The 115,343-nt window shown below is 45.0% G+C and carries 98 protein-coding genes and 1 pseudogene (2 of these 99 running past the window's edge); 37 read left to right on the top strand and 62 right to left on the bottom strand.

Going from position 1 to position 115,343, the window contains the following annotated elements:
* Nucleotides 1-472, top strand: partial view of an AraC family transcriptional regulator gene (locus IW644_RS11115; protein WP_269917655.1) — the 3' portion only. 383 nt of this gene lie to the left of the window's left edge; the window shows 472 of its 855 coding nt (coding positions 384-855); its start codon lies beyond the left edge, outside the window; its stop codon occupies nucleotides 470-472.
* Here the strand turns inward: IW644_RS11115 and pmbA are convergent.
* Nucleotides 469-1,800: a metalloprotease PmbA gene (gene pmbA, locus IW644_RS11110; protein ID WP_269917654.1), complete on the bottom strand. Its 1,332-nt coding sequence runs from the start codon at nucleotides 1,798-1,800 to the stop codon at nucleotides 469-471. The two genes, IW644_RS11115 and pmbA, sit on opposite strands and share 4 nt — an antisense overlap.
* 72 nt (nucleotides 1,801-1,872) lie before the next feature.
* Here pmbA and yjgA point away from each other — a divergent pair, with 72 nt between their 5' ends.
* The gene (gene yjgA / locus IW644_RS11105) at nucleotides 1,873-2,430 is read left to right on the top strand and encodes a ribosome biogenesis factor YjgA (RefSeq protein WP_269917653.1); all 558 of its coding nucleotides are present in this window, start codon (nucleotides 1,873-1,875) and stop codon (nucleotides 2,428-2,430) included.
* Nucleotides 2,431-2,528: 98 nt separating this feature from the next.
* On the opposite strand, the gene tldD is transcribed toward yjgA, so the two are convergent.
* The 29 genes from tldD to IW644_RS10960 all read right to left on the bottom strand — a co-directional run bounded on the left by tldD (nucleotide 2,529) and on the right by IW644_RS10960 (nucleotide 35,042).
* The gene (gene tldD / locus IW644_RS11100; RefSeq protein WP_269917652.1) at nucleotides 2,529-3,971 is read right to left on the bottom strand and encodes a metalloprotease TldD; all 1,443 of its coding nucleotides are present in this window, start codon (nucleotides 3,969-3,971) and stop codon (nucleotides 2,529-2,531) included.
* Nucleotides 3,964-4,782, bottom strand: a complete 819-nt coding sequence (locus tag IW644_RS11095; protein ID WP_269917651.1) for a carbon-nitrogen hydrolase family protein — start codon at nucleotides 4,780-4,782, stop codon at nucleotides 3,964-3,966. The genes tldD and IW644_RS11095 overlap by 8 nt, the downstream gene beginning before the upstream one ends.
* Nucleotides 4,775-8,776: a YhdP family protein gene (locus IW644_RS11090; RefSeq protein ID WP_269917650.1), complete on the bottom strand. Its 4,002-nt coding sequence runs from the start codon at nucleotides 8,774-8,776 to the stop codon at nucleotides 4,775-4,777. The genes IW644_RS11095 and IW644_RS11090 overlap by 8 nt, the downstream gene beginning before the upstream one ends.
* A 26-nt stretch (nucleotides 8,777-8,802) precedes the next feature.
* Nucleotides 8,803-10,269 (bottom strand): ribonuclease G, encoded by a 1,467-nt coding sequence (rng, locus tag IW644_RS11085; protein WP_118490587.1) that lies wholly within the window; start codon nucleotides 10,267-10,269, stop codon nucleotides 8,803-8,805.
* Nucleotides 10,266-10,856, bottom strand: coding sequence for a Maf family protein (locus IW644_RS11080; RefSeq protein WP_269917649.1), 591 nt, complete (start codon nucleotides 10,854-10,856; stop codon nucleotides 10,266-10,268). Before IW644_RS11080 ends, rng begins: the two co-directional genes overlap by 4 nt.
* Before the next feature lie 36 nt (nucleotides 10,857-10,892).
* Entirely contained in the window at nucleotides 10,893-11,369 is a 477-nt protein-coding gene (mreD, locus tag IW644_RS11075) for a rod shape-determining protein MreD (RefSeq protein ID WP_269917648.1), read from the bottom strand.
* Nucleotides 11,362-12,264, bottom strand: a complete 903-nt coding sequence (mreC, locus tag IW644_RS11070; RefSeq protein ID WP_269917647.1) for a rod shape-determining protein MreC — start codon at nucleotides 12,262-12,264, stop codon at nucleotides 11,362-11,364. Before mreC ends, mreD begins: the two co-directional genes overlap by 8 nt.
* A gap of 37 nt (nucleotides 12,265-12,301) precedes the next feature.
* Nucleotides 12,302-13,345, bottom strand: a complete 1,044-nt coding sequence (locus tag IW644_RS11065; RefSeq protein ID WP_118490596.1) for a rod shape-determining protein — start codon at nucleotides 13,343-13,345, stop codon at nucleotides 12,302-12,304.
* Nucleotides 13,346-13,700: 355 nt separating this feature from the next.
* The gene (locus tag IW644_RS11060) at nucleotides 13,701-17,423 is read right to left on the bottom strand and encodes an H-type lectin domain-containing protein (RefSeq protein WP_269917646.1); all 3,723 of its coding nucleotides are present in this window, start codon (nucleotides 17,421-17,423) and stop codon (nucleotides 13,701-13,703) included.
* The gene (locus IW644_RS11055; RefSeq protein ID WP_269917645.1) at nucleotides 17,423-17,809 is read right to left on the bottom strand and encodes an agglutinin biogenesis protein MshP; all 387 of its coding nucleotides are present in this window, start codon (nucleotides 17,807-17,809) and stop codon (nucleotides 17,423-17,425) included. Before IW644_RS11055 ends, IW644_RS11060 begins: the two co-directional genes overlap by 1 nt.
* A 91-nt stretch (nucleotides 17,810-17,900) precedes the next feature.
* Nucleotides 17,901-18,644 carry a PulJ/GspJ family protein gene (locus tag IW644_RS11050; RefSeq protein WP_269917644.1) on the bottom strand — a complete coding sequence of 248 codons (744 nt, stop codon included), beginning with the start codon at nucleotides 18,642-18,644 and terminating at the stop codon, nucleotides 17,901-17,903.
* Nucleotides 18,644-19,165, bottom strand: coding sequence for a type IV pilus modification PilV family protein (locus IW644_RS11045; protein ID WP_269917643.1), 522 nt, complete (start codon nucleotides 19,163-19,165; stop codon nucleotides 18,644-18,646). The genes IW644_RS11050 and IW644_RS11045 overlap by 1 nt, the downstream gene beginning before the upstream one ends.
* Nucleotides 19,155-19,616 carry a type II secretion system protein gene (locus IW644_RS11040; RefSeq protein WP_269917642.1) on the bottom strand — a complete coding sequence of 154 codons (462 nt, stop codon included), beginning with the start codon at nucleotides 19,614-19,616 and terminating at the stop codon, nucleotides 19,155-19,157. Before IW644_RS11040 ends, IW644_RS11045 begins: the two co-directional genes overlap by 11 nt.
* Nucleotide 19,617: 1 nt before the next feature.
* Nucleotides 19,618-20,133, bottom strand: coding sequence for a type II secretion system protein (locus IW644_RS11035; RefSeq protein WP_269917641.1), 516 nt, complete (start codon nucleotides 20,131-20,133; stop codon nucleotides 19,618-19,620).
* A 22-nt stretch (nucleotides 20,134-20,155) separates the two neighbouring features.
* Complete coding sequence (locus IW644_RS11030; RefSeq protein WP_269917640.1) at nucleotides 20,156-20,743, bottom strand: prepilin-type N-terminal cleavage/methylation domain-containing protein; 588 nt, start codon at nucleotides 20,741-20,743, stop codon at nucleotides 20,156-20,158.
* Between the two features lie 44 nt (nucleotides 20,744-20,787).
* Nucleotides 20,788-21,282, bottom strand: a complete 495-nt coding sequence (locus IW644_RS11025; RefSeq protein WP_269917639.1) for a hypothetical protein — start codon at nucleotides 21,280-21,282, stop codon at nucleotides 20,788-20,790.
* A gap of 28 nt (nucleotides 21,283-21,310) precedes the next feature.
* Complete coding sequence (locus tag IW644_RS11020; RefSeq protein WP_269917638.1) at nucleotides 21,311-22,540, bottom strand: type II secretion system F family protein; 1,230 nt, start codon at nucleotides 22,538-22,540, stop codon at nucleotides 21,311-21,313.
* Nucleotides 22,540-24,252 carry a GspE/PulE family protein gene (locus IW644_RS11015; RefSeq protein WP_269917637.1) on the bottom strand — a complete coding sequence of 571 codons (1,713 nt, stop codon included), beginning with the start codon at nucleotides 24,250-24,252 and terminating at the stop codon, nucleotides 22,540-22,542. Before IW644_RS11015 ends, IW644_RS11020 begins: the two co-directional genes overlap by 1 nt.
* Nucleotides 24,252-25,622, bottom strand: coding sequence for a tetratricopeptide repeat protein (locus IW644_RS11010; protein WP_269917636.1), 1,371 nt, complete (start codon nucleotides 25,620-25,622; stop codon nucleotides 24,252-24,254). The genes IW644_RS11015 and IW644_RS11010 overlap by 1 nt, the downstream gene beginning before the upstream one ends.
* Nucleotides 25,619-26,521 (bottom strand): ExeA family protein, encoded by a 903-nt coding sequence (locus IW644_RS11005; RefSeq protein ID WP_269917635.1) that lies wholly within the window; start codon nucleotides 26,519-26,521, stop codon nucleotides 25,619-25,621. The genes IW644_RS11010 and IW644_RS11005 overlap by 4 nt, the downstream gene beginning before the upstream one ends.
* A gap of 2 nt (nucleotides 26,522-26,523) precedes the next feature.
* The gene (gene mshL, locus IW644_RS11000) at nucleotides 26,524-28,272 is read right to left on the bottom strand and encodes a pilus (MSHA type) biogenesis protein MshL (protein WP_269917634.1); all 1,749 of its coding nucleotides are present in this window, start codon (nucleotides 28,270-28,272) and stop codon (nucleotides 26,524-26,526) included.
* Nucleotides 28,256-28,573: an agglutinin biogenesis protein MshK gene (locus IW644_RS10995; protein WP_269917659.1), complete on the bottom strand. Its 318-nt coding sequence runs from the start codon at nucleotides 28,571-28,573 to the stop codon at nucleotides 28,256-28,258. Before IW644_RS10995 ends, mshL begins: the two co-directional genes overlap by 17 nt.
* Before the next feature lie 18 nt (nucleotides 28,574-28,591).
* Entirely contained in the window at nucleotides 28,592-29,239 is a 648-nt protein-coding gene (locus tag IW644_RS10990) for an agglutinin biogenesis protein MshJ (RefSeq protein WP_269917633.1), read from the bottom strand.
* Nucleotides 29,214-29,840: a PilN domain-containing protein gene (locus IW644_RS10985; RefSeq protein ID WP_269917632.1), complete on the bottom strand. Its 627-nt coding sequence runs from the start codon at nucleotides 29,838-29,840 to the stop codon at nucleotides 29,214-29,216. The genes IW644_RS10990 and IW644_RS10985 overlap by 26 nt, the downstream gene beginning before the upstream one ends.
* Nucleotides 29,837-30,751: an agglutinin biogenesis protein MshI gene (locus IW644_RS10980; protein WP_269917631.1), complete on the bottom strand. Its 915-nt coding sequence runs from the start codon at nucleotides 30,749-30,751 to the stop codon at nucleotides 29,837-29,839. The genes IW644_RS10985 and IW644_RS10980 overlap by 4 nt, the downstream gene beginning before the upstream one ends.
* Nucleotides 30,752-30,917: 166 nt before the next feature.
* A complete protein-coding gene (locus IW644_RS10975; protein ID WP_269917630.1) occupies nucleotides 30,918-31,421 on the bottom strand; it encodes a hypothetical protein in 504 nt (167 codons plus the stop codon).
* 228 nt (nucleotides 31,422-31,649) lie between these two features.
* Nucleotides 31,650-32,231: a phosphoglycerate mutase family protein gene (locus tag IW644_RS10970; RefSeq protein WP_269917629.1), complete on the bottom strand. Its 582-nt coding sequence runs from the start codon at nucleotides 32,229-32,231 to the stop codon at nucleotides 31,650-31,652.
* A gap of 150 nt (nucleotides 32,232-32,381) precedes the next feature.
* Nucleotides 32,382-33,929, bottom strand: coding sequence for a glycerol-3-phosphate dehydrogenase (glpD, locus tag IW644_RS10965; RefSeq protein ID WP_269917628.1), 1,548 nt, complete (start codon nucleotides 33,927-33,929; stop codon nucleotides 32,382-32,384).
* 354 nt (nucleotides 33,930-34,283) lie between these two features.
* Nucleotides 34,284-35,042 (bottom strand): DeoR/GlpR family transcriptional regulator, encoded by a 759-nt coding sequence (locus tag IW644_RS10960; protein ID WP_118490637.1) that lies wholly within the window; start codon nucleotides 35,040-35,042, stop codon nucleotides 34,284-34,286.
* 159 nt (nucleotides 35,043-35,201) lie between these two features.
* On the opposite strand from IW644_RS10960, the gene glpK reads away from it, so the two are divergent.
* From glpK to IW644_RS10930, 6 genes are all read left to right on the top strand, one after another.
* Nucleotides 35,202-36,686, top strand: coding sequence for a glycerol kinase GlpK (glpK, locus tag IW644_RS10955; protein ID WP_269917627.1), 1,485 nt, complete (start codon nucleotides 35,202-35,204; stop codon nucleotides 36,684-36,686).
* A gap of 304 nt (nucleotides 36,687-36,990) precedes the next feature.
* The gene (locus tag IW644_RS10950) at nucleotides 36,991-39,813 is read left to right on the top strand and encodes a TonB-dependent receptor (RefSeq protein WP_269917626.1); all 2,823 of its coding nucleotides are present in this window, start codon (nucleotides 36,991-36,993) and stop codon (nucleotides 39,811-39,813) included.
* 123 nt (nucleotides 39,814-39,936) lie between these two features.
* Nucleotides 39,937-41,469: a tryptophan halogenase family protein gene (locus IW644_RS10945; RefSeq protein ID WP_269917625.1), complete on the top strand. Its 1,533-nt coding sequence runs from the start codon at nucleotides 39,937-39,939 to the stop codon at nucleotides 41,467-41,469.
* Nucleotides 41,470-41,482: 13 nt separating this feature from the next.
* The gene (locus tag IW644_RS10940) at nucleotides 41,483-42,232 is read left to right on the top strand and encodes a SapC family protein (protein ID WP_269917624.1); all 750 of its coding nucleotides are present in this window, start codon (nucleotides 41,483-41,485) and stop codon (nucleotides 42,230-42,232) included.
* A 20-nt stretch (nucleotides 42,233-42,252) separates the two neighbouring features.
* Nucleotides 42,253-43,710 carry an SLC5 family protein gene (locus IW644_RS10935; protein WP_269917623.1) on the top strand — a complete coding sequence of 486 codons (1,458 nt, stop codon included), beginning with the start codon at nucleotides 42,253-42,255 and terminating at the stop codon, nucleotides 43,708-43,710.
* A gap of 270 nt (nucleotides 43,711-43,980) precedes the next feature.
* Complete coding sequence (locus IW644_RS10930; RefSeq protein WP_269917622.1) at nucleotides 43,981-46,110, top strand: alpha-galactosidase; 2,130 nt, start codon at nucleotides 43,981-43,983, stop codon at nucleotides 46,108-46,110.
* A 66-nt stretch (nucleotides 46,111-46,176) separates the two neighbouring features.
* Here IW644_RS10930 and IW644_RS10925 read toward each other — a convergent pair whose 3' ends face one another.
* From IW644_RS10925 to IW644_RS10890, 8 genes are all read right to left on the bottom strand, one after another.
* On the bottom strand, nucleotides 46,177-47,268 hold the full coding sequence (locus IW644_RS10925) for a tetratricopeptide repeat protein (RefSeq protein ID WP_269917621.1): 1,092 nt from the start codon (nucleotides 47,266-47,268) through the stop codon (nucleotides 46,177-46,179).
* Nucleotides 47,269-47,438: 170 nt separating this feature from the next.
* Complete coding sequence (locus tag IW644_RS10920) at nucleotides 47,439-48,725, bottom strand: alpha/beta hydrolase family protein (protein WP_269917620.1); 1,287 nt, start codon at nucleotides 48,723-48,725, stop codon at nucleotides 47,439-47,441.
* A 333-nt stretch (nucleotides 48,726-49,058) separates the two neighbouring features.
* Nucleotides 49,059-50,066, bottom strand: a complete 1,008-nt coding sequence (locus IW644_RS10915; RefSeq protein WP_269917619.1) for an alpha/beta hydrolase family protein — start codon at nucleotides 50,064-50,066, stop codon at nucleotides 49,059-49,061.
* Nucleotides 50,067-50,458: 392 nt separating this feature from the next.
* Nucleotides 50,459-51,043 carry a single-stranded DNA-binding protein gene (locus IW644_RS10910; RefSeq protein ID WP_269917618.1) on the bottom strand — a complete coding sequence of 195 codons (585 nt, stop codon included), beginning with the start codon at nucleotides 51,041-51,043 and terminating at the stop codon, nucleotides 50,459-50,461.
* Between the two features lie 269 nt (nucleotides 51,044-51,312).
* Nucleotides 51,313-52,875, bottom strand: coding sequence for a sodium/sugar symporter (locus tag IW644_RS10905; RefSeq protein ID WP_269917617.1), 1,563 nt, complete (start codon nucleotides 52,873-52,875; stop codon nucleotides 51,313-51,315).
* Between the two features lie 360 nt (nucleotides 52,876-53,235).
* Entirely contained in the window at nucleotides 53,236-54,375 is a 1,140-nt protein-coding gene (galK, locus tag IW644_RS10900; protein ID WP_269917616.1) for a galactokinase, read from the bottom strand.
* On the bottom strand, nucleotides 54,368-55,423 hold the full coding sequence (locus tag IW644_RS10895) for a UDP-glucose--hexose-1-phosphate uridylyltransferase (protein WP_269917615.1): 1,056 nt from the start codon (nucleotides 55,421-55,423) through the stop codon (nucleotides 54,368-54,370). Before IW644_RS10895 ends, galK begins: the two co-directional genes overlap by 8 nt.
* Before the next feature lie 178 nt (nucleotides 55,424-55,601).
* Entirely contained in the window at nucleotides 55,602-56,624 is a 1,023-nt protein-coding gene (locus IW644_RS10890) for an aldose epimerase family protein (protein WP_269917614.1), read from the bottom strand.
* A 310-nt stretch (nucleotides 56,625-56,934) separates the two neighbouring features.
* On the opposite strand from IW644_RS10890, the gene IW644_RS10885 reads away from it, so the two are divergent.
* Nucleotides 56,935-57,936, top strand: a complete 1,002-nt coding sequence (locus IW644_RS10885; RefSeq protein WP_179982026.1) for a LacI family DNA-binding transcriptional regulator — start codon at nucleotides 56,935-56,937, stop codon at nucleotides 57,934-57,936.
* A gap of 431 nt (nucleotides 57,937-58,367) precedes the next feature.
* On the opposite strand, the gene IW644_RS10880 is transcribed toward IW644_RS10885, so the two are convergent.
* Entirely contained in the window at nucleotides 58,368-59,231 is an 864-nt protein-coding gene (locus IW644_RS10880) for an alpha/beta hydrolase (RefSeq protein ID WP_269917613.1), read from the bottom strand.
* Between the two features lie 211 nt (nucleotides 59,232-59,442).
* On the opposite strand from IW644_RS10880, the gene IW644_RS10875 reads away from it, so the two are divergent.
* On the top strand, nucleotides 59,443-60,057 hold the full coding sequence (locus IW644_RS10875; protein ID WP_269917612.1) for a hypothetical protein: 615 nt from the start codon (nucleotides 59,443-59,445) through the stop codon (nucleotides 60,055-60,057).
* Nucleotides 60,058-60,118: 61 nt separating this feature from the next.
* Here the strand turns inward: IW644_RS10875 and IW644_RS10870 are convergent, their stop codons facing one another.
* Together IW644_RS10870 and IW644_RS10865 are read right to left on the bottom strand one after the other, a co-directional pair.
* Nucleotides 60,119-60,703: an HAD family hydrolase gene (locus IW644_RS10870; protein WP_269917611.1), complete on the bottom strand. Its 585-nt coding sequence runs from the start codon at nucleotides 60,701-60,703 to the stop codon at nucleotides 60,119-60,121.
* Between the two features lie 65 nt (nucleotides 60,704-60,768).
* Nucleotides 60,769-62,106: an MFS transporter gene (locus IW644_RS10865; RefSeq protein WP_269917610.1), complete on the bottom strand. Its 1,338-nt coding sequence runs from the start codon at nucleotides 62,104-62,106 to the stop codon at nucleotides 60,769-60,771.
* Between the two features lie 368 nt (nucleotides 62,107-62,474).
* On the opposite strand from IW644_RS10865, the gene uvrA reads away from it, so the two are divergent.
* Together uvrA and IW644_RS10855 are read left to right on the top strand one after the other, a co-directional pair.
* Complete coding sequence (gene uvrA / locus IW644_RS10860; RefSeq protein WP_269917609.1) at nucleotides 62,475-65,306, top strand: excinuclease ABC subunit UvrA; 2,832 nt, start codon at nucleotides 62,475-62,477, stop codon at nucleotides 65,304-65,306.
* 204 nt (nucleotides 65,307-65,510) lie between these two features.
* The gene (locus IW644_RS10855) at nucleotides 65,511-65,678 is read left to right on the top strand and encodes a hypothetical protein (RefSeq protein ID WP_025256952.1); all 168 of its coding nucleotides are present in this window, start codon (nucleotides 65,511-65,513) and stop codon (nucleotides 65,676-65,678) included.
* A gap of 77 nt (nucleotides 65,679-65,755) precedes the next feature.
* On the opposite strand, the gene IW644_RS10850 is transcribed toward IW644_RS10855, so the two are convergent.
* Nucleotides 65,756-67,258 (bottom strand): Hsp70 family protein, encoded by a 1,503-nt coding sequence (locus IW644_RS10850; protein WP_179982020.1) that lies wholly within the window; start codon nucleotides 67,256-67,258, stop codon nucleotides 65,756-65,758.
* 186 nt (nucleotides 67,259-67,444) lie between these two features.
* Between IW644_RS10850 and IW644_RS10845 the strand changes: the two genes are divergently transcribed.
* Together IW644_RS10845 and IW644_RS10840 are read left to right on the top strand one after the other, a co-directional pair.
* Nucleotides 67,445-67,864: an acyl-CoA thioesterase gene (locus tag IW644_RS10845; RefSeq protein WP_025256954.1), complete on the top strand. Its 420-nt coding sequence runs from the start codon at nucleotides 67,445-67,447 to the stop codon at nucleotides 67,862-67,864.
* A 22-nt stretch (nucleotides 67,865-67,886) separates the two neighbouring features.
* Nucleotides 67,887-68,585, top strand: a complete 699-nt coding sequence (locus tag IW644_RS10840) for a 2OG-Fe(II) oxygenase (RefSeq protein ID WP_269917608.1) — start codon at nucleotides 67,887-67,889, stop codon at nucleotides 68,583-68,585.
* 6 nt (nucleotides 68,586-68,591) lie between these two features.
* Here the strand turns inward: IW644_RS10840 and IW644_RS10835 are convergent, their stop codons facing one another.
* From IW644_RS10835 to IW644_RS10820, 4 genes are all read right to left on the bottom strand, one after another.
* Nucleotides 68,592-69,506 carry a dihydrodipicolinate synthase family protein gene (locus tag IW644_RS10835; RefSeq protein WP_269917607.1) on the bottom strand — a complete coding sequence of 305 codons (915 nt, stop codon included), beginning with the start codon at nucleotides 69,504-69,506 and terminating at the stop codon, nucleotides 68,592-68,594.
* Nucleotides 69,507-69,547: 41 nt separating this feature from the next.
* A complete protein-coding gene (locus IW644_RS10830; protein WP_269917606.1) occupies nucleotides 69,548-70,033 on the bottom strand; it encodes a DUF3299 domain-containing protein in 486 nt (161 codons plus the stop codon).
* Nucleotides 70,034-70,174: 141 nt separating this feature from the next.
* Nucleotides 70,175-70,705, bottom strand: a complete 531-nt coding sequence (ppa, locus tag IW644_RS10825) for an inorganic diphosphatase (protein WP_071968025.1) — start codon at nucleotides 70,703-70,705, stop codon at nucleotides 70,175-70,177.
* A gap of 166 nt (nucleotides 70,706-70,871) precedes the next feature.
* Complete coding sequence (locus tag IW644_RS10820) at nucleotides 70,872-71,846, bottom strand: class 1 fructose-bisphosphatase (protein ID WP_179982017.1); 975 nt, start codon at nucleotides 71,844-71,846, stop codon at nucleotides 70,872-70,874.
* Nucleotides 71,847-72,155: 309 nt separating this feature from the next.
* Here IW644_RS10820 and mpl point away from each other — a divergent pair, with 309 nt between their 5' ends.
* From mpl to IW644_RS10805, 3 genes are all read left to right on the top strand, one after another.
* Entirely contained in the window at nucleotides 72,156-73,514 is a 1,359-nt protein-coding gene (gene mpl / locus IW644_RS10815) for a UDP-N-acetylmuramate:L-alanyl-gamma-D-glutamyl-meso-diaminopimelate ligase (protein WP_269917605.1), read from the top strand.
* A 65-nt stretch (nucleotides 73,515-73,579) separates the two neighbouring features.
* Nucleotides 73,580-74,212: a flavin prenyltransferase UbiX gene (locus IW644_RS10810; protein ID WP_014975357.1), complete on the top strand. Its 633-nt coding sequence runs from the start codon at nucleotides 73,580-73,582 to the stop codon at nucleotides 74,210-74,212.
* Between the two features lie 2 nt (nucleotides 74,213-74,214).
* Nucleotides 74,215-75,024 (top strand): S1/P1 nuclease, encoded by an 810-nt coding sequence (locus tag IW644_RS10805; RefSeq protein ID WP_269917604.1) that lies wholly within the window; start codon nucleotides 74,215-74,217, stop codon nucleotides 75,022-75,024.
* A 164-nt stretch (nucleotides 75,025-75,188) separates the two neighbouring features.
* On the opposite strand, the gene rraA is transcribed toward IW644_RS10805, so the two are convergent.
* Nucleotides 75,189-75,674 (bottom strand): ribonuclease E activity regulator RraA, encoded by a 486-nt coding sequence (gene rraA, locus IW644_RS10800; protein ID WP_179982013.1) that lies wholly within the window; start codon nucleotides 75,672-75,674, stop codon nucleotides 75,189-75,191.
* Between the two features lie 368 nt (nucleotides 75,675-76,042).
* Between rraA and IW644_RS10795 the strand changes: the two genes are divergently transcribed.
* Genes IW644_RS10795 through IW644_RS10760 form a run of 8 tightly spaced genes read left to right on the top strand, consistent with a single transcriptional unit; the run spans nucleotide 76,043 to nucleotide 82,368 of the window.
* A complete protein-coding gene (locus IW644_RS10795) occupies nucleotides 76,043-76,555 on the top strand; it encodes a phosphatase PAP2 family protein (protein WP_269917603.1) in 513 nt (170 codons plus the stop codon).
* A 1-nt stretch (nucleotide 76,556) separates the two neighbouring features.
* Complete coding sequence (locus tag IW644_RS10790; protein ID WP_269917602.1) at nucleotides 76,557-77,624, top strand: MJ1255/VC2487 family glycosyltransferase; 1,068 nt, start codon at nucleotides 76,557-76,559, stop codon at nucleotides 77,622-77,624.
* A 51-nt stretch (nucleotides 77,625-77,675) separates the two neighbouring features.
* Entirely contained in the window at nucleotides 77,676-77,873 is a 198-nt protein-coding gene (gene lptM / locus IW644_RS10785) for an LPS translocon maturation chaperone LptM (RefSeq protein ID WP_232091082.1), read from the top strand.
* On the top strand, nucleotides 77,873-79,123 hold the full coding sequence (lysA, locus tag IW644_RS10780; RefSeq protein WP_269917601.1) for a diaminopimelate decarboxylase: 1,251 nt from the start codon (nucleotides 77,873-77,875) through the stop codon (nucleotides 79,121-79,123). Before lptM ends, lysA begins: the two co-directional genes overlap by 1 nt.
* Nucleotides 79,124-79,158: 35 nt before the next feature.
* Complete coding sequence (gene dapF / locus IW644_RS10775) at nucleotides 79,159-79,989, top strand: diaminopimelate epimerase (RefSeq protein ID WP_179982008.1); 831 nt, start codon at nucleotides 79,159-79,161, stop codon at nucleotides 79,987-79,989.
* Entirely contained in the window at nucleotides 79,986-80,681 is a 696-nt protein-coding gene (locus tag IW644_RS10770) for a DUF484 family protein (protein ID WP_269917600.1), read from the top strand. The genes dapF and IW644_RS10770 overlap by 4 nt, the downstream gene beginning before the upstream one ends.
* 5 nt (nucleotides 80,682-80,686) lie before the next feature.
* Nucleotides 80,687-81,607, top strand: a complete 921-nt coding sequence (gene xerC / locus IW644_RS10765; RefSeq protein WP_269917599.1) for a tyrosine recombinase XerC — start codon at nucleotides 80,687-80,689, stop codon at nucleotides 81,605-81,607.
* 20 nt (nucleotides 81,608-81,627) lie between these two features.
* Nucleotides 81,628-82,368: an HAD-IA family hydrolase gene (locus IW644_RS10760; protein ID WP_269917598.1), complete on the top strand. Its 741-nt coding sequence runs from the start codon at nucleotides 81,628-81,630 to the stop codon at nucleotides 82,366-82,368.
* Between the two features lie 98 nt (nucleotides 82,369-82,466).
* Here the strand turns inward: IW644_RS10760 and cysE are convergent, their stop codons facing one another.
* Entirely contained in the window at nucleotides 82,467-83,264 is a 798-nt protein-coding gene (gene cysE, locus IW644_RS10755; RefSeq protein ID WP_179982004.1) for a serine O-acetyltransferase, read from the bottom strand.
* 510 nt (nucleotides 83,265-83,774) lie between these two features.
* On the opposite strand from cysE, the gene uvrD reads away from it, so the two are divergent.
* Nucleotides 83,775-85,946 carry a DNA helicase II gene (gene uvrD, locus IW644_RS10750; RefSeq protein ID WP_269917597.1) on the top strand — a complete coding sequence of 724 codons (2,172 nt, stop codon included), beginning with the start codon at nucleotides 83,775-83,777 and terminating at the stop codon, nucleotides 85,944-85,946.
* Nucleotides 85,947-85,988: 42 nt separating this feature from the next.
* Nucleotides 85,989-87,266, top strand: a complete 1,278-nt coding sequence (locus tag IW644_RS10745; protein ID WP_269917596.1) for a GGDEF domain-containing response regulator — start codon at nucleotides 85,989-85,991, stop codon at nucleotides 87,264-87,266.
* On the opposite strand, the gene rarD is transcribed toward IW644_RS10745, so the two are convergent.
* From rarD to IW644_RS10730, 3 genes are all read right to left on the bottom strand, one after another.
* The gene (gene rarD / locus IW644_RS10740) at nucleotides 87,255-88,166 is read right to left on the bottom strand and encodes an EamA family transporter RarD (protein WP_269917595.1); all 912 of its coding nucleotides are present in this window, start codon (nucleotides 88,164-88,166) and stop codon (nucleotides 87,255-87,257) included. The genes IW644_RS10745 and rarD overlap by 12 nt on opposite strands.
* A 221-nt stretch (nucleotides 88,167-88,387) precedes the next feature.
* Complete coding sequence (locus IW644_RS10735) at nucleotides 88,388-89,725, bottom strand: magnesium transporter (protein WP_269917594.1); 1,338 nt, start codon at nucleotides 89,723-89,725, stop codon at nucleotides 88,388-88,390.
* 85 nt (nucleotides 89,726-89,810) lie between these two features.
* The gene (locus tag IW644_RS10730) at nucleotides 89,811-90,311 is read right to left on the bottom strand and encodes a thioesterase family protein (RefSeq protein WP_269917593.1); all 501 of its coding nucleotides are present in this window, start codon (nucleotides 90,309-90,311) and stop codon (nucleotides 89,811-89,813) included.
* Between the two features lie 270 nt (nucleotides 90,312-90,581).
* Between IW644_RS10730 and recQ the strand changes: the two genes are divergently transcribed.
* On the top strand, nucleotides 90,582-92,423 hold the full coding sequence (gene recQ / locus IW644_RS10725; protein WP_269917592.1) for a DNA helicase RecQ: 1,842 nt from the start codon (nucleotides 90,582-90,584) through the stop codon (nucleotides 92,421-92,423).
* Nucleotides 92,424-92,495: 72 nt separating this feature from the next.
* Here recQ and IW644_RS10720 read toward each other — a convergent pair whose 3' ends face one another.
* The gene (locus IW644_RS10720) at nucleotides 92,496-93,164 is read right to left on the bottom strand and encodes a glutathione S-transferase (protein WP_269917591.1); all 669 of its coding nucleotides are present in this window, start codon (nucleotides 93,162-93,164) and stop codon (nucleotides 92,496-92,498) included.
* A 105-nt stretch (nucleotides 93,165-93,269) separates the two neighbouring features.
* Between IW644_RS10720 and IW644_RS10715 the strand changes: the two genes are divergently transcribed.
* The 4 genes from IW644_RS10715 to IW644_RS10700 all read left to right on the top strand — a co-directional run bounded on the left by IW644_RS10715 (nucleotide 93,270) and on the right by IW644_RS10700 (nucleotide 98,953).
* Nucleotides 93,270-93,587 carry a hypothetical protein gene (locus IW644_RS10715; protein WP_269917590.1) on the top strand — a complete coding sequence of 106 codons (318 nt, stop codon included), beginning with the start codon at nucleotides 93,270-93,272 and terminating at the stop codon, nucleotides 93,585-93,587.
* A gap of 147 nt (nucleotides 93,588-93,734) precedes the next feature.
* Nucleotides 93,735-96,575, top strand: coding sequence for a putative bifunctional diguanylate cyclase/phosphodiesterase (locus IW644_RS10710; RefSeq protein ID WP_269917589.1), 2,841 nt, complete (start codon nucleotides 93,735-93,737; stop codon nucleotides 96,573-96,575).
* 132 nt (nucleotides 96,576-96,707) lie between these two features.
* Nucleotides 96,708-97,322 carry a GTP cyclohydrolase II gene (ribA, locus tag IW644_RS10705; protein WP_014947836.1) on the top strand — a complete coding sequence of 205 codons (615 nt, stop codon included), beginning with the start codon at nucleotides 96,708-96,710 and terminating at the stop codon, nucleotides 97,320-97,322.
* Between the two features lie 182 nt (nucleotides 97,323-97,504).
* On the top strand, nucleotides 97,505-98,953 hold the full coding sequence (locus IW644_RS10700) for a DUF3300 domain-containing protein (protein ID WP_269917588.1): 1,449 nt from the start codon (nucleotides 97,505-97,507) through the stop codon (nucleotides 98,951-98,953).
* A gap of 108 nt (nucleotides 98,954-99,061) precedes the next feature.
* Here IW644_RS10700 and IW644_RS10695 read toward each other — a convergent pair whose 3' ends face one another.
* Entirely contained in the window at nucleotides 99,062-99,943 is an 882-nt protein-coding gene (locus IW644_RS10695) for an ATP-grasp domain-containing protein (RefSeq protein ID WP_269917587.1), read from the bottom strand.
* A gap of 172 nt (nucleotides 99,944-100,115) precedes the next feature.
* Here IW644_RS10695 and IW644_RS10690 point away from each other — a divergent pair, with 172 nt between their 5' ends.
* From IW644_RS10690 to IW644_RS10680, 3 genes are all read left to right on the top strand, one after another.
* Nucleotides 100,116-101,597, top strand: coding sequence for a methyl-accepting chemotaxis protein (locus tag IW644_RS10690; RefSeq protein ID WP_269917586.1), 1,482 nt, complete (start codon nucleotides 100,116-100,118; stop codon nucleotides 101,595-101,597).
* 37 nt (nucleotides 101,598-101,634) lie between these two features.
* Nucleotides 101,635-102,153 (top strand): DUF6436 domain-containing protein, encoded by a 519-nt coding sequence (locus IW644_RS10685; protein WP_269917585.1) that lies wholly within the window; start codon nucleotides 101,635-101,637, stop codon nucleotides 102,151-102,153.
* A 121-nt stretch (nucleotides 102,154-102,274) separates the two neighbouring features.
* Nucleotides 102,275-103,015, top strand: coding sequence for a glutaredoxin (locus tag IW644_RS10680; RefSeq protein WP_269917584.1), 741 nt, complete (start codon nucleotides 102,275-102,277; stop codon nucleotides 103,013-103,015).
* A 35-nt stretch (nucleotides 103,016-103,050) separates the two neighbouring features.
* On the opposite strand, the gene IW644_RS10675 is transcribed toward IW644_RS10680, so the two are convergent.
* The 6 genes from IW644_RS10675 to IW644_RS10650 all read right to left on the bottom strand — a co-directional run bounded on the left by IW644_RS10675 (nucleotide 103,051) and on the right by IW644_RS10650 (nucleotide 111,981).
* Complete coding sequence (locus tag IW644_RS10675; RefSeq protein ID WP_269917583.1) at nucleotides 103,051-104,031, bottom strand: histone deacetylase family protein; 981 nt, start codon at nucleotides 104,029-104,031, stop codon at nucleotides 103,051-103,053.
* Nucleotides 104,021-105,868 carry a bifunctional acetyl-CoA hydrolase/transferase family protein/GNAT family N-acetyltransferase gene (locus IW644_RS10670; protein WP_179981989.1) on the bottom strand — a complete coding sequence of 616 codons (1,848 nt, stop codon included), beginning with the start codon at nucleotides 105,866-105,868 and terminating at the stop codon, nucleotides 104,021-104,023. Before IW644_RS10670 ends, IW644_RS10675 begins: the two co-directional genes overlap by 11 nt.
* Before the next feature lie 310 nt (nucleotides 105,869-106,178).
* Complete coding sequence (locus tag IW644_RS10665; protein WP_118490741.1) at nucleotides 106,179-106,676, bottom strand: alpha/beta hydrolase; 498 nt, start codon at nucleotides 106,674-106,676, stop codon at nucleotides 106,179-106,181.
* A gap of 58 nt (nucleotides 106,677-106,734) precedes the next feature.
* Nucleotides 106,735-109,833 carry an efflux RND transporter permease subunit gene (locus IW644_RS10660; RefSeq protein ID WP_269917582.1) on the bottom strand — a complete coding sequence of 1,033 codons (3,099 nt, stop codon included), beginning with the start codon at nucleotides 109,831-109,833 and terminating at the stop codon, nucleotides 106,735-106,737.
* Nucleotides 109,834-109,854: 21 nt separating this feature from the next.
* A complete protein-coding gene (locus IW644_RS10655; RefSeq protein WP_269917581.1) occupies nucleotides 109,855-111,000 on the bottom strand; it encodes an efflux RND transporter periplasmic adaptor subunit in 1,146 nt (381 codons plus the stop codon).
* 309 nt (nucleotides 111,001-111,309) lie between these two features.
* Entirely contained in the window at nucleotides 111,310-111,981 is a 672-nt protein-coding gene (locus IW644_RS10650; RefSeq protein WP_269917580.1) for a DNA-J related domain-containing protein, read from the bottom strand.
* 164 nt (nucleotides 111,982-112,145) lie between these two features.
* On the opposite strand from IW644_RS10650, the gene IW644_RS10645 reads away from it, so the two are divergent.
* Complete coding sequence (locus IW644_RS10645; protein WP_269917579.1) at nucleotides 112,146-112,862, top strand: DUF1499 domain-containing protein; 717 nt, start codon at nucleotides 112,146-112,148, stop codon at nucleotides 112,860-112,862.
* Between the two features lie 126 nt (nucleotides 112,863-112,988).
* On the opposite strand, the gene IW644_RS10640 is transcribed toward IW644_RS10645, so the two are convergent.
* Complete coding sequence (locus IW644_RS10640) at nucleotides 112,989-113,306, bottom strand: DMT family transporter (RefSeq protein ID WP_118490751.1); 318 nt, start codon at nucleotides 113,304-113,306, stop codon at nucleotides 112,989-112,991.
* Between the two features lie 109 nt (nucleotides 113,307-113,415).
* Nucleotides 113,416-114,019, bottom strand: a pseudogene (locus tag IW644_RS10635) (LysE/ArgO family amino acid transporter).
* 216 nt (nucleotides 114,020-114,235) lie between these two features.
* Here IW644_RS10635 and IW644_RS10625 point away from each other — a divergent pair.
* On the top strand, nucleotides 114,236-115,120 hold the full coding sequence (locus tag IW644_RS10625; RefSeq protein ID WP_269917576.1) for an ArgP/LysG family DNA-binding transcriptional regulator: 885 nt from the start codon (nucleotides 114,236-114,238) through the stop codon (nucleotides 115,118-115,120).
* Between the two features lie 7 nt (nucleotides 115,121-115,127).
* On the opposite strand, the gene IW644_RS10620 is transcribed toward IW644_RS10625, so the two are convergent.
* Nucleotides 115,128-115,343, bottom strand: the 3' portion of a protein-coding gene (locus IW644_RS10620) for a GGDEF domain-containing protein (protein WP_269917575.1). The gene runs 1,368 nt beyond the window's last position; 216 of the gene's 1,584 nt are visible here — the last part of the coding sequence; the start codon falls outside the window, past its right edge; it ends in the stop codon at nucleotides 115,128-115,130.

Below are 115,343 nucleotides of genomic sequence, written 5' to 3'. Positions count from 1 at the left end.
AGAAGGACTGCATCACGCAATGGAACTTGTGTACTTGGAACGCGACCTTGATAACCGTCGCGCTGCCATGCAGTTTGTTTCTCGTTACCTGTGCCGCATAGCAGATGCTCCATTAGGTAAAAAGCATGCCAGTGACGAAAAGGAGCGGCGCCAAATAAGCCGGGTACATGCGCTGTTTTCAGTGGTGGATAAACAACTTCAGTTTGACTGGGATATGAGAAGCTTAAGTGAAAAGGCGCATTACTCTGCCCCTCACCTTCATAGATTGTGCTTACAAGTGTTTGGGCGAAGCCCAAAACAGCACGTTATTCATTTGCGGATGGCAAGGGCCAAAAGCTTATTGTTAAGCACGCAGTGGCCCGTTTCTTACATTGCAAGCTATGTGGGCTACACAAATGTATTTACTTTCTCAAAACGCTTTAAGAAATCGACAGGTCTCTCTCCTTCAGCGTTTCGAGAAAACGCAAGCTAGCTCCCCGCTATCTTCATTTGGTCGATAAGCACAGAGCCAGTCTGTACGCTGCCGCGCACATCTTTTTCAGCGCCAATTGCCACAATACCTTTGAACATATCTTTTAGGTTACCGGCAATGGTTACTTCATGGACGGGGTATTGAATAATGCCATTCTCCACCCAGTAGCCCGCTGCGCCGCGCGAGTAATCACCGGTTACACCATTAACGCCCTGCCCCATAAGTTCGGTCACAAATAGTCCTGTGCCCATTTCTTTTAGAAGCTCAGCGTCGCTATGCCCTGTATCGCCTACTAGCCAATTGTGAATACCACCAGCATGACCGTTAGACCGAGTATTTAGCTTACGCGAAGAGTACGTCGTATAAAGGTATGTGGCTAATTTACCGCCATCGACTATTGTCATATCTGCACAGGCTACACCTTCGTTGTCGAAGCTAGAGCTTGCTAAGCCGCCTTTAATAAACGGGCGCTCTTCAACGTTAAGCCATTCTGGGAAAACCTGTTTGCCAAGGCTATCAAGTAAGAAGCTAGAACGACGATAAAGGCTGCCACCGCTGATAGCACCGACATAGTGACCAAACAAGCTAGATGCGATGTCGCGGTGTAAAAGTACAGGCACGTTCGCCGTATTAATCTTACGGGCGCCTAAGCGGTCTACAGTGGCTTTTGCAGCGTCAATGCCTACAGCACTTGCTGATTGCAACAAATCGGCCTTACGGCTTACCGTGTAGGCATAATCGCGCTGCATATCGTCATCTTGTGCGCCAATAACCATACAGCTTAAAGAATAGCGGCTACTAGGGTAGCCTGCGTTTATACCATGGGTATTGCCATAAACGCGCATACCTAAATTTGCGTTATACGACGCGCCATCTGAATTGGTAATGCGCGAGTCGTAATCCATTGCTGCTTTTTCAGCCTCAATGGTAGTTTTAATGGCTTTTTCAGTATCTAATTCTTCGGGGTGATACAGGTCTAAATCTGGGAATTCAGTAGCAATAAGGTCAGCATCGGCCAAACCAGTACAAGGATCTTCACTGGTGTAACGTGCAATATCGACGGCTTTTTCTACCGCTAATGTTAACGCTGCTTTGCTTAAATCAGCAGTAGAAGCACTGCCTTTTCGCTTGCCTACGTATACGCTTATACCTAAGCCACCGTCGTTGGTAAATTCAACGTTTTCAACTTCTTGCATACGTGAAGATACGGCGATGCCCTGCACTTTCGACATGCTGGCTTCAGCTTGCGTTGCGCCTTTTGAAACGGCTAATTTTAGTACATCATCTACGACATTTTGAATGTCGGCTAACTGCTGCTCAATTTGCATAGTAAGTTTCGCTGTCTTAATTCGACTGTGATAGTTACAATTTAGCTAAAGTGTAACACTAATGAGTTTGAAATGAGTGATCAGAAATACAATTCTCCTGAAGATCCTTACTTCGAAGATGCGCAAGCAGATGAGTTCGAAGAGGAAGAGTTTGTCAGTAAAACTGAGCTGAAGCGTCAAGCAAAAGAGCTTCATAAGCTAGGCGAAACCTTGGTTAACTTAACCGATGCACACATTGCCACTATTCCTATGGATGAAGAGTTGGCCGATGCCGTTGCTATTGCCCGTAAAGTTAACAAGAAAAAAGATGGTTATCGACGCCAGCTTCAGTTTATTGGTAAAGCATTGCGTAATCGCGATACTGCCGATATAGAAGAAGCGCTAGCAAAACTCACGCATCAACACCAAGCAGCGAACGCGGCTTTTCATGCGCTAGAGAAAGCCAGAGAAGCGGTAATTGAACAGGGCGACCCAGCTATTCAGAAGTTGATTGAAGCGCACCCTGAGCTTGATCGCCAGAAGCTGCGTCAATTCCACCGCCAAATTAAGAAAGAGCGTGAAAAGAATGCGCCACCCAAAGCGTTCAGAGAGTTGTTTCAGTATTTAAAAGACGTTATTCACGAAGATTAATTTATCGCCTTTTGGGCTTTGAGTAATTTTCAAAAACAAAAAAGGTTGGTGCTTATGCCCAACCTTTTTTAGTCCTATGAGTGATTATGTGAGCTGAACTACGCCGTACCGCCCACCGTCAACTCGTCAATTTTAAGCGTAGGCTGACCTACACCTACTGGTACGCTTTGACCGTCTTTACCGCATACACCCACGCCTTTATCTAGCGCAGTATCGTTGCCGATCATTGAGATTTTTTGCATAACCTCAGGGCCGTTACCAATTAAGGTTGCCCCTTTAACTGGTGCAGTAATTTTACCGTTTTCGATAAGGTAAGCTTCAGCGCTAGAGAACACGAATTTACCAGAGGTAATATCTACCTGACCGCCAGCGAAATTCGGCGCGTAAATTCCTTTGTCGATAGAGGCGATAATTTCTTTCGGATCGTGTTGACCTTCCAGCATGTAAGTATTGGTCATACGAGGCATAGGCAAGTGAGCGTAAGATTCTCGACGGCCATTTCCGGTAGGTGCAACGCCCATTAGTTTGGCGTTGTGTTTATCCTGCATGTAGCCCTTTAAAATACCGTCTTCAATTAGCACGTTATGCGCCGTTGGGGTGCCTTCGTCATCAACCGATAACGAACCGCGGCGGTCGCTTAATGTACCGTCATCAACAACCGTTACACCTTTGGCGGCTACGCGCTCGCCAATGCGACCGCTGAAAGTTGATGCACCTTTACGGTTAAAATCACCTTCAAGACCGTGACCCACAGCTTCGTGAAGCAATACACCAGGCCAACCGTTACCTAATACCACAGGCATAGCGCCTGCTGGTGAGGCTACTGCCTGCATGTTTACCCGCGCCATGTGAAGTGCATCATCGGCTAATTGCTCATAATAGGGTTTGCCATCTTCATCTTGCTTAAAGAATGAGTAAGCATATCGCCCACCAGCGCCCGCTGAACCGCGCTCGCGTCTATCACCTTGTTCTAGCAATACTGAGCAGTTTAAACGCACAAGAGGACGAATATCTGTAGCCAACGTACCGTCGCTACCAGCAACTAAAATTTCTTCATATACGCCGCTTAAACTTACTACCACCTGATTGGCAGACGGCTCTTGCTTACGGATATAAGCATCTACCGCTTTAAGCAATGAAATTTTCTCGGCATCTTGCATCGCAAGAATAGGGTTATTTTCAGCATAGCGTGCTTCGACAGGCTTGCGACCTAAGCCAGCAACTTGTTGGGTTCCGCCGCTTGGCGCAATACCGCGGGCCGCTTTGCACGCTTTAGTTAACGCTTCTTCACTTATTTCATCAGAATAAGCAAAGCCCGTTTTTTCACCGCTAATTGCACGTACGCCTACGCCGCGCTCAATGTTATAGCTGCCTTCTTTGATAATACCGTCTTCCAAAACCCAACTTTCGTGTTGGCTCGACTGAAAATACAAATCGGCATAGTCGGTGTCGTGGCGATGAATGGTCGCTAGCGCGCTCTCTAGCTTTGTAATATCTAGGCCTGAGTCAGATAATAAATGACGCTCAACAGATTTAGACAAAGTGACTCCTGAATCGGTTATGTTCGGCAACCGGCATATTCTGTTTAATGGTTTCTCTTGCTGCAATATCTATGTTTGCCGATATCAGCCCTGTTTTTGAGGCTTGTTCGGCTAGGGTTTCGCCCCAAGGCGATAGGATAATACTATGCCCATAGGTTTCGCGACCGTTAGCATGTACGCCACTTTGATTTGGCGCTACCACAAAGCACTGTTTTTCAATGGCTCTGGCTTGCAACAACGCATGCCAATGGGCCTCTCCAGTACGCTGGGTAAAGGCCGCAGGCAACACCAAAATATCGATATCGCCCATTGCAGTAAATAACCCCGGAAAACGTACATCATAGCACACCGCAAGCCCAATGTTGCCTATTGGCGTTTGAACAGTGACGACTTCGCTTCCCGCTTCAGTGGTAGCCGACTCTTTGTAGCTGCCAGTGTTGTCGTTTACCGATACGTCGAACATATGAATTTTACGATAGTCAGCCAAAAGCTCGCCGCTTGGACCAAATAACATGCATGCAGCAGAAAACTTATCGGGGTTTTCCGTTTTAACCGGAAATGTTCCTGACACTATGTAGCAGTGATGCTGCTTAGCAAGTGAGGATAAACGACGCTGTATTGCACCATCACCTTTTACTTCAGCGACTTCAAGTTGACCCTTGTCTTTTCCGCCAAAGCAGGCGAAGCACTCTGGCAACACCACTAAGCTGTCCTTTTCAATATTGGCCGCCGCCATTTCGCTTGCAACTGTATCGAGATTGTCTTCTACATTTGGCGTAGAAGTCATTTGTAGTGCTACTAAATTAACCATCGATCACCTCCATTTTCAGCCTGCGTACGTCATCATCCGTTAATGGCCTGTCTTGCGGGTTCGCTGGAACAGGCGCATTTTGGGCAGGTAAGCTAATGTCTTTACTGTTACGTTCAACTTCATCGAACTTAGGTTCTTTTATGGTACCCGTTACGCGATAGTTCACATTTGAAATGACTTTCGCAGAGGTCAACACTTGGTCAATGGCAAGGGCAGCTAATGCGGTAGGCGGCGTTGCTAAGAAATATACAAGAAACGGAAGGTTCCCGGTTACATTAGGCGCGAACGACACGTTGTAATTTAACTCACCCGTATTCAAGTCGGTGAAGCCGGTAATTTCTATTTCCCCCGCGCCGCCGTCAATTTCAGTATCGTCAGTATACGCTTTGCCATTAACAATACTTAAGGTGCCGCCCATGTCGTCGTAGAAAAAGCCCTTGGCAAAAACGTCACGAAAATCTAGGCTTAGCTTTCGTACTAACGAGTTTAAACTGAACAAGGTAAATATTCGCGATCCCTTGTCACTCAGCTCCGTAAGATAACCATCAGACAGTGACCACTCTACATTGCCATTAAGCTGTTCAAACCCAAAGTCCATTGGCGCATTTGGCCAGTTAATGTCGAACTGCACGTTTGCACTGGAATCTTTAATACCCGATTCAACGCCATACTCTTTTAGCATTTGCCCAACATCTGGAGACGTTAAGGTTCCGTTTAACGCACTTTTAACCTCGCCACCTACATGCTTCCAATAACCCGTAGCGGTTACGTTGCTCTCATCAGACTTCACTAAGAGCTGGCGTATGGCTAGGCCGTCATCTTCTTTCGCTACGTCTAATGTTACTTCACCTAAATCAATACCATGCACGCCACAAGACTGACAGTAAAAATAAATGGGCGGCAGCGTGTTGGGGTCAATATTATAAGGTGACTCATCTTCCTCGCTTGCAGCATTGCCAGTAGTGGCTACCACGGCGTCATTATCATTATCTGCTGTCGCAGATGCTTCAGGGTCAATAGGTTTAGCTAACGACAAGTAGTCGGCATTTACTTCAATGCCTTGCTCATCTAAATCACTGTTGATGCGAATGGTCGCCCTAGCCTGAGGGGAAGATAGATCTAAAATCCAATCCTTGTTGCGCTCAGTTGCGTTCAGTTCTGCCTTTTCAATGCTATGGCCAGCAAAATTAAGCATGTCGGCTTTAGCAAATATACGCGATGGCGTGCCGAACAAATTCGTGCGCTTGGCTTCAGGAGCCTTTGAATCCATAGATGGTTGAACATTAGTTTGCGCATAGGTGTTACCCGCATCTTTTCCTTTGCCAGAAAGCAACATATCGATTGTAGTAAACCACTCTTGCACATCGGCTTGAGCCAAATTTGCACTGATACTAAAACCTGTTCCAATATTGGCAATATCGCTTTCACCCAAGGCCAAGTGCGCCCGCGAGAACTGCATTTCTTTGTGAGGAAGCACACCGTCAAAACGGATATTACTGCCAAGGGTGGCTTTGACGTTCGATGCTGTGCCATCGCCAGTACTGATTATCTGTAGAGGTAAGCTACTACCTGCTGAAGTATCGAAGGGAGCAGGTAATATACTTTGTGTTGCGGTTAAATCTGCCGTGAGATTTGCAGAGTATTCAAAGCCGCTTTTAGAAAGAGTTAGGTCTACTTTAGTGTTCCAATCACTTTCACCATCGATATACGTGGTGAGATCCGTGTTTACATAGTTAGCCAGCGGATGTACATGCCAACGCCCACCTAATTCTACATGGAGATCGTAGGTGTCGCTCTGCCTGCCAGACAGCGACAAATTCACCGGCTGCTGAAGAAATTGCGCAGTAAGATCCCCTGCATCTATATCTCCGTTAGTAAATGACACATCACCCGACGCTTTATCAAACAGCATGTTAGTTTTTGTGATATAGACAGGGTTGTTAGATAAATGCGCGGTACCCGATGCCACCACATCTTTGCCTTTAAAAGGTATATCTAACTTAATGTCAGCAGACAGCGGCCCACTAATTTGCACATCATCGTTCAATACCTTACCTAGCGAATTTTTAAGGGATGAGTCCATCATTAGCGCCGTAAGCGCCTCGCCAGAACCTGTGCCGGTAGCATAGATTGCCAAGCGGGCCCCAGGCTTAAAACTAGGTATAGCAGCCGACATATTGCTTATATTCACATCAGCCAGAGTTGCACTTGGGCTTTCCATCACTAAGGCATTGTTCACAAAATACAAAGACAAATCTAAGTTATTGAGCGCAGGCCAGTTAGGCGCAAAAAGAAAATCCCCTTGTTTGATATCAACATAAGCCTGGAAAACACCGGTATTGTCTTCAAAGGGAAAGTCACTTGTGCGGCCATGCCACAGCACACGCGCATTTGTGATTTGACCTTCGCCAGTAAACGCGCGAGTGAGATATTTGTCGGTATTAGCCCCCATTAGGGAAGCCGGAAACAGGCTACTTACTTCATTTAAAGCCAGCGGGCTCACATCGACATACAGCGACATAAACCCCGTGGCCGTATTCAGTTTAAACTGCGGGTGCAAATTAACAGCATCACTATCTAGTAGCATGTCGCTACCTTTTACTATCCATTGCTTTGCTGCTTGGCCTGCTTGTTCTGGATAAATATAAAAACGGGATTTGAACTGGTTTATATGAATGTCTTGTTTGATGACACCATCAGCGCTTAACACGCTATCCTGACTTTCTAAGTAAACGGCGCCGTTATTTTTATACCAAAACAGATCGGCGTTGAGGGAAGAAAGGCCTGGCACCTTATCTGTTTTATCCCACTGCACATCTAGCACTTTAGCGGCCAAAGACGGTTGGCCATTGTGCAGCTGTATTTGCAACGTGGCTAACTCGCCTTTTGGATTTAGCCCACGTATTTCCTCTTCACTGGTATCATCCATAAAAAGGGGTAATAACAGTAAAAACGGGTTAATTTGCAGGGGCTTCATAGTGTTTATTAGCACATCACCGTTTGCACTAATACTACCAATAAGATCTGTGGTTAGGGTTTCATTACTTGAAGCAAGCACAAGCTGGTCAACTCTCACATTCCACCCGCCTTGTTTGCTTCCAGTGTTAGGCAACGCCTGTAAGCTACCACCGCTGATGCCGGTTACCGTTTTCGCACGGCCGCTGCCCCACTCTAAAAGGCTCTCACTTAATTCGGCTTGTACACTAGTCACTTCACTTTGAGAAAAGTTAGTCCATACTTCAAAGTTTGCACGGCTTTGGGCTAACGGGCGCTTAGTTTTTATCAGGTCGCTTACCCAAGGAGAAATATCAAGTTCTTCGGCTTTGGCGTAGAACACGCCCTCAAACTCTTCTCGCGTGCCCGTTATATCGATAATGAAAGACGCAGAGTTAGCAGCTAAATCTGCAACTTTCAGCTGTCCTAAACCTTGGTGCCTCTCTTCATGGTTGTTCCAGGATAAGCTCTCTATATCGAAGGAATTGGTTTCATTGAGGTGAGTCACGGAAACCACACCGTCTTCTAGCGAGAAGCTTTGCAGTTGCTCTAGGAAAAGTCGCTCAAGGGCCTTCACCACGGGAAAGTTATTTTTGCCGTCACCGGAAAGGCGATCGGCATCAATATCGAGTTTTAAGCCTCGCAGTTCAAAACGGTTGGATGAAATAAGCTGATGGCGTAGCGATTCCCAAAAATCTAGCTCAACGTAGATTTGTCTGATGTCCAACGCCACAGGAGATGCATCGCTTTTAGCCAGCGACACTGAATTGAGCACAATGCTGGGGCCGCTGCGCTGCCAAACTGCATGCACACTTTTTATGGATAGATTTACACCATATTGCTCATTTATATAATTTTCCAACAAATGTTTGTTGTGCTCAATATGCGGCAGAGCATAGCGTGCAGCGCTCAATACAAGCGCGAAAAGTACAAGCAATACGGCAATTAGCAGCCAAAACTTCTTGAGTAGATAAGCGGCTACCGACGAAAAATTTGTCACATTTTGCCTTCGTATACGTTAATGCATTACATCATGACGACGTCGTACTTATCCTGATTGTACAGTGTTTCGGTTTGGACCTTGATCTGTTTAGACACAAATACTTCAAGTTCGGCCAGCATATGAGACTCTTCACCCATTAAGGCTTCTGCCACTTTTGGTGAGGCATAAACCACAAACTTGTCTGCGTCATAGGCGCGATTCACCCTTACAATTTCACGCATAATTTCAAAGCAAATGGTTTCAATAGTTTTTACCGTGCCTCGGCCTTTGCACACCGGGCATTCGCCGCACAGTATATGCTCAATGCTTTCACGGGTGCGTTTACGGGTCATTTCAATAAGCCCTAACGCGGTAAAACCGTGAATATTTATTTTGGCTCTGTCCTTGTTCGTCGCCACCTCTAATGAATGTAAGACACGTCGTTTGTGGTCTGGTTCAATCATATCGATGAAGTCGATAAGGATCATACCGCCTAAGTTACGCAATCTTAGTTGACGGGCAATCGCCTGCGTCGCCTCAATATTAGTGTTAAAAATTGTTTCTTCTAAATTTCGGTGGCCAACAAAGGCACCCGTATTGATATCGATAGTGGTCATGGCTTCGGTTTGATCGATGATCAAGTAGCCGCCAGATTTTAAGTCCACACGACGCTCTAGCGCCCGCTGTGCTTCGTTTTCAACATCATATAAATCAAAAATAGGTCTATCACCTGGGTAATACTCGAGCTTGCCGTTCATTTCGGGCACGTACTCTTTGGTAAACTGGTGTAGTTCGTTGAATGATAGTTTTGAGTCGATTCGAATCCTGTCTAGCTCTGTGCCTACAAAGTCTCGCAGAACCCTCCTTGCAAGCGGTAAATCTTCATAAAGCACGTTCGACTTGCGCTTTTTCATTCGAGACTGAATTTTATCCCACAGTCTTCGCAAAAACGCAGCGTCTGACTGCAACTCATTTTTACCCACGCCTTCTGCGGCAGTACGAAGAATAAAGCCGCCGTTCTCATCGCAAAACTCTTGTACAAGGGATTTTAAACGCTCTCTCTCTGACTCTTCTTCAATGCGTTGCGATACACCAACGTGGGTTACCGAAGGCATAAATACCAGATATCGGCTGGGGATAGTGATATCTGTGGTAAGGCGTGCACCTTTGGTACCGATGGGATCTTTTACCACTTGAACCACAATATCTTGACCATCACGCACCAGCTCGCGAATGTCCTGCTTCTGTATATGGCTTGCCGAGACTTCTTCAGCAATTTCATTGTGAATAACGATATCAGAGGCATGTAAAAACGCCGCTTTTTCTAACCCAATATCGACAAATGCCGCCTGCATTCCCGGCAATACACGACTTACTTTTCCACGATAAATATTGCCAACCAAACCCCGTTTAGTATGACGCTCAACGTGAATTTCTTGCAGTATTCCGTTTTCAATAAGCGCTACCCGTGACTCTGACGGGGTAACGTTAATAAGCAGTTCAGCACTCACGACACAACTCCAAATGCATTAAGTAATTGGCGGGTTTCGTATAGCGGTAGGCCTATTACGGCACTTGCACTACCGTTGATAGAGACCACAAATTCACCACCAATACCCTGAATAGCATAACTCCCTGCTTTATCAGCAGGTTCTCCTGTTTCCCAGTATGCGTCAATTTGCTCATCCGTCAATGCTGCAAAAGTCACAGATGTGGTAATGACTTGGGTCTGTTGCTGAGCGTCATCGAGTGCACAGATAGCTGTAAGTACATCATGAGTTTTACCAGAAAGCATGGTAAGAATGCGTTTTGAGTCAGCTTTATCTTCAGGTTTACCCACACTTCGCCCGTTAAAAGATATCAGCGTGTCGCTAGCTAAAATGACTTTGTCTTTCGTCATTGCGCGCTTAGCCACTAGCTGTGACTTCACCGCTTGGGCTTTTTCAGTGGCAAGCCTTGCTACAAGCTCCAATGGTGGTTCATTTTCACGGGGCGACTCGTCAATATCGGCAGGTTGTATTGTATGGGCTATGTTCATTTGCTTGAGCAAAGCAGTGCGTCGTGGTGAGGCCGACGCTAACACTACCGATTTTGTCATTGGCTTACCTTTGGTTTAATCGTGAAGGTGTTTATATTAAGAAATTGACAATTGTCTGCGCGTACGCCTAAGTAGCCAAAACACCCACGGCCAAAGTACCATAGACGTTAAGACTGGCCACAAGTAATCCACTTGGAAATAAATATCCGTTAACAGGTGTTGAACCCAAAACGTCAATAAATGATATAGCGAAGCAAGTAGACCAATAATAATTGCCTGCTGCCATACAGAGTAATTTCTTAGCCTTTGGTAATTGGCAGCCAATATATAAACACAAATACTTAAACCAAAGCTGTGAATGCCCAAGGTTGTGCCAACCAGCACATCCATCGCAACACCAGTTAAAAAGGCCACACCTACATTTACTCTGTGGGGCAAGGCCATACTCCAGTATGCAAGTACAACTAGCACCCAGTCAGGGCGATACAGGTCAACTTGGGTAGGCAAAGGAACAATTTGCAGTACCAGCGCCACTAACAGGCTCAACCAAATAACGAGGTTACGTTTACGCATCTGAAGACTCTTCCTCGTTGGTAGCAGGTGTATTTACCTTTTCATCCTTACCAGACCCAGACTTTTGTGGCGAATCATCCGTACGCCATAAAAGTAGAAGATGACGAAGTCTGTCTAAATTCGCCATAGGTGTAACTATAACCCGAGCAAAAGGACGACTTTCATCTCTCACTACCTGTTTAACTGTTGCTACAGGGTAACCTTCTGGAAATACCTTACCCAGCCCCGATGAAATAAGGGTATCGCCTTCCTGAATGTCTACGCTGTGCGGTACATGTTCAAGATATAACTCGTTAAGTGCACCGCTGCCGGTGGCAATAAAGCGGATATCATTTCGAAGGGAGCGCACTGGGATGGCGTGTGTCACATCAGCAATCAACAATACACGACTGTTGGTTGACCCCACTTCCATCACTTGACCCACAATACCTTTTTCATCAAGCACAGGCTGCGACAAATATACCCCATCTATTGCACCTTTATTGATGACCACCTGCTGGCTATAGGGATTTTTATCTACCGCCATCAGCTCGGCAACCATTTTTTTCGAAGATAGGCGCACGGGAGCTTGCAGCAGCTCGCGAAGCTGAGCATTTTCTTTTGCGATAACATCGTACTGCTGGAGTTTTTCGCTCATTAGTAACAGCTGATTATTCAGCTTTTGATTTTCAGCCAGTAATTGCTCTTTAGAGGTAAGGCGCTGTGCGCTTTCGCTAAGCATTAACCCGGGGAGGTTAGCAATATATTGAAGTGGGCTCATCAAAGAGTTGAGGTACACCCGCGTAGATTTGAAGCCATCCATTTTATGATCAACAAATATCAGTGTTACTGACAACACAAGCGCCAGCGTAAGCCTGATATTTAGAGAAGGGCCGCGAGTAAAAATAGTATCCATGATACAAATAAGGCAACCTTACGGTTGCCTTTCCTGTTTATTCGTAGCTAAACAGGTCGCCACCGTGAAGGTCAATCATATCGAAAGCCTTACCACCGCCGCGTGCTACACAGGTTAACGGATCATCAGCGATAACCACTGGGATACCCGTTTCTTCCATTAATAGCCTATCTAGATCTTTAAGAAGTGCACCACCGCCGGTAAGTACCATACCGCGCTCAGAAATATCAGAAGCAAGCTCTGGTGGAGACTGCTCTAGCGCCACCATTACGGCAGAAACGATACCCGTTAGCGGTTCTTGAAGTGCTTCAAGAATTTCGTTTGAGTTTAGCGTGAACCCGCGAGGCACGCCTTCTGCTAGGTTGCGACCACGAACTTCGATCTCACGAACCTCTTCGCCTGGATACGCCGCGCCAATTTCGTGCTTAATACGCTCAGCAGTAGCTTCACCAATAAGAGAACCGAAATTACGACGAATATAGTTAATGATAGCTTCGTCGAACTTATCACCACCAATACGAACAGAAGATGAATAGACCACGCCGTTTAGTGAAATGATAGCAACCTCAGTAGTACCACCACCGATATCTACCACCATAGACCCCTGCGCTTCTGATACAGGTAAGCCTGCACCGATTGCCGCAGCCATTGGCTCGTCAATAAGGTAAACTTCTCGTGCACCCGCACCCAAAGCAGATTCTTTAATCGCTCGGCGTTCTACTTGTGTTGAACCACAAGGTACACATACCAATACACGAGGACTAGGACGCAAGAAATTATTATCATGCACTTGCTTAATAAAGTGCTGAAGCATTTTTTCAGTCACGTAAAAGTCAGCGATAACACCGTCTTTCATCGGGCGGATAGCGCGTATATTACCTGGTGTACGACCAAGCATACGCTTAGCTTCTGCACCTACTGCCGCAACACTTTTCGGCCCGGCTGCGCGCTCTTGACGAATAGCTACTACTGAAGGCTCGTTTAGAACAATACCCTGGTCTTTTACATAAATCAGCGTGTTTGCTGTTCCGAGGTCGATGGACAGATCATTAGAGAACATGCCTCGAAGCTTTTTAAACATGAAGTGTGTATTCCTGTTTCTGTGTTAACGCGTATTTGCAAAGGTGAGATGGCGACGCTTTAACGTGAAGTCGATATTTATTCGCACACTTTAACAATGGGGGCAATTTTGGGCAAGTGATGCTGTCACTTAGAGCCAAAATAACTACTTTATTTACAAGCAAATTAGGCGTCTGCCTCATAAAGGCATAGAACCTACGCGTTAATCGATTGATTCCTACGTTAGACTCACTAATGACCCCATGAAAAATGGAAGGTTCAAAAAACAATTTGCCTATTTTTCCGGTTTTTTATTACTAAGGGCGTAGTGGTGTTTTTAACGCACCGCGTTACGACCAAATACAGCCCTTACTTTTCTAATTGTTGATTTGTTCGCGCTTGTAAATGATGTTGTCGTTCCCTCTGTAAACACCATAGGTTAGCGTGGCGCTAGGCGGGTTGTCAGCTTCGCCATCTCCATCCCAATCCCACAGCAACCATGCATCAGGGGTATAAGTCACAGAATAATTACCAGCCCCGTTTGGCGATGATAAACGCATGCCCTCGCCGGTGGTATACGCACCTTCACTTAGGGTTCCGTCTTCAGAAGAAACTAGCTCACCTGAGGCATCATTTATATTAGCGTGTGCAAAATCCGTACAGCTGTCGTATGTGTTTATGCGCCACGTTTGACCGTCCCAGTATTGGGTACGAAGTGGTAACAGTAGGGCTTCATCTGCTGCACCATAGTTGTTTATTAACGTGGCTCGGCCATAGGCGAAGTTGATCGCATCACCAAAATCATCAACACAGGAACCAGCGCAAGAAAGCCCATTAAAGTTTGCGTTCTCAATTTGTCCACTATCAGCCACCAGCGCAATAACTGCATCCATATACGCTCCGTCGAGTGCTGCGCTCCCCAAACGACTAAATACTATGTCATTGTCAGAGAAGGTGATTTGACCTGTAGTCCCACTTTGAGGCCATGCAATCGAGTTCGTATTTTCTAAACGATCTAGCAAGCTTCCGTTGTGTTCAACTTGCAGTCCAACGCTTGTTAGCTTGTCGAAGCCATCGTAGTAGTTCACAGTGCGGCTGCCATTTTGATTAAGGGCAGTAAGTGTAAAGCTAACCTCATCAATAGGTTGGCCAAAATAGTTAAACCCATCACTGGCAGTACATGCCGCTACTACGTCTCCAGTTAGAGAAAAGTTAGAGGGCGCAAACCTACCTACATTATCTACCTGCCCTAGCACAGTAGCATTTGTTAAATACGTGCTTTGCGCCGCAATAGATATAGTGCCAACCTCATCATAATTTACGGCCAGGTTAACTTTACCTTCGTTATCAAAGGTAACACTGGTAGCGCTTAATGACCCCGTTGCCCCCCCTGCTGGCAAGGTTTGTTGAGGTGTTAAGGTGACACTACCTGTATAGTGTTCGGCTGTGCTGTTATTGGCTAAATCAGCGAAATTATCTGGTACACCATCGTTGTTATTATCTTCGCCATCAACCCACTGCACAGTACGAAGGCCTAATACAAAGTCTTCTCCCGTACGCGCTAGCAATGAACCATTCGCGTTAGTCGCATATCCGTTTGGATTTGTACTGGTAGCACTGTCATTTAAGATATCCATAGCAAATCCAAACGGGCGAACTGCAAAGATATTTGAAGAGCCCGTTATGGCAGTTCTGTCAGTGATTGTTCCTGTAAGCGACAATTCTCCCGCGTCAGGATACTGCACCGTGAACTCCGCCCGAGAATTTGCGTCAAACTGCAGCGCAAATGTCTCTGCTGATAACCCAAGTTCGTACGTATTGTTGTTATTAGAAAAGGCCATCTTATTCGAGCAGTTGCTAGAACTTGCGCAATTGTAGTTAAGATCCACATCCACTATTTTATTTTTTAAAAGTTCTGAATTTCCACAGGCCTCGACAGCATAGGTCTTACTATTAAAGCCTTGGTCAGACGGCTTGCCTGATAGCTGGGTAACTATGGTTGTGTTGTCGTCAGAAAGGTTTTTGAATACCAATCCATCGTTTTCAAAATCTATTTTGCAGCCTTCTATACCTACTTCGTTTCCGCCAATAAAACAGCGAAGCTGGGATGATGGCGTTTCTCCTAACGTTGCAAGCTTTGTATCGTTCCCTCTAAGACTGTCCAGCGCTAACGAAATCTGTCCAGTAAACGAGACCGTATCACTTCCACTCCATTGAAAATCATTGCTATTTTGAGGAGATAAAATAACGCTAGAAGGCTGAGAATAGATAAGATCGCAATTCACATCTGCACAAGCTTTAAGCGTTATTTCTTTAGCTGCACAGCTACTGCCTTTGTCATCTGCTAGCTCATAGCGATAGTGATTGAGTACTTCGATAACCTCTCGACCGCAGATACCAGGAATATTATTTGGTACTTCATTCGCTGTAACTTTAAGAGGCGCAGGAACATCTACTTGGCGCGAGGAAACAGATTCAATCCCCCCGCCTGCGTTAAATCGCCCAACAATAGTTTCATTACCTACATTAGCGAACGTTACCGTACCTTTGGCAATAACTAACGCTTTGGGGTTAGAGCCATCAATGACTACGTCGCCGTCTACATAAATAGCTAAATAGGCACCATCGGCAACCGTTATATTAGCATTAGCCATAACGAAGCGGGTTGGTTGGCCGGCTGGATTAGTGCCAGGATCGGAAATATAGATTCTGGTTGGTGCGACAACATTGTAATCTCCGGCAGCCATCAACACATTTAGCCGACTATAAAAATAATCCCCAGCCAAAGTACCCGGTGCCAAGTCAGGGCTACTATCTTCAACCGTGATAGAAGGTATGGCTCTGGCCTGTGACTCGGTCAGTGAGTCTGTGTTATTCACCGTACAGTCAACACCCGGCTCTCCACATTTAGGATAGTCCGCTGTGCCTGCGGTTCCCCCAGCTATAAGTTGTGTCGCACTCAATACCCCGCCGTTTTCATCAATAATACGGCTATTAGCGGGAAGGTTGATGGCCGAGCCGCCAAATGCAGCTATAGCCCCAGGAAATGCCACGTCACAACTTGGTACTTCACCACTAAAGACAAACTCTGATGTCATAGCCAGAATGCTGGCCTCTTCTTCAGCGTGGTTGCGCTCTGAATCTAAACTTCGATCTTCATCAACACGAAGTCCCAATCTTGTGCTACTAACACCGCAACTACGTAACCACCCACCGTCAGCTCCATTGCGGCTTATCTTACTGGCAGCAACCAATGGGGTTTGCGTATAAGAATTCTTAAAGTTATTTCGAAAGCAGCCGTCACTCCAGCCCTGAATAAGAACATCTGCAAAATCTGCCTCCCAAACCACCTCGACACCATTGTCGTCAAAGAACCTGCGATCAAACCCTTCCGTGGTTGCCATATAAGCAACGGTCTCGAGTCGTGTTACCGGTTCATAATCGGTTTCTGATGCTTCCAAGGCGATGTAGTAGGAAGGCGCGTCATATTTAGCCGCAATAGTTAAAAATGGTAGTAAATGCTCATTAGGGGGCATTTTCCCATCCACATCGACCTGATTATTGACAGTTTGGATGGAGTGGAAGAAAACGGGCTGCTCACCAAAGTCTGTCTGTAGCGGCACCTCTGCGTATCGCGCATCTTCAGTGCCAGGCACTAATGGCCCTGTTGGGATATACCAAGGAGAGTTAGTAGAGGCCTGTATAGTAGTAGCATCCAACTCCATTTTCCCTACTTCAACAATGTCGCCGTCAGGGAATTCGTGAACGCCGTAGGCAATAGCTAAGTAATGAGCTCCCATGGTGATATGGGGGCCATCTTCACCAGAGGGCTCAAGCGGTAATGCTTCAAAACCCGTTCTGGTAACGTTGCGGATTTTAACTATAGCAGGGTTACCCCCCTGATTTGTCGATAGCATAAACACGGCGGGAGGCTCGTCGTACACCTGCGAAAAGCTTATGGTTGTCCACTCTGCTTTGTTGTAGGTATTTTGAAGTTCAATGAACCTGCCTTCAATTTGAGGTACAGCTAACACGGGCAGTGCTAATACAGATAGCATACAAATGAAAAGGGCTCGAATACGAGATATAGGGTATGTCATTATTCTTCCTGCCTTACTTCAACAAGAACGCGTTTTGAGGTTTCAAGTTGGCCTGCAATGCACTGCGCTTCAGCTCCCAACGCATAAACCCTAATTTCACCAGCGGCAACTTCAGGCTCTTCTACCTCAGTCTCCACCTCACAAGATAGTGTAATTGTGCAATTCTGCACGTTGTCGGCGTTGATAGTTACTGGCTGAGTAATAGCTGTACACGCGGGGTTGTTTCCGTTAATCAGTCTTGAAATCGCTACTTCCATTCCACTTTGTGCGGCCAAATAAGCGCGAGCACCATAATATTCAATGGATTGCTGACGGATGTTTGATGAGATTTGATTAGACAATGCAATGCCAAGCCCTAAAAGAACAAGGCTTATAATAATAGCCACGATAGTTGTAGAACCTTTTTGCCGAGCAGGCGAACTACATAGACCAACAGGCCGTCGGTGTTTGCTATGGCAAAAGTTTGGTCGCGTTTTTTTATGGCACATTAGGGAAGTGTACCTCGTGTACAACGGATATCTGCTCATCATCACTGCTTTCTAAGGTCATTTGCAGCTCTATAAGACCATTTTGCCGTAGCCCTGCGGTTACTACGTTCGCGCTCCACGACGCCACATTAATACCAATAACGCCGGAGCTAGCACCTTGCGTTCTTATTAAACGCTCTCCTTGCGCGGTAGAAGTTCTGCATACTGTTACTTGTTCTTCAGGAACAAAGAAGCGTTTGCCTGGTGAGGATTGTGTGTTCGCGGCGCTAAGCGTGAGGTCATATTGATTATCGCTAGTCGGCTCAGAAGCAGCATCAGCAATAGTATCTATTGTTCGTCCATTATCATTCACGCTCTGCGGGTTTGTGGGGTATATCACAAGGGTGTCATTCACGCTTAACTGACTATTGAACACAACTACGTGCATAGGGTTGTTGAACGCATCACCCACGTAGGTGCCACTTTCTTTGATGGGGTAATAAGACAGGCACCCTAAACTTGCATCAAATGACACCGAATTCGGCACCACATTACGTAGCTCTTTTTCCAGTCGCAAAATAATAAATCGCGCATCGGAAACAAGGCGGGTACGCTCTGCACCGGTTATATAAATTTGCGCACTTAAAGAAATCACTTGGGCGACAGAAACGCTAATTACACCTAAAATAGTGATCACCAAAATAAGCTCTATAAGTGTAAAACCGCGCTGGCGCTGTGCTTTTGGTGGGCACATTAATAGCTCCCTCGATAAGCACTGAAGTTGTAAACTTGGCCGTCTGGTGCAGTCACTGCTATATCAATACGCTTGAACGTTTGACCGTCAGTGGGCGTACTGTCATCTAAGTCACTGTCGTAATCTACCGTTACCGCAAAACCAAAATTGTTATAGTTTCCGCCAACATTACTCACTACGTAGCCGTTGTAGTCGTCAACATCGTCATAGTCGTCTTCACTCGCCTCTTCAGGACCAAGGGTTGTTGAGCAATTTCCTTTAGTATTACAGGTTTCAAATGGCGGGCTTCTGTCGCTGTTTTCATCATAAGAGCGGCTTAGAATATCGTTCATTAACGACTGACCTAACTTAGCAGCTTTTACTTGGCGAAATGGTTCAGCCGTTTGTTCAGCTTGCGGCACAATAAGCGACAGCACTATTGTTAAGCTGATAGTAAATACAACAATACCAATTACTAGCTCTAATAAAGTAAAGCCTTCACTGTGTTTTCTACGCGTAGGTAACATTGCGCTAGCACGCATAAATGGCCCCTTCACTTTGCAAGCACATAGTAAAGTTACTTATTTGAATTTTGCAGGTAGTTGAGCACGCAATATTGCTTGGTCGGCCAAACCCGTCGAACTGAATTTGAGAAAAACTATCGCCGTTTTCATCTGCAGTTTGAAAAGTGAAATCAGTATTGGACGCATTGATAACTTGGTCGTCATCAAAAGCAGTGGAAAGAGCATTTGCGCAGTCATGCCCAGCGGGGGGAGCAATAACTGTACTGGTTATTTTCACGCAGCTGCTGTCTTGTACGTTTTGCATGGCGCGAAGTTGCATATTGCGCACTAGTTGAAGGGTTCTGTCCCGAAGCGCAATGGCTTCTTCGGTGTCGCTACCAAGAAAGCGAGGTGCGGCGGTGACCGCCAGCACCCCAATAACCATTATGGTTATAATAAGTTCTACGAGTGTAAAACCGTTTTTCTTCACATTACTGAACGCAAGAGACAACATTGATAGTGGGGCGAACACCTTCACCAGATGAGTTCGTGTAAGTAATTGTACACGGAGCATTAGCTGCAGTAGGAGCAGTCGTGCTGTAACCTGTGTAGCCTTTGTAATAAATTAGCAATTCTGAGGGATCAGAACCTGCAACGGTAGTAGTCAAATAATCACCAGCATTATCAATATCTGCGTCTAACAGGTTAGTCAAATTGGTTGCGGTTCCACCATCTGGGTAACCATAAACTGTATTAATAGTCGTACCGTTCCCTACATTAACCGAACCTGTTGCTGCACTCGCCTCTCCGTTAATTAACGCCTTACCGTAAACAACAGATGCTGCCGACTCTATTGATCCTGCGATCCCTTGTAAAACAGAATCACGTGCATCGTCTTGAAGGTTTAAAAACTTAGGTGCTGCGGTTACCGCTAGGATACCCAACAATACAATTACAATGATTAACTCGATTAGGGTAAAACCCTGTTGCGTTGATACTTTTTGCATAATCAAACTTCCTGAGTATTAATTAAAAAACAGTAACCTGGCCAGTGGCTGGGTTGTAAGTGAAACCGTCAAACGAGGTACCGTCAGGCGTGCCGTCTGCTGGTGCTGAAGTATTAGGTAGACCCATAGACTCAACTAAGTAGTAAACACAAAGCGTGTTTGCACCAGAGTCATCTGAACGTACCGCGTATCTGAAATCAGCAACAACCGTATCGTTCGTCGATGTGGTGTTGGTAGGTGCCGACTGTAGAATTAGGTCAAATGTGTTTTTACACTCGGTATTGTTAACCGTAGAAATAAGTGTATTACCAGTAGAGCTGCCAGTAGGGTAACCAATGGTACCGTCAACGCCCACTGGCGTTTGATCGTAAGTAACTACTGTGCCGTTGCCGTTCCCGTTATTGCCACTTGGGCGACCTTCCACTTCCCATTGCGCGCGCACAAGACCTACAGCAGCGGCAAAGCCCCCTGCTACACCTTCTACACTAGCTTCTCGTGCTTCATCGGTTACATCGATAAAACGCGGTAGCGCCGTAGCCGCAAGCAAGCCTAAAATAATTACAACAATGATAAGCTCTATCAGCGTAAAGCCTTGCTGTCTCGTGTTCATAGCATCTCCTAGATTACAAATAAGCGCATAACTCCGACGCTTAGTTAACTTTTTCTTTCTCTTACTACGCCGCTACCAGCGTTGTACTCAAACCAAACTTTGTCTTGAATAAAGAATGCACACTGCAAATATCCGTTTGCGTATTCATCGCTTACCGATATTTTCGACGACACATCGAATTCCCTTAAAGTCGCCAATGTGAACATGTATTCACACGCATTTCCTTGATCCGGTTCCAGCCCTTCAGGCCAACCCTTTGTATTTACAAATAACTCTGCAGCCACTTCTTTTTGCTGCTTTATACTGCCACTGGCATCAAAGTCCGTTTCGTAAATCAAAACCCTTGATTGCTTGGACTTTATCCATTGGGCTCTGGCCAACATAACAACCCGTTGAAACTGAGCCACTGCGTTTTCTTTGTTTACTTGCTCAGCTTCTTCTATCACTGGTGATGCGTAATACACGTACGATGTAGCCAAAACAGCGAGCACCAACCCAATCACGATAAAGTTAAATAACCCTGCTCTAGTGCTAGCCACGTTTTACCCCACTGAAATAGCGAACCTTTTACCCGCCTTTCACCGCCGACATCATGTTCCACATTGGTGTAAAGATGCCAAGCGCCAGTATCAACACCATGACCGCCACAAAACCGATTAAAATAGGCTCTATTTTGGCGGTTAAGCTCTTTAAGTCGAAATCGACTTCACGCTCGTAATAATCTGCGCTTTCTTCTAAAAGCGGCTCTAATCGACCCGTTTCCTCACCCACAGCAATCATCTGTAGTACAAGTGTAGAAAACAGTTCGCTATTTTTCGAAACTCTAAGCAAACTTTCGCCTTTTTCTATGCCTTGCCGCATCTCTTTAATGCGCATTTGCATATGAGCGTTATCTACAGCATCCGCTGTTAGTGACAGGCCCGCAGTTAGCGGCACACCTGCACGCAAAATCATAGAAAAGCTACGGCTATATCTTGATAATAATGATCGCTCAATAATGCTGCCTACGACAGGCAACTTTAGTTTAAATTTGTCCCATCTAAGTCGTCCATTAGTCGAATTAACGTATTGTTTAGCCGAGAAAATTATTCCAATTAATACGATTAAAATTAGCCACCAGTAGTTTACAAAGAAGTTTGAAGTGCCTATAAGCACGCGAGTCATTATGGGTAGTTCGGTATCGAACCGCTCAAACATTTGTGTGAAAACGGGTACAACGAAAAGATTCAATATAAACATAGCAATAGCGAGTGCTATCAATACAAAGGTGGGGTATCGCAATGCCGATTTAATGCGCTTTCGCGTTTCCTGTTCCCGTTCGAAATAGAGGGCTAACTGCAGGAAAACATCGTCTAGCTTACCGGTATTTTCACCTACTACGACAACAGAAATGGTTAACCGCGTGAAGACTTTTTCATACTTAGTCATGGCCGAAGATAAGCTTCTGCCTTGCTCAAGCTGATCGGCAATGTCCTTTAAAATTTCTTGGAAACGCTTGTGTGAGGCGTTTTCACTTAGCCCTTTTATTGCCCGAATAATCGGTATACCCGCTTTAAGCAGCGAGTACATTTGGCGTGAAAAGATGATCATCTCATCCAGCCCGACTTTAGGTTCGAATAGACGCCCAATATCTAAACCATCGCCCGCTTTTGCCGCTTTTTTAGTTTCTTCTATCGAAATAGGCACTATGTTTTTAGACAACAAAGCCTGCGCCGCTGCTTGCGCAGACGCAGCCTCAATAATGCCTTTTTGAGGGCCACCTTGAGCCGATTTACCCGCATAACTAAACTGAGGCATTAGTGGTTCACCACCTCAGGCACAAATTCAGCCACCTTAAAGACCTCATCTAACGAGGTTTTACCTTCTGCGGCATAATCTAGTGCCATATGTGAAAGGGGCACAAAGTCTTTGTTGGCCTTTGTCGCATCAACAAAACCCTGAGTATTGTCATCTCGCAGGGCCTCCATCATGTCTTCGTTCATTTCTAAAAATTCGAAAACACCAATACGACCCTTGTAGCCTGTATGGTTACAGCTATTACAGCCTCTACCTTTGCAAAATGTCGCACTTGCTAGCTCTGGTTTTAAGAAGCCTACCCATGCTTGCTCTTGGGCACTGGGCGCTCGCTCCTCTTTACAGTTTTCACATAAACGCCGTACCAGGCGCTGCGCCAATACCCCACGCAATGAGGTAGCGACTAGATAGGGCGCTGCGCCCATATCGATAAGACGAATGGCGCTAGTTACAGAGTCATTGGTATGGAGCGTGCTTAATACCAAGTGGCCAGTTAGTGCGCCTCTAAGCCCTATTTCTACGGTTTCTTGATCACGCATCTCCCCCACCATAATAATGTCAGGATCTTGTCGAAGGGTAGTACGCAAAATAGACGCGAAGTCGAGACCAATTTTTGAGTTCACTTGTACTTGGTTTATACGAGGCAAGCGATATTCAATGGGGTCTTCTGCGGTAATGATTTTCAAATCGGGCTTATTGAGCTCGCTTAGCGCGCCATATAAAGTTGTAGTTTTCCCCGAACCCGTTGGCCCGGTTACCAATATCATGCCATGAGGTCGGTTTATGGCGGCGCGAAATTTTTCGGCCATTGCATCAGGCATCCCTGTCTGATTTAACGTCAAAAGACCTGCGGATTGATCTAGCAAACGCATAACCACCGCTTCGCCGTTAGCGACAGGCATGGTGGAAACACGCACATCAAGGGTGTGGCCTTTCACTTTTATATTAAAACGCCCATCTTGAGGAATACGCTTTTCTGATATATCGAGACCAGACATTAGCTTTAACCTAAGTACCAACGCAGCGGCAATTTTTACCTGGTTTAGTGTGTTTTCCTGCAGCACGCCATCTACACGCTGCCTGATACGCAGAGTATTTTCATCTGGCTCAATATGTATATCAGAGGCGCGCACCTGAACCGCATCTTCAAAAATAGAGTGAAGCAGTTTTACTACTGTGGCATCTGAAGTGGTATCGTCGAGAGCAGACAATTCAAAGTCCGCTTCATCGGCGTACTCTTCACCTAACTTTTCTGCAAATGACGCTATATCTTGGGTACGACGATAAACCGAATCAAACGCTTCTAACATTTGATTTTCTTGAACTATTGCCAGCTCGATATTGCGCGGCGCTACTAGCGGACCTAACTGATCAAGACCGCCTAAGTCGGTGGGGTCGCTCATTCCAATCAGCACTTCATCGTCGTCAGCTTCAAGTACTAGCGCTCGATAACGCCTTGCATAGGTTTCTGGGATAAGTTGTGCTTGCTCTGGATCTATTCGACGCTGTGTAATATCTAAAAAAGGAATATTTAGCTGCTGGGCAAGAAAGCGAAGAAGTTGCGGTTCGCTGATAAACCCTAAGTCAATAAGCGTATCACCAAGTTTTCGCCCAGATGAACGCTGTGCCGATAGCGCATTATCAAGCTGCTCGCTGGTAATGATATTTTCGTGAACTAATAAATCGCCGAGGCGCATCTTTAATCGAGGACGCATTAAGGTTGCTCCTGTAAATCAGTTAGGCGGGCACTAGCATATTGCGATGATGTAGAAGAGAGGCCACCAATCGCAAGGGCTCTGGAATATGAAGATATGGCTAAACGCTTGTCAGACAATGCGTCGTAATTAACCCCCAGTGCCAACCACCATTTTGCATTATTTGGTTGTAGCGAGGTCATGGCGCTAAACGCCGAGATAGCTTGTTCTGGTTTATTAACTGTTTGTGCAGAGGTCCCCTTTAGTATCAGATAATCGATACGTTTTTCAGCCAGTGCTTTGGCATCTAAGCTGTCTGGCATAAGGTTCAGTGCTTCTTCAAAACGGCTTTCTTGAACCAAAATCTTAGCCATGAGTTCGCGCCACACTAACGATTCTGGCGACATTACAACGCCTTCTGAAAGTACCTGTAACGCTTGTAGGTTGTTATTTTGACCAAAATAAAGCGCGGCCAATTGTTTGCGAGCCTCGGTATTTTGCGGGTAGGTAGATAGTGCAAGAGTAAAGCTTTTTTGGGCGTCGTCGAAAATACCAAAATTGTAAGCTTTAAGCCCTGCCTCTAAATGAACGGCGCTTTGTTGCTCAGGGGATTTAGGCGTAACGTCAATCGCAGGCTCACGTGAAATAATGCTGTCTGGCTTAGGCGAGCTCAATTCACTGCTTGTTTTAACGTTTGCTCCAAGGTTTGTCTTGTTGGTCGTTTGTATGTTTGCTTTTTCTTGGGTTAAACCTGAGGCTTTCACTACCGCCGAGCTGGTTTCTTCAGTCTCTGCTAATATGTTTGCGGCTGATATGATTTCGTCTTCAACTTCGGCTGCCTGTTTATCTGACTTTTTATCTGTCTTTTTATCTGGCTTTTGATCTGATTGGGCATCCGAGTTTGAGCTTGAAGAATTAGCAACTTGCGTACGCTGCCTGTATTCTGCTTCGTCGTCGGCTACCGTTTCATCAATACTGTTAAATACAATCTCAGCTACGTCTGACGGCGTATTTTGATATGCCAAATCTTCTTCGGATAACGGCGTAGACTTCATGCCTTCTAACTGTTGTTCGGCGCTATCGACATCTTGCTTGGAAGTACTTTCACTGTCAGTTGTAATGGACTCATTTTGCACCGAGCTTGCTGCTGTATTCGGTACATCGACTTTTGCAACAGTATCAAGGCTACCTGTATTAGCAGCACTCTTACTATCCCCTGACTCAGTTACGCTATTAAACACCAGCCAGCTAAATAGCCCTAGTGCGATGAGCGCAATTAGCGCTTTTGGCCAAAGCGAGCGATTTTCCACTTGAACTGTAGGCGGCAAGCCAAAATCTTCGTTCTGGTTCCGCTCATCTAGCGATTTCAAGGTGTCATTTAAAATGCTCATAAGCCCGGCGCTCCGTAAAGGTGAAGCGCACTTGCTACCGCAACCGCAGCTATGGATAAAATAACAATGCTTTGTCTAGGAACAAGCCTTCGCTTACAGTCATCAGTATCAAACACTGCGTTTATTGTATGTTGCCAAGTCGCAGTGCTTTTACCCTGACCGTAAGCACGAAGAAGAATTTTGTGGCAAACAATATTGACCAACCGTGGCGTTCCTCGGGTGACTAATGCAATAAAAGCCCGTAAAGCTTTAGAAATTAACTGCTCGCTTCCGCCCGCCGTTGTTAGCCTATGGCCGATGTAGTAATCCACTTCTGCCGACGTCATTGTGCGCAGCGTGTACGAAAAGCTGATGCGCTGACGGATTTGCCTAACCTTAGGGTTTGACAGGTTAGCGTCAAGCTCTGGCTGGCCGAATAAAACGATTTGAAGCAGCTTACTTTTCTCAGTTTCTAAGTTGCTAAATAAGCGCAACATCTCAAGTGCATCCCAGCTTAACGATTGCGCTTCATCAATAATCAGTACCGCTTGCCGCCCCTCTTGTTTGAGCGCCAAAAGCCTTGACTCGATGGCACTGTGTAACCCTTGAGAAGCTTCGTTTTTACTTATATCAATACCTAATTCATTGGCGAATGCTATACGCAACTCGTCAGGGCTTAAATATGGATTAGGCAAGTAACAGGCTACGAATTTGTCTGAAAGGTGGTTTATCAGTTTGCGGCACAACAGGGTTTTACCTGTACCTACTTCACCGGTCACTTTAATAAAGCCTTCAGACATACTTAACGCAGACAAAATGACTTTTAACGCTTCATTGTGCGGCGCAAGCGCACAAAAGAAATCCGTGTTCGGCGTAAGCGAAAACGGCATTTCTGTGAAATGATAAAAGCCTTGGTACATAATTAGTTTCTATACCATTGATCAAGTAATGACTGAGTGCGAAGGCGCTGCTTTTCCCACGTATCTGGCTGTACCACCGAAGGGCGAATAAGAATAACCAATTCGCGTTTGCTCTGGGTTTTCGCCTTGTTTTTAAACGCGTTACCGATAATAGGGATATCACCTAACAGCGGTGTTTTAGATTCTTGCTCGCTGGTAACCGTTTCCATTAAGCCGCCTATCACCACAATTTCACCGTCGCGAGCGCGGATCACGGTATCTGATTCACGAATATTGCTCTGTGCTAGCGGTAACAAAATTTGTTGGTCACCTACTTGGATAACCTTTGTCTGTTCCGCCGTTTCTGTTACTGAAGGGTGAACATGCAGTATTACAGAGCCACTTCTGTCTATTTGCGGTGTTACATCCAGCGCGATACCAGAAAAGAAAGGAGTAAGTTCGATGTCATTCTCGTTCTCTGTGCTTGTTGTGCTTTGATCTTCACTGGTCGACACATCGGTAACAAAGTACTCGTCTTGCCCTACTTTAATAACGGCCTTTTGGTTGTTAGTTACCGTAACGCGAGGGTTACTTAGCATTTGCACGTCACCCTGGGTTTGAAGCATATTGATAACACCATCAAAGTCGCCGCGAGAAATACGTAGCGTTGATACTCCACCGATATCGGTAGATATAGTGTTGCCGATAGCATTAACCGCATTAATAGCTGGGTCGATTCCCGCAGCAGTGTTTGCTGCAAAATTAGAAGCAAGCGCCCCGCCGCTAAACCCAAAATTGAGGCTCCCTGTTAAGCCGCTAGCTATACGGTCCCATCTAACGCCTTGTTGGTAGCCATCATTTAGCGTGACTTCAATAATGCGAGCTTCTAGAACCACTTGACGTTGCAGGCTTTCTTGGCTTTGGTTTAGAAAGTCTTTCACCACGGCAATTTCGCTAGGTAGCGCGCGTACCGTCACTAACCCCGCCTGAGGTGAAACCACCACCTGACGACCTTCAGTAGGTGATACCAGTACTTTTAACGCTTCTTTTAGGTCACTCCAAAAATCGTTTTCACTGGTAGTCTGAATATTTGAACCGTTGAGCTGCTGTATATTGTTGCCGCCAAGACCACCTTGACCACCTAAGCCGCTTTGACCGCCCAATGCGTTACCGCTGATATTGTTGTTGCCGTTAATACCGCCGTTGTTACCACCGTTATTCTGGTCTTGTTCGCTTACTCCACCTGCAATCACGCTGACGTTCGAAACACCAAAACGCTTGATCATTAGGAAGTTAACCGGGATAGATTCTGTCTTTAGTTGCGACGGCATCACTTGGATAACTTTACCTTCTAAAAATACATCCAGTGGATACATTCTAGAAATAATCGTAATCACATCGTCAAGGGCCACGTCTTTAAGTGTTAAGCTGATTTGGCCAGACACCGCTGGATGCACAGCCACGCTATAAGGCGTATCTTCCACCAGCGCATCGAAGAACGGGCGAACATCCACATTATTAGCGGACACGGCAAACAGCTTTTGAGACGTAGGAGCTGGTAGCGACTGGTAGCGAGCCACTTCTGACAGCAGTTCTTGGTTTAGCTGCGGTGGAGGAGCTGGTTTGGTCGCAGGTACATTTTGGGAGCGATTGAGTTCATCGCGAATATGCGGTTTCACTTCCTCGCCAACACCATAGGTTTGACAACCCGCTATAACAAACGCCGCAGCTAGTATCAGTGCGTTAGAAATAAGGCTATTTTTTAATTTCATATGCATACATTCTTAGTATTTTCTGCTGACGACCGTCAGTTATAATCACGTGTTTAGGGGTTATCTTGGACACAGTAAATTCATTCAGCGTGTCCCCCTCTCGATAAGACTTGCCAGAGATGATCGCGCTGTAACCGGAACTGCGTTTAAAAATTGACTGCAGAGCCAATTCGCCATCTAAAAGATTGCTTTCGCTTGCAATCGCCCCCTTAAACTGGGCAGGTTTAGTTGGGTCTACGGCGGCTATTGCAGGCTTGAAAACACTACCTACTACCAACAAACTAAATATGAAGCATTTCATTGTCTTCACCTAGATTCCCTAAAGCGAAATGAAGGTAGCGTTATTGCTTACTGTCGCTAACCCCAATGTCAGTGATGCACTGGGATATTCGTCGACGTTATAAGCGAAGTCAGTCACAATGACTTTTTCTGGTGCCGCTTGAAGACGCGCAAGATAACTGCGTAAGTCGAAGTAACTACCCTCAATCACTAAACGCATATTGTGACGATAGAATGATGTACTTTGCGTTTCACCTTCACCAAAACGAATGGTTTCAGTAGGTTCTACGTTAAAGTTAACCAAGCTCACATTGTTTTCTTCATTCAATAGCGTCATTAACAACTCGGGCATCCTGTCGGCAGCCACGAAGCCTTCGTTCAATGAAAGCAACGCATCGTCAACGCTCAGTAGCGCTTTTCTCGCGTTATCTAACTCCTGTTGCATCCGCTGCGTGTAATCGACAGACAATGCTTGCTCAATGGCATCTCGCTGAATGACAAGCGCCTTGTACTCGCTTTCTTTTCGAGTAGCGGTTTTGTCAGCGGCAGACATGCCTTCCAGCGCTGGCGATATGCCAAACCAAAAGAATAGATAAACGATAAGGCCAAAGCTCACCCACAAAATAAGCTGCTTTTCTCTGTTTTCGAGCTCTGAAAACTTATCAGAGAGCTGTTGATACTGACTCATCAGCGTCTCCTTCAAAATCAGTTGATATTAAAAATTGCTTCACGTTTTCAGCCCCATCTACTTCGTCGAACTTCACTGACGAAAATGACTTACCCTGAAAGAAAGGTGACTGCTGTAACTTCTTCAACCAAATAGGGATAGACGACGGTGCCACCGTTTGTCCTGACAAACGAATTTTCTGGGTATCTATGTTTATGCTGGTAAGCCAAAGGTTCTGGTTGTGATAGTTAGCTAAGTCGTCCATCACTTCGCCATACTTGGTTGCATCAAAAGACAGCTCTCCACTTTCTAGATAGGCAAGCAATTGCTTTCTGTTTTCTATCTTTGCGTTTACTTGCTCAAGCTGCTGCTGAAGCGTTTTGGTATCACGCTTTTTCTCCAGTGCATTATTCAGCGTTTTAATTTCATTATTGATTTGGCGGGTTAACGCTGATTGCTGTTCTATTTTTTCTTGTTTAGCGTTTAGTAATACATTTAAAGCAACAACGGCGATTAGCATTACTCCAAACGCTACGCCGTTTACCCAAAGCACCTTTGATAGAGGTAAGCGCTCTTTTTTAGGCTTAAGCGAGGGGTGATAAAGGTTTATCGTGCGTTTCACTGGGCCTCCCTCGCTGCAACAAGCGCACTAGCCAAAGCAAAGTGGCAAGTGGGGTCAACAACATCAGCTAATTCGAGCTGCGCAGCGAATTTTTTCATAGCCGCAGGCTGAAAGGGCTTTAAGCGCTCTATAACGGGCTCGCAATCAAACTGTGTTCTGAACAAGATTTCTTTTAGCGGTGGCTGTTTTAGCTGTGACTCATAGAAATCCATTGAACGTTGAATTTCTAAACCAAGCATGTCGCTTAATTGGGCTAAATCTTCTGGGGCGGAGGATTTTTTAACAAATCCCCTTAATCGACGCGATAGCCAAATAGCACGCGAGCGCACTATCATCAAAAAAGGTTCGCTATTGGGCTCTTGAATAATAAGTAATCGCGCGTAATCATCGTCAGGCACCATTTCGGTAGCCAGCACTTCTTTAGCGTGGATATGGGTGAGTTTAACCTCTTTCTTTTTCGATAGACTTTGAACCAGTGCAGAAAGCGATGACTTTTCGGCAGCAAACACATCTATTTTCTTGCCGCCGGTTCGGGTTTGAACCGGGTAATCGATGTAGTCCAAAACAATATTACTAGAATCGAACGGAACCAACTCGCCAAGTGTCCAAGGTAGTGCAGTCGTGATGTCCTCTTCGGGTACATCAGGTTTTTCCACTTGAACCATATGATACATTTCTTGAGAAAGCACAATGGATACTCGACATGCCTCTTTTTCAAATTCTCGCAAGGCCTCGCTTAATTGCTGTTCAAGAGGTTTTCGATTGTCAAAGGGAACAGAAGCAAAAGAGTTGAGTACATAGCCACTGTCGCTAAAATTAACAGCGGCAATATGTAACTCAGCAGCACTCACAGACACACCTACCGTGAGCGTTGTATTGTTCTTTTGCGAAGAGAATAAGCTAGAGAGCATATGTCTACTTAATTCGTTAGTGTCGAGTATTATCTTGTTATCAACAATACCTTAAGGTGCCAATTTGTGACATGGCGCTAACTCAAAAGTAGACTAATTATCTAAATAAACCAAATACCTACATAGGTGAATGTTTATATTAATATGTATTGTTATAAAGAGCTTACTAGTCTTCCAAGGTAGTTACCGAACCGCTTGCTGGGTAATAGTCGAAATAGGTTCCTCTACTTAAGCTGAAGCGACACCAGTAGTTATCCTCATTTGTTTCAAGCTCAGCGTAGTATCTTGCATGCACTTTGAATCCGTCGACACGTAATGGGGATGCCACTATTGATGACCAAATTTTTTCACATCCAGCGTCCGACATATCAGCGGTCGGCCATCCATTGTGGTTCATACGAACTGGCGTTCGGTTCATTTCGCTGCCAGAGTCGTCATAGTGAATAAGCATTATCATAGTGGTAGGCTGACGTACTCGCCATTGCCAATGTGAAGAAATCACGTGCCGCTTGAACGTCTCTAAACGCTCTGCAAAAACTTTTGTAGTGGTATCTTCTTCGCCAATATGAAAATTGTTAATTGCTATGCCTAGCGAGCTTGCAAAAACAACGGCAATAGAAGCTTTAATAAGGTTTTTAGTGGTCTCGGTGTCGTTATTATTTTTATTCATCTGTGGCTCCCCAGCTTATAACTGAAGTATTAAACCTTGTTTGGCGTGGTGTTTGTCGCTATTTGCGCAATATGAAATTGCTATAGCTGCGAAAACAACTTCGTTATGTTGTTAGTTTATCGGCATTTTGGAGGAAATATGAAGTAATACCAGTCCGTATAAATAATTAACCGAAACTTTAAGCTTAGCTCGTTTTCAAGTATCTATGATTAGCAGTACGGCTCTTGGTTAACCGTTTTTTTGCAAAATAGTAATGCCCCAGAAATCACTGTCTTTTTGCTTTAGTTGCCACCCGCTTTTCATTAGCGCTTTTCGCGTATAGTAGTTCGTCATCCCATGCCCAAAAAGAACCACTCTAGGGTGTTTTTCGCTAAGTTTATTAATATGAAAAGAAAGTTTTTCAACCCGTTTTTTAGCAAGTTTGAAACTTTCAAAGCGGCCTTTAGTTCCCATAAACCAAAGAGCACGGCTTAGCAAAACCCAGTGCCAACTGCGCAAAGTGAAAGGTAACTTGTAGTAAGGTATATCCATTTCTCTTAGTTCCGGTAGCTCTTCATCAATTGAAGTTGCCCCATATTGAGCTGCTGTTAACCTTGCTCTTAACAGCGGGCTTACGGCGATGTAGCTACCGGTTATATCTATTTTTTGCTTTGGTTGGCTGGCTGGGTCTAGGGGAGATTTATTATAGTTACGCACCCAGCTTGCATAATCCGCAGCATTCACTTTCTCATTGTGGGCTGAAAGTGGCTTTCCATGGCGAATGAAAATAACTTCTTTCACTGTGCTTTCTTTTATGACATCCGTGTTCATATTGAATCCGATTAATTCAAGCTTGCGATCTTGTTAATGTAAAGAGTTATAAAAAACGGTATCAAATTGATAAGACCGAGGGTATACGAAAATAAAGGGCGTTACATTAGACGAAACGCCCTTTATTTTTTTCGTATTTAATTAAGAAACTTACGCACTTGCCAATACTGGGTCAATAGCTTGTTGCTCGCTATGAAGGGAGTCCGCTTTCTGTTCGATGTATTGCGATAGCACCTCTTGTTGCGCTTTGGTTAAACGCACCCCATGCTTAGTTCTGCGCCAAATTACATCTTCCAGCGTACATGCCCATTCACTCTCGATTAGATAGTCTACTTCTGCGCAATACATACCTGCGCCAAAGTCTTCACCCATCTCAGCAATTGACGATTTTCCTTTTAAAAATTTGTAGCTTAAAAGGCCATATTGACGTGCATAGCGTTGAGCAATATCTTTGTTCAACCACGAGAACTCTCCAATTAACTTATTTACAAGCTTTTCTTGGCTTTCGAATGCGCCACCTGGTAAAGGCACATCTTTAGTCCATGCTTTCTTGGCTTTAGGGAAACATGTAGTCAGTTTGTCTACCGCATGCTCAGCTAATTTTCTGTAGGTCGTTATTTTCCCGCCAAAAATATTGAGCAACACTGGCTTACCTGTTTCACCTTTTAACTCAACTTTGTAGTCTCGCGTTAACTCTTGAGCAGAAGCATTCTTTTCTTCCAGTAGAGGTCTTACCCCACTGTAAGAGTGAACGATATCGCTTAGGGTGATTTTTGATTTAAAGTATGTGTTTACCACATCTATCAAGTATTCGGTTTCTTCATCCGAGATAGCAGCATCTGATGGATTACCTTTAAAGTCTTCATCAGTAGTACCTACCAGCGAGAAATCCCCTTCATAAGGAATAACAAAAACAATACGCCCGTCTTTGTTTTGCAGTATGTATGCTTCATCAGTATCGTAAAGTTTAGGCACAATGAAGTGGCTTCCTTTCACCATACGCATAGCATTTGGGTTGTTAACATTTACTAAACGATCTAAGAAGGATACCGCCCAAGGGCCTGCAGCATTGACAATAGACTTCGCTTTAACTGTAAACGTTTTCCCTTTTGCTGTTCTAAGCTCAACACTCCACAGGTTGTCTTGCTTTTCAGCTTTAACACATTCAGTGCGGGTGTAAATTTGTGCGCCTTGATCTTGTGCGGCTAATGCGTTCAATACCACTAAGCGTGCATCGTCTACCCACCCGTCAGAATATTCAAAACAGGTTGTAATATCGCTAACTAAAGGGCTTTCGCTGGTTGTCGACAGCTTACGTGAGCGAGGTAGCATGTTGCGTTTCGCCAATGAATCGTAAAGAAACAAGCCAATTCGAATCATCCACGCTGGGCGTAAATGCTTTTGATGCGGTAAGCGAAAGCGCAAGGGCCACATGATATGAGGAGCTTTTTGAAGCAGTACTTCCCGTTCCGCCAATGCTTCTTTTACTAAACGGAACTCGTAATGTTCTAAATATCTAAGGCCGCCGTGAATGAGCTTGCTACTTGATGAAGATGTAGCGCCAGCAAGGTCACCTTTTTCACATAATGCTACTGAAAGCCCACGTCCTGCAGCGTCCAGCGCTACGCCAACACCGTTAACGCCGCCGCCAACAACTAAAACGTCTACTGTTTTTTCAGATTCATTGCTGTGACTCATAGTTTGCCCCTGCTCGTATTCACATTTGCTTTATCTCGTTGTTGGCTATTTGACAACCAAAAGGAAAACATGTCAACACAAAACGAACATTATCGAACATTAAAGAAAGTTAAATGAACCCAATTATGCGTTAACTTGCTGGTAAATAACGCAAAGGAAGAATAAAGGGTTTAGCTAATCTACATGCGCTGAACCGCATGTTTGTAAGTACAACTAGACGAGTGAATCGATACAAAACCATGTTCAAGCATTAGTTAGCAATGCAGCAACACACAACATTATCGAGTGATAAGGCTAGTGCAGAATTATGACAAATCTGTGATTGTGACGATAAATGAGTAAGACAACTTATAGTTATGCTTTTACAAAAGTAATGTTATTTTCTTTTATAATTTTGCCTATGCTTGGCGGTGGTGTTTTCTCACAAACTAAACAGTCGACTTGTGATATATGGCCCTGTTCAACCATAGCGCGGCGTTCAAATTTACTGTAGTCGGCAGCAAGGATGACGTGTTGAGTATGCTCTAAAATAGCTTGTGAAACTTTCACTTCTCTGAAGTCAAAGTCTAATAACGCGCCGTCTGAACTTATACCACTTATACCAATGATGCCGTAGTCCATGCGAAACTGACTGATAAAGTCACAGGTTGCTTCACCAATAATACCGCCATCGCGATACCGTACTTCACCTGCGGCAATTATCACCGAGAAGTCTTCTTTAGCAGATAGGATTGTCGCTACATGAATGTTGTTTGTTACTACATGTAGATTTTTATGATTTAGCAGCTTAGTAGCGATAAGCTCAGTCGTAGTACCAATATTGATGAACAAAGACGCACCGTCGGGTATCATAGCTGCAACAGCTTCAGCAATTTTTTCTTTTACTTCACTGTTTTGCGTTTTACGTTCTTGATACGGTGTATTTTCCCAGCTTCTGTTTAATCCAGCGCCACCGTGATAGCGACTGACTACGCCGTTTTCAGCCAGTTGATTTAAATCTCTTCGAATGGTCTGTGGCGTCACTTCACAAGCACTAACCAAATCATCAATAGACATAAAACCATGTTGCTTTATTAACCCAACAATTTTTTCGTGTCTTTGCGTTTGGTTCATCACACATCCTCAAAAGTAAAATCGACAATAATTATACGTGCTTAATAACAAACTTCACGCGATAAAACGAAAAGCAAATGTTCGTTTTCGAAAATATGGCATTGTTAAACACCTGTAAATGATGCAAACTCTATGAAAATTATCTTCAGGAGTGACCTTATGGGACAACATATTCTTGCCATTGATCAAGGCACAACAAGCTCTCGCAGCATTATTTTCTCTGCAAAAGGCAGTATAGAGGCCATCGCTCAACAGGAGTTTTCTCAAAAGTACCCTAAAGATGGCTGGGTTGAACACGACCCGGAAGAAATTTGGGAAAGCGTTGTCGCTACCCTGAAGGAAGTTTTTGATAAGTGTAGCGTAACCCCGTCTGACATCGCCGCTATTGGAATCACAAATCAGCGCGAAACCACGCTAGTTTGGGATAAACAATCAGGAAAGCCTGTCTACCCTGCAATCGTTTGGCAAGACAGACGTACAGCGCAATATTGCCGAGATTTTAGCGAAGACGAAGAATTCGTTTCGTATATAACAGAGTCGACAGGGCTTTTACTTGACCCTTATTTCTCAGCAACGAAAGTTGCATGGATACTAGATAACGTCGAAGGCGCCCGAGAGAAGGCAGAAAACGGCGAGCTTCTGTTTGGTACCGTGGATACGTATTTGATTTGGCGCTTAACGGGCGGTGAATCACATAAAACTGATGCCACAAATGCATCTAGAACCATGTTGTTTGATATTCATAATCAGCGTTGGGATGAAAAGCTTCTTGAGAAATTCAATATCCCAGCTTCAATGCTGCCGGAAGTTATGGACTGTGCCGCGGATTTTGGGGTAATCAAAGAAGACATCATCGGAAAAGCTATTCCTATTCAAGGTGTTGCAGGCGATCAGCAAGCTGCACTTGTGGGTCAGGCGTGTTTTGAAAAAGGCATGGCAAAAAGTACGTACGGAACCGGCTGCTTTATGATCCTTAACACCGGCGACGCCCCTCTTCAGTCAAAGAACCGCTTGCTTACAACCGTGGGTTATCGCCTTGATGGTAAAACAACCTACGCCCTTGAGGGCAGCATCTTTATGGCTGGCGCCACCGTGCAGTGGCTTCGCGATGGCTTAAAGCTTATTGATGATGCGGCAGAATCTGAAGCTTTAGCGCAACGCGCTAGAGAAGACAACGGTGTATTTTTAGTTCCTGCATTTACCGGCTTAGGCGCGCCATATTGGGACCCAGATGCGCGAGGCGCCATTTTAGGCCTTACTCGTGATACAGGGATAAGCGAAATTGTTGCCGCAGGCCTGCAATCGGTTTGCTATCAAACCAAAGACCTTCAAAAAGCGATGGAAAGCGACGGAGCTCGCCCTACAAATATACGTGTAGACGGCGGTATGTCGCGTAACGACTGGGTCATGGGCTTTTTGTCAGATATATTGGGTGCTGAAGTAGAGCGACCTGAAATTACCGAAACAACTGCGTTAGGCGCAGCCTTCCTTGCCGGATTACAAGCAGGTGTGTTTAGCAGTATTGATGATTTAACTCAGTGCTGGAAAAGTGATAGCGTTTTCACCCCAAGACTATCAAAGCAAGAACGTGATCAGGCCTATGATGGTTGGAAGGCCGCTGTAGACCGTATCCGTTGCAGTTAATTTCTCCTTATTTTTCTTATTGTTAATAAAGTGCGGTTATATACCGCACTTTTTTTATACAAAAAAATTTTTATAACATTGTAATTACATTGTCATTTTGTGCTAGTATTGGATCTAAGGTAAACGTTTCACCTTTTACCTTAAAACAGAAACGCTATATTTTTCATAAAGTTACAAATAATAATCGAGAAAATATAACGTTAAATGTGTAAAAGTAATGTTAATAAGCTTGATCCGCACATACTAAAAACGTAATTTAAGTGCAAAGTACGTTAAAACGTAGCCTACTCACGGAGAAAACACAGTGACACATAAAATTAACACATCACAGTTAGGCCCAATTGCGAAACGCTCACTTTTAGGTGTTGCTATCGCCTCTGCCCTACACGCACCGGTAGCATTCTCTCAAGATGCTGACACTCAAAGTGTAAACGATGCACCTGTTGAAGTTATTGAAGTTCGCGGCATTGTAAGCAGCTTGAAAAGAGCAATGTCTGATAAGAAAGAAAACCTCGCTGTTTCAGACGGTATAGCAGCGGAAGATTTAGGTAAATTTCCAGATCTAAACGTTGCTGAATCACTTCAGCGTATCACTGGTGTCTCTATTGACCGTAACGGTGGTGAAGGTCAAAAAGTTACGGTACGTGGTTTCGGCCCACAGTTTAACACTGTACTTGTAAACGGTCGCCAACTCGCTACTGACGACGCTGGCCGTGCATTTAACTTCGATGTGCTCGCTGCCGACCAAATTACTGGCGCAAGTATCTACAAAAGTGGCGTTGCCAACCTTCAATCGGGTGGCATCGGCTCTACCATCAACGTTTCGACTGCTCGCCCATTCGACTATGACGGTTTCCAAGCAGTAGGAAGCGTGAAGGGTGTTTATGAAACCCTTTCTGAAGAAACGTCTCCACAAGCTTCTTTCTTAGTTAGCAACACATTCGCTGACGATAAATTTGGTTTGCTACTTGCGGTATCTCATCAAGAGCGTCAGGTTCAAATTAACCGTATTCAAACAGCGGGCTGGCGTCCAGGCCTAACACTTTCAAACCGTGGCGATGGCGAAACGGCTGAGATTATTGCTACTGATGTTTATTTGCCTCGTAACTGGGACCAAGTTGTAGACCAGCAAGACAGAACCCGTACTAACGCATCACTTGTTGCGCAGTTTGCACCATCTGATGATGTAACCATTACCTTAGATGGCTTTATCTCTAAGTTTGAAGTTGATTCACAGGTTACTGACCTTGCGTCATGGTTTGAACCAGACCGCGTAGGTTCTGCCACTATTTCTGAGTTTGGTACAGCTGTACAATTTACGCAGGAAATTGACTTACACCAAGGTAGCGGTAACCCAGCATCTGACTTCGTATCATCAACCCGTGGTGTACGTGATGTAACTAACAAAGGGTTCGGCTTAAACGTTGATTGGCAAGTAACTGACGCCCTTTCAGCAACCTTCGATGTTTCAACATCTGAAGCTGAAAACGACGTTGCTGGCGAAGGTCGCTTTAACGTTGTAGGCATCATCAACAACTACGAGTTTGACAGCACAGGTGGTACACCTACTGTAATTCACGATGGTTTTGGCAATGGTCAATTGCCTGATATCGCACTTAACCGCCTTCACTATAACGACTTAGGTAACGTAGTTGCGTCTGAAGACGAAGTAACAGAATACAAAGCAGATTTCACTTACCTTGCTGATTCTGACGTTTTCCGTAAAGTTGATTTCGGTATCTTGCGCTCAGAGCGTGAGAAGTTCGTTTTCCAAGAGTTTGCGTCACAATGTGCATTCTGTGGTTATGGCACAGCAGCGCCAATTGATGAGCTGAACATTCGTCCGTTCACTGCGAACAACTTCTTCAGCGGCCTAATTGATACTTGGTACACGTACGATGGCGATGCATACCTAGATTACCTTGCTTCTCAAGGTGCGCCAGTAGTACCAACGCTTCAGCCTAACTATTACAACATCGAAGAAGACGTAACCGCACTTTACGCTAACTTCGAATTTGGTTATGACATCGGTGATATGCCGTTAACCATGAACTTCGGTGCCCGTTACGAAGAAACCAGTGTTTCAGTTTCTGCAGTACAAGCACTTATCGCTGACGTTGTTCCTACAACTGACTTAACCTTGTTCTCGAATGTTTTCGCTCCAGCAGAAAACATTACAGGTTCATCTTCATATGCCAACCTTCTACCTAGCTTGAACGTTAAGTTAGAAGTACAAGAAGATATGATTGTACGTTTCTCTCGCTACGATTCTTTGACACGCCCTACTATGTCTCAGATGTCTCCAGCGACCACTTTCAACGAGCCTCGTCGTCAAAACCTACAGGCAAGCGGTGGTAACCCTGACCTTAAGCCATTTAGCGCTGAAAACTGGGATCTATCATTTGAGTGGTATTACAGCGACGATTCTGTGTTCTCGTTTGCAGTATTTAGCAAAGAAGTAGAAGACTTCATTGTTACGCTTTCTGGCGATGAAACTTATACCATGACTAACCGTCTGCCAAATGACTATCGCTGTGCTGCTGATGACTGTGCAGTGGGCGTATCGCTTGACCCACAAGACCCTGATCGCGACGTAGTGGCTGACACAGAAGAGCTTAATGGTGCAAGCGAAGTTTACACTGTTACACGCCCTCAAAACGGCGAAACAGCAACGGTTAATGGTTATGAAGTAGCGATTACCCACGTATGGGATAACGGCTTTGGTGTAACCGCTAACGCTACTGTAGTTAACAGTGATGCGGAAGTATCTGGCGATACAACACAGACGTTTGCGCTAGCAGGTCTTGGTGATTCACAAAACCTTATCGTGTTCTACGAGCGCGATGCGTTCCAGGCACGTGTAGCGTTTAACAACCGTGAGTCGTTCCTATTTGCACTAGATAACACTGAAGTTGGCGGCGCGACAGGCGAGCCAATTACTACTGAAACCTACGGTCAGTGGGATGTAAGTGCAAGTTACGACATCAACGAACACCTTACGGTATTTGTTGAAGGTATCAACGTGACTGAAGAAGAGCTTACACAAGTAGGCCGCTTCCCAGACCAAATTTACTCAATTGAAGACAATGGTGCTCGCTACTCTGTAGGTATCCGAGGCTCATTCTAAGATTTGTGTGTGTTTTGGCAGGGGTAAAACCCTGCCTTTTATCCATAAGCCTATTGGCAAAACGAGTACGTTTATGGATAAATGTAGAAAACAGTCATAATTCCATTTAAGCAGTGTTGTTTCATGAACCATTCATCTCATACATCTCAAAAACAGCGTATTGTCATCGTAGGTGGCGGCACCGCTGGTTGGCTTACAGCCGCCATCGTTGCGGCTAAACACAAGGTAGCAATGGGTGAATGTGGCTTAGACATAACCTTGGTCGAATCCAGTGACATTCCTACTGTCGGCGTAGGTGAAGGAACCTGGCCAACAATGCGCAACACGCTGAAAGACATTGGCCTGTCTGAAAAAGAAGTATTTAGACGCTGCAGCGCTGCATTCAAGCAGGGCGGTAAATTCGTAAATTGGGTAAATGGCGACGGCGACTTTTATTACCACCCGTTTACCGTTCCGTTAGGTTATGGTCGCGTTGAAATGGCCCCCTATGTAGGCGATATAGCAAATTTTGCCAACGCCACTAACTTTCAGCAGCACGTGTGTGAGCGCAATATGGCGCCTCGCACGCTCAGCGAACAGGAATACAGCAGCGCACAATCTAACTACGCTTATCATCTGGATGCGGGTGCATTCGCTGACATGTTACGAGACTTCAGTAAGACGGAGCTAGGCGTTAAACACATTGTCGCTACTGTAGAAGACGTAGCTGCAATCTCAGACGAACATATTGAAAGCGTCACCCTTAACAACGGCATGGTTTTGAAAGCTGATTTATTTGTCGATTGTTCAGGTTTTCGCTCACTATTACTTGGCGAAACCCTAGGTGAAAGCGTTGTTTCTACAGACGACGTGCTATTTAATAACTCAGCCCTTGCCCTTCATGTACCTCACGAAGAAGACTTCGAAATAAAGCCTTACACCCAAGCAACTGCGCAAGAAGCAGGCTGGATTTGGGATATTGGTTTATCTTCAAGAAGAGGCGTAGGCCATGTTTACTCTACCGAATTTACTACCGATGAACGCGCCGAAGAAGTATTGCGTCAGTACGTTGGTGACCAACACGGTGATTTGAAAGCGCGCACAATTCGCTTTAACTCTGGTTACAAGAAGCGTATTTGGAAAGGTAACTGCATTGGCGTAGGCCTATCCGCGGGGTTTGTAGAGCCATTAGAGGCAACAGCCCTTATGCTTATCGAGATTTCAGCACGCTATATTGCAGAGCAAATGCCGCTGCCAGAATCAGCGATGCCTATCGTTAGCCAGCGCTTCAACAAGCAAATGAACTATCGCTGGCAGCGCATTATCGACTTTTTGAAACTCCATTATATTTTCAATCAACGCAGTGAACCTTACTGGGTTGCCAATCGCGATCCTTCAAGTATTCCCGACTCTTTAAAAGAAGATTTGGAAATTTGGAAGTATCGCGGCCCTCAAATTGCTGATTTTTCAGCGGCAATAGAGCTTTTTCCTGCCGCCAGCTATCAGTACGTACTATATGGAATGGGATTTTCTCCAGACTTTTCTTTGCAGTCTCATTTCTACAACGAACGTGACCTAGCTGATAAAGTGATTCAACAAAATCAGCTAATCACGCAGCAAAAACTAAGCAGCTTACCTAATCACCGCGACTACATTGAGCAGTGGTTGGCAAGCTAACGAGAACTATAATATGCCAACATTTGAAACCTTATCGGATGATACCCACAGCGCTCTTACTATTGATGAGAGCAAGCTTGCTAGTACTTATTCGAAATTTCATCTTCTCAACATTGAGATAAAGGAAGCCGTTCAAGCATCTAGCGACTTCCCTCTGTTTTTCAGTAAATCTACTGAAGCACAGTATTGGACAATTTCGGCCCTGTGCGGCCTAGCTCCTCAAGAAAACGTGTTTGAAACACAAGGTACATGGCTTGGTCACTATGCACCGCTTAGTCTTCGCACCTTACCTTTTATCGTACGATTGGGAAATGATGCTCAGCAGCAAGAAGTTTTAGTTGATGTCGACTCGCCAGCTGTTTCTTCTCAAAACGGTGAAGCACTCTTTTTGCCTTCCAAGCGCCCTACTGCGTACTTAGATAATAAAAAGAAATTGCTAGATGAGCGCGTTACCGCCATGCAACAAACCGCTGTAATGATGAATCAAATTAGCGAGATGGGACTCATTCATACTGTTGACTTGATTATAGAGTACAAAGACAACACCAATCAGCGCGTAGGCGGGCTAGCTACTGTGAATGAGCAACGCTTGCAAAACCTTACGGGTGAAGAACTGGCTAATTTGAATCAAAAGGGCCTGCTCAACGTGCTTTTCAATATTCTCGGTTCTATTTTGCAAGTGAACCGCGTTATCCGTCTTCATAACACTAAATTCCCTGATCGCGCTGTAAACAACATTAAGTTCGAAACCAGCAAGTCATAACTGTCCTTTAGGAGTAAAACATGTTTTCCAGCACTATTCAGGTGTCTGTTTTTGTCTTTGTGACTGCTTTAATTGGTTTTCTTACCTATTTAAGTTGCCGCGGACAAAATAGAAATGCCCAAAACCAAAACCGCGAATACTTTCTTGCAGGCGGAGGTCTAGCTTGGTATTTCGTTGCAGGTAGTATCACGCTCACCAACCTAAGTACCGACCAGCTAGTAGGTATGAACGGTAACCAAATGGCCTTGTTAGCCCTATGGGAACTAGCAGCGGTTGTAGGCCTTTTCGTACTGGCAAAAGTATTTCTGCCTGTGTATTACAAGTTCAAGTGTACAACGACAACAGAACTTCTAGAGCAGCGCTATCACGACAAGCACATACGTGCAGTTATTAGTGCGCTCTTCTTCGCAGGCAGTGCTTTAATATTTTGCCCGGCAGTAATCTATTCGGGCTCTTTGTTCATGCAGTCTATGTTTAACGTTGAGCTGCCGCTTATGTACATTGCAGTTATCTTCGTTATTGTCGGTGCCTTATATGCCATCTTCGGCGGTCTTCGTGCAGTAGCGGTGTCTGATACCTACTCGGGCGTGCTTCTTTTAACCATGGCTGTATTGGTGGTTATTCTGGCGCTTCAAGCCATCGATTATAATTTTGATGGAATTCCGCAAGAGCGACTTACGTTAATTGGCGATGATGAGTCTCCAATCCCTTGGCATACCTTGCTTACCGGTATGATCTTTATCCAAATGTTTTACTGGGGTACTAACCAGGTTATTACTCAGCGCGCAATGGCGGCACCTTCTTTGAAAGAAGCGCAAAAAGGCGTATTCGCTGCGGCCGGTATCCGCTTGCTGATTGTACCTGCCATTATTGTTATTCCAGGTATCGTTTCATACAAACTATTTGGTGATATTGGTGATAGTGCTTACGGAAAAATTGTTGCAACGGTATTGCCTGATTGGCTTTCTGGCGTATTCGCAGCGGCTATGGCAGCTGCGGTGTTAACCACGTTTAACAGTAACCTAAACTCTGCTACTGCACTTTACGTGTGCGACATTCATGAAAGCTATATCAACAAAACACCTAATGTACCTAAGTTAAGCGGCTACGTTACTATTTTATTGTGCTTAGTATCGCTTGCGCTAATCCCCGTATACCAACAAGCTGATAGTATTATTAACCTAGTCCAGAAGCTTTATGGTCTTTTAAGTATGCCTATTCTTTCCGTATTCATCGTAGGCTTACTGTTTAGAAACGTGCATGCATTCGCGGCCATTGGTGCAGTGTTGTTCGGCGTTTCAGTTTACGCATTAATGAGCTTTGAAGCTTCACCTCTGTATGCACCATTTGGACTTCATTACATCCACCTAATGTTCGCAACGCTTATTGGCTGTGTCGCCTTTGCTCTTATTGTGAACCGCTTGGTGTTTAACCAAAAGGCAGAGTTTTCGTTAGAGCTTTATAAAAAAGAAGCCTAACAAATTAGTTACATGTCGAAAAAGGATGTCTTTTGACATCCTTTTTTGTTTTTAACAATTAATATCGTCTATATTTTACAACTATTGGTCAGACTTCATTTCCTTCGCAATGCAGACTACCATTGAAAGTAAAACGTTTACCCTAAAATTGTAGAATAGGTATAGTGAACGTGATTTAATATGCGAAATTATGCCGTAAGAAGTCACTACTTACGTTGTAAAAAAGTTGTATCACCACCTAATTTACGTTTTATTAACGCTGAGGTTTTTATGTCGTCACTTTCTCAATTCGTACGCCTGTCGAACGAAAAAGTCACCTTAATATTCGACTGTCAGGGTCGTATGCCAAAAGTCATTTACTATGGTGCGCCATTAAGTGACAGCACAACGCCTGAAATGCTTAGCGTTTTAAATACACGCCAAGAAGCTAAGTGTGCGCCAGTAATAGAGCCACCCATTACTTTAGTGCCAACCCATGGTGAAGGTTGGACAGGACAGCCAGGCCTTGAAGTTTCCGGTGATGCGGACCAGTGGTCAGCAGGCTTTAATTTAGTAGAGATAAATCAAGATGCTCAATCGGTTGCCTTCATTGCTGAAGATGCGCATCGCGGTATGCGCCTTATTACAAATGTAGAGCTTGATACCGCGACCAGCGTTGTAAAATATGTTTCTCGTGTAGAAAACACCGGCAGCAGTGCACTGAACCTCAATTACCTGAATGCTGCTAGCCTTCCACTTCCTACAACGGTTAGTAAAATTAAGACATTTGAAGGTCGTTGGTCTGCTGAATTCCAAACCAAAGATCACGACTTATTCTTTGGCAGCTACGTGCGTGAAAACCGTCGTGGCAAAACCTCTCACGATACTTTTCCTGGTTTAATTGCATTTCCAGATGGAACAGGCGAGCTTAACGGTGAGTGCTATGGTTACCACCTTGGTGCCTCAGCAAACCATAAGCTTCGCGCCGAACTCATGGCTGATGGCAGAAGTTATGTTCAGTTCGGTGAATTACTGTTTCCTGGTGAAGTGGTACTTGATGCAGGGGACAGCTACACATCTCCGGTGCTTTATACCGGCTATGGCTGTGAAGGTTTCTCATCCCTATCGCAACAGTTCCACAATTTTATACGTAGCAACGTGCTAAACCATAGCGCTGAGTCTAAGCCTCGCCCAGTTCACTACAACACGTGGGAAGGCATTTATTTCGATCATAACGAAGAAGAACTTAAAGCCTTGGCTGACAAGGTAGCACCGCTAGGTATTGAGCGCTTCGTTTTAGACGATGGATGGTTCAAAGGCCGCAGAAACGACAAAGCTGGGCTTGGTGACTGGTTTGTAGATGAAGCCATCTACCCTGAAGGACTAGACGGGTTAATTGACCATGTTACTGGTCTTGGCATGGAATTCGGCATTTGGTTTGAGCCAGAAATGGTTAACCCAGATAGCGACTTATATCGCGCGCATCCCGAATGGGCACTTCAAACTGAAAACAACCCTCATGTGCCATTTAGAAACCAATACGTTCTAGATTTAACCAATCCAGAAGTGGTTGAGTACCTTTATAAAGTTATTACTGATGTACTTAAAGCCTATCCAAAAATAAGCTACATCAAATGGGACATGAACCGCGACGTAAACCACCCTGGTAACCTTCAAGGCAAACCGGCAATGCACGGCCAAATGGCAGCGCTTTACAGCTTAATTGACCGTGTAAAAGCGGCCAAGCCAGGCATTGAAATAGAAAGCTGTTGCTCAGGCGGCGGACGTGTAGATTTAGGCATATTGCCACACACAGATCGCTTCTGGACGTCAGATTCTAACGATGCACTAGACCGCTTATATATTCAGCGCGGCTGCTCTTACTTCTTCCCATCTGAAGTAATGGGCGCCCACGTAGGTCCGCGTGACTGCCATATTACAGGTCGTAACCTACCTATTGAGATTCGTTCTGCCGTAGCCTTATTTGGTCATATGGGCATAGAAATGGACCCGCGTGAACTAACAGACCACGAGCAAAGCGTGCTAACCGACGCCATTTCGCTTTATAAGAAATATCGTCATATTACCCACGGCGGCGACCTATTCCGCATGGATGATGACGGCATGAATGTGAAATTTGGTTATGTGTCGAAAGACAAGCAGGAGGGTATTTTTGCATATAACAGTGTTACAGAAACCGTACGCACTACGCCTAACCGTTTCTACTTCGCAGGGCTTGACGCTAACAAGCAATACACCATTGAGCGTGTGTGGCCTGAAAAGCTGAAAGAATACACTCCTTCAATTTTGCAGCAAACTGAAGGACAAGTGTTCTCTGGCGAAGTCTTGATGAAATACGGTATGCAGTTGCCGGTACTCTTCCCACAAACAGCCCTGATTTATACTGTTAAAGCCCTGTAGTTTTCTAAACGCTATGGCTTTCTAAGCGCTGCCTAAGAAAAATTAGAGTAAGCGAGCTACGCGGTATTACACCGCCGCTCGCTTTTTTAGTGCCTTTTTGATTTTTTTGAGTGTCTTAGCAAAACGTTCATCTTTCTCTTCTTTTATTGCCTCAACAAGGTTTTGCGCTTCATTTACCTTATCTGCATTAAGAAGAAGTTCAGCTAAACGTAGCTGAGCCCAATTAGCTGTTGGTAGACCTTCAGTATCAATGGTCGCAATCTGGTAGTCCTCCAAATAGCTTTTTAGCGCGTTTATACCTGAAGTTGTGTACTCGCCACTTTCAACAGCAACTTGCCCTAAGCGATACTTTCCATACATAAGACTGGCTTTACGCTTTTGATAAGTATCCCAAGCCTCAGTATCCGTTTTCGAAACTGCAGCCACATCTGTATCTGATAAAGGCAACAAAATATCGTAAGATGCCGCGTACTGCTCATTACCTAAATAGAAACTACCTAGCTCAACCCTAGCGCGAATTTGGGTACTATCATCTTCAATTAAAGAGGCAAAGATTGCTTCTGCTTCTGCTTGGTTATCTTTCTCCAAATAAACCTTAGCTAAGGCAAACCGACCTTCGGTAGCATCTAGTTTTGAAATTGTTTGCGCAAGTGTCATGGCTTCATCCATGTCCCCTCCTGCAATAGAAGGAGCCATTAAGTGAAACTGCATTAAGGCTTGGTAAACAGCAACCTCTTCTGGGGCGATTTCCACTGCTTTTTCTAAACTCTCTTTTGCTTTTTTCGCATAGCCTAGGGCTGAAAATATACTACTTGAGGCTTGGGCTCCCATCACGCTTGCATGTGTATGGTAAGCCTTATAGTTATCACTGTAATCCTGAATAAACTGCTCTGCTGCCTCCTCGGCATCGTCTAAATCTATGTTCATCAGGGCAGAAATAAGCATGTTGTGCTGTTCTGGCGATTTGCCTTTAACGGCTTCGAGGGATTCTACAACGTATTTAAAGTCGCCTTGTTTGAAGTAGGTCTTTAGCCTTGCTACCTCATCGGCGTTCGCTGTAGCAACGTCTTGTGCTGCTGCATGGCTTTGGGTAATAGCCGCTGCTGACATTAACAAAATAGAACATGCACATAGTGCTGACACAGTAGATTTACGCATTTTCACTTCCTTATGGTTTAGTTTATGAGTAGCCCGAAATACCGCTTTAAAGCGCTTTTTACTATCAATGATTGATAGAAGCAGTCTTACATTACGCCACTATGCGTTACGATAGAAAATAAATATGTAACAAAATTAAAAAAGGATGCCGAAGCACCCTTTTCAAACTTTTATTTGCTGTCCATCTCTAGACCCAATGCCCATCGGTCGTCGAATCCCTTCCAAGGCTCTGGCTTCTTACCGTCTACGGGTACTTGGGCACTACTGCCACTCACGTTCAGGTATTCACAATCATCTTTTAAACCTTTCACATGGCAATTCATAAGCGCTAACGCGAAGTGCTCGTTGATAGCATTCAGCTTTTGCACTTCCCACGCAGGTTCAATGTAGCTGCCCAAATCAAACTCGCTGCCATAGGCTTCTTTCGGGGCGGGGTGAGGTGCGACATTATGACGCGCATTTTTAACGGTAAGTAGCTTAGAGCCTTCACTGCCGGTATTTTCGAATAACCATTTAATACCATCGTAACCAGAAATATCGTCGTTATCACCCGCCACATAAAGAACGGGTACCTTGATATTGTTAAGTGATTCAACGTCAAAAAGCTGATGTTGCCCGCCCCATGGGGCAAGCGCTAGCGCTGCTTTCCAAGCTGGCAGCACATCTTTGCTACTTTCTTCGCCACCGGCGCAAGTATTTAGCGCGTCTTTAACAAGGGCTGCCACTTTAGGGTCTTGTGTACCGGTAAAGGTTGCTGCTGTTTGATCGTTAAATGCATAACAACCACCGACTGTACTTACGGCACCATAGCCTCCCATTGAATAACCAATTACCCCAGCTTTACTTGCGTCAACACTCTCTTTGAAAAATTCGTTTTCGCTGATGCTGTTTAAAGTAAGTACTTGGTCTCGTGAGCGGTTTAGTAATGTGCTTGGAAAACCTGAATATGGGTTTTCTGCAAAATTAACATCTTTATTCGTAGAATCTGTGTGGTCGATTGCTGCTACTACATAGCCGTGAGACGCAAGGTGTTCACCTAAATAATACATAAGCGTGCGATAGCCAGTATACCCGTGAGATATAACCACCACCGGGTATTCAGATTCTGCTGCGGCAATAGGCGCATCGCGGCTTGCATCACCCTCAATTTCAAATACTTGACCACTTCGTGTTTCATTCACATACGTTGCCGTCTCAGCAGCACTTGAAGCTGGATACCAGACCTCTAGGGTCAACTTACGCTCGACATCATTTCCAGCAATATCTTTTACTTTTTCTGGATACGTGGCATCAATAGTTTTTACGCCAACTGTATGTGTACCTTTCTCACTGAGCGACGGCATCACGTCGGCAGGAAAGGGTTTATACAGCTTTTGAGCAGCTGATACTGAAGGTGAAACGATGGCGGTTGCTGAAACCAAAGCGATGGTACTAGCAAGTAGGGATAACGTTTTCATGATGATAGGCATTTTTTCTAATTAGTTAATAAAATAATAATACCTTTTAACGAGTGAGGAGCAAGATATGCGCTATTTATAATGGTAATTAGAAACAATAAGAAGCAATGATTGAAAAGGTGAAACGTATTACTTTTTCAATTTATGGCGCTTCCTTGAACAGTCACTTATTAATCTAAGAATTTCAGTTTTATTTGCAGTCCTCAAATAAAAGTGCGACTTGCTACAACCACCCTAGTGCTGACTGTACTGCATTCAATTAGCCTGCTAGCAGGAAACACAGGCTTTAGGAAAGTAACATCCAAAAGCCGCGACCAGCTCACTAGTGTACAGTTATAGGTGCTTACCGAACCAGCTCACGAGTTCGTTATTAACCGCTTCTTTATTTTTAAAAAGTCCATGATTGTCGTTAGGGTACAATACCAGCTTATGAGGGATATTATATTTAACTAATTCAGAGGCGAAGTCTTCGGAATGCTTAACGGAAACCCGCTTATCAGCTGTACCGTGTAAAAGTAAAATTGGCACATTTGGTGATAATTCATCCACCCACTTTAGTACCGATCTTCTATCTAATTCTTGCTGCTTATTTTCTAGGTAGTTGGGAATTCGCTTTTTATATACTTTTTCCATCTCTGGACGATAGGTTAATCCTTTGGCTAGATCCGTATTTCCAGCAATGGTAGCGATAGCTTTAATGTTATTACTATGCTTCAGCGCTAAATGTGTTTGCATACCTCCGCGGCTCGCACCATACATTCCAACCCTATTTGAGTCAGCTCCACTTATCGAAGGTATCAAGTCTAATAAGGCAGTAACGTCTTTAACATCTTCCCCACCAAACTCATCTAACGTATCAAATTTGGTATGTGTTCCTCTATATTGACTTCCGACGATAACAAAGCCCTCTTGTGCAATAGGGAATAAGTTATGCATCATTGAGCCGAAAACTACACCGCCAAAATTACCATTTCCACCTCGATTATAAACAAGTACAGGGAGTTTTTTATCAGCTCCCTTTGGTTTGATAACATACCCTTTAACCATGTGAGAATCGACTTCATATTCAAATGTGCTGCAGTCTAAACTACTCTTATAAAGGTCATATTTTTCTTGCGTAAACATTGAATCAAACCACGCAAGCTTTTTATCTACTGTTTCTTCTGATTTTGCGCTTTTTTCGTATTTCTTTTTCATTTGGTTCCGCCAAGAACCATAGTCTGAAAATACCCAACTAAAGCAGCTTCTCTCATTTTTAACGAGCTCATGATCGAGTAAATTTGATGCCGAAGCTAAAAATGAAGGTAATAGCAAGGAAGCTAAAAGTATGTATCGTTCCATAAAAAATCCTTTTTGTTTTGTTGAACTATTCCATTATGTTTTTGAATAGGGAGCCAATTGTTACGCTGAGATTTAAAACAATAGTCTAAAAGACACCAGCGAAGCAATCCTATGCAAGAACTTTCTCTTTTAAAGGAATTACTTGGCTTTTGGACATCCGGCGTTGAACTTGCGATATTAACTTAATTAGCCGCTCTAGTAATTGTTTGCTAAAACCCAGTGAAGACAGATCAAAAGAGATTTGCAGGAGTTTTTTTACATATTCAGCCCTTGCTTTAGTGCAACAAAAAAAGAGCGAAAATAAAAAACAAAAAACCCAGTTTTTACACTGGGTTTGGATAAAAAGCGTGGTTAAAAGTGATTTATATTTACACTTTTAAGTTATACGTAAGCTAGAACGGAATGTCGTCGTCGAAGTCAAAGTCTGGCTCAGCCATTGGTGGGTTCTTAGGCTGACCTTGGTTACCACCTTGAGGCGCTTGATTATAGCCGCCACCTTGGTTTTGATTGTAACCACCTTGTTGACCACCGCCTTGCTGTGGCGCTTGGTTATAGCCGCCCTGCGCTGGTGCTTGGTTGTAACCACCTTGGTTGTTTTGAGGACGTTGGTAACCACCGTTACCACCACCGCCTTCACCGCCGCGACCGCCAAGCATTTGCATTTGGTCTACGATAATTTCGGTAGTGTACCTATCCTGACCTTGCTGATCTTGCCACTTGCGCGTTTGCAGTTTACCTTCAACGTAAATCTGCGAGCCCTTTTTCAGGTACTCTCCGGCAATTTCTGCTAAGCGACGGTACATTGTAAGGCGGTGCCACTCAGTGCGCTCTTGAACCTGACCTTGTTGGTCTTTCCAGCTTTCGCTAGTTGCTAGGCTTAAGTTCGCAACGGCGTTTCCGTTAGGCATGTATCTAACTTCAGGATCATTGCCAAGGTTTCCAACAAGAATAACCTTATTAACGCCTTTCGTTGCCATTGATGTCTCCTGTAACGTTTTTAGTGGCTTGCTGTATAACTCTTCATTAAGTAAGACATCAGCAAGCGCGAAAGTTCATCGAATATTAGCCGGTTAGTATATCGTATTTTATGTGGGAAATTTGAAATTTTTCGCCTCACGTTTACCTCACTAACTGCAACACGTTCTAGAACTTAACAAAATTTATTGTCAGCGTCTTCTGAACTTTCGCGTTGTTTTGAGCAGAGCTGAGTTAGAGCGTTACTATTAGAAACGGCCTCTTGTACTTACTACCACCACGTAATATAAAACGCTGCGGTCAAAATCACTACGGCGATTGACGCTACGTTAAACCCACTTGTGGTTTTGAACTGCACTTCATTCAGGTCAACCGCATTTTCACTAATGCCTTTCTTCTCTAGCAGAGAAACAACCACAGCTAAAGCAACACAAAGCAGGAATACGAGCCCAACACGGTCGATAAACGGCAATTCAGGCCAGAACTGTCTAAACACAATGCTTAATAAAAATGAACCTAACGCTGCAAGCAGGCCACCGTTTGCCGTGGTTTTCTTCCAGAACATACCCAATACGAACAGCGCGCAGATACCTGGCGTAAAGAAACCGGTAAACTCTTGAATGTATTGGAATGCTTGATCGAAATTGCCTAAAAGAGGTTTAGCCACAACCATTGCTATGATAAGCGCTATCAAGCTTACAATTCGCCCTACTTTAACGTAATGTTGCTGCGACTCGTTAGGGCGCTTATCTTTATAAAGGTCCATAGTAAAGATAGTGGACACACTGTTTGTCATTGAAGCTAGTGATGACACAATTGCCGCCACAAGCGCGGCGAAGATAATACCTTTAAGGCCAACAGGCATTAGCGTCATCAAGCTTGGATAAGCTTGGTCAGGCTTAGCTAGGTCAGGCACAATTAGTACCGCAGCTATGCCAGGCAACACCACAATTAACGGCATAAGTAACTTAAGGAATGCCGCAAACGCGATACCTTTTTGGGCTTCTTGCACACTCTTTGCCGCCAACGTACGCTGAATGATGTACTGGTTAAAGCCCCAGTACGACAGGTTCATTATCCACATACCACCAACCAGTACAGAAATGCCCGGTAAGTCCATATAGTGCGGATTGTCTTTTGACAAAATCATGTCGAATTTTTCAGGTAGTTTATTGGTTAAATCGACAAAACCTTGAATAACACCGTTTCCATCGCTGATTAGGTTTAACGCGGTATACGACAGGAACAGCCCGCCAATGACTAACAGCACCACTTGAATAATGTCGGTTAACGCTACCGCTTTCAGGCCGCCATAAAGTGAGTAGGCTAGCGAGAAAAGGCCTAAGAACATCATACCGTAAACCATATCTACACCAGCAATAGTGTTAATAGCCAGAGCACCCAACCACAATACAGCAGTAAGGTTTACGAATACGTAAACGCCTAACCAGAATATTGCCATTACTTTGCGCACGCGATGATCGTACCGCTGCTCTAAGAATTGAGGCATGGTGTATATTTTATGTTTTAAAAAGATAGGTAAAAAGAATTTGCCCACGATAAGCAGTGTAATGGCGGCCATCCATTCATACGACGCTATAGCAAGACCTAATTGGTAGCCTGAGCCAGACATACCAATAATTTGTTCGGCGGAAATATTGGCGGCAATTAACGATGCGCCAATCGCCCACCATGGCAAGCTTGAGCCTGCTAGAAAGTAGTCGTTTGTGTCTTTCTGATGCCCCTGCTTTTCGCGAGAAACCCACCACGCAATTGTGACAAGCGCGACGACGTATATCACGAATAATGTGATATCTATTGATGCTAATTTCATAATTTTCCCAAAGTTTTTATTTTGGGTGCGGCGATTATTATGCAGGGTACACAGGTGAAAAATTGTTTTTATTATTTTATTGTTTTTTGCCACACCAGTGTCACGTATCAATACGCGTTTTTCGCATTCTACGATAAACCGTCAACCGGTCAGAAAACCACCGATAAACGCATCGTGTTATTGCGGGTAGTATTAGTAACACACTTTGTTGATATTTTTTAACAAGAAATGTGCAATTTTGTAAAAAAAAGCCGCTACCTATGGAAGCGGCTTAAGGGACACAAACAATTCTAGCGAATAGGATTGTTTAGAAAGAGGGAGTGATGTGTATCTAAAATCTTTGTTCCTGCTGATTTATCTTTAGGCAAATGCGCCTTGTGTTGCGGTGCACACATAGATATCTGCATGATAGCCAGTTTCGTCAAAGTATTTGTCTGCTACTACTTTCTTCACAGCATCAACTTTGTCTGTAGGGGCAAGCGCCACTACGCAGCCACCAAAACCACCGCCCGTCATGCGGACACCTCCAGATTTACCAAGTACTTCACCGATAATCTCAACCAAATAATCAATTGGGCGTACGGTAATTTCGAAATCGTCACGCATAGAAACGTGAGACTGCGCCATAGCGTCGCTTACCGTTTCAATATCACCAGACTTTAACGCCTGACTTGCTGCTAAAGTACGCGCGTTTTCAGTAATGATATGCTTTGCTCGGCGATAAACCACTTCAGGCATGTGTGCTTTGGCTTCTTCTAGCATCTCCATGGTCGCTTCGCGCAACGATGAAACACCCAGTAGCGATGCACCTTGCTCGCACTGCTGACGACGCAAGTTATACTCGCTGTCTACCAAGCCACGTTTCACATTCGAATTGATAATCACGATTTGGTGCGAATCTGGAAGCGGTGAATGCTCGATGGCTAATGACTGGCAATCAAGCAGCATTGCCATACCTTCGTTGCCCATGGCTGAAATTAACTGATCCATGATTCCGCACGAACAGCCTACGAAAGTGTTTTCTGCTTTTTGACCTAATAGCGCAGCTTGCACACCATCAAGAGGCAATTCATACAAAGCGCTTAAGGCTTTCAGTATTGCCACTTCAAAAGACGCTGAAGAGCTCAAACCGGCGCCTTGTGGAACATTACCCGTTACCAACAAATTTGCGCCGCCAAAATCTGGCATAGCCTCTTTTAGTACTTTCACTACGCCGCGAACATAGTTTGCCCAACCTTGTTCCTCGTCGTAATTAATGTCTGACAATGAGAACTGGTTCTGCTGATTTTCGTAGTCCATAGCAGTAACTAGAATGTCATTATCGTTGCGCTTCGTTGCCGCTACCCAAGTACCAAAGTTGATAGCAGCCGGAAAGACGAACCCTTCGTTATAATCGGTGTGCTCACCAATGATGTTCACTCGGCCAGGGGCGTGTGCTATTAGCGTTGGCTCGTTGCCGTAATGCGCTTCAAATTTAGAAGAAAGTACTTGGTTATCCATTAGTATTCTCACGTTGTTTGTAGTGCACCGTAGGCAGTGCTTTTAATCTGTCTGCCGCCTGTTCAGGGGTCAAATCTCGTTGTGCTTCGGCCATCATTTCGTATCCAACCATAAACTTGCGAACACTTGCTGAGCGCAATAGCGGAGGGAAGAAATGTGCATGAAGCGTCCACTCAGGGTGGTCTTCATTATCAAATGGCGCACTGTGCCAACCCATTGAATATGGGAAAGACGTCTCAAATAAATTGTCGTATTTCGCTGTTATCTCACCAATTATTTTGGCAAGTGAAAGAGATTGCGAATCAGATAGCTTATGCAAAGATTGAACATTAAAACGCGGCAGTAATAACGTTTCAAATGGCCATGCAGCCCAATATGGAACCACAACCACCCAATCATCGTTTTGGCATACTACGCGCTCTTGCTTAATCACTTCTTGCTCTGCGTAATCTAACAACATAGGTGCGTTGTTTTCACCAAAGTACTGCTTCAGCTGTACCAATTTTTTTGCTGGGTCTGTGGGAATATGCTGCTGCGCCCATACCTGACCATGTGGGTGAGGGTTTGAACACCCCATCATTGAGCCTTTGTTTTCAAAAACCTGCACCCAACGATAGCTTTCACCCAGTTCAGCGGTTTGTTCTTTCCACGTGTTAACCACATCTACCCGTTCTTCGTCAGTAAGTTCAGGAAGTGTTTTACTGTGATCAGGAGAAAAACAAATAACGCGACTACAGCCTTGCTCTGTTTCAAATTGGAACAGGCCTTTTTTCTCACTGGCTTGCTCAGTGTCTTGCTTAAGCGCAGCAAAATCGTTTTGAAAAACGAACGTCCCTTTATAGTCGGGATTTACTTCGCCGTTTACACGAGTGTTAGACGGGCACAAATAACAAGTAGGGTCGTAAGATGGCTTTTGTTCGTTATTCGGCTCTTCAGAAGCCCCCTGCCAAGGACGCTTAGCACGGTGTGGCGATACTAGCACCCACTCGCCCAACAACGGGTTATAACGGCGATGTGGATCATTGGTTGGGTCGAAAGGGGTTCCCATAATCACTCTCTCTGAATAGGCCGGTTAAGCTCTAGCATAACGCTTTTGCATAACACTTAAGGGTTAAACGTTTACCCTAGCAATAATATAGCAAGCTATGCTGTTTATCAATTAACTAACAAAGAAAAATAATTGTTAAATTAATAACAATTAATTTTCTTTTAATAATTCAGTGAATTTACTCAGCGCTGAACTTATATCGAATCGTTTCTTCATAAGTTTCACCCGGCTTTACAAAACAATTTGGAAACGACGGTTTATTCGGTGCATCAGGGAAATGCTGAGGCTCTAAACATAGGGCGCCTAGCTGATCGCTGTCTTTTAAACTTCCCGTATAAAACTGCAGCCCGGGAAGGCTAGTGTATAGTTCCATTGTAACGCCGGTATCCGGTGCTTTAACCGTAGCTTGTGGCGCATTTCCTGAAGCTGCTTGAAGCACATAGTTGTGGTCGTAGCCGCCTACTCGGTCAAGCAATGGATGTGAATTGTCTTGTTTAGCCCTTTCTTCTATTTTACTAAGTGAAGTGAAATCAAAGGGTGTATCAGCAACATCAACTAAATCACCGGTTGGCAACAGCGTACTATCTGCATCCGTCACCTTTTTTGCATCGATATGTAGCAGTGTACTACCCACTTTCTCATCGTTACTTAGCGTAAAGTAAGCATGTTGGGTGAAACTAAGGGGTGTTTCTTCATCTGTCGTTGCTTTAATTACAAGGGACAACTCGTTGAACTGATCAAGTGTATAACAGGCTTCAACATTAATATTTCCAGGAAAGCCACCCTCGCCGTTTGGGCTAGATAAGGTAAATGTTACACTGGCACTATCGGGTGATTCTTGGGTACTAGCTTGCCACAATTTTTTGTGAAAGCCGGCATGCCCCCCGTGAAGATTATGCTCTCCGCCGTTTTTATCTAACCTGTATTGCTGGCCGTTTAAAGTAAATGTGCCATTCCCTATTCTATTAGCGTAGCGCCCTACAATTGCACCGCGATAGCTAGGGTCATCAATATAGCCCTGCAACGCATCAAAAGTTTGAATACAGCTAATCAACTCGCCCTTCGCGTTGGGAAAATAGAGTTCCTTGATAATTCCACCATAGTTGAGCAAGGTAACTGACATCCCGTTGTCATTGCTTAAAGTAAAAGCATTAACAGCTTTGCCGCTTACTTCACCAAATGTCGATACGTTGATTTTCATAACAATTATTTTACCTTATCGGGTGCTCAATTAATTAATCTCGGGCAATTTTTCGTGCTCGCCTGAAAAGTTTTAGAATCGGTAGAGCGTTCAGAATTACTAAAAGGTTATACGTTTTCCATTCTTTTTGACAGGGGTTTGGTGAGGAACTGTGTATGGTAAAACCACTTGATAGTTTTATCTATTGCTTGAGATATGCCGCCATAGCACAGAAAGTGAGAATTTTACCTTTTTATGTAAATATAATGTACGCTATGCCAATCAGACCCCAAGGTCTTCAATGCATTAAAAAAACAAAGTTAAAGAGAAAATGGCAACAATAAAAGATATAGCCCAAGCCGCTGGCGTTTCGTTAGCCACAGTATCCAGGGTTATCAATAACGGCCCAAAAGTAGGCAACGATACTCGACAACGTGTTAAAAAAATCATGGAAGAAATGGGCTACCGTCCCAACGCAAATGCGCGGGCTCTTGTAACTAAACGCAGTGCCTCATTGGGTGTGGTTATTGCTGAACTGCACGATCCATTTTTCGCAATGTTAGCCCATGGCGTTGAATCCATAACACGCAAAAATAACGTTCAAATACTGCTAAGTGCTGGGTCAATTGAAAAAGAAACAGAGCTTCGCGCCATCGAAACCTTGTTAGAACACCGTGTTGAAGCCATGGTAGTGCACAGCAAAGCACTTGATGATAAGACCTTGATTGGCTTTGCTAGTCAAGTACCAGGTTTTGTTTTAATAAACCGTTACATACCAGAAATAGCAAATCGCTGCGTGTGGCTTGATAACGTGACCGGTGGCCGCCTAATGGCAGAGTATGCCATTAACCAAGGGCATGAAAACGTAGCGGTAATAAGCAGCCAATACCGTATTGATGATCCGAATCATCGTCTTGAAGGGATTAGAAACGCTATTGATAGCGCAAAGCTCAGCTTACCCGAAAGCATGATTGAATACGCAACGCCTGATCAGGAAGGTGGAGAATTGGCAATGCAAAACTTGCTAGCCACCGGTGCAAAATTCACTGCTGTATTGGCTTATAATGATGCGATGGCATCAGGTGCAATGACCATGCTACAGGACCACGGCATCTCAGTGCCCGAACAAGTGTCTGTAATGGGGTATGATGATGTATTGCTAGCTAAGTACTGTCGCCCTAAATTAACCACTCTGCGTTACCCTGTCGAAATGATGGCTGCAAAGGCCGCTGAGCTTGCACTAAAGTACGCGTCGGGGAGTAAACCAGAAGAAGGCTTAACTTTTAAATATACACCCACGGTTGTTAAGCGAGATTCCGTAGTGCGAGTGTAGTCTTCGCTAACATACTACCAGTCCGCATGGATAATAGTTTACAAACGTTAAAAGTAACAAATACCCGCCTATGGCGGGTATTTTATTTAAACAGTAAAAAGCCAATTTGGTGAGTGATTAATCGCAATTCGATGTATTACCGTGCAATGGCATTCTAAAAATTTTATTTCACGAAACTGTTGACAAAAATACACGCTTGATCGTTTCACCCTAGATTTTTATCCCCAATTAGAAAAACAGCCTGATCCTGCACATATTTACGATCAAAAAACATTAAGATCAGCATGGATTGCTCTACACCGCTTGATTTCACTGATATTTCGTGATCCGACCAGAAGGTTACACCAAGATCGTGATCTGCCGATATATATGGCTATTAACAGACTTACCAACAAGGTTTTCCACTATTTATCCACAGAGGACAAACTTACTTATTGAGCAAACCTCGCTAAAAATTGTTTGTACTGTTCAATGGCATAGTCACTTGTAAGCGTTGCATTATGTGTGGCTCCGGGAATGACGGAAATGTATTTTTTGCTACTCGAAGCATCTTCTAGCAATTGTTGACTGATTGGATAAGGCGTTATCTTGTCTTGCTCACCAACTACAAGCCACAAAGGGCCTTCATAATGACGTAGAATAGGCGCAATTTGCATACTGTGAACTTCGTCGTGAAGCTTCATGTTAGTGAAAGAATTAGAGAAACCCGGCACCATATTGGCAATTAAATCAGAAATGTTGTTGAAAGCCCCGTCCAGTACCAAAGCATCTATTTTTCGATTGGCCGCAACATAACTTGCGAAATAACTGCCTATTCCTCGACCATGAACAATAGTCGGAATGGAAGCATCAAACGCACTTTCTACATAGTCAAATTGAGTTAACGCGTCTTGCTTAATAGCGTTAATGCTTAAATTCTTTGCTTTATCGCTGGCTCCTACTCCCTGATAGTCAAGCCACAGTATATTTGCGGGCAACTTACCCAACCTGTGAATTACGCTATTATTTTCGCTTACCGGCATACGGTTGTCTGCGAAGAAAACAATGTTAACAATAGGGTCAGGATATGAAACGGCAACACCTCTTAGGGTTAATCCAGCTTCGTTTTTTACTTCAACACGGGTGATGCCCGCTGAGGTTTTGTCTTTTTGAATAGCAGCGTGCAGCTTTGTGGTATCTAAGGGCTTTTGCTGAGTGTCTTGATAAAAAAAGGCTGAAGGTGAAACGTTAATTGCGCACCCTATTAATGTAACACTTGCAAATACACTGATTACTGCGTTTTTAAAGGTCATCATTTAAGAACTTTCCGTGTTGAATGGTAATTGCGAAATTTATTTATAGGTTATAAATGCCTGATGGTCGTATTACTGGCCAAATTTCACACGCTACTATGCTAAACAAGCTGTAACAGTTTGCAACAGTTGTTCAGTTTCTTCGCACTACAAACTTTCTTATACTTGAGTCTATATTACTGACATAAGCTATCCATAAGAAAAAATTAAAATAATGAAAAGTACATCATTTTTCTCACCCCGCATTGCGCCATCAGCACGAATGATTTTCGCCTGCTGCACGCTACTTTTGCTCGCCGCTTGCGAGTCTACGCCACCCGAGCTTGACTCATCATTAATTCCTGCGTCGCAAAGAAAAGACTATCAGCTAAACATGTCTAAAGCGAAAGCTTGCCCAATTAACTTGGCAGAATTAATCGATATGCGGTCGAGTAAAGACTTGCTCGTTGGAAGCAGTAATGTAACAGAAGACACGCTCTATTCACTGTTACAGCAAAGCTTAGAAGCGATGAATGTCAGCCCAGATATTGAAGCAGCCACAAGCGTTAAAGTAGTACTAAACCGCGCGTTTGTAAAAAGCTTAGGAAGTAATATGGTTGCCACCGTGGTGCTTAATGTTTTGTACAAACCTGATAATGCCGATGAGTATTCACCCGCCACCACTTTCAGAGGGCAAAGCGTAAATGTAAACGCCAGTGTCAGTGAAAAAGAGAGCAGTCAGATTGCTATCGATGCCATGAAAACCGCCATTCATGATGCCACCAAACGTATAAAGTCGTCCCTTTTACATAACTGTGGCGATGCGCTTAGCGAACTAGAGGCGGTATAAGCCTAGGAAACTATAGCGTGGACGCGATTGAATGAGCCTACGCCCTAAGTCTGGGTAAGATTTAATAGATAAGCCTCGTGTTATCGACCATAAAGCAAGCCATACCACCGTCAAGGGCCGCTTTTCTGCCCATTTCGGTGTCCTCGAATACCACACAATGCTGTGGTGCTACCCCCATTAGTTCTGCCGCACGCACAAAGGTTTCAGGGTGAGGTTTACCTTGAGTGACATCATCGGCTGTAACTAGCGCAGATAATTGGGCTAGCAGGCCGTGTTCATTTAACACCATTTGCGCATGCTGCCTATCTGAGCCCGTCCCCACTGCAATGGGCATGCTTCCTTTATAGTGATTAAACACGTTAAGGGTATCTTGAATAAGCCTTGGAACATGGTCTAGCCCTTCAAAGGCCTGTTTTTTATGTGAAGCAACCTCTGCTGGATCGTGGCTTTTTCCATACTTTGCATTCATAAGATGTACGGTTTCAAAGGTAGGAACACCACCTAAACTGTATTGATAGTCTCGGTCGAAGGGATAGCCAAATGCGTTGCAGGTGATCTGCCAAGCATCAATATGCGCGCCCATTGAATCAACCAAGGTGCCATCCATGTCGAAAATAATGGCTTTATAACTGCTTAGGTCAATCATAGTGTTCGCTTCCTTTTCAAAAATGGGGTGGTGCTAACCTTTCATGTTTACAGCAAGATAAGCAATTATGCAGACAGCACATCTCGCGCTTTTACCGCGTCAAAGTCACGGTCCACCTTAAGATATACCGCATTATTTTGACCGTTTAATGTTACTTCCAGCACACCTGGTACTAACATTAATTCTGACTCGATTGTGGAAGCTTTTGAGTTATCAAATTCAGCGTTCATCATCACACGCTTAACCCGGCTCACTTCTTTAACCCCAAGAATAATAAAAAGCCAAAGCAGAGTACTAGCAGCGCCGATGCCATACGCCCATTCTTGCGACCAAATATCGGTAACGAAACCTGAAATTACACCACCTAAAAACGCGCCAAAAAACTGAAAACTAGCGTAAAGCCCCATCGCCGTGCCTTTTTGTCCTGCAGGAGCAATGCTTGACACTAAAGCAGGAAAATTCGCTTCTAAATAGTTAAAGCCGGTAAAGAAAAAAACCACGGCTGCGGTAACCCACCACCAGCTTTGGTCTTCTAAGCTAAGTGCTAAAAACGCGCCGCCCATCATCACTACACCGGTTAAAAGAAGTGATTTTGGGGTACGGCCTCTTGCCGCTCCCATCATAATGATGAGGCCAACTATAGACGCACCAAGTACAGGTAAGTAAATCGTCCAGTGGCTATCTAACGTCATATCAAAGTTCAGCAGCGTAACAGGCAATTGAACAAACAGCAGCGTAATAAGCATGTGCAGAATCATTACGCTGACGTTTAAACGCCATAATTGAGAAGAAAAAACTAAGCGCTTTAGCTGGTCTTTTTGTGGAAGTGTATCGCCACTGCAAAGCTGCACACCGTTTGGTACTACCCATTTAACCAGCGGCATGCAAAGAATGGCCAGAATACCAGTAATACCAAACACACCGGCAAGCCCGTAGCTGTTGGCAATAAGAGGCCCTAAAATAACCGCTAAATAGAATGAAAAGCCAATAGCTATACCTATAATAGCTAACACTTTCGCCCGCTGACTTTCCCGGCTGACATCGGTAGCAAGCGCCATTATCGCACCTGCAATAGCCCCAGCGCCTTGAAGAATACGCCCAACAATCATCATAGCCATGCTGTCGGCATTGGCTGCCACAAAGCTTCCTAAAGCAAATACAGCTAGCCCCAGCAAAATAACGGGTTTACGCCCCCATTTGTCAGACATCATGCCCATAGGAATTTGCAGCGCAGCCTGGGTTAGGCCATATCCACCCACGGCAAGCCCTACCAACAAAGGCGAGTAATCCGGGTAGTCAATCGCGGCCACAGCCAATACAGGCATAACCATGAACAACCCCATCATGCGTAATACGTAAACGGAGGCGAGTGCAAGCGCGGCGCGTAATTCCAAAGCGTTCAAAGCGTCTTTTTCCCTCAATAAATAAAATCAAAAAAACATAAAAGCGCGCAGAGAATACCTGTTTCTGCAGCATCAAGAATAAGGTCGCGAAGTGTAGCATAAATTGCATTTATGCCCACTTACCTTAAATTCGATTAATACAATTGGCATTTTCTTCAACTCGCGAGGTTGATTTAGCCTTTTCGCCTTTTTAAGGGTTTAAAAGTGGAGATAAAATCACCACTTTGCAAGGTAGTTTCGTTAGTACTAATAGTAAGCTTGTACCTGTAAGGTGATCTGCTTACTCCACTCACAGTATAACTTGAATGTCATATCACTTTACTTGACACCTATGGCATACTGATTCTTTTTCTCTCATTTAGGCTTCAATGGATAAAATCGAAATTCGCGGTGCTCGCACCCACAACTTGAAAAACATCGATTTAACACTGCCACGAGACAAACTGGTGGTGATAACCGGCCTTTCTGGCTCGGGTAAATCGTCTCTTGCATTCGACACGCTTTATGCGGAAGGTCAGCGTCGTTACGTTGAGTCTTTGTCTGCCTACGCGCGTCAGTTTCTTTCCATGATGGAAAAACCCGATGTTGATCATATTGAGGGTTTGTCACCTGCAATATCCATTGAGCAGAAATCAACATCGCACAACCCGCGCTCCACCGTGGGTACCATCACTGAGATTTACGACTATTTACGTTTGATGTTTGCCCGCGTAGGCACACCGCGTTGTCCAGAGCACGATGTGCCTTTGGACGCACAAACGGTTAGTCAAATGGTAGACAGAGTGCTAGCGATGCCAGAAGGCAGTAAGCTGATGCTGCTAGCACCCATCGTTAAAGAGCGCAAAGGTGAGCACGTTAAGACGCTGCAGAACCTGTCAGCACAAGGTTTCATTCGCGCGCGTATTGACGGAGAAGTTTGCGACTTGTCCGATCCACCGACACTGGATTTGCATAAGAAGCACACCATTGAAGTTGTGGTGGACCGCTTTAAAGTGCGTGACGATATGGCACTGCGTTTATCAGAATCATTTGAGACAGCGCTAAGCCTTGCTGGCGGTAACGCTGTCGTAGCTGATATGGACGACAAAGACACAGAAGAAATAGTGTTCTCTGCCAATTTTGCGTGTCCTCACTGTGGCTACAGCATTAGTGAACTTGAACCACGTCTGTTTTCATTTAATAACCCAGCGGGTGCCTGCCCAACTTGTGACGGGCTAGGTACCAGACAGTTTTTTGACCCAGCACGCGTTGTCGGCAACACCGAATTGAGCCTGTCCGGCGGAGCTATTCGCGGATGGGACAAGCGCAGCTATTACTATTTCCAAATGCTGCAGGCGGTAGCAGACCATTATAAATTTAGTCTTACTGTACCGTTTGAGGAACTCGATAAGAAGCACCAAGACATAGTGCTCTACGGGTCCAAAGGGAAATCGCTATCCTTTAAATATATTAACGAGCGCGGCGACGTGATGGAACGCAAACATCCATTTGAGGGCATAATCCCTAATATGGAGCGCCGCTATCGCGAAACCGAGTCGAATTCAGTTCGAGAAGAGCTAGCAAAATATTTAAGCCAACAACACTGTAGCAGTTGTAATGGCACACGTTTGCGGGTAGAAGCGCGTAACGTATTTATTCAAGATACTAACTTACCTGCTATAGCAGAAATGTCGATTGCGGACGCGTTTGACTTCTTTGAGTCACTTAACCTGGAAGGTCAGCGAGCCCAGATAGCTGAAAAGATTCTAAAAGAAATTATGGACCGCCTAAGCTTTTTGGTGAATGTGGGCCTAAATTATCTTTCTATGTCTCGCAGTGCCGACACCTTATCCGGTGGTGAAGCCCAACGTATTCGACTAGCAAGTCAAATTGGCGCAGGCCTTGTTGGCGTAATGTACGTACTCGATGAACCATCCATTGGTCTTCATCAACGCGACAATGAACGATTGCTTGGCACACTTACACGCTTGCGCGACTTAGGTAATACAGTATTAGTTGTTGAGCACGACGAAGATGCAATACGCGAAGCCGATTACATTGTGGATATTGGCCCGGGTGCCGGTGTACACGGTGGTGAAATTATTGCCGAAGGTTCGCTGGAAGACATTAAGAACAGTGAAGACTCACTTACCGGAAAATACCTATCTGGTAAGGAAAAAATAGATATACCTGCTAGCCGTACGCCAGTTAAAGACGATAAGTGGTTAGAGCTTTTAGGCGCTACGGGTAACAATCTGCAATCCGTAGATTTACGTATTCCTACGGGTGTAATGACCTGCGTTACGGGTGTGTCTGGCTCGGGTAAATCAACGCTGATTAACGATACCTTCTACAAAATTGCACAACGGGAATTAAACAAAGCTACCACTTCTGAACCTGCTCCGCATAAGTCGATGACGGGGTTAGATCAGCTCGACAAAGTGGTAGATATTGACCAAAGCCCAATTGGTAGAACCCCGCGTTCTAACCCGGCTACCTACGCTGGCATATTCACTCCCATCCGTGAGATGTTTGCGGGCACTCAAGAGTCACGTTCACGGGGCTATAAGCCTGGCCGCTTTAGCTTTAACGTGAAAGGAGGGCGCTGTGAAGCATGTCAGGGCGATGGTGTAATTAAAGTAGAGATGCACTTTTTGCCAGACGTGTACGTGCCTTGTGATGTATGTCAGGGCAAACGCTATAACCGTGAAACCCTAGAGATAAAATACAAAGATAAGAACATTCATGAAGTGTTAGAAATGACCGTGGAAGATGCTCGTCAGTTCTTTGATGCTATTCCATCTATTTCACGTAAATTGCAGACACTGATGGATGTGGGTTTGTCTTATATCCGACTTGGTCAAGCGGCCACCACGTTATCCGGTGGTGAAGCGCAACGAGTAAAATTGGCGAAAGAGTTGTCAAAAAGAGACACTGGGCAGACACTTTATATTCTGGATGAGCCTACTACAGGTTTGCACTTCCACGATATTAAGCAGTTGTTAGCCGTCCTTCATCGACTACGCGATCACGGTAATACCGTTGTGGTTATTGAGCATAACCTAGATGTAATCAAAACCGCCGATTGGATTGTCGACCTTGGACCTGAAGGGGGATCTGGAGGTGGCCAGATTATTGCAGAAGGAACACCAGAGCATGTGGCACAACAAGAAGTTTCACATACAGGACGATTCCTGAAACCCATGCTCACACAAGCTTGAGCCGGTTTAGATGTAAATTCGTAGGCGTTGAGCGCATGTCTTCTTCTTTGTAAGCTGCTGTGTAATTTACACGGCAGCTTGTAAAAAGTGCGCGTTGACGTTTATTTACACGTTTTTTCATGCTGGTCAGAGCTTGTTTTGGCAAATCATACGTTACGATGATTTATGTGAATTTTGCAGTAAGAATTGCTGGAGCGAAACCCAATGACTCAAACGCCACCACTAGCCTTAGTTAAGACTTGGTACCACTTACTTTCATCATCTGAAGATAACGATGTGAAAGCGCGCGCACAAGAAATGCTGTTAAATGCTTTCGAGTCGCCAGAGGCTATCGCAGTTTATTTGAAAGAACACAATATTCTTAAGCACTGATCAAAAAAGCCTTAGCGTAGTTTATATAACCGCGCTAAGGCTTGTTGTTTTTCATGTCTGAGAAAGATTATAGAAGATTAAGCGTGCTTAGCCGCTTGAATTGCTAATCCTTCGCACACCGAATTGAACGCATCGTTTTCTAATCGAGGCAGCCCCGTAAGCAGTTTTTCATAGAGAGCATCGACTACAATAGGCGATAAACTCATACCACCCGTTATCATTACCACCTCTGGTTTTTCACTGCTGTTTTCCAAACATTCCACGACTAACGCTTTCACTTTATCTAGCCAAGGTTTTAACGCCTTTTTAAGTGAATCCTGTGAAATCTCTACATCAAAATCGTCTTCAATATAGTGCAGCGGCAGCGTAATGTTTTGCTTGCTCGAAAGTAGTTCTTTGGCCAAACGCGCTGAGTTGACCACTCGAGCAGACAACTTATTCTCTTGCACAATAAGCAAACGCTCTAACTGGGCCGGCTCTTTAATCACTGACATGGTTTGAGAAATATCTAACCCGTAATCATCAGAGAAAAAGCGCGTAAGCGCTGGAATGTTATCAACAGCGCACATATCAGAAAAATAGGTAGGCGGAACAGGTAACCCGTTAATCATTTTAAGGCCCATACCCATTTCAGGGGCTATGCCTTTAAGAACCAAGCTTTTATCACAGTCCATACCGCCTAAACGTCTGCCTGTTACCGCTAGCACATCGTCTTTACGGTCAAGCTGATTAGAACGCTCCGGCGAAAGCTTAATACAGCAAATATCCGTTGTTCCCCCACCAATATCGACAATTAGCGTGGTAGTGTCTTTTGGTAAGGTTTGCTCAATCTTATACGCTGCAGCAATAGGTTCATCCAAGAAGTTTACACCTGAAAACCCAGCGTTAGTCGCCGCTTCAGTCATAATTTGAATGGCTTGGGCATTGCCCTCTTCACCGCGGGTGCCATGAAACTTAACAGGTCTGCCGATAACCGCATTGTTTACCACCTTGCCCAACTGCTGCTCGGCACACTGTTTAAAGTAAGCAAGCTGCTTGGCAATAATGCCGATGAACGCCTGTTTTTGGTCGCCATCTAGCGATGCGCCTAAAAAGTTCTTGGGGGAATAGATAAGTCGGCCTTTGTCCGGCATTTTAAGAAAGCGCCTAAAACCCTCTTCACCAAACGCAAACTTGCCGTGCTCTACCAAACGCAGCAAAGGAATTTCGTCTAGCGACATGGCGTGCATTAACTGCTGAATCGCTTTACGTTGAAGGGCTGGCTTGTTATGGAGGTCACCACGAAGCGAGTCGATGCGGCTGCTATACATTGCCTGCTCTTTCGGGTCTTTTGCCGAGTAATAGCCATCTTTAGCTTTGTCTATTTGTTCGCTTATCACACGCTGTAACTGCGCAACTTTCGCCTCCACCATAGCATCAGGAGGCGGCGGCAGTTCATCTTCAAAGTAAATGAACACCGAAGAACGAATTTTATTGCCCTTTTTATCTAGCGGGTCAAGTTTGATGTGCTGATGGGCCGTTCCATCAAAATACACAACCTCAGAATTTGATGTACCGTAGTCAATCCCAATCGCAGTCATAGTATGTTCGCTCAAAAAGTTAGATGCGGATTGTAATGCAAAAGAAGCTAACGGCACACCCCCTGTAAGCTAATCGAAACACAACGATTTGCCTTAAACACAATCGCTTACACAAGGGCTTACTGAAAACCCCTGCCCATAATGCTAGAGTAGGAATTAAACTTATAACAATGCCTACAAATAATTATGAGTAATACAGCACCACTTATCACTTCTTTTGACGTACGTTTTTGCGAAACCGATGCCTTACAGCATGTTAGTAATACGGCACTAGTTGCGTGGTTTGAAGCAGCCAGAGAGCCCATTTTCAGAATGTTTACGCCTGAGCTAGACTTACAAAACTGGCCGCTAATTTTAGCCAGCTACAAGGTCGACTTTTTAGCTCAAATTTTTTATGGAAAACCAGTAACGGTTAAAACTTACATTAGTCGGTTGGGAAACAGTGCATTCGACGTGTTTCAGGAGCTTTGGCAAGACGACAAGCTATGCTCAACTGGCGTGACCACCATGGTGCATTTTGACTACAAAACACAGCGCTCTGCGCCTATCCCAGATAATGTGAAGTCGGAACTACAGTCACATTTTAAAGAACTACCCACTAAGTAATAAAGCGCAGCAAGAGGTATCCATGAGCGATTTAATTGATGTTATTGACGATGTATTACCACCTGAGCTGTGCTCGCAGCTTATGGCGCGCTTTGAAAGCAGCCCTAATTTGAGCCAAGGTCGCACTGGCGGTGGTGTAGATTTAGATAAAAAGCGCAGCATGGATGTGTCGATAAGCCGAAGCCCGGAGTTTAAAGATTTATTCCAGCAAGTGATGCAGCATACCGGAAAGCAACTGGTTGCCTATATTGAAAAATACTATTTTGCACTTGTTGGGCCTATTGGCCTAACCGTACGCCACCCCAAAACCGGCGAACCGGTAAAAGTCACCGGGGAAAACTTTGAAGAAGTGGGTAAGCCAAATTTAGCCAATCTGGTTAACTACCTATTTCGTGTAGGCGATGTTAATGCGCAGCGATACACCGCGGGTAACGGCGGCTACCCCTACTGGCACTCAGAAGTGTACCCGCAGCTTCAACATAACGATGCGCTGCACCGCGTGCTGCTGTTTATGTACTACTTAAATGATGTGGACGAAGGCGGCGAAACAGAATTTTACTATCAAAACCGTGCGGTTAAACCCAAAGCAGGCAGAATGGTGATTGCGCCGGCCTATTTTACTCACACACACCGCGGCCAAATTCCAAAAAGTAACGACAAGTATATTCTAACCTCTTGGCTTCTATTTAACCGCGCTGAACAAATTTATACGCAGGGCTAAGCGAGCCTAGCTTAACGACAGCTGCGCAATAATCTGTTCTAGCTCGCCGTACTCGTTTTTGTCGATAGGTAAGAAAGGAGCAGGCAAGCTAGGCGTTTCACAATAGCCCAAGATTTCTGCTGCGGCTGCTACCACGCGAAGGCTGCCGCCATTGCGCGCAAACATGCTCCATATTCCGCTTAACGCTTGTGACTGGGCTTGTGCATCGACAGCATTACCAGACTGAGCGGCATCGATAATACGCATTACAGTTCGCGGGAATATTCCCCCTATAACAGAAAGCCAAAGGTCGCAACCTTCAATCATTCCTGCTGCGCCAAAACTATCACCACTCACGCCTATAGCAATGTGTGCAGGCACTATCTCTCGTAATGATGCTAATCGGCGAGCACCGTTACTAGTACTACCATCAGTTGCGCTTTTGCCAAACGGAGAACCCGGTATTTTAATCGCCCCTATATTCGGTAACTGCCCTAGGCGGCGATATAAGTCATCGCTAAAGGTAAAATTAGTGACTCGGGGGTTTTCGTATATGCAGATGGGAACAGATACTTCACGGCTAACAGCTTCATAAAGGCCAAACACTTCTTCTTCGTTAAGTACTTGATATGAGACAGGAGCCAACAATACTGCATTAACGCCCGCTTGCTGCACAGCTTCCACATTTTTTAGCACGTCAAAGGTGCGCAAGGACCCAACGCCGGCCATAACAGGAATACCGTTTGCGCGCTCTACAGTGAGTTTTGCTATCTCGACCTTTTGCTCTCGTGTTAAATAGGGGTACAACCCCGTCGATCCCATTGCGCAAATCGAATCAACGTTCGCAGCGACTAAGTTTTCCACTAGTCTCTGGTACGCTTTGTAGTCAATAGCCTCGTATTTAAATGGAGTAATGGGAAACGCTGATAGTCCTGTAAGCACCTGATATCCTTTTTTCTTAAAACATTTGATACTTTCTAACGTTAGAACCCTTCAACTGCTTCGCCCGTCAAGCGATAACCTACAGACGCGATATCGCCTTTCCAACCGTCAGTCGACAGTTCACCGGTAACCCAAATCGCGTCGTAAATATTATCTATTCGCACACCTTCTTCAAATTTCACGTACACAATTTGATTAGACGGTGGTGGTGGTACGTGAATACAGGCTCCAAAATACGGAACAAGTAAAAACTCGGTGGTTAGTTCAGCGGTACCTTCTAGCGGCACAACAAACCCCGGAATTTTCACACGTTTTCCGTCAAAGGTATCGACCACTGGTGCATCAGGCTGAAGCTGACTCATTTCACCATTGTGCTGAACTGAAGGTGGCGCGAGTTCGTTAAAGCCTTCAGGAACAAGATCTTCCCAATAGACTTCTACAGGAGCTTCATCTGCCAGAGCGTTAAAGGTTATCACCATCATCAGCATTGCAAATAATGAGGTAACGGATAATTTTAGGTAGGTCATACTGCTCTCTATCGTTGAGTATTCGTTCCACTTTTTTGTTTTAGCTTTTGATTTTCGTTTTTTACTTAAACTTTTTCACTACAAACAAAAAGGGCTGGTGTTACACCAGCCCTTTGTATCATTAATTTAAAGCAGCGTGAATTATTCTGCTTCGAAACGCTCGATGCTTGAGGTAATTTCAGCTTTTGCAGCAGCTGCATCTGACCAACCGTCAATTTTAACCCACTTACCTGGCTCTAGATCTTTATAGTGCTCAAAGAAGTGCTCAATTTGCTTAAGAAGCAGCGGAGGTACGTCAGCAATTTCGTGCACGTCGCGATAGATTGTAGAAAGCTTGTCTACTGGTACTGCTAGTACTTTTGCATCTTTACCTGACTCGTCAGTCATGTTTAGTACACCTACAGGGCGACATTTAATAACTGAGCCAGAAAGTAGTGGGAACGGCGTCATAACAAGAACGTCAACTGGGTCACCGTCTTCAGACAAAGTGTTGTTCACATAACCGTAGTTAGTTGGGTAATGCATGCAAGTCGCCATGAAGCGATCTACAAACATTGCGCCTGTGTCTTTATCTACTTCGTATTTCACCGGGTCAGCGTGTGCTGGAATCTCAATGATTACGTTCACTTCATCTGGTACATTTTTACCAGCAGAAATAGCACTCAAGCTCATTCTTAGGTCCTTTCAGTAATGTATTAAAAATTTTGGCCGTAAGTATACGGTGACAGCAGCAAAATAAAAACGCTTTACGACCCATGTCGTACTAATCTCTTTATTTTTCGCAAAATTTTGCTGCTTTTTAACAAAAAAAATGGCCCCGACGGGCCATTTTTCGCTACTACGCTTTGTCGTTGTAGCTTAAGCACATTTCAACTTCATCTTTCGAGCCGATAATGCAAGGTACGCGCTGGTGAATTTCTTCAGGCATAACTTCTAGAATACGGCCATTACCCGTTTCCGCTTTACCACCGGCTTGCTCCATCAAAAATGCCATTGGGTTTGCCTCGTAAAGCAAACGCAACTTACCTGGCTTTGACGGGTCTCTGTTATCAAATGGATACATAAAGATTCCACCACGACATAGTAAACGGTGAATATCACCCACCATAGCCGCTACCCAGCGCATGTTAAAGTCTTTGCCACGAGGACCTTCTTTACCCGCTAGTAGATCAGCAATATATGCTTGCATTGCCGGTTCCCAATGACGCTGGTTAGACGCGTTAATCGAGAACTCAGACGTTTCTTCTGGCACTTGAATATTCGGGTGAGTAAGTAGGAAGCCGCCGTGAGTTTTATCAAGGGTATAGATATGCGTACCGCGACCTGTAGTTAGCGCTAACATTGTAGACGGGCCATACAGTACATAACCTGCTGCAACCATTTGTGTACCTGGCTGCAAGAACGCAGACGGGTCATCTGGCTTCATCCACTGCGGTGCATGGGTAATAGAGAATATAGTACCAATTAAGCTATTAATTTCAGTGTTTGACGAACCATCTAACGGGTCGAAGCTCACTAAGTAGTTACCTTCCGGATTGCACGGAACAACATCGTCTTCTTCTTCAGACGAAATGGCTTTAACGTAACCAGATTCCCTTAGTGTATCTTTTAGAATGTGGTTTGAAATAACGTCGAGCTTTTTCTGCGTTTCGCCCTGTACGTTTTCTGAAAGAGTTGAACCGAGCACGCCAGCAAGTGCGCCTTGACTCACGCGGAAAGAAATTTCTTTACAGCCCGCTAGCAGTGTACGAATGAGTAGTATTAACTCAAGCGGTGCACCGTCTTGTTGCAATTGGGAATTTAAACGTTTCATTGAATGTAAGCCTTTTTTTATGTGTAGGGTGTTGTACTTGCAGTCGCTCAGCTTTCCTTACCGGCGTTTATCTGAAGCACACACAGGTTTTGAGCCTGTGGTTAGATTGTAACCGTGTTCTTTGCTAAGTGGAACACACCTTCAAAAAGTCATTCACACACCATACCAGTTTGAAAGCTGCGAATATTCAAATATTTGCTTTAAACAAGTGCTGGCGACCACTATTAATCGATGAAAATTGAATTATCTATCGGTCGTTGGGTTCTGATACAGTACGCCAATAACATGATAATTCACCGAGAATGCGCTATGCATGTACATATTTTAGGCATTTGTGGAAGTTTTATGGGTGGCATCGCCGCCATTGCTAAATCACTAGGCCACAAGGTTACAGGCTCAGATAAAAACGTTTATCCCCCCATGAGCACTCAGCTTGAAGCACTAGGCATCGAGCTTACGGAAGGCTATTGCGAAAGCCAATTTGATCCAGCGCCAGATATGGTAGTGATTGGTAACGCCATGTCGCGCGGCAATCCGGCGGTAGAGTACGTGCTAAACCGCAATTTACCTTATACCAGCGGCCCGCAATGGCTACTTGATAACTTACTCAAAGATCGTTGGGTAATTGGCCTATCTGGTACCCACGGTAAAACGACAACCAGCAGTATGGTAGCGTGGATTTTAGAACACGCAGGTCTCAACCCTGGTTATTTGATTGGCGGCGTTCCAGAGAACTTTGGCGTATCGGCCCGCGTGGGTGAAAGCCCCTTTTTTGTCATAGAAGCCGACGAATACGACAGCGCATTTTTCGATAAACGTTCTAAGTTTGTGCACTATCGCCCGAAAACTTTGGTTATCAACAACCTTGAGTTCGATCATGCCGATATTTTTGCCGACCTTGCAGCTATACAAACCCAGTTTCACCATTTGGTTCGTATGGTGCCAGAAAATGGGCTTATTCTTACCCCAAACAACACCCCTGCCATTGAAGATATGTTAAAGAAAGGCTGCTGGTCTTGTCGCCAATCACTGGGCAAAGAGTGGCATGCTGAACTGTTGAAGAAAGACGGCAGTGGATTCAATGTACTACATAACGGTGTTAACGTGGGAACCGTAACCTGGTCACTTGTAGGTCAACACAATGTAGACAACGCTTTAATGGCAATAGCAGCAGCCCACCATGCAGGTGTTACATTGTCTGACGCAATAGCAGCGCTTTCATTTTTCAAAAATGTTAAGCGCCGCATGGAAGTCAAGGGCGAAGTCAACGGCATCACGCTTTATGATGACTTTGCACACCACCCTACCGCAATAGCAACTACACTGGATGGGCTGCGCAAAAAAGTAGGTAATGCCCGTATTCTTGCCGTGCTAGAGCCGCGTTCCAACACAATGAAAATGGGTGTACACAAAGATACGCTGGCAAATTCGTGGCAAAAAGCCGATGAAGTTTATTTGTATGAACCTGAAGGTATGGACTGGTCGTTAGTCGATTCAGTAGCGTACAGCAATGCGCCTACTCACTGTTTCAGAGATGTAGAGAAGATCGTTCAAGACGTTTGCAACGTAGCACAACCGGGCGATCATATTCTTGTAATGAGTAACGGCGGTTTCGAAGGCATTCACGGCCGTATTCTCGACGCTTTAAAAATGAAGTCCAAACTGTAAAAAATTAGAATAACGTTATATTCGATAGACAAGCCGCAAGGCTTGTTATCAACAGAGGCTAAACCATGAAACACGACAAGCAAGTCACGCTTGCTATTACAGGTGCATCTGGCGCACCTTACGCCCTAACGCTGCTGAAATCGCTGGTTAATGCAGATTATCAAGTGTATGTACTTATCTCTTCAGCGGCCAAGGTGGTATTTGCCACTGAAGAGAACGTAAAAATACCGGGCCGCCCCGAAGACGCCGCGGCGTTTTTTACCGAGCACTGCAATGCTAAACCTGACCAAATAAAAGTGTTTGGTAAAGAAGAATGGTTTTCACCAGTGGCTTCAGGCTCGGCTGCCCCAGCAAAAATGGTGGTATGCCCGTGCTCTACAGGCACCTTATCTGCCATTAGTATCGGCGCTAGCGATAACCTTATTGAGCGCGCAGCAGATGTAGTTCTAAAAGAACGTGGCCAACTTATTTTAGTGCCACGGGAGATGCCTCTTTCTTCTATCCATTTAGAAAATATGCTTAAACTTTCACAAATGGGCGCTACTATAATGCCCGCTGCGCCAGGCTTTTATCACAATCCTAAAACTATCGATGATTTGGTGGATTTTGTTGTGGCGCGCATATTAGACCACCTGGGTATTGAGCAGTCACTCGTTGCAAGATGGGGCTATCAATCTTCAAAACATTCAGAGGATTAATCATGTTCACGTTTGCAAACAGGATTTGCGCAGTAGCGCTGAGCACACTATTTACGTTGTGCATTGCATCACCCGCCTTCGGCTGGGGACAAACAGGCCATAGAGTAACGGGTGCTATTGCCCAGCAGTACTTAAGTCCTCTTTCACATGCGGCACTTATGGAATTGCTACCACATGGTTCATTGGCTGAAGCTTCTACTCATGCTGACGAAATGCGTTCTAACCCCAGCGAATTTTGGCAAAAAACTGCTAGCCCTTGGCACTACGTATCTGTGCCTAAGGGTAAAACTTATGAAGAAGTAGGTGCACCAAAGCAAGGTGATGCAGTTACCGCGTTAAACCAATTTACCGAAACCTTAAAAAGCGACACATCCACCATTGAAGAGAAGCGCTTAGCCCTTCAGTTTATCGTGCATATTATTGGCGACTTGCATCAGCCACTGCACGCTGGAAACGGCACCGACCGCGGTGGAAACGATGTAAAAGTACGCTTTTTCTGGCAAGACTCTAACTTGCACCGCGTGTGGGATTCACAAATGCTAGATCAGCGGGACTTGTCCTATTCTGAATGGACTGAATGGCTTACACAAACCATTACCTCAGAAGACATTCGCAGCTGGGCTACTACCGACCCTATGGTATGGATTGAGGAAAGTACCGCTATACGCGATACCATTTATCCAGATGACGCAAATAACATGAGCTACGACTACTTATACAATCATCTGCCTACAGCGAAAAAGCGTTTGCAGATGGCTGGTATTCGCATCGCTATGTATTTAAACCAGGTGTTTGAAGAAGCGAACAAGTAGTTTTAAGTAACGCCGACTTCAATTCGAAGTTATTTCAGAGCTTATCAATTCGTCTTATTGGTGCTATCGGAAACTCCGCAAATAATGAAAAAACGAACGGAGGCCTTACGCCTCCGTTTTTTAATATATTCTCAAAGCAGGTAGCTTTTGGTTACTATTTAACTTTAATCTAAATCTAGCGGTTCAGGAGAAAGAATAACGCCCGTGCTATCTGCATATAGGTGGTCTTCAGGTAAAAACGTAACGCCGCCAAAGTTAACCGGTACGTCAACTTCGCCAATGCTTTCACACTCGGCATTTACAGGAATTGCAGCAACAGCCAAAACGCCAATATCCAATTCAGCAAGACTATCAACTTCACGTACGCTACCGTAAATCACAACCCCTTCCCAGTCGTTATCAATAGCGACTTGAGCAGATGATGCATCAAACAACGCGCGACGGCTTGAGCCCCCGCCATCTATCAGTAGTACTTTACCCGCACCAGGCTGAGCAAGCACACGGTCGATAAGACCTCGGTCTTCAAAGCATTTTACGGTGGTAATCTCACCACCAAAAGAATAACGGCCACCAAAGCTTGCGAAAATCGGATCTACTACGTCTACGCTGTCAGCAAACAAGTCGCATAATTCAGATGTGTTGTATTCCATTATTTTGCCTTACTAAAATTGAGAAGCGTTGAAGCTCTATGCTCGTTAGACCTAGCATAGCATTTATTCTGATGATGCAAATGGTTGATTTAGCGCGTTTCATCAAATTTTTATGTTTTGTTAAAAAAGCAGTGATTCAGCGCAGGTGTCCCTTAATTGAGCACGTATTTTGCTTCATGAATCTAGCTAAAATTATTCTGCTAATAAACTTTGTTTAATAACCACTTTCCCCGTATGTGCAAAGGGTGCTTGGCAAAAAATAGAAATTGCGTTAGATGTCAAAAAAGTTTCTTTTTTCCGTCACCCACTGGTCACAGACACACTTTAGCCTGTGCAGTAATTAACCGATAGGGGACAAGGCGATGTTGATGAAATCCTTGACCAAGTACGACACTGACTTATTTTATCGCCTCTACAAACTGACGCAAAAAAGAGACTGCAGAAGTATTGTCTGGCTGTCAAAAACAGGTGACGGCTACTTATACTTTGTTATCGGTATGCTGCTTTGGGCATTTGAGCCAGAGCACGGTGAGCTTTTCCTTTACACAGCGCTGATGGCATATGCGCTGGAATTACCCATCTATGTGCTGCTTAAGAAAATGTTCAAGCGCCCTCGCCCTTGCGATTTTCTAATGAATTTAACAGCACATGTCACGCCTTCTGATAAGTTTTCCCTACCCTCAGGCCACACCGCTGCTGCAACACTAATGGCATGTATAGTTGCGCACTATTACCCGCCTTTCACTCTACTGGCCTACTGCTGGGCCGCGCTTATCGGACTATCACGCGTGCTACTAGGTGTACATTATCCCTCTGACGTGGTCGCAGGCTCTCTACTAGGCGTAACTATTGCAACACTAAGTATTTCAATTCTGGGGTAGCATGAAATTATTGTATGGTGTGCAAGGCACCGGTAACGGACATATTGCCCGAGCTAGAATTATGGCGACGGCATTGGCTGAGCGTGACGACGTTAGCGTTGACTTTGTTTTTACTGGTCGCGCCCCTGAAAAATATTTTGATATGGAAGTGTTTGGCGAATACCGGACATACAAGGGGCTGAGCTTTATTACGAAAAGCGGGCGCGTAGACAAATGGTCTACCGTTAAAGATGCCAACATTCGACAGCTTAATAAAGATATAAAAGCATTCGATACCAGCGGTTACGATTTGTTGGTTAACGACTTTGAACCCGTAACGGCCTGGGCTGCAAAGAAACAGGGGCTACCTTCTATTTCTATCAGCCACCAAGCGGCGTTCACGTACGACGTGCCTAAAAGTGGTAATACTATTTTCGATAGTTTGATAATGAAGCTATTTGCACCTACCGAACTTCAACTAGGTGTACACTGGTATCATTTTAATCAGCCTATTATTCCGCCGTTCGTTTCAGAAAAACCCGTTGTGTCTTCCGGTAATGGCCACGTACTGGTTTACCTCCCTTTCGAAGATATCGAAGATATTCAACAAATGCTCGAGCCGCTAAGCGACCAAGTATTCGAATGCTTCCACCCAAACATCGACGAAGCGAAAGAAATGGGTCACATCCACTGGCACCCAACCTCTAAAAAGCACTTTCAAAAAGCGCTGCAGCATGCAAGTGGCGTGATTGCCAATGGCGGCTTTGAGCTATCGAGCGAAGCACTCCAGCTGGGCAAAAAGCTGTTGATTAAACCGTTACATGGGCAGTTTGAGCAGCTATCCAATGTGTTAACCCTTAACAAGTTGGATTTATGCCAGACTCTGTTTCAGCTTGATACCGATATTGTGGAAGAATGGCTCGAGGCGCCTGAAAATGAAGCCATTGCCTTTCCAGATAACCCGAACATCCTTATTGACTGGCTTAAAAATAAAGACTTTTCTGATACCAAAAGCCTCTGCGATACGCTTTGGAAAAACGTTCAATACGGCGATAAAACACAAGAACGTTTATTGGCTCTTGCAATTTAACACCGCAATGCGATGATAGCGGCATTTGTCGTATTCTTTGCGGGATTTTTCGTGCTTAAAAAGTCAGTTGTTTTCTTGCTAACACTCACAGCATTATGTGGCTGTGGTTATAAAGGGGCGCTTTATATTCCTGACGCGCCTGCACAAAACACCTCTACTGAACCAACGTCTTCTGAAAATGCAGAAGTCGATGCTTCGTCTAGCGCCAATACCCCATCCCCCGCAACTACTTCTGGAGAGCTGAACTAGTGGATTTTTTCGCCTACAGCCAAGGTCAGCTGCACGCTGAACAAGTGGCTGTTTCTGATATTGCAGCCCAGCACGGAACGCCGGTTTATATTTATTCACGCGCTACGTTAGAGCGCCATTGGCACGCATTTAATGATGCTATCGGTGAGCACCCTCACCTTGTATGTTATGCAGTAAAGGCTAACTCAAACATTGGTGTGTTGAGTGTTTTAGCGAAGTTAGGATCAGGCTTTGATATCGTTTCTGCGGGTGAACTGGCCCGTGTAATTGAAGCCGGTGGTGACGCAAGCAAAGTGGTATTTTCAGGCGTAGGCAAAAAACACGACGAGATCCGCTATGCACTAGAACAAGGCATTATGTGCTTTAACGTAGAGTCAGAGCCAGAACTTCATCGCATCAACCAAGTGGCTGGTGAAATGGGCGTACAAGCCCCTATTTCGCTTCGCATAAACCCTGATGTGGATGCTAAAACTCACCCTTATATCTCTACGGGATTGAAGGCCAACAAATTTGGTATTGCACGTGAACGCGCACTTGCTACTTATGAATTAGCTGCATCGCTACCTCATTTAAATGTGGTTGGCATGGACTGTCACATAGGCTCACAGCTTACCGAAATTGGACCTTTTGTTGATGCATTAGAGCGCTTACTTCTGCTCATTGATGAATTGGCCGAGCGCAACATTATTATTGAGCACTTAGATGTAGGTGGTGGTCTTGGCGTAACTTATAACGACGAGCAACCGCCTCATCCAAAAGCCTACGCACAAGCCATGGCTGAAAAAATGGTAGGTCGTGAAAACCTTAAGCTTATCCTTGAACCTGGCCGAGCTATTGCGGCCAACGCCGGTATCCTGGTCACCGAAGTTGAATTTATCAAAGAAGGTGAAGAGAAGAGCTTCGCCATTGTCGATGCCGCTATGAACGATTTATTGCGCCCAGCGCTCTACTCTGCATGGCAAAATATTATTCCTGTGAAAGAAGGAAGCACGGCCACACCTCGCACTTATGATGTTGTAGGACCTGTCTGCGAAACCGGTGACTTTATAGGAAAAGATCGAGAGTTAGCTATCGAACCAACCGACTTACTTGCGGTTCGAAGTGCTGGCGCCTATGGTTTTGTAATGGCCTCAAACTACAATAGCCGCTGTCGTCCAGCGGAAATTATGGTAGACGGCGACAACGCAATTGTGGTTCGCGAACGAGAAAAACAAAAAGATCTCTGGCAAGGTGAGTATAAACTTCCGTAAACTAGAGACAAACTAACAAGATAGATGCGCGTTTAATGCAGGTTCAATTTTCTAAAATGCACGGCTTGGGTAACGATTTCATGGTTATTGATAACGTTACTCAAAACGTCTTTTTCTCTAAAGAAAAAATTCAGCAATTAGCTAACCGAAACTTCGGTATTGGCTTCGACCAGCTGTTGATGGTAGAACCGCCATATGACCCTGAACAAGATTTCCACTATCGCATCTTCAATGCAGACGGCTCGGAAGTAGAACAATGCGGCAATGGCGCTCGTTGTTTTGCTCGCTTTGTTAAGCAAAAAGGCCTTATTAACCGCAACAAGATAGTGGTAAGCACCAAAGCAGGAAAAATGGTGCTTTACCTAGAAAAAGATGGTCAGGTTACCGTGAATATGGGCAAACCTGAGTTTGAACCTGCGAACATTCCGCTTACGGCCAACAAGCAAGAGAACACGTATATTTTGCGTGTGGGCGAACGCACCTTGTTTATTGGCTCGGCGTCAATGGGCAACCCTCATTGCGTTATGGAAGTAGACGATGTGAATACGGCCAATGTCGCCGAAATTGGCCCGCTTGTTGAAAAACACGAACGCTTTCCAGAAGGCGTAAACGTGGGCTTTATGCAGATAATTAACGAGTCGCATATCAAACTTCGCGTATTTGAGCGTGGTTCGGGCGAAACTTTGGCCTGCGGCAGCGGTGCATGTGCAGCAGTTGCAATTGGTCAAATACAGGGTAAATTAAGTAAAGACGTACGGGTAGACTTGCCCGGAGGCAGCTTACGTATACGCTGGCCTGGCCCAGATAACGTGTTAAAGATGACAGGGCCTGCCGAACACGTATATGACGGACATATAAATTTATGAGCGAAGTATCAGGGCAATCTAACGCCACGCAATTAATTGAGCCATTTAACGACACAACGGAATTGTCGAGTGCTGATGTGCGCGCGTTCTTATTACAAAACCCTGAGTTCTTTGCCGAACATGCCGACCTTCTCGAAAAAATTAAGCTTCCTCACGAGCACAAAGGCAGTGTTTCACTTGTTGAAATTCAAAGTGATCAGCTAAGACAAAAAGTCAGACAGCTTAATTACAAGTTAAATCAGCTTGTCACTATCGCGAAGCAAAACGAGAAAATTTATCGCGTTTATACCGATTTAAACGTACAGCTACTGCGCTGTGAAAGCGTAGCAGAAGTACAGTTTACCTTAGAAGATGTACTACAAGAGCGTTTGCAGTTGTCCTCTGCGGTGATAAAAAGCTTTAAAGGCCCTCACGCTATTCCTGAACTACAACAACGCCTGTTCACGGAGAAGCGCTTTAAAAATACCAACTTCTTCTTTGGTCGTTTGTCACAGCACGAACGTCAACTTCTTTTCGGCGAAAGCCCTGCAGAGTCTGTAGCACTAATGCTGCTTGGTGATAACCGCGAATTAGGTATTTTGGGTATTAGCAGCAGCGATGCCAGTCATTTTACGCCAGATATGGATACACTTTTGCTACAACAGCTTCAGCAAGTCCTAAATATTATCTTGCCTGAAATGATGGGATATTAGGTGCTGTGTCTACGGACGCCTTAATCAGCGAACAGTGTCAGCAATGGCTCGATAAATTTCTACTTCATTTGCAGGTAGAGCGCGGTTTATCCCTACACACCATCAAAAATTATCAGCGCCAGCTAACCGAAGTGGCAAAGCTACTTGGGCTTTACGAATGGTCTGGGCTCACGCCAAGCGATATTAAACGCGTTATGGCTGATGCCAAAATGTCTGGGCATAGCCCGCGTAGTATTGCGCTTAGACTATCGGCACTAAGAACATTCTGCCAATACCTTATCGACCATCAGCAGCTATTCAGCAACCCTGTTGAGGGCATTCAAGCCCCGAAACAAGGAAAGCCGTTACCTAAGCAACTGAGCGTGGATGAGATGCAGCAGTTACTCAATGCCTCACCTCGAAGCAGTGACGATGATGAAGGCATGCAGTTAAGAGATGTAGCCATGTTTGAGCTGCTTTATGGTTGCGGCCTGCGCTTAAGCGAACTTACCGGGCTTAATTTAGCCGACTGTTTAAAAGACGGTACGGTAAAGGTCATGGGTAAAGGAAGTAAACAACGTATACTGCCATTAGGGCGGCACGCGCAAAAAGCGCTAAACGCATGGTTAAAAGTACGCCCTGCCTACGCATCGCCGTACGAAAGTGCTGTATTTGTCAGTAAGCGTAAAACCCGTATATCGAACAGGCAGGTCGCAAATCGTTTAGATAAAATGGCGAAAGAACAGTCGCTATCGCAAAAAGTAAGCCCCCACAAACTGCGCCATTCTTTTGCTACTCACGTATTAGAATCAAGTGGCGATTTGCGTGCGGTTCAAGAGCTGTTAGGTCACGCTAACTTATCGACGACACAAGTTTATACTCACCTCGACTTCCAGCATCTCGCTAATGTATATGATGCCGCTCATCCACGGGCGCACAAGAAATAAAGCTAACCTAAGGTTTCACCATGCAGTTTTTCAGGTCTATTAACAAAATCGAGGCCATGACCTTCGACCTTGACGACACCCTTTACAATAACGAACCTATTATTCGAAGGGCCGAAGAAGCGCTTCAAGCGCATATTGCTAAGCATCATAAGTCAGCCGCTGCGTTGTCGGCTAACGACTGGCTAGCACTTAAGCAAGCTGCAATAAAAAAAGATCTGCGCTTAGCCTCTGACATGGGTCAGCTTAGGCGTGTAGTGCTTACCGCCGCACTGTCTAATACGTCTCCTGAAAAGTTAGTAACAGACCTGACCAACAGTGGTGAACTTAGTGATGCAGTAGAGGCCTGCTTCAACTGTTTTTACGATGCAAGAAGTAACTTTGAGCTTGCTGACGATGTGCACGAAGCGTTAAAGGCTGTAAGCAGTAAGCTGCCGCTTGTTGGTATTACTAACGGCAACGTAAACGCTCAAAAGGTAGGTATTGATGGTTATTTTGAAACCATTTTTCACGCCAGCACATCACGCCCCATGAAACCAGCCCGCGATATGTTTGATGAAGCGGCAGCACTATTACACATTGCACCGAAACACATTCTTCATGTTGGCGACAATATTATCAAGGATGTACAAGGAGCGGTTAACGCTGGCTATCAAGCCGCATGGTTTGCCTGTAACAGACCCATGAATTTAGCCAACGAACCTGTGAGCGTACTGCCTCACGTAGCACTAGACAATCTCAACGAGTTAACCCACTTCCTATGAATAAAGGGGTCAGAGTACTTTAATAGCTTAAATGTGGGGTCAGAGTACTTTAAACTTTTACGAAGCATAAAACGGGAAATGTACTCTGACCCCATATCTTAGTTGTCTTCTAGTACATTTTGGCGCATGGATTCGCAGGGGCTTTGACAAACCGGTCTCCCAACCACTTTGGCTGGAACGCCCACCACGGTAACGTGTGCTGGAACACTGTTAAGTACAACGCTGCCAGCGCCGACTTTCGAGCCTTCGCCGATTTCGATATTTCCTAAAATCTTAGCGCCTGCGCCAATTAACACGCCTTGGCGAATTTTGGGGTGACGGTCGCCCGACTCATTACCCGTACCACCTAACGTAACGCTCTGCAAAATAGACACGTTATCTTCTACTACCGCAGTCTCACCCACCACAATACCGGTAGCGTGATCGAACATAACACCCTTACCAATTCGCGCTGCTGGGTGAATATCTACACCAAAGCTTGATGAGTTACGGCTTTGCAAGAATAAAGCTAACTGGTGGCGCCCGTGAAGCCAAAGGTAGTGCGCCATTCGGTGTACCTGCACGGCATGGAAACCTTTGAAGTGCAGCAAAGGAGTAAGGTAATCGTTCACTGCGGCATCCCGCGCATTAATCGCCATAATATCGGCAATGGCTGCCTCGCTAATACCTGGCTCTAACAAGTAGGCTTCGTCGAACACCTCTCGTATAGCAAGCGCAGGCATCACGTCATCTGCCATTTTGTTTGACAAAATGAAGCTTAGCGACGACTCGAAATTATGGTGCGCAAGAACACTGGCGTGCACATAGCTAGATAGCAAAGGTTCGTTTTCAGCAACAATTTGCGCTTCTTGTTTGAGCGTCGACCAGAAATCGATGGGCGTAGAGAGTGCGGTCATGAGCATATCCCGTTAATGTGCTGTTAGTGAGCTGGTTGTGTGCCAATGTACGTCGTTAAAAAATTGGGGCCGTGTGCTTTTTCAGCTTGCCTAAAATGGCTTAACTTTTTGACTAACTCTCGCCTTGTATGAAAGTGCAGAGGTTGCCAAAGTAAAAGAGCAGAAAGTTTACCCGAGTTTGGCATGTAGCAATACCGATGTGATACCTGCCAAGCGCATAATTCGATCAATTTATCGTATTAATTCGTTATAGCTAATAACTGTATCTTTCATTTGTGAACCTTTGGGCCTGCCTTTGGCAACATTAAGCACTGTAACAATTTAATTAGAACGGTTAAAACACCTATTTCTTTCATTAAAAGCCCCGTATAACTGCACATCTTAAATACCCAAATAACCGCGCTTTTACTTAACGAAAACGGTAAAAAACTGGACTGTATAAATTAACAGGCTGATGGCATAATAGCGTGCTGCTGAATGTGTAACAATATCAACTTACAGGTGCCAACTATGGATGTATCTCGACTGCTAGACGAGCTTAACGACAAACAGCGTGAAGCAGTAGCAGCCCCATTGTCTAATGCTCTAGTATTAGCTGGCGCAGGTAGTGGTAAAACCCGTGTATTAGTGCATCGCATTGCGTGGTTGATGGAAGTCGAAAACATCGCACCTTTTTCTATTCTCGCGGTTACCTTTACCAATAAGGCAGCGAAAGAAATGCGTGGCCGTATTGAATCATTAATGGGTCGCAGCCTACACAATATGTGGATTGGTACCTTCCACGGGCTTGCACATCGCCTATTACGCGCACACCACGCTGAAGCTAACTTGCCTGAAAACTTTCAGATTATCGATTCTGACGATCAGTACCGTTTGATTCGCCGCATTCTAAAAGCCATGAATTTAGATGAAAAGCATTGGGCCCCTCGTCAAATCCAGTGGTACATAAACGGTAATAAAGACGAAGGCCTGCGTCCTCAGCATATCGAGACCCATGGCGATCATATCCAAAAGACCATGCGGGAAGTCTACGCTGCATATCAAGACGCCTGCGACCGTTCAGGCTTAGTTGATTTTGCCGAGCTATTGCTACGTGCTCATGAGCTATGGGCAAAGAACCCTGAAGTGTTGTCTCACTATCAGCGCCGTTTCCGTGCTGTGTTAGTTGACGAGTTCCAAGATACCAACAACATCCAATATGCATGGCTTCGTATGCTGTGTAGCGGCGACAATAACAACATTATGATTGTTGGCGACGACGATCAGTCTATTTACGGCTGGCGCGGTGCAAACGTAGATAATATTCAGCATTTTCTAAAAGACTTTAATGAGCCTACCACTATTCGTCTTGAGCAGAATTACCGTTCTACCGGGAACATTCTGAAAGCAGCGAATACGGTTATCGACAATAATACAGGCCGTTTAGGGAAAGAACTGTGGACAGAAGACGCGCAGGGTGAGCTTATCTCTGTCTATGCCGGTTTTAACGAACTCGACGAAGCCCGCTTCATTGTTTCAAAAATTAAAGACTGGCTAAATCAAGGCAACGCCCTTAGTGATACCGCGATTCTTTACAGAAACAACGCCCAGTCCCGTGTATTGGAAGAAGCTTTATTACACGAAGGGTTAGCCTATCGCATTTACGGCGGTTTGCGCTTCTTCGAACGCCAAGAAATTAAAGATGCCCTTGGCTATATGCGCATGGTGAGCCACCCCCACGATGACGCGGCTTTTGAACGTGTGGTAAACACCCCAAGCCGCGGTATTGGCGAGAAAACCCTTTCGCAAGTACGCGACACTGCACGTATGCATAACTGTTCTATGTGGCAAGCCAGCCAGCTGCTTATAAACGAAGGTGGCTTTAAAGGCCGTGCGTTAAACGCTATGCAAAGCTTTGTATTACTAATTACAGAGCTTGAACAAGCCACATTAGACGAGCCGCTTGACCAACAAGCCGATAAAGCTATTCGCCAGTCTGGTCTTTACGCCATGTACCAGGCTGAGCGTGGTGAAAAGGCCCAAGCACGACTGGAAAACTTAGAAGAACTGGTCAGTGCTTGTAAAACCTTTATCGTCCCTGAAGAAGCGGAAGAAATGTCGCCTCTGGCCGCGTTTTTGGCCCACGCTTCCCTGGAAGCAGGCGAAACTCAGGCGGACAAAGACCAAGATGCGGTGCAGATGATGACTATCCACACTGCAAAAGGCCTTGAATTTCCGTTGGTGTTCTTAGCTGGCGTGGAAGAAGGAATGTTCCCTAGCCAGATGACCAACGACGAACCCGGTCGAATGGAAGAAGAACGCAGACTTTGCTATGTTGGTATGACTCGCGCTATGCAAAAGTTGTATATCACTTACGCAGAAAGTCGTCGATTATATGGTCAAGATAAGTATCATACGGCTTCGCGCTTTATTCGCGAGATGCCAGCAGATTGTGTGGAAGAAGTCAGGCTTAAATCCACCATCTCGCGACCTGTACATAACCGCTTTAGCCAAGCAACCTCGCACGCCAGTTTTGAAGAAACAGGCTTTAGTTTAGGTGAGCGCGTAGTGCATCGTAAATTCGGGGAAGGCATTGTGCTTAACTACGAAGGTAGTGGTGAGCATGGCCGAGTTCAAGTAAACTTCGATGAGTTTGGCAGCAAATGGCTGGTACTTGCTTACGCAAAGCTGGAGAAAGCGTAACGTTATTAATTGGCAAGGTAGCCTAACTCTAAGTTGGAATGTATGCAGCAACACGTGCTGATCATCGAAAATGGTGAAGGCAACCTTGAACTTATCGCGAAATTAGTACGCCGTTCGAGCCTTACGCCCGTGGGCGCAACCTCGCTCACCGAAGGAAAGGCACGCTTTGCACAAGAAATTCCTGAAAGTTTTTTGTGCGCCATTGTTGCTTACTCATTACCCGATGCGCCAAAAGGTGAAGCCATCGACTTTGCCGTTGAATCCTTCATTCCTACCATTGCAACAACAGAAAACCTAGACAATGCTATTCGCGACAAAGTGCTTGAGCGGGATGTTGTCGATTACATTCCCAAAGAAAATTCACAAAACTACGACTACCTAAACCGGCTAATAAGCCGCCTTGAAAAAAACAAATCTACCGGCGTTGTGGTGGTAAGCACCAATCGTGTTTTGCGCTCAAAAACGGTTTCATTGCTTCAGCGACATAACTTTATTGCCTTCGAATGTTTAACAGCTACCGACGCAATGCAATGCCTCTCTGAGCATAAAAATGTGCGTCTTGTTATTACCGATAACACGCTACCCGACATGACGGGCACTCATTTTGTGGCAAGCTTGAGAAAAGCGTTCTCTAAAGAACAGCTAGCCATAATGGGCATTGCTGGAGGAAAAGGCATGTTAATGTCTGCGCACTTTATCAAAAGCGGCGCTAATGACTTCTTACGCGTACCTTACTGCCATGAAGAGTTTTTGTGTCGCGTAATGCAAAACGTGGAATATATCGAAAGTGTTGAAGAAATACGCCGCGTAGCGAATACGGATTATTTAACCGGTCTACCCAACAGACGCCACTTCTTTTACATGGTCACGGTACAGCATCAAAATTTATCTGACGATCATGCCTTGGCACTTATCGACCTAGACTTCTTTAAGTCAATTAACGATACCCATGGCCATGACGCCGGTGACATAGTGCTAAAGGCCATGGCAGCACTTATTGAGTTTTATTTCCCGGATGAAATTATTTCACGCTTTGGTGGTGAAGAATTTTGTATTTACATGCCTTCAACGCCTCTTGATGAAGCCTGCGAACGCTTGGAAGATTTCAGAAAAGTAGTAGAAGCTGAAGTTATCCAGCTTCCCAAAACCGATATAAAAGTTACTTGCAGCATTGGAGCAAGTGGCGCCCACACTCAGCGTGTAGATAAGCTACTAAGCCTTGCCGACAAGCAGCTGTACGCCGCCAAAAATAGTGGGCGCAACCAGGTGAAGTGCGAGCCGCCCGATGCACCTCACCAGGAGCAAGGGTCATTGCTTTAACTTTTGAGCTTTTCGTTGGCTGCGGTAATTAACCAACGAGTCGGCACTAAACAAAATTAGTGCAAGCCACACAAACCCGAACGTAACCAAACGCGACTCTTCAAGAGGCTCGCCATAAAGATAGACGGCTAATATGAACATGAGCGTTGGCCCTATGTACTGAAAAAAGCCTAAGGTTGAATACATAATGCGTCGCGCAGCAGCGGTAAAGCAAAGCAGCGGCGCTGTAGTAACAATGCCTGCCGCTAAAATAAGGGCGTTTAGGGTGGCATCATTATTAAATAAGTTGCTGTATTCAGAACCAAAGAATACCCAGTAGCCAATAGCTAGTGGCGACAACATTAAGGTTTCAATGAAAAGACCCGGTAGCGAGTCTACCGCTACCTGCTTACGTAACAAGCCATACACGCTGAAGCTTCCAGCAAGCACTAAGGCAATCCAAGGCACGTGGCCGTAAGAGAAAACAAGAATCGCCACACCAATAACAGCAAGCCCAACCGCTACGCGCTGCAAATTGCGCAATTTCTCGCCCAAGAATAGCCGACCTAAGAAAACGTTGATGAGAGGGTTAATGTAATAGCCCAAGCTTGCATCAAGAATATGGTCGTTATTAATCGCCCAGATGAACAAAAGCCAGTTTGCTCCTAGCAGCAGACCAGCTACGAACAAAATCTGCATAACCCGCTTGTTACGAAGCGCTGCCCCCACTTTTGGCCATTGTTTTAGTGCAGCGATAAGCCCAACTAAAAGCACAACAGACCAAATTACTCTGTGCATGAGTATTTCAGCGGCGGGTAATACCATTAACTGTTTGAAATAAACAGGTGCAACACCCCACATACTGTATGCGGCAATCGCGCAAATAACGCCGACTTGGGCGGCACTGGCTTGCTTGGACACGGCTGGCTCCAACGAGATTCAGGGTAAGAAGGCGCGTATTGTTTATCAGGCTAGATGAATACACAAGCCTTAGTGGTTTCCAATGCGGCAAAGGGTGTAAACTGCGCGAAATGTTTAGCATAAAGACCACACTGAATGTGATAAGCCACCTCTTGCTTATAAGCTGTGGCCCATAAGCATGCGGCCTTTATGCAATATTTAAGTATACTTCTGTAAACGCGTTACAAAAGAAAGAGCGTTCCCAAACCCAAAAACGCCACAAAACCTACAATATCGGTGACAGTAGTCAGTATGACCGAACCAGACAGTGCAGGGTCTATTTTTAGCTTGTCCAAAATGACAGGTACAAACACGCCAGCCAAAGCAGCAGCCACAATATTGAACAGTATGGCTAAACAAATCACCAAACCAAGCATAGCGTCAGTGAACCAGAAATAAGCAACAACGCCTATTACCAGCGCCCAAATAACACCGTTCACCCCGCCTACCTTCAGCTCTTTAACCATTAGCGCCCGTAAATTGGCTGGTGTCACCTGTCCCAGTGCAAGACCTCGTACAATCAAGGTAAGCGTTTGGCTGCCTGCAATGCCGCCCATACTTGCCACCACGGGCATTAACACCGCAAGGGCCACCACTTGCTGCAGCGTACCTTCAAACAGCCCAATAAACCAAGATGCCATAAACGCGGTAAGCAGGTTTATGCCAAGCCACAAGGCGCGGTTTTTCGCACTTTTTGCTACAGGCGAGAATAAATCTTCGTCCTCATCCATACCGGCCGACGCCATCACCTGGCGTTCGTAAAATTCATTGACCAGTTCGCTCGCCGAGGACACATCTAAACGACCTAAAAGTTTGTTGTTCTCATCAACCACCGGCAGCGACGCCAAACCTGAACGCTGTACAAGGAGCGACGCATTCATGGTGTCATCCGCTCCCTGAATAGTGGTCACGTTTTCTTCAGATAAATCAAATAGCGAAACGTGATCTTGTGCATTAAACAGGTGACTTATTTTAACCAAGGCAGAAAACTGACCCGACCGGTTCACAAGAAAGATACTGTCACAGTGCTGAGGTATATCCCGTCTTAATAGGCGTAAACCCTCTCGCACTTTAGCATTCGACGGCAGCACTAACTGTTCGTGGTTGACCCAATGCCCTATTTGATTATCGGGAAATTGAGTGGCTTCTCTGAAGTACTTTCGCTCTTTGGAGTCGAGCGACTCATACGCCATATCCACAAGGCGCTTTGGCAGTGAATCAAGTAGTTCCAATAAATCTTCGGCGTCAATATCAGCAAATATCGACGCCCATTCATTGTGGGGCGTATTGTCGATAAGGATTTCACGAGGGTCGCTACGCATCTCAACAAGCACATCGAGCTTACGGTCGCGAGAGATGCCATCCCAAACGGCTAGACGCTCTTCAACGGGCAGCGATTCTAGCAGCGATGCAATATAGACTTCATCTTGCCCGCTTAAAGCAGCCAGTAAAGTAGCCGGATCGTCAGCCATACTTTCGGTAACAATCTCTTCTATTAAATCCGGTAATGGCTCTGCCATGCTACACCTCCTATTTTACCGCTAACTTCCTTTACACGCATAAGCACTGACGTTAATGGGTGGTGCAGACCTATCAATAAGAATGCTATCCCAGCATATAAGTACCTGTGCCGAAGGCGATATGATCGCTTTTTTCGTTGTGTAATTCCATTCTGCAAACCACTAGTTTACTACCCTTGCGTATAATCGACGCCGTTGCGATAAAGCGCTCGCCACGTCCTGGACGCAAATAGTCAACACGCATATCAACTGTGCCCATGGTCGGCAATCTAATCTGCAAATCTGCAAGGTGCTCTTCTGGGGTCTGCTTTATGGTCTCTAAAATTGAAACTAAACCACCGATGGTGTCTAGCATAGTCGCTGTTACGCCGCCGTGTAGAATTTTTTGCAAAGGATTGCCGGTAAGCGTAGGTTGCCAATTGAGGTGCAACGAAATCTGTGTATCTAGACCGGTACCTTGCGTAACAAATTCCAAGCCTAATAGCTGATTAAAGGGCATGTTATCACGAAAAAGCGCAATGACATGATCGATCATAATTTGGTGGTCTAATTTCTTATTATCTCTAGTCTCTTCATTGATTGGCATTGTGTAATCCACTTACTGTGAAAGTACCCACAACATTACTACTGAACATTACTAGCAAGGAAATTCTTTCAACCAATATTATCTAATCAGGTTCGTTTATGTGACTTTACGCCTTTCGTTGGTTCCGCACCTTCACGTCACACAATTTGTTCAAAAAGCACACGGCCCTGTTTATTTGAATGGTGATTACCCGTGTCATCGCTACATTTTAGTCTAGTTTTTTAAATTGCCCCGTGAAGCCGAGCCTAAAAACGCGTAAAATCCTGCGCCATGACAACTGCAATCGCGCCATCAGAATTAACGCCTGAAACCCAGCACGTAAAAACGCCTGAAACCGTCTTAAAAGAGGTATTTGGTTACGATGCTTTTCGCGATGGTCAGGGCGAAGTTATTCACCAAGTATGTGAAGGAAAAGATGCACTTGTTTTGCTACCTACAGGTGGCGGGAAATCGCTGTGCTATCAAATCCCTGCACTGGTGCGAAGCGGCACCGCTATTGTTGTTTCACCGCTTATTTCGTTAATGCAAGATCAGGTAGAGCAGCTGAAAGCTCTTGGCGTAAACGCCGCCTATCTTAATTCCACGCTGGAAGCCGACGAACAAGCGCGCATAAACGATGCACTCCAAGCTGGTAAGCTGGATTTGCTTTACGTTTCGCCTGAACGTTTAATGCAGTACTACTTTCAGCAGTCGCTAGCCCACGCCGAAATCGCCTTATTTGCCATTGATGAAGCGCACTGCGTTTCCCATTGGGGTCATGACTTTAGGCAGGATTATCGCGCCTTGGGTCAAATAAAGTCTCGTTTTCCCACTATTCCTGTTATTGGCCTAACGGCTACAGCAGATTCAGCGACACAAGCAGACATACTAACGCAGCTAAACCTAAACGACCCGCTCGTTTACAAAGGCAGCTTCGACAGACCCAACATTCGCTACCGCGTAATGAGTAAGTACAAGGCTTTCGATCAGGTTGTCGCTTATGTTAAGCAACAAGAAGGTAGCGGCATTATTTATTGTAACAGTCGCGCTAAAGTCGATGACCTACACGCAAAGTTGTTCAGACAAGGATTTCGCTGCGCGGCGTATCACGCCGGTATGGATAACGACGAACGAGAATTGGTACAACGCCAGTTTCTTAACGACAAAATCGATATTGTGGTTGCCACTGTTGCCTTTGGTATGGGTATCAACAAGTCGAACGTACGTTACGTTGTGCATCATGATGTACCGCGCAGTGTTGAAAGCTATTACCAAGAAACTGGGCGCGCCGGGCGAGATGGCCTAGAGTCTGAAGCTTTATTGTTGTTTGACGAAAAAGACGCAGCGCGTGTAAAGCAGTGGATAGAGCAAGGCGAAATAGCCGAACGCAATCAAATAGAGCTACAAAAATTTGCGGCTATGGAAGCCTTTTCCGAGGCGCAGACCTGCCGCAGGCAAGTACTGTTGAACTATTTTTCGCAATTTAGCGACAGCGCCTGTGGCAACTGTGATATCTGTCTAGATCCCCCTAAAATGATAGACGGTTTAGTGATAGCGCAAAAAGTACTGTCGTGCGTACTTAGGCTCTCACAACAGGCCTCTAGCCAGTACGTAATTGACGTATTGCGAGGCAAGCAGCTAAGGCGCCTCCAAGAGGCGGGCCACCATCAGCTTTCTACCTATGGTATAGGTAAGGATAAATCGGACAGCTACTGGCATAACATTATCAACCAGCTTGTGCATAAAGGGCTTATTCGCGTTGATATCACTGCTCACGCCGCATTGAGGTTAACGGAAGCCGCACGGCCCGTGCTAAAAGGCGAAGTTGCCGTTCAATTAGCGGTACCGCGACTTGAATTTAAGCCCGATAAGAAAAAGGCAAAGCAAGCGCCCGCTAACTACGACAGAACCTTATTCACACGTCTTAAGCACCTGCGCAAAGTGTTGGCTGAAGAAAATGAAGTGCCGCCGTATGTGGTATTTAGCGACGCCACTTTGGTTGATATGGCGTGTAAGCTGCCTACTACACGCAACACGTTATTAGAGGTAAGCGGTGTGGGCCAAACCAAATTGGAACGCTACGGCGAGGCCTTTATTCAGCTCATTGACGACTATATAAATCGCGACCACTAAAGGCTGTACAGCCAGCTGTAGGCTTACCCTCTCGCCGGCCACAGGCCATGGCAGCTTATTGTGCCATACACATTAAGCGTAAGCGTATTCACCACCTTTTTCTAACGCTGCTTTGTAAGCTTCTCTGGCATGAACACGCTTTACGTAACCTTGGATAGCGGTGAAGTCTTTAGCACGGCCGCTGGCCACCAGCGATTCAAGTGGAAATATCATTTGTACATCAGCGCCGCTAGGTTTATCACCTGCAAACCATGTATTTTTCGCTAAATAAGACTCTACGTATCGCAAACTTTGAGCCAAGTTAGGACCATAGTAGGCATTGAGAATACCGTCTATTAGCTTATTAGTGATAGGTTTTATGAAAAAGGGTTTAGAACCTTTCTGCCGTGCTTTTTCTAGCACCAAATTGGCCACCAATGGCGGCATTAATGAACCTTCAGCGAAGTGAAGCCAGAACCAATATTGTTGAAGTGCTTCGGGATCTTGGGGAACAGTAAATGCGTCGGTAGCGTGATGGCGAACTAGATATTCCACAATAGCGCCAGATTCTGCAATTGCACCGTGTGGCGTAGTAAGAACAGGCGAGCGCCCCAAAGGATGAACAGCCCGCAGCGAGTCAGGCGCCAGATTCGTAGTGCTGTCTCGTTGATAAAATTCTATTTTATACTCTACGCCTAGCTCTTCTAAAAGCCACAAAATTCGCTGTGAGCGAGAGTTATTTAAATGGTGAAGTGTTAGCATACCTCGTCCTTAATACGCTTAGTTTAACGCTATTGTTTTTGTGTTGTACTATATACACTTTTTAGAGCAAGCGGGTTTACTAAAACCAATAAATTGATAACTTCTATGCAAAACCTCACCAAAGAAGACATTCTACAACACGCCCTTGTTAACGAAGGCAGCGTAGAAATTCGCACTGCACTACCCGCTACCCCACTTAAAACTCAACAGTGGGCGGAACATTTTTGTGCTCTGTTTAATTTCAAACTTTCAGAGACAGATTGGGGTGCGGACCGGTTTCAGGCAATTATCACCGCAAATGCAAGCAACACAGATTTGCAGTGTATGCTTTGTATTGAATGGCTTTGCGAAGCGATATGGCTGGAACCTATAGGTACGCAGCAGTCGCCATCGGTAATTTTTAACTACCTTTTGCAAGCATAACGCGTAAATTATCACTGTACGTTGAGTTTGGCTTTTCGTTAAAACTAGTATTATTCTAAGGGTAGCATCCAAAGGATTAGAGGGCTTAACAACACATATTTCGCCTTTATAAACATCCTCTTACTATGTGGTTCAAGGAATTAACGAGTGGTAATAGCCCGGCTATTTAAGTACGTATCAGCTTTGCTCATCAGTTGGATGTTGCTAAGCCTAAACGTTTCGGCTAGCAGTCAGCTTACTGTCAACGAGTCCTTTGAGCGGGAGATTGTTAATCTCCATGCGCGCTTGTCTGTTGCCCCCACTAGCGCCACATATTTTGATGTTTTAAATGGCAACATAAAGGATACGTCAGCCAACGCCTCTTTTACTGATGAGCGCATATGGTATTCCACCGAACTCATTCATACAGGCTATAGCCCGATCCCATTAGTGCTTAATGTTGACCGCTTAAACGTTGACGATTTACAGATATTTCTTCTTGATAGTAGCGAGCGAATCATCAAGTCCTATCGGTACCAAGCAGGAAAAGGTGATTATTCCTTAAAGCAGCCACTTCCTAACATACGGCTTTCTTTTATTCTCCAGCCTTATCAAGACGCTCGCTTACTGATTGCGGTAAAAGACGAAGGACTTAAGTACTTTCCCATCACCTTGTGGGAAAGAGACTTACTCGCACAGCATGACACCAATATGCTTACGTTACTGGGTGCGGTAACGGGGGTTATGGCGTTAATTGCGCTCTATTTCTTGTTTTCTTATTTGTATCAGCGTATTGCAACACGGTTTTGGCTTACCATGTCATCGCTTGTACTCATAGCGTTGTTATTTATAACAGCAGGAGGGTTGGCAATTTGGCCAAGCCTAACTAACGGCAGCGAGCACTTCTATGCCGTCTGTTTTTGCATGTTGTTATTGTGCATCGCCAAAGTAACGCACCATCTTTTCACCCGTATTCCCATTGCTTTGCGGACCCTAAGTTATCTTGTACCCGTTGTGGCTACCGCCTACTGTTTTACTGTGAATACCTATATCGTGTCTATCACACTTCTGCTGTTGACTGCAGGCATGGGGCTTTATCATGTTTTACTAGCACTAGTATTTAAAGATAAAGGGAGTCGTGCAGTTAGTATTACCTATACCCTTGCCTGGCTTTCTTTTTTTGCTTTTTATGTGCTAGTAACGCAAAACCTGTTCAGTAACTTGGTTTATACCGTAGACGTTGCTATAGGAATGCTGTTCTTTCTCACTCTCGGCTTTCTGTGTTTTGGCTTTGCTGTCATCGCTAAAGAAGATGTGTTAAATCAGCGCCAACTTTCAACGCAAGCAGAAACAATATCAAGCTTAAATCACTTCTATGACTTATTTAGGCATTCAGCGGAAGGGCACTACACCTCAACATTGGATGGAAAGCTTATTTCCGTTAATCCGGCCATGTGTAACGTATTCGGCTATGAAAACGAAGAGCAGATGCTTGCCGAAGCAGAGAACACAAAAGTGTTTTACGCCAGTGCGGAAGATAGACAGGTTTTACTCGGTGAAATATCACAAAACGGTCATGTTACCGGTAAGGAAATTAGAGGTAGGCGACGTGATGGTAGCGAATTTTGGTTCTCCCTATCCTGTCAAATCCGAGAAAATAACGAAGGCGACTTTCTCTACGGCTCTATTGTAGATATCACCGAAAAGAAGCAGTCAGACTTGAGCCTGCAGTATTTAGCTACCCATGACTCGCTAACTGGCGTTTATAACCGACGCCAGTTTGAATCCATGTTTAAGGATAAAGTCGTTAACGCAAACGACACACCTGTGTGTTTACTGTTTTTAGATCTCGACAGGTTTAAAGTTGTTAACGATACCTGTGGCCATAAAGCTGGCGATGTACTTATTAAGGATATTGCCCGCTTAATTGAGAACACCTTGCTTTCAGACGCGCAATTGGGCCGCCTTGGTGGTGATGAGTTTGGCATTATCTATTCAGATATTGATACCGATGCCGTTTATGTAAATGCGGTAAAGATCCTTAACGCCGTGCAGGCTTATCGCTTTATGTGGGACAACCGCATTTTCAACTTAGGCGTAAGCATAGGTATGGTGGTATGCGACGATACCGACGTCGACCCGGGCCAGTATTTAAGTATGGCCGATGCCGCATGTTACTTCGCTAAAGAGCAAGGCAGAAATCAAGTTCATCGATACAATAAAGATGATGAAAGTATGCAGCGCTACCAGCGCGAGCTTGATTGGGTATCTTCTATTAACAACGCGTTAGAAGAAGGTCGCTTCGAGCTTTTTTATCAATCGCTAAGACCGCTAAGTAAAACCAGTGACGGGCACTACTACGAAGTCCTGCTGCGCCTTAGGGAAAAAGACGGGAAACTTGTTGAGCCCGCCAACTTTTTACCCACGGCGGAGCGATTTGAGATGAATGTCAGTGTTGATAAATGGGTAGTAACAAATACCTTCAAATGGCTATCTGAAAACCCTGAGCACCTGGCACAATTGAAACGATGCAGCATCAACCTTAACTGCCACTCACTGGCAGATAGAGATTTTACCTTGTTTATTCTCAATGCATTCGAAACTTTTAATATCCCGTACAACAAAATATGTTTTGAAGTTATTGAGTCGGTAGCCATCATTAAAATGGAAGTCACTCTTGCCTTTATGCGTACCTTTAACCGTCTCGGGTGTTCTTTTGCCCTCGACGACTTTGGCAGTGGCTTCTCTTCATACAATTATCTTAAAAGCTTACCCGTGAGCCAGGTTAAAATTGACGGTATGTTTATTAAAGATATGCTAAATGACAGTGTAGATACGGCTATGGTTGCCTCTATTAACGATGTGGCCAAAGCCATGGGTATGCAAACTGTTGGGGAATTTGTTGAAGATGAAGGCACCATGGCACAGCTAGGCAAAATGGGCGTTGATTTCGCCCAAGGCTACGGTGTTGCTAAGCCCGCGCCTTTACGAGAGTTTAAGCCCCTCTGATAACTATCCCTGATACACCCTTTGCGAAAAAAGTGATAGCACAAGCGTCAACTCGCGTATAATAAAATGGTAGACTTGCAAAAATAGAAGTCGTCCCCACTTATTGCCCACTGTCCAAAGTGTAGAAGTAACATGAGTAGCAAACAGCCTAAATACGAATATGTCAGTACCGCAAAATTACCCACAAGAATGGGTGATTTTAAAATACACGGCTTTGTTGAAGCCAGTGGTCAGGAGCACGTCGCCCTTTCTTACGGAGAGTGGAAAGAAGATGACGTAGTGCCTATTCGTATTCATTCAGAATGTTTAACCGGTGATTCTTTATTTAGTACCCGCTGCGATTGTGGTTTTCAGTTAGAAAAGGCCATGCAAAATATTGTAGATAACGGACACGGTGTATTGCTTTACTTGCGCCAAGAAGGCCGCGGCATTGGTCTTTTAAACAAAATTCGCGCTTATAACCTTCAAGATAGCGGCATGGACACCGTTGAAGCTAACGAACACCTTGGTTTCGATGCAGACCTGAGAAGTTACGACATTTGCAAGCTCATGTTGGACACACTCAATGTTAAACACGTTGAACTAATGACAAACAACCCTAAGAAGCTTGCTGCATTGAAAGCTCTGGGAATAGATGTTGTAGCAAGAAAGCCGATAGATCACGGTATTACGAAAGACAACAAACACTACCTTAAAACGAAAACAGAGAAGCTCGGTCACGCCTTCGACCCGCATGTTTTCAAATAGCTAGAGACATTGGCTAAGCCCATAAAAACTAGCATTCTTTATCTTCTAAAGGCGCCCACTACAACAATGTGGGCGTTTTCTATTCAGCTTCGGTTAATTATCGTTCAAGCATAATGCATTCAGACTTACCACATTGCGCGCAAAAAGCCGCGGCTTTCAGCATAGCAATGTAAGGAGAATGTATGAAAAACATAACCTTATCGATAGTTATAGCGCTGTCCAGTGCGCAGGCGCTGCCTGCACTTGCTCAATCGAATACGAACCTTGCTCAGGTTTCGTCTTCAGCTCAGCAATATTCTGATGCCGAATTAGATAGTGCACTTGCGCCCATTGCCCTTTACCCCGATACACTGCTTACCCATATTTTAATTGCTTCTACCTACCCTTTAGACGTAGTTGCAGCCGATCGATGGCGTCAAAGCAATAAGCATTTAACGCCTGAACAAGTAGAGAGTGTATTAGATGGCGTAAGTTGGGACCCGAGCGTGAAAGCACTCGCGCCATTCACCGAGCTACTTAATACCTTGGCCAGTGATCTCGAATGGTTACAGCAGCTTGGCGACAATGTACTTATTGACCAAAGTCGAGTGTTAGATCGTGTTCAAATACTTAGGCAGCATGCCCATAACACAGGTAACTTGGTAACCAACGACTACATTGAAGTTGAAAGAGAACGAGAAAGCAGTCGAGAAATTATTTATATAGAGCCGCGCCAGAGAGAAGTGGTTTATGTGCCATATTACGACCCACATGTTGTCTACGGTAACTGGTGGCACCCAATCTCGCCAATTCGCTGGAGACACCATGTAAGCTACCATCACCATAGCAATGTATACTGGTCTCCAAGCGTTCGCCTTTCTGCCTTCTTTTTCTTTGGCAGCGTGCATTGGCACAACCGCCATGTGGTCATCCATCGCGAGCCAGTGCGCAGGTATTATCACGGCAGCCCCAGAAAACGTGTAGTAAGCCATGACTATCGCCGCTGGGAGCATAACACTGTGCATCGCCGGGCACGTTACTCTAACCGCGTAGTTCACAGTGCGCCTGCGCGCTATGAGCATGCTGGTGTAACGCGCGCAAAACATGTTTCCAATAAACATATTAGAACGACGAATCGTGCAACGCATAACGACAATAAGCGTTCGGTTAGATCTGTGGCACGTACCGATAATGCTAAACAAGCAAAGCGGACGATCGAGCCCAAGCGAGTAACGCCTCTTAGAGAAACTCGTTTGCCGAACAAGCAAAACTCAGTGAAGCGCAAACAGTCGATAGAGCATGCGCTGAAACGAAATCAAACGGTGGCTAAAAGGGAAAAGCCAACGCGAGACAATACACTTAAAGCGTTGAAACGTGACAAGCCAGCTAGAATAACGCCATCGCCACAATCTAGGAAGTATGCAAACAGAAATGGTGAAGTGCGAGGCATAGCGAAGCAAAACGTTAATCGTCAACGGATTGAAAGGACGAGCCCTCAACACCGTTCAATTGCCCGTGAAAGTAGTAAACCTAAGCCTGTAGAACGAACATCTAGCCACAGATCGGTAAAACAGTCTCAGCGAGTAAGACCACAAAGGCAAATATCTCGAGTGGAGCGCAGCGTTTCGAAAGGAAATAGCATAAAGCGGTGATCTTAATAGTTAGTTTTAAACGCTCGCCTTTCAATAAACTCGTTCAAGAACGGTTAGTTAAATAGCGGCTTGCAAATTAAGAGTTTGCACGCCGCTTTTTTATTTTGTTCACTGCGCTGACGCGTGGAATCTCACTAAAGCCTCTACAAAGCGAAGAGGAGACTGGGGGTCAAGGTTGAAATACAGCGAGGGTTCAATGAGCTCAAGCTCCATTATCGCCCAGTTATTACCCTGTCTAACCAAATCAACCCGCGCATACAGTGCGTCACACGGCATAGCTGCCAGTGCTTTTTCAGCGATAGCCAATTGTTCACTGTCTACGGCAATGGAGTGCAAACTTCCGCCATGCTCTTCTTGTACGCGAAAGTCGCCTTTTTGTGGCACCTTCTTAATAGCATGGCTGAACTCCCCACCGAAATAAAATAACGAGTATTCACCCTCATCAACAACACTACTTAAGAACGGTTGGATCATAAAATCCCGCTGTTGAAATGTATCGAAAAGTACTCTCTGATTTACATGCCCCTCACGCCAGTCGGCGGCAGAAAGCTTGAAAGTATCATCAGCGTTAGCACTAAGCGTGGGTTTAATCACCACAGCGTCACAGCCAAATTGCGCAAACGCTTCATCTATAACATTGTTATTGAACTCGCTTCCCCACATTGTTTCGACAATAGGAACCCCTTTACCCTGCAAGTCTTTAAGGTAGTGTTTTTCAATATTCCACTTCATCAAGAATATCGGGTTTAACAACACCGCACTCGACGCCTCAATGTCTTCTAAACAAGCTAAAAATTCTTTAGCGTGCTGCTGATAATCCCATGTGCTGCGAACAATAACATAGTCAAACTTATTCCAATTTGGTGATGCGCTATGCCAGGAGACCGTTTTTACAGTCCACCCGCGTTGTTCGAAAAACGGTATTAATAATTCATCATAGACGAAAAAATCTTCAAGATTATCGGTCGATAAAAAAGCGATAGCAGGCATAACTGAATCCTTAATTTACACGGGCTTCGGCGCATTAAAGTTTTGTAATAATTCAAGTATCTATACCAAAGTCAAATGGCGTAGACACCGCAATCTGCGTAGACTGGGGCGAAATTAGCACACCTATCATTTTTAACCTACACTTATTCCAAAACAACCATTGGAGATTGGCATGCAGTACCCTTGGCTCCTTGAAGGTCATAAAATTTTTCGTGTTGTAATTGTTGTACAATTACTCATCGCTGTAGCTATTGGTGTGTTTACAGGTGAACTTCTACCTGCGTTTATCTTTGGTGTACCTATTGCAGCTTTGCCCCTTGTACTTAGCCTTCAAAACCCTTATTCGGCGATAAGCCGTCACGCAATGGCTATAGGTGTTCAGCTACTTACCGCACTACATATTCATCAATCTTTTGGGTTGATTGAAGTTCACTTTGAAATTTTCGTACTTCTTGCCTTTCTTTCTTATTTCCGAGACTGGAAAGTAGTGGCGACAGGAACGGCGGTTGTAGCCGTTCATCATATCTCCTTCTTTTTTCTGCAGGCAGGTGGTGCGCCAGTAATTATTTTTGAAGAAGGTCACGTCGCCTTCACTATTTTGCTTATGCACGCAGCCTTTGCTTTAACAGAAGGTGGCGTATTGATTTATATGGCTAAGCAAGCCCACCAAGAAGGTGCAGGCGCCGCCGAACTACGCCTAGCCATTGAAACCATGCAGCAGACTGATGGCAAGCTTGATTTGTCCGTTGAGCTAAATCGCGACAATAAAATAGTAAAGCCTTTCGCTGAACTTATTGATCAAGTGAAATCCCTCATTGAACTTGCTTCTAATTTGACTGATGAAGTAGTTAAAGGGGCTTCAAATATGGAGTTAGCGGCTAATAACATGTTCGAAATTAGTAGGAATACTGACCAAGAACTTGCCATGGTGTCGGCATCGTCAGAAGAAATCGCACAAACCATGCAGCTTTCAACAGAGCAAACTACCCTTGCTAGTGATAAAGCGTCGGCAGCGCAAAACGCGTCTCAATCTACGCGGGATTCTATTTCTAAATCCAGTCATACCATCGACTCGTTGCGCAATACGCTAAATGCGGCTGCGCAAACTAATACAGCGCTAAATGAACAATGTTCACATATTTCTGATGCCATGCGCTCAATTACTGCTGTGGCTGAACAAACTAACTTACTTGCACTCAACGCTGCTATAGAATCGGCCCGCGCTGGTGAACACGGCCGTGGCTTCGCCGTGGTAGCCGACGAAGTTCGCACACTTGCAATTCGCTCAAAAGAAAGTGCAGACCAAATTACCAGTATTACCGAACAGCTTGTTGCGCAAACAGCAAGCTCGGTTGATCAAATGCAAACCTGTATAGAACTGGTCGATGATGCCGTGGTTTCAAGTGATAGCGCTACTTCGGCTATGACAGAAATAATGCAGCAAATTCGCGAAGCCAGCGAAAGTATGACTGAAATTGCCACCTCCGCTGTGGAACAAGAAACCGCATCAGCTTCCATTGCGCAAAGCACCGCGCGATTGAGTGAACTTACTTCTGAAGAGCTTGCTACCGCTGAGTCATTGGCAGGTGAAGTTGAAGTGTTGTCACAAATATCTCAGCGCATGCGCGGCGCTATTGAACGCTTTAAGCTTTAAGCCCAACACTTAAAGTACAGGCGAAGGCGTTTTGCCTATGCATAAAAAGGCGAGTTGGCTATTACTAATATTATGGGCGGTGGGTTTACTCACCGCCTTATTAGTCTATGGGCAGCGTCAGCTATCAGAGTTCGACCCCAACGGCGAATTGCTGCACCGCACTACTGCGCCAGACTTCGACGCATCCCTCGTTGCAATACTAGAAAAACAGGATATCCGACCAGGTTCTATCATTCATGTGGGAACTCAGTCCCGCTGCTATTGCGATACCCTTACAACACCCCACCAATCTCAGCTTCTCTCAAAACTCGGCGACGACTTTCATCAAGTCAGGCTGAATGTGGAAGACGTACCTGAACTCGCAACTATGCTTGAGGCTGTGCCGGCCCTTATTGTGTTAGATAAACACAAGCAACTTCGCTATTTAGGCCCATATGCCACAGGTTATGGATGCTTTACCGGCAAAAACCTCGTCGAACAAGTGGTAAGCTACACTACGCAACTTCCCTATGCAGGTGCCGTTGTTAATACTGATGCTACAGGTTGTTTCTGCTAAAACGCTGGCATAAATTATGTAGCCTCCTTTGTATCTCGTAACATCAATTGAGATAGCGCAAAAAACGGGCAAATCTTGCACGCTCATTGCTATCTCGTGAAAGCTTTACAAGGAGTCCACTATGTCTAAGCACGCCATCCTCTATCGCATGGTTACCCCAGAGCATATTTGTCCTTTTGGACTCAAATCAAAAGACCTGCTTGAGAGAAAAGGCTATAAGGTTGATGATCATCATTTAACTAACCGAAGTGAAACCGACGCATTTAAAGAAAAGCATAGTGTGAAAACAACCCCGCAAACGTTCATAGACAATAAACGTATTGGCGGTTATGACGACTTGAGAGATTACTTCAATTTAAAGCAAGAAAGTGAATTTGGATCGCGCTACACACCTATTATCGTAATTTTTTCCTTAGCGGCACTCATGGTGTTTGCCCTTATGCTAAAAGGCGGCCTACCAGCAGGATTAGAGCCTTTCATATTGAATTTTATTGGAGTGGCTATGGTGATACTTGCGCTTCAAAAGCTGCAAGACTTAGTGGCTTTCTCAAACCAGTTTATCACCTATGACTTATTAGCAATGAAGCAGGTACGATACGCGTATATTTATCCTTTCGCGGAAGCGTTTGCCGGGCTTGGCATGCTTGCAGGGTTCCCTGCACTATTGGTTTCACCTGTCTCCATTTTTATCGGCGCTATTGGTGCAGTTTCAGTTATCAAGGCGGTTTATATCGATAAGCGCGAGCTTAAATGTGCCTGTGTTGGCGGAAATTCAGACCTACCCCTTGGCTTTATTTCACTGACAGAAAACCTTGCTATGCTAGGTGCGGGTCTTTATATGTTTGCAAGATGGCTAGCCTAGTCTGAAAGATTGTTGAGGCTAGATAGCCCTTCGTCCTATTGAGTGTCTTCGATAGGACGACTCATGCCTTTTAGGTGTGACACTACGCTGCGGCCCAAAGCACTTAAATCATAGCCGCCTTCGAGCATACTTACGATACGGCCTTCGCAACATGTATCCGCAACGGCGCGAAGCTGTTGGCTTACCCAGAAATAGTCATCTTCTACTAGGCGTAGATGAGCCATTGGGTCTTCAGCGTGAGCATCAAAGCCTGCAGAAATAAATATCAGTTCAGGTTGAAAGTTGCGTAATGCATCGAACCAATGCTGCACTTTTTCCCTAAAAACGTCTCCAGTAGCACCAGCCTTAAGCGGTACCGAGAGAATATTACTTGCTGAAACAGGCGAGCCACTGTGTGGATAAAAGGGATGCTGAAAACTACTGCACAACATTATGCGCTGGTCGCCGGCTACAATTTGCTCGGTACCATTTCCGTGGTGCACGTCAAAGTCGACAATGGCAACCCGTTTTAGCTCATAGTTTTGAAGCGCGTAGCGAGCGGCTATAACAATGTTATTAAAAATACAAAACCCCATAGCACTGTCGTATGTTGCATGGTGTCCGGGAGGCCTAGTGGCACAAAAGGCTTGCCGATCATTGCCTTCCATTACCCAATCGACAGCATTACACCCTGCTCCCGCCGACTCTAGCGCAGCGTTTAAGCTGTGGCGCATTAAACCTGTGTCTTCATCTAACCAAGCCACGTTGTCTTTGTTTTCCGAATAGAGCGTTTTTTCGTGGTCGTTAAAAATAGATCGAGCTGCATGCTCAAACACACTTTTCACGTAATATGGGTCGTGGGCTAGTTTCAAGTAGGCTTCGGCAATGGGAGTGGCGTCAGCATGCTCACACACCATATCTAATCCTGAAGAAAGCAATTGATCGTCAATAGCAAATAAACGGTCTGGCGATTCGGGATGATCCTTGCCTAAATCGTGTTTGGTGCCGTGCTTGCCGCGAAATATTTTAATTGTCATGCAGTGATGCCACGTCTAGTACTAACTCTATATCACTGGGGTCGCCAGTAAATTTCCGTTTAAATTTAGCTTGCTCGAAAATAGTGATCATGGGGCTATTATCGCCACGCACATAGGCCATCATTTTCGCAATGCCTCTTATTTTTGCTACCGTGATAAGCTCGTTTAAGAGACGGCTTGCCATGCCTTTACCTTGCTGGGTTTCCCGAGTAACAAAAGCAGCTTCGCAGGTATTGTCGTTTGGGTTGTAGTAGAAACGGCCCACCGCGTGAATAGTAATGCGCGAGCCCTCTTGCCTCACAATACACAGCGCCGCATCAGAGCTTTGGTCTACCGACACCAAGTTACACGACTTCTCGCGAGACATTTGTTTGGGGTCGTAGTTATAGCGCAACCTTAATGTCTCTTTTGTGTGGGAATAGAAGAATTCTTGCAAGCGCCTTTCGTCCGCCGGATTCAGCGGGCGCATATAAAACGTCTCGCCCTGAATATTGAGTTTTTTAAGCTGAATAGCTCCCAGCTCTGGGATATCTGTGGGGTACTTTTCTTGATAATGGGGCACCCAATAATGCTGACGCACTTCTTCTAACAGTGCTGCACGGAACTTGGGGTGGGCCACGCGAATAAGCTCTAGCGCACGCTCTCGAATACTCTTACCTTTAAGTGACGCTATACCGTATTCGGTTACCACATACTGTACATTGCCACGGGAGGTTACCACGCCTGCGCCTTCGCTTATACGCGGTGTAATACGTGAAATAGTTTCATTTTTTGCGGTAGAAGGAAGCGCGATAATGGCTTTACCGCCTTTACTAATAGACGCGCCAGTGACGAAATCAACCTGCCCACCTATGCCACTGTAAAAGTCATAGCCCAGTGAGTCGGCTACCACCTGCCCGGTTAGGTCCACTTCAAGAGCACTGTTTATGGCAACCATATTGTCGTTTTTGGCAATATTAGTCGGCTTGTTAACATAGCTACTTGGGTAAAATTCAATATGCGGGTTGCTGTCGATTAAATCGTATAGCTGGCGGGTACCAATGGCAAAGCTGGTAACAATTTTACCGGGGTGAAACGTCTTTTTCTTGTTGGTTATAGCGCCAGATTCCAACAGTTCGATAATACTATCGGTAAGCATTTCGCTATGAATACCTAAATCTTTGTGATTACACAGGTATTTCAGCGTGGCGCTGGGTATTTTTCCGATACCAAATTGGAGCGTTGCGCCATCATCTACCAGCATAGATACGTACTGGCCAATACGTTCTGCGACTGAATCTATTGGCGGCGGCGTCACTTCTACTAGTGGCTCCTCCGCTTCTATACACGCCGTTATCTCACTTATATGAATATAAGAGTGCCCAGAGGTTCTCGGCACCTGAGGGTTAATTTGAGCAATGACTTTTTTACTTTGCCTGATAGCCGACATTGCAATATCTACAGCTGGGCCTAGTGAGCAGTAGCCGAATTCATCAGGGGGGCTTACATTGACAAGGGCTGCATCGAGCGCCAGCGTGCCATCGCTAAACAAACTTGAAATTTCAGATAGGAATACGGGGGTATAGTCGGCGCGACCTTCATCGACAGCTTTTCTCATGGCTTCACCGCCAATAAAAAACGTATTCGCTTTAAAAAGGTTTCTATACTCTTCTTTTACCCAACGAGTATCGCCTAAGGCCAGCATATGCACTAATTCGATGTCGCTGAACCCTTCGCTATTATCAATAAGGTGCTGAACCAACGCGTGCGGTACCGCCGCGTTTCCGCCAACAAAGACACGACAACCCGACTTTATCAGCGACGACCACTGCGGCGCTTGAGGTAAGTTAAATGCCATTTCCACCTGCCCTGTTTTAAGCAATACCCCATCATGCCATAAATACAGGCAATTTCATGTATTAACCCGACGCAGCGCTATAAGCGATTAGTCTTACCCTTACAAACTAATACGCAGATACAAAAAAGCCTACATCATCGATAGTTACCTCTGCGGCTATCGATAAGTAGGCTTTCTAGCAGAATTTTTAGCTTTTAATTGCTAGGCGTTACTTTTCGTATAGATTGCTAAGCATAGATTCCTAACGAAGCTCGGTAGCATAGCTTAAGAAAACTAAAGATCAGCAGCCGTTGCCATGGTACTTAGCGCCCTAGTAGCGGAATTTCTCCAACCAATTTCTGAAGAAAGGTGAAATAACGGACTTACTGTTCGCAAGGCGGTGACCATCATTTAGAAGTAGCAGCTGCGCCTTTTGATGGCGGGCATACTTAAGGCTGTTCTCAATTGGCACAATATCATCGTTCCAGCCGTGCACTAGGCTAACATAGCCGTCGTACGGAAAGCGCTGAACTTTATAGTTGGGCAAATAAAGCGCAGGCGCCATTAAAAATACGCCTCGGGCAGAGATTTGACTGGCAGCGGCAAGTGATACATAGCCGCCCATGCTCGAGCCCACCAATACAACGTCATTGCATTTTTCGGCAATAGTTTCTTTCAAGCGCTCTAGGCGGGCTTCGGGGCAGTCGAGATCTTGATAATCGATACTCTCAACACCAAAGCCCATATCGTTTGCTACATTCGAAAGCGTGGTTATCTTACTGCCCCATGGCCCGCTTTCTTTACCGTGAGAAAAAACAACCGTGGTCATTACCAATATCCCTATGTAAAAAATGAAAAATTTCTTCCCACTCTAGCGTACTTACTCGTTACTTGTCTTCCTTATGGAATAGTTTTTCTACCATAACGTAAAACATGGGAACGAAAAATATGGCTAAGAAGGTTGCAGCAAACATACCGCCCATTACTGCAATACCAATAGCATTTTGGCTTGCAGCGCCTGCACCACTGGCAAGTGCTAGAGGCGTCACCCCTAAAATAAATGCCATAGACGTCATCAATATTGGGCGGAAACGCTGAGCAGCCGCATTAGATACAGCAGTCATCAGGTCTTCACCTTTTTCGTACTGCTCTTTAGCAAACTCTACGATAAGAATGGCGTTTTTCGCTGCTAAACCCACCGTTGTTAAGAACGCTACCTGCAAATACACGTCATTCGGTAAATTAAAGATAAAGGCTGCAGTAACTGAGCCCAATATTCCTAATGGCACCACTAGCATTACTGCAAACGGTACCGACCAGCTTTCATATAGTGCAGCTAAGCAAAGGAATACGACTAAAATTGAAAGCGCATAAAGCATAGGCGCCTGAGACCCGGCCTCTTGTTCTTCATAAGATAAGCCTGACCATTCAATGGCAAAACCAGCAGGTAATTGTTCAACCAACTTCTCCATTTCAGCCATCGCTTCACCTGAAGAAATTCCTGGTGCCGCACTACCTTGTATATTTACCGACGATATACCGTTAAAGCGCTCTAACTTGGGCGAGCCATATACCCACTCAGTTGTAGAGAAGGTGCTGAAAGCTACCATCTCACCGTCGCTATTGCGCACAAACCATTTATCGAGGTCTTCTGGCGTCATTCGGTGAGGAAGGTCCGCTTGCATGTAAACCCGCTTAATTCGCCCTTTATCAATGAAGTCGTTTACATAGCTTGAACCCCAGGCAATTTGCAGCGCACTATTGATATCACTTAGATTTAAGCCAAGCGCAGACGCCTTTTCACTATCAATATTAATTTTGAATTGGGGAACATCACTTAAACCGTTAGGACGGACACCCGCCAATTTCGGGTTTTGCGCAGCCATACCTAACAGCTGATTACGGGCATTCATAAGGGCTTCATGGCCGTTACCACCGCGGTCCACCAGCTGCATATCAAAGCCCGTAGCATTACCTAATTCCATAATAGGTGGCGGCACAATGGGAAATGCTGATGCATCTTGAATCTGACTAAATGCGCCAAAAGCTCGCTTCATCACTGCGAAGGCCGAGTTACTCTCGTCGCGTACACTCCAGTCGTTGAAGTTTAAGAACGCCATACCGGCATTTTGCGCTTGTCCTGCGAAGCTAAAGCCCACTACCGCAAACATACCGTTAACCGCTTCGCTCTCTTCTTCAAGAATGTAGTCTTCCACTTGCTTGATGGATTCGAGCGTGCGGCCCGCGGTAGCGCCTGGAGGAGTACTGACCAACACCATCATTCGACCTTGGTCTTCATCGGGAAGGAAGGCACCAGGAAGCTGACTGAAGATAAACACCATCCCACCAACAAGTAAGCCATATACAACGAAGTAACGCTTAAAACGCTTCGCCATGTGATTGGTGGTTTTCTGGTAGCGGTCACGCCCTTTGTTAAATGTGCGGTTGAACCACCCAAAGAAACCTTTATTTTTATCGTGATCCTCAGAGTGCTGCTTCAATAACGTGGCACATAAAGAAGGCGAGAGCACGATAGCTACCAGTACAGAGAACGCCATCGCTGAAACGATAGTTACTGAAAACTGACGATAAATAGCCCCGGCTGAACCGCTAAAAAACGCCATAGGGATAAATACCGTTGATAGTACCGCGGCAATGCCCACAAGAGCGCCAGTGATTTGTGACATAGACTTCTTAGTCGCTTCAGCAGGCGGTAAGCCTTCTTCTTCCATAATGCGCTCAACGTTTTCTACAACAACGATAGCGTCATCAACAAGAAGTCCGATAGCCAGCACCATGGCAAACATGGTCAATACGTTGATACTAAAACCAAAGGCTAATAGCACCGAGAAAGTCCCAAGTAGTACAACAGGTACCGCAATGGTGGGAATAAGTGTTGCGCGCCAGTTTTGAAGAAACAGCAGCATTACTAAGAAAACCAACACAACCGCTTCGATAAGCGTATGTACTACTGACTCTATAGAAAGCTCGATGAAAGGCGAACTGTCTACGGGGTAAACCACTTTCACCGTATCAGGTAGGTTCGAGCGCAGCTCTTCAACGCGAGCTTTCACTGCTTTGATAGTGTCTAGCGCGTTTGCGCCAGAAGCAAGGCTTATCGCCATGCCAGACGCGGGTTTGCGGTCGTAACGAACAATAACATCGTAACTTTGCGCACCCAGCTCTACTCGGGCCACATCACGCACACGTACCTGAGAACCGTCTGTGTTCACACGTAGCACGATATTTTCAAAATCTTCAACGGTTTGAAGGCGGCTTTGCGCCTGAATAGTGGCGTTGATTTGCTGATTTTCGATAGCAGGTAACCCGCCCAACTGACCTGCTGAAACATCGGTATTTTGGACCTGAACTGCGGCCTGTACGTCGGTTGGCGTTAGGTTGAAGCTGTACAGCTTGTCTGGGTCTAGCCAAATACGCATAGAGCGCTGCGCACCAAAAACTCGTACGTTACCTACACCGTTTACCCGGGAAATAGGGTCCTGAAAGTTTGAAACGAGCATGTCACTTAGGTCATACTGCGTCATCGAATCGTCTTCAGAATAGAAGCCTACGGCTAATGCAAATGCACTGTTTGCCTTGGTAACGGTAACCCCTTGCTGCTGAACCTGCGTTGGCAGTAAGGGTAACGCGCCCTGTACCTTATTTTGAGTCTGGACCTGGGCAATATCAGGGTCTGCACCAGGCTCAAACGTCAGGGTAATCGACATGCTGCTGTTAGAGCTACTTGCCGAAAAATAACGGAGATTATCGATACCCGTTAAGCTTTGCTCAATGACCTGCGTTACCGAGTTTTCAACGGTTTCTGCGGAAGCACCAGGATAAGTTGCCGAGATAGTAACCGACGGTGGCGCTACCTTCGGGTATTGTTCAATGGGGAGTGAGGTTATCGCCAACACACCCGCCATCATTGTGATAATTGCCAGCACCCATGCAAACACGGGCCTGTCTATGAAAAAACGAGCCATATTACTTAAATCCCTTGTTTGCTATCGTGAGCCACGTGAAGATGGTTGCCATTCTGACGGGTTAACTTTCGCCCCAGGCTTTACCTTCTGATAACCAGTTACGATGACTTTTTCGCCTTCATTTACGCCGCTTATTACCACGTATTGATCACGGTATATCTTGCCGATTTCTAATGTTCGGCCTTCGACCACGTTGTTCTGGTTCACTACGTAAACAGAAAGCGAACCGTCTGGCTGGCGAGTCGTCGCACGCTGAGGAACCAAAAGCGCGTTTTCACGTCCAGTAATAACATGGCCCTTTACAAATAAGCCGGGAAGCAACACACCATCAGGGTTTGGCATTTCGGCGCGAAGGGTAACCGAGCCCGTAGATTCATCTACGGTCACTTCTGAAAACTTCACGCTACCTGTTTTTTCGTAACGCTTGCCGGTGACTTCATCTACAGTCAGCTCAACATCCATTGAGCCCTGCTTACGCATAGACTGACGAAGTGTAATGATAGATGCGCCAGATTCCTGCATATCAATATAAACAGGGTCTAACTGAGTAATAGTGGCTAACTGCTGTGCTTGGTTTGTGGTAACCAATGTGCCTTCGGTAACATATGAACGGCTAATTCGACCGCTTATGGGCGCGTATACCTTGGTGTAACCCATGTTTACCTTTGCTACATCTACTGCCGCTTCTGCCACACTGATAGCGGCTTGTGCCTGATCTTTTTGCGCAATTACGTCATCGTATTCCTGCTTACTTACTGCATTTTGCGCAACAAGGTCATCATAACGTCGCGCCTTAGCTTCCAAGGTCTTTAAGTTTGCTTGAACACTTTTCAGATCCGCTTTTGCACTGTTTAACTGGGCTAGGTAACGTGCCTCATCAATTTGATACAGCTGCTGCCCTTTTTCCACATATGCACCTTCTTCAAACAAACGCTCAGTGATAACGCCATCCACCTGAGGTCGCACTTGCGATTGGCGCGACGGGCTTACTCGCCCTGGCAACACCATTTCATGTACTACAGGTTGCTGTTTCAGCGTAACTACCGACACCGATGGCGCCGGCATACCTTGCTGAGCACCTTGCTGTGCTTGCTCGCCTTCATTCGAACACCCAGTAACACCTAATAGTGTTATTAGTGCTGCAGTAACATAAAAAATGCGACTCATAAATTTTCTATTTCCCAATAACTTTCACATAGAACGCGAATTGCGTTCTATACGGATAAATTAAACGTAAGTTTTGCTTCCAATGCGCCGATTCATCCTAATCCTATAACTTGGACATGAGGACAACCGGAAAAGACGTGGCATAGTTAAGCGATAATTGATACGAATCTACGCTCTTATAGGTCATATTGTGCGCATTTATCACATACAAGAAAAGTCAATGAAGCTGAAGTTACCGATGTTGTCGGTCAATTACCGAAGCCTGTATACATTATGCGAATAATACGAAGTTGAACGCCAATACACGTTCTATTTAAACGAATAATAACGGCTAAGAGTCTGATAGGCGTGGATGACTGCTTGAGCACCTTGCTGTGTTCCTCCTTTATCAGGGTGTGCCGATTGCAGCGAGCGTTTGTAGACACGTTTTAACTGCAGCAGCGTGACAGGCTGGTTCAGGGAAAGACCGAGCAAAGCATGCGCTTTTTCAATATCACCTTGCGTATAGCTGACAGTATCTCCCTTCAGCATTCTTTCCCAAAACGCGTTTAGCAGGTTATCGACCGTATCGCGATCAGCCTCTTCAAAATTCCCCCAGTCGAGATAATACGTTGCAAGTGGGTCAGGGTTTTCCAGCGTCGTTACACCTAGATCATCATTGCTTTGCGCCAAATGACGCTCGTTAAACAGGTTTAGCTTTATGCCAAGCGCGTGAATCTCTAACACACCTTCGTTTTGTTCTATCCAATACTGTCTCAACTGATACAGTGCATGAAACAGAATAAAGTGCGTTCTAAAAAGCATGAGCGGGTCTCGCAAAGCATCTTCATCAAAAAGCTGATAAGGCGGCTTTTTTAATATTTCAATAAGCGCATATTCAGTAATGCCATTGATAAACTGGCTTTTTTGCGTCGATAAGATATCAACGAGGATTTCAGCTTGCATTGCGTACGTGTGACTGGTGTCCGGTTGTGTATACAAAACCTTAGTACCTTTAACTTAATGCCGATAAAAAGACAGGACCAGTGTACAAATATGTTGCACGCGGGCCTAGTCGAATTTTTCTTTAACGAAAGTAAACCAAATTGCCGCTTTCGCTGTTAAAGTAGGTTGGTCAAACTAAAAAGAATAACTTTGGAGTTCCCTTGAAAGCACTCATTGCCCTTACCAGTATTGTTGGTTTTTTAATGGTGGTGTTACCCGGACCACTATATCAGTATGCTGGTGTTAGTTTAGGCACCGCATTTACATCGCTTCGCTTTGGTGTATACGTAGGTGGTGCAGCGCTAATACTCATTATTTTACAAGTATTGATTAATCGTAAGAACGTAAGTTGGGGTAGTACATTTGTATGTGCTGTTCTTGCTCTAGTAGCCGTTGGCATGCCCGTTAGCATGATGAGTAAAGCTAGCGCCGTACCGCCAATTCACGACATTACCACTGATGTAACGAACCCACCTGAATTTGTTGCCATTGCACCGCTTAGAGAAGGTGCGCCAAATTCTATTGCCTATGAAGGCGGTAATGTGACCAAGCAACAGCTTGAAGCGTACCCTGAGATTAAAACTCAGCTGCTTCCTCAACCTATAAATCAAGTTTATATGGCTGCCGAAAAAGCCATAGAAGCACTAGGCTGGGAGCGTGTCAACGAGGGCGCACTGCCAAACACACTAGAAGCCACAGATACAACAGCGTGGTTTGGTTTTAAGGACGATGTGGTTATTCGCTTAACAGTTAAAAGCGACGATACCCTTGTTGATATTCGCAGTAAGTCGCGCGTAGGTAAAAGTGACTTAGGCAAAAATGCTGAACGCATCGAAACCTTTATGGCCGAGCTCAGAAATCAACTAGGTTATCACTAAACCGACCTGAAAAGCTCAGCAGATATATAAAAGCCCGACAGTGAATCACTGTCGGGCTTTTTATTTTTATCAATCTATTAAACGGGCTAAACACAGCCGTTAAAACCAGAGCTCGGTTTTGTAGTACTAGTGCGCGAGTTTGAGCACTACTACTCCAGCCACAATAAGCGCTACGCCGAAGTAACGCGCTAGTGACGATGGGTCGCCGTAAAACATCACGCCTACCAAAAACGTGCCCGCGGCACCTATACCTGTCCATACAGCATACGCTGTACCTATGGGTATTTGTTTTTGTGCCATCCAAAGGCAAAAACCACTGGCAGCCATGAAACCTATGGCTAGCAGAATTCCCATAATGCGGGTTTCCGCCTCTTGCGACATCTTAAGTCCTACGGGCCATCCAATTTCCAGTAAGCCCGCAACAATCAAATAAATCCAGCTCACTTATGTATCCTTCAAAACAGCAGGTTTGGCTTATTTGTAAAAGTATACTTATTCGTTGAAAGCAAGATACTCAACGCACCTTAGTATTTTGCTATTCAGCGTTTTTTCACTAAAGGCTCGCCAGCTGGATACTTACCATCCCCAAAACCGCAGCATTTAAACGGTTAAACCAACGCCAAAAATTGGGCCGCTGCATATGATGGGCAAAACGTGCTGTAAGCGTACTTAAACCGATAAACCAAACGATAGATGCACCTATCGCACCACCCACAAACCACCATTTATTTTCCTGCCACTGGCTCGCCAGATTACCCATTAACAGCAATGTATCTAAATAAAAGTGTGGATTTAGCCAAGTTACTGCTAGCGCAATAAGTAGCGCTTTTTTAAACGACAGCTGCTTTTGTGCCATTTCTAATACAAGGGCATCATTAGCCAGCGAAGACTTTATTTTGTTAAACGCAATCCACAACAAAAAAGCTACGCCAGCCCACTTTGTTACGGTAACTAGCATTGGATACTCTTGCAGCAATAAGCCAAAGCCCATAGCACCCAAACTAATAGAGATGGCATCGCTTAGAATAAACAGTAAGACAAATAGCGTGGTCCACTGTTTTTTTCATCGACTGCTCAATCAGAAAGCTGTTTTGCGCACCTACTGCGATAATAAGGGTGCCGCCCATTACAAAACCACTCGTTGCTGCCGCTAACATGCTAAATGCCTCTTAAAATAATAGATTGAATGTACGCTTCTATTGCTTGGTCTTTCGTTGCTTGGCTTTATGGTGCTTAGCGTTGGGTGTAGCAGCCAAACAAGAATTTGAAGTGGCGCTATTTTATACACCTTGCGATACTTAATTAAATTAATGATACTTGTGTTGAATTAGTAAAATTAATACTTTTAACTTTCCTTTCACAGGTTCTAAGAAATGCTCGATTACGATGCGCTACGATGCTTTCATGAAGTACTGCGCTATGGTGGCTTTGAAAAAGGCGCTCAAGCGTTAAACCTTACGCAGTCTGCGGTGTCGCAAAAAATCAAACGTCTTGAACAAAGCGTTGGTGGGCCTGTTATGGTGCGAACTAAGCCCCTTCGCGCCACACCACTGGGGCAAGAATTGCTTTCGCATATACAAAAAGTGAGTGTGCTGGAAGAAGCGCTGAACATAAAAAGTGGTTTAGAAGCCTCGGCGGTACCTCTCAGCGTAGCGGTGAATAACGATGTGCTTGCTACTTGGTTTTCGCAGGTTATGGCAGTATTTAGTGGTAAGCGGGCCAATCCTGTCCACATTGTTAACGCGGATCAAACTCAAACTCGAGACATTCTTCAGCAAGGCCGCGTTATGGCGTGTATTAGTCAAACAGGTACACCGGTTACTGGTGGACAATCGGTGAGACTGGGCACCATGCGCTATCAGCTTTATGCGTCACCACGGTTTGTTGAGCGATACCTTCACAAGGGCATAACGCCCGACAGCGTGATGAATACACCCGGCCTTTTGTATGATGAGTACGATGTTACATTACTTACTGACTATCAAAGGGAATGTTTAAATATTTCGCCTACCTTTACCACGTGTCACTGGTATCCCTCGTCTCATGGTTTTGTAAAAATGGCGCTAGATGGCGTGGTGTGGGCCCTACTCCCGACTCTCCAGGTGGCACAAGAAGTGAAAGAAGGCGAGCTTATTGCGCTTTTTCCAGACAAAGCGCTAGCGGTTCCTCTTTTTTGGCATTATGCAACGCTTGAGTCGGCTGCGCTTGCCGACCTTACTAAAGCTGTTAAGCAAGTCGCGAAGGCACAATTAAGATAACGTTACATTAAGAGCTAGTAGCATACTCGGTGTTTTTACGCTTTTCTTTCACGCTATACATCAACTTGTCGGCCTTATTTAACAAGGTCGGTAAGTCTTTGTAGCGCTCTTTTGTGATGTAAGCTCCAACACTCGCCGTGGTGTTTATCACCACGTTTTCTGTTCTGATATCACGCTCGGCTAAGCTTTCCTCAATGCGGGCGGCCAATCGCTCAGACTGACC

Origin of the sequence: Alteromonas sp. PRIM-21, from assembly GCF_027563165.1 — a bacterium.
Classification (GTDB): domain Bacteria; phylum Pseudomonadota; class Gammaproteobacteria; order Enterobacterales; family Alteromonadaceae; genus Alteromonas; species Alteromonas macleodii_A.
The sequence above is the reverse complement of the archived record's forward strand: the minus strand, read 5'-3'. Positions and strand labels throughout refer to the sequence as shown.

What these genes read in the sequence shown, in the direction of transcription:
- pmbA (WP_269917654.1), bottom strand. Translation starts at nt 1,800, where the DNA reads ATGCAAATTGAGCAGCAGTTAGCCGACATTCAAAATGTCGTAGATGAT.
- yjgA (WP_269917653.1), top strand. Translation starts at nt 1,873, where the DNA reads ATGAGTGATCAGAAATACAATTCTCCTGAAGATCCTTACTTCGAAGAT.
- IW644_RS11095 (WP_269917651.1), bottom strand. Translation starts at nt 4,782, where the DNA reads ATGGTTAATTTAGTAGCACTACAAATGACTTCTACGCCAAATGTAGAA.
- IW644_RS11080 (WP_269917649.1), bottom strand. Translation starts at nt 10,856, where the DNA reads ATGACAAAATCGGTAGTGTTAGCGTCGGCCTCACCACGACGCACTGCT.
- mreD (WP_269917648.1), bottom strand. Translation starts at nt 11,369, where the DNA reads ATGCGTAAACGTAACCTCGTTATTTGGTTGAGCCTGTTAGTGGCGCTG.
- mreC (WP_269917647.1), bottom strand. Translation starts at nt 12,264, where the DNA reads ATGGATACTATTTTTACTCGCGGCCCTTCTCTAAATATCAGGCTTACG.
- IW644_RS11065 (WP_118490596.1), bottom strand. Translation starts at nt 13,345, where the DNA reads ATGTTTAAAAAGCTTCGAGGCATGTTCTCTAATGATCTGTCCATCGAC.
- IW644_RS11060 (WP_269917646.1), bottom strand. Translation starts at nt 17,423, where the DNA reads ATGACATACCCTATATCTCGTATTCGAGCCCTTTTCATTTGTATGCTA.
- IW644_RS11050 (WP_269917644.1), bottom strand. Translation starts at nt 18,644, where the DNA reads ATGTGCCCACCAAAAGCACAGCGCCAGCGCGGTTTTACACTTATAGAG.
- IW644_RS11045 (WP_269917643.1), bottom strand. Translation starts at nt 19,165, where the DNA reads ATGCGTGCTAGCGCAATGTTACCTACGCGTAGAAAACACAGTGAAGGC.
- IW644_RS11035 (WP_269917641.1), bottom strand. Translation starts at nt 20,133, where the DNA reads ATGCAAAAAGTATCAACGCAACAGGGTTTTACCCTAATCGAGTTAATC.
- IW644_RS11030 (WP_269917640.1), bottom strand. Translation starts at nt 20,743, where the DNA reads ATGAACACGAGACAGCAAGGCTTTACGCTGATAGAGCTTATCATTGTT.
- IW644_RS11020 (WP_269917638.1), bottom strand. Translation starts at nt 22,540, where the DNA reads ATGCCTCAGTTTAGTTATGCGGGTAAATCGGCTCAAGGTGGCCCTCAA.
- IW644_RS11015 (WP_269917637.1), bottom strand. Translation starts at nt 24,252, where the DNA reads ATGCGTCCTCGATTAAAGATGCGCCTCGGCGATTTATTAGTTCACGAA.
- IW644_RS11010 (WP_269917636.1), bottom strand. Translation starts at nt 25,622, where the DNA reads ATGAGCATTTTAAATGACACCTTGAAATCGCTAGATGAGCGGAACCAG.
- IW644_RS11005 (WP_269917635.1), bottom strand. Translation starts at nt 26,521, where the DNA reads ATGTACCAAGGCTTTTATCATTTCACAGAAATGCCGTTTTCGCTTACG.
- mshL (WP_269917634.1), bottom strand. Translation starts at nt 28,272, where the DNA reads ATGAAATTAAAAAATAGCCTTATTTCTAACGCACTGATACTAGCTGCG.
- IW644_RS10995 (WP_269917659.1), bottom strand. Translation starts at nt 28,573, where the DNA reads ATGAAATGCTTCATATTTAGTTTGTTGGTAGTAGGTAGTGTTTTCAAG.
- IW644_RS10990 (WP_269917633.1), bottom strand. Translation starts at nt 29,239, where the DNA reads ATGAGTCAGTATCAACAGCTCTCTGATAAGTTTTCAGAGCTCGAAAAC.
- IW644_RS10980 (WP_269917631.1), bottom strand. Translation starts at nt 30,751, where the DNA reads ATGCTCTCTAGCTTATTCTCTTCGCAAAAGAACAATACAACGCTCACG.
- IW644_RS10975 (WP_269917630.1), bottom strand. Translation starts at nt 31,421, where the DNA reads ATGAATAAAAATAATAACGACACCGAGACCACTAAAAACCTTATTAAA.
- IW644_RS10970 (WP_269917629.1), bottom strand. Translation starts at nt 32,231, where the DNA reads ATGAACACGGATGTCATAAAAGAAAGCACAGTGAAAGAAGTTATTTTC.
- glpD (WP_269917628.1), bottom strand. Translation starts at nt 33,929, where the DNA reads ATGAGTCACAGCAATGAATCTGAAAAAACAGTAGACGTTTTAGTTGTT.
- IW644_RS10960 (WP_118490637.1), bottom strand. Translation starts at nt 35,042, where the DNA reads ATGAACCAAACGCAAAGACACGAAAAAATTGTTGGGTTAATAAAGCAA.
- glpK (WP_269917627.1), top strand. Translation starts at nt 35,202, where the DNA reads ATGGGACAACATATTCTTGCCATTGATCAAGGCACAACAAGCTCTCGC.
- IW644_RS10945 (WP_269917625.1), top strand. Translation starts at nt 39,937, where the DNA reads ATGAACCATTCATCTCATACATCTCAAAAACAGCGTATTGTCATCGTA.
- IW644_RS10940 (WP_269917624.1), top strand. Translation starts at nt 41,483, where the DNA reads ATGCCAACATTTGAAACCTTATCGGATGATACCCACAGCGCTCTTACT.
- IW644_RS10935 (WP_269917623.1), top strand. Translation starts at nt 42,253, where the DNA reads ATGTTTTCCAGCACTATTCAGGTGTCTGTTTTTGTCTTTGTGACTGCT.
- IW644_RS10930 (WP_269917622.1), top strand. Translation starts at nt 43,981, where the DNA reads ATGTCGTCACTTTCTCAATTCGTACGCCTGTCGAACGAAAAAGTCACC.
- IW644_RS10925 (WP_269917621.1), bottom strand. Translation starts at nt 47,268, where the DNA reads ATGCGTAAATCTACTGTGTCAGCACTATGTGCATGTTCTATTTTGTTA.
- IW644_RS10920 (WP_269917620.1), bottom strand. Translation starts at nt 48,725, where the DNA reads ATGAAAACGTTATCCCTACTTGCTAGTACCATCGCTTTGGTTTCAGCA.
- IW644_RS10915 (WP_269917619.1), bottom strand. Translation starts at nt 50,066, where the DNA reads ATGGAACGATACATACTTTTAGCTTCCTTGCTATTACCTTCATTTTTA.
- IW644_RS10910 (WP_269917618.1), bottom strand. Translation starts at nt 51,043, where the DNA reads ATGGCAACGAAAGGCGTTAATAAGGTTATTCTTGTTGGAAACCTTGGC.
- IW644_RS10905 (WP_269917617.1), bottom strand. Translation starts at nt 52,875, where the DNA reads ATGAAATTAGCATCAATAGATATCACATTATTCGTGATATACGTCGTC.
- galK (WP_269917616.1), bottom strand. Translation starts at nt 54,375, where the DNA reads ATGGATAACCAAGTACTTTCTTCTAAATTTGAAGCGCATTACGGCAAC.
- IW644_RS10895 (WP_269917615.1), bottom strand. Translation starts at nt 55,423, where the DNA reads ATGGGAACCCCTTTCGACCCAACCAATGATCCACATCGCCGTTATAAC.
- IW644_RS10890 (WP_269917614.1), bottom strand. Translation starts at nt 56,624, where the DNA reads ATGAAAATCAACGTATCGACATTTGGTGAAGTAAGCGGCAAAGCTGTT.
- IW644_RS10885 (WP_179982026.1), top strand. Translation starts at nt 56,935, where the DNA reads ATGGCAACAATAAAAGATATAGCCCAAGCCGCTGGCGTTTCGTTAGCC.
- IW644_RS10880 (WP_269917613.1), bottom strand. Translation starts at nt 59,231, where the DNA reads ATGATGACCTTTAAAAACGCAGTAATCAGTGTATTTGCAAGTGTTACA.
- IW644_RS10875 (WP_269917612.1), top strand. Translation starts at nt 59,443, where the DNA reads ATGAAAAGTACATCATTTTTCTCACCCCGCATTGCGCCATCAGCACGA.
- IW644_RS10870 (WP_269917611.1), bottom strand. Translation starts at nt 60,703, where the DNA reads ATGATTGACCTAAGCAGTTATAAAGCCATTATTTTCGACATGGATGGC.
- uvrA (WP_269917609.1), top strand. Translation starts at nt 62,475, where the DNA reads ATGGATAAAATCGAAATTCGCGGTGCTCGCACCCACAACTTGAAAAAC.
- IW644_RS10855 (WP_025256952.1), top strand. Translation starts at nt 65,511, where the DNA reads ATGACTCAAACGCCACCACTAGCCTTAGTTAAGACTTGGTACCACTTA.
- IW644_RS10850 (WP_179982020.1), bottom strand. Translation starts at nt 67,258, where the DNA reads ATGACTGCGATTGGGATTGACTACGGTACATCAAATTCTGAGGTTGTG.
- IW644_RS10845 (WP_025256954.1), top strand. Translation starts at nt 67,445, where the DNA reads ATGAGTAATACAGCACCACTTATCACTTCTTTTGACGTACGTTTTTGC.
- IW644_RS10840 (WP_269917608.1), top strand. Translation starts at nt 67,887, where the DNA reads ATGAGCGATTTAATTGATGTTATTGACGATGTATTACCACCTGAGCTG.
- IW644_RS10830 (WP_269917606.1), bottom strand. Translation starts at nt 70,033, where the DNA reads ATGACCTACCTAAAATTATCCGTTACCTCATTATTTGCAATGCTGATG.
- ppa (WP_071968025.1), bottom strand. Translation starts at nt 70,705, where the DNA reads ATGAGCTTGAGTGCTATTTCTGCTGGTAAAAATGTACCAGATGAAGTG.
- IW644_RS10820 (WP_179982017.1), bottom strand. Translation starts at nt 71,846, where the DNA reads ATGAAACGTTTAAATTCCCAATTGCAACAAGACGGTGCACCGCTTGAG.
- mpl (WP_269917605.1), top strand. Translation starts at nt 72,156, where the DNA reads ATGCATGTACATATTTTAGGCATTTGTGGAAGTTTTATGGGTGGCATC.
- IW644_RS10810 (WP_014975357.1), top strand. Translation starts at nt 73,580, where the DNA reads ATGAAACACGACAAGCAAGTCACGCTTGCTATTACAGGTGCATCTGGC.
- IW644_RS10805 (WP_269917604.1), top strand. Translation starts at nt 74,215, where the DNA reads ATGTTCACGTTTGCAAACAGGATTTGCGCAGTAGCGCTGAGCACACTA.
- rraA (WP_179982013.1), bottom strand. Translation starts at nt 75,674, where the DNA reads ATGGAATACAACACATCTGAATTATGCGACTTGTTTGCTGACAGCGTA.
- IW644_RS10795 (WP_269917603.1), top strand. Translation starts at nt 76,043, where the DNA reads ATGAAATCCTTGACCAAGTACGACACTGACTTATTTTATCGCCTCTAC.
- IW644_RS10790 (WP_269917602.1), top strand. Translation starts at nt 76,557, where the DNA reads ATGAAATTATTGTATGGTGTGCAAGGCACCGGTAACGGACATATTGCC.
- dapF (WP_179982008.1), top strand. Translation starts at nt 79,159, where the DNA reads ATGCAGGTTCAATTTTCTAAAATGCACGGCTTGGGTAACGATTTCATG.
- IW644_RS10770 (WP_269917600.1), top strand. Translation starts at nt 79,986, where the DNA reads ATGAGCGAAGTATCAGGGCAATCTAACGCCACGCAATTAATTGAGCCA.
- IW644_RS10760 (WP_269917598.1), top strand. Translation starts at nt 81,628, where the DNA reads ATGCAGTTTTTCAGGTCTATTAACAAAATCGAGGCCATGACCTTCGAC.
- cysE (WP_179982004.1), bottom strand. Translation starts at nt 83,264, where the DNA reads ATGACCGCACTCTCTACGCCCATCGATTTCTGGTCGACGCTCAAACAA.
- uvrD (WP_269917597.1), top strand. Translation starts at nt 83,775, where the DNA reads ATGGATGTATCTCGACTGCTAGACGAGCTTAACGACAAACAGCGTGAA.
- IW644_RS10745 (WP_269917596.1), top strand. Translation starts at nt 85,989, where the DNA reads ATGCAGCAACACGTGCTGATCATCGAAAATGGTGAAGGCAACCTTGAA.
- IW644_RS10735 (WP_269917594.1), bottom strand. Translation starts at nt 89,725, where the DNA reads ATGGCAGAGCCATTACCGGATTTAATAGAAGAGATTGTTACCGAAAGT.
- IW644_RS10730 (WP_269917593.1), bottom strand. Translation starts at nt 90,311, where the DNA reads ATGCCAATCAATGAAGAGACTAGAGATAATAAGAAATTAGACCACCAA.
- recQ (WP_269917592.1), top strand. Translation starts at nt 90,582, where the DNA reads ATGACAACTGCAATCGCGCCATCAGAATTAACGCCTGAAACCCAGCAC.
- IW644_RS10720 (WP_269917591.1), bottom strand. Translation starts at nt 93,164, where the DNA reads ATGCTAACACTTCACCATTTAAATAACTCTCGCTCACAGCGAATTTTG.
- IW644_RS10715 (WP_269917590.1), top strand. Translation starts at nt 93,270, where the DNA reads ATGCAAAACCTCACCAAAGAAGACATTCTACAACACGCCCTTGTTAAC.
- ribA (WP_014947836.1), top strand. Translation starts at nt 96,708, where the DNA reads ATGAGTAGCAAACAGCCTAAATACGAATATGTCAGTACCGCAAAATTA.
- IW644_RS10700 (WP_269917588.1), top strand. Translation starts at nt 97,505, where the DNA reads ATGAAAAACATAACCTTATCGATAGTTATAGCGCTGTCCAGTGCGCAG.
- IW644_RS10695 (WP_269917587.1), bottom strand. Translation starts at nt 99,943, where the DNA reads ATGCCTGCTATCGCTTTTTTATCGACCGATAATCTTGAAGATTTTTTC.
- IW644_RS10690 (WP_269917586.1), top strand. Translation starts at nt 100,116, where the DNA reads ATGCAGTACCCTTGGCTCCTTGAAGGTCATAAAATTTTTCGTGTTGTA.
- IW644_RS10685 (WP_269917585.1), top strand. Translation starts at nt 101,635, where the DNA reads ATGCATAAAAAGGCGAGTTGGCTATTACTAATATTATGGGCGGTGGGT.
- IW644_RS10680 (WP_269917584.1), top strand. Translation starts at nt 102,275, where the DNA reads ATGTCTAAGCACGCCATCCTCTATCGCATGGTTACCCCAGAGCATATT.
- IW644_RS10675 (WP_269917583.1), bottom strand. Translation starts at nt 104,031, where the DNA reads ATGACAATTAAAATATTTCGCGGCAAGCACGGCACCAAACACGATTTA.
- IW644_RS10670 (WP_179981989.1), bottom strand. Translation starts at nt 105,868, where the DNA reads ATGGCATTTAACTTACCTCAAGCGCCGCAGTGGTCGTCGCTGATAAAG.
- IW644_RS10665 (WP_118490741.1), bottom strand. Translation starts at nt 106,676, where the DNA reads ATGACCACGGTTGTTTTTTCTCACGGTAAAGAAAGCGGGCCATGGGGC.
- IW644_RS10660 (WP_269917582.1), bottom strand. Translation starts at nt 109,833, where the DNA reads ATGGCTCGTTTTTTCATAGACAGGCCCGTGTTTGCATGGGTGCTGGCA.
- IW644_RS10655 (WP_269917581.1), bottom strand. Translation starts at nt 111,000, where the DNA reads ATGAGTCGCATTTTTTATGTTACTGCAGCACTAATAACACTATTAGGT.
- IW644_RS10625 (WP_269917576.1), top strand. Translation starts at nt 114,236, where the DNA reads ATGCTCGATTACGATGCGCTACGATGCTTTCATGAAGTACTGCGCTAT.